Source organism: Nocardioides sp. NPDC023903 (assembly GCF_040639295.1).
GTDB lineage: Bacteria > Actinomycetota > Actinomycetes > Propionibacteriales > Nocardioidaceae > Nocardioides.
The window spans coordinates 1-112,906 of the sequence record NZ_JBEZZS010000016.1 but is presented as its reverse complement, the minus strand read 5'-3'; the positions used below and the strand labels follow the sequence as shown (position 1 = coordinate 112,906).

The window sequence follows — 112,906 nt, the reverse complement described above, 5'->3', positions numbered from 1 at the left end:
GTCGTCCGGAGCGATCTCCGCAGACGCCGCGATCGGCACCGTGTAGGTCGCCCCGAAGTCGCCGGTCACCGTCGTCGTACCCGACCCGATCGGGGTCAGGTTGGCGAAGGTGAACGCCGCCCCCTCGGGCAACGTGTAGAGCGTCGCCGTCACCGGCGTGCTCCCGTTGGCCGACTCCTGGACCGCGAAGCTCACGCTGGTGGGCGTGAAGCTCCCCGAGACCCCGAAGTCACCCGGCGAGTAGGTGCGCAGAATCGTCGTGGTCCCCGAGGGGCACGCGACCGAGCCAGCCTGTACGACCTCGTGCGAGCTCGAGTGGGACAGGGTCGTCTCACCCACGGGGGTCGGCGCGAGCGCCGTCACCGACGGCTCCCCCGCAGAGCCGAGCTTGCTGCCCGACTTCGACGAGTTCAGACCGGTCGACTTCGACCCGGCGCCCGGCTTTGTCTCGACCGTCGTCGCCTTCTTGGTGACGCTCTTGGTGACACCGGCCGAGGCGGTCTTGTCGCCCTGGATGACGACCTCCTCGCCCGCGGCACCCAGATCGACCTCGGCGGGCGCGGACCCGGTGTTGGTGATCTTCAAGTTGCGGGAGACAGATCCACCCATGGCGAGGCTGGCGTTCAGCGCCGTCTGGGTGACTGCGAGCCGGCCGGCCTTGAGCTGGGCGTTGGAGGTGAGCGTGGTGTCCTCGGCGACGGTGAGGTTGCGGCTGATCGATGTGTAGTCCGGCGCGGTGAAGCTGATGCCGTACGCGCCGGTCACCATGTCGACGCTGTAGGAGCCGTCGGCACCGGTCTCGACCGTCTTGACGGACCCGCCGGCGGTCGGGGTCAGGGTGACCTCGGCGCCGTCGATGCCTGCCTTGGTGTTGTAGTCCTTGACCACACCGCTGACCGTGCCCATCGGGGCCAGGTCGAAGGTGATCGACTTGTTGTCGCTCAGCGAGGCGGTGTTGAGCGAGAACTGGGTGCCGATCGTGCCGGTGGCGTTCTCGATCCCGATCGTGGCCGAGCCGCCCAGGGCCCGGTCCCCGGTGGGCAGGTCTCCGTAGCCCAGCTCGACCCGGCCGTCCTCGAAGAGGGTGACCGAGAAGTCGAGCAGGTCCGAGCTGCTCAGCGGGTAGACGTCACGCCACTCGATGACGAACGCGTCCACACCGTCGACCGTCGTCGCGCCGGTGAACACATCGGCCTCACCTCGGGCGTCGAGGTCGTCCCAGAACGGGTAGATCGCCGCGTTCGGCACGGCCGTGGACGGGATCGCCCCGTTGCCGTAGGCCGTGCTGGAGGCGAGGAAGTTCACGTGACCGTTGGAGGCGACGTACGCCTTGGCATAGCTGCTTCCGTAGAGCGGGAAGCTGAACGGAAGGTCGACCGAGGCAGCGGCGTCGTCACCCTCGAGCCCGAGCGCGGTGGCGCCGGAGCGTACGCCGCTCGAGCCCTCCGAGCAGAAGTAGCCGTAGCCGTCGTAGGAGAAGACCACCTTGACGCTGTGGGTCTTGGCGCCCGTGACCTCGATCTCGGAGCTCGTGGCCTCGGCACAGCCGGACCCCTCCGTGAAGATCGTGTACGTCCCCTCCGGGACCCCCGCGATCGAGTACGTCCCGTCGGCGCCCGAGGTCGCGGACAGGTTGCCCGGTGACAGCAGGACCTCGGCCCCCGCGATCGGAGCGTCGGTGCTGGCGTTGGTGACCGCGCCGCTGACCGTGTGCTTCGTGGCCTCGGCGAGGTCGAAGTCGACGGTCGTGGTGGCGTCCTGGGTGACCGTCGCGGAACCCGTCTCGGTGACGAAGCCAAAGGCGGAGGTGGTCAGGGCGTAGTCACCGACGAAGACGCCGGCCGAGAAATGGCCCTCGGCGTCGGTGGTGAGGGTGCGGTCGAGAGCCTCGCCGTCGAGCTCGACGGTCGCACCCGCGATCGGCTCGCCGCCGCTGGTGACGGTGCCGGCGACCGTGCCACCCTCGGCCGGAGCCAGGGCGATCAGGCGCGCCAGGTCGAGGTAGCCCTCGCCGTACACGTTGTTGTTCTCGGCGGTGCCACCGCAGGTGGTGTCGTCGACGTTCGTCGCCGCCTCGTTGAGCAGGCGGCGGGTCTCCTCGACGTTGCCGATCAGGGTCGGGTTGTAGCTCCACAGCGCCGCGACGGCACCCGCGAGGTGAGGGGCCGCCATCGAGGTGCCGTTGTAGCTGCCGTACGAACCACCCGGGAGGGAGGAGCGTACGTTCACACCCGGTGCCGCGATGTTGGGCTTGACCAGGCCGTTCTGGCCCGAACCACGGCCCGAGAAGGAGGCGACGGCGCCGGAGGAGTCGACCGCGCCCACCGAGTAGGTCAGCACGTTCGCGCCCGGGGAGGAGGTTCCCTGGCACATCGAGCCCGGGTTGCCGGAGGCCCACGAGGAGAACTGGCCGGCTGCGTTCCAGGCGGCGTTCACGTCGTCGAAGAAGGAGTCGATGTAGCCGACGCCGTTCCAGCCCCACGAGTTGTTGATGACGTGCGGGCGCTTGGCGACGTCCGGGTTCTCGCCGGCGGCGTCGGTCGGCTCCAGCAGCCACCAGCCCGACTCGAGGAGCCCGGCGTCGGTGCCGCAGCAGCCGTTGGTCTCGATCCACTCGGCGTCGGGTGCGACACCGATCTGGTTGCCGGCGCCGTCGTCGCCGACCATGGTGCCCATGGTGTGGGTGCCGTGGCCGTCGAGGTCGCAGGGACCGCTGGAGCAGTCGCCGTAGGCGTCGTACCAGTTGTAGTCGTGGGTGAAGCTGCCGTCACCGTTGTTGCCGCGGTACTGGTTCACCAGGGCCGGGTGGGTGTAGTCGGTACCGGAGTCGACGCTGGAGACCACGATGCCGGCGCCGGTCGCGCCCTGCTCCCACGCCTCGGGCGCGTTGATGAAGTCGATGCCCCACTCGATGCCCTGCGGCGCCTTGGTGGCCGTCTCCTCCTTGACCGGCTCCACGAGCGAGAGCTTGGCCCGCTCGTGGACGGTCTTGATCTCCGGGTCGGCGGCGAGCTTCAGCGCCAGGTCCTCGGAGCCGTCCTTCACCAGGATCGCGTTCGAGATCGCGTACGTCTTGTAGCTGACCTTGGCGGCATCGAGCTCGGCGACGGTGCCGGCCTGAGATGCCTTCGCCGTCTTCTCGAGCGCGTCGACGACGTACTGGCCACGCTCGGTCCAGTCGCCGATGGAGGAGGCGGGGCCGAGGTTGGCCTTGTCGGAGAACCGGAGCCAGAAGTCGGTCGAGTCCGACTTCTCGAACTTCGACTCGAGGGCGGAGGTGAGCTTGGCCGCAGGGGCCTTGTCGTCGGCTGTAGGGGTGCCGGCGAATGCGGGGGTGGCAAGCATCGCAGCCGTTGCGGCGAGTATGCCTGTGGCTGCTACGGCCGATCGGCCGAGGCGTGAATATCTCAAGGTGGGTCTCCTTGCGGAAACCGTCGGCAAAACCCGCGAGCAGAGATCGTGCACATTCCCGGGTAATGCGGACGGATCGATTATTGCCACGGGAAACCGTTCTCCAGATTTGTTACAGCCAGAGACATGCCAAGCGCTGGAGCGCGGCAGATACCTGCCAATGTCGTAAAAGCGTCACGGCTCTAGACAAGTTGGCGAGGCAAATATGACACGGCTGCGTCATTGACACCCGCCCCCGGTATCGGCGTCGCCGAATGCTCCGTCAAAGGCCGGGTCGTTGACCCAGGTCCGCTTTCCGTTCGCTGTACGTTTTTGTAAAAGGAGGGGCATGTCTGCGATCAAACGCGTGACGAACACGTCGGAGGCCGAGGCGCTGGCGGCGTTGCTCAACGGCGACTCCCGCATGAAGCCGACCGTGGTGGTGACGGTCGCGTCAGGACACACCGAGCCTTACGCCGACGTGGAGCGGATCGCGGCCGAGATCGGCGACCTCGCCGACCTCTACCTGGTCACCACCGGCGGACACACCTGGGCCTTCTCCAACAAGATGACGCCGGGCACGCAGGTCTACGGCGGCGCCGGGCGGGTCTACCCGGTCGGCTTGGCGTGGAACATCGATCTGCTGCAGGCCCCGCTGCGGTTCGCGTGGAGCAAGTCCGAGGGCCGCAAGCTCACCGGGCAGCTCATCGACGACGCCCTCGACATGGCCGCGGCGGCCGGCCTCTTCGACAGCGCCCGCACCGCCTCCACCCGCGAGCGCCGCGCCGGCACGGTGCGCTCGATCATGAGCGAGCGCGCGCTGGTCGACCTCGTTGGGGGCGACATGGCCTCGATCCCGCCCCAGCTCGCCCAGGCCGGCGTGCCGATCGAGCGCGTCCTCGCGCCCGGCATGCACGTCGAAGGCGTACTGGAGAAGAAGTCGCGCTGGCTCGACATCCGGGAAAGCCGCCCCACCGCCGAAGAGGCATTGAAGACGTACGCCGCCGGGGACGTCGTCCCCGCCGAGGTTCGCTCCGTGCTGGCCGGCTCGGCAGACCTGCGCCTGCATCCCGACGTCACCGTCGAGCTCTTCCGCTCGGATGTGACCGGCGACCCCGACGACGACCTCTCGGCGCTCCTCACCCCCGGTGAGGTCGTACTCGCGCGGGTCGTCGCCACCGGGCCCAAGTGGCGGCTCTCGCTGCGCGAGGTCCGCGAGCACGACACGGCTCGCGAGGCTCTCGCTCTGTACGCCGGTGGCCCGCCCTGGCTCGACCCGGATGCTCCGCCGCCTGCGGTCGTCGAGCATGTCGATCCCGAGCCCGCACCTGCTGAGGTCGCTCCGGTGGCCGAGCCGGTTGAGCCGGTTGAGATGGCTGTCGAGCCCGCAGCCGAGGCTCCACCCAAGCCGGCGATCCCGAGTCCCGCGATGATGCCGCGGCGTAAGGGCGAGCCGGTCCGCGCTGTCCGACCGGTGCCTGCGTCCGAGCCTGCGGCGGTGCCGGAGACAAACCACGCGCCGGCGAAGAAGGCCGCGGTGCAGTCGATGTCGCTGCAGGTCACCGCGATCAAGGCCGAGAAGGCCCATCTCGAGGCCGAGCTGACCGAGCTCCGCGACCAGGTCTCGGGGCTGCGCAACGAGCGCGTCCAGTTCGCCAAGGACCTCGCCCGCGCAGCCCGTCAGGTCGAGACCCGCGACGCCGAGCTGGCCCGGATGCGCTCCCAGCTGCGCCGTGCCAAGCAGCGCACGGCGCCGCCCGACGTCGCCCTGCCCGTCTTCGCCGACCGTGAGCGCGGCTTCCGTCACCTGGTCGAGGCCGCCTGGGCCCGCCGGATCCCAGTCGGCGAGCAACCGACCCGGCCGCTGCCGGACTACGCGATCGGCGAGCGGTTCCTCGACAGCGTCGACGCGCTCGAGGGCATCGCCGTCGACAAGATCGCCGACGTGGTCATGGAAGTGCTCACCGGCCTCGCGGAGCAGTCGACCGGCCGCGAGCTGCACCAGCTGCGTACCTCTGCCGGGGGCAACGCCGCGCCACAGTCCCGCACCGACGGCGCCGTCTGCTACCGCGTCTCGATGCAGATCCACACGCCCAGCGCCCGCCGGCTGCACTTCTGGAAGTGCCCCGACGGCACCATCGAGCTCTCTCGCGTCGTCGTCCACGACGACATGGAGCCCTAGCTCAGCCCCAGCACCAGGTCAGCAGCCCGATGAGCGGATCCGGGATCGACTCGAGCTCGACGGCCTCGCCAAGGATGGCGCCGTAGCGGATCTTGCGTCCCGACGCTGTGCCGAAGAAGCGGTGCAGCTGGTCGGCGACCTCCTCGCCGCGGTGCTCGGGCTGGTTCTGCAGCGTACGGAATTTTCCGCCCTCGCCGTTGGCCTCGAGGATCTCGACGATCCGCGCCGCTCCGATCGCCCGGATCATCTCGTCCTCGAGGTCACGCCGGCACGCGAAGAACCCCTGCCCGGAGAGGTCCTCCCCGACCTGCCGGCCGAGCGCGTTGGTGACGAAGTGCTCCTCGGCCTCGTCGTAGAGCCCGCCGACCCGATGCCCCGCCGCCGTGGTCTCCCGGATGAACCGCCCCGCGTTGCCGGCGCCGTTCATGGAGACGACCTCGATCCCGAGCTCGACGAACTCCACCCCGTAGCGCGGAGCCAGCGCCTCCACCAGAGCCTTGTCCGACTCCCCCTCGACAAGCAGCGTGATCGGTCGCGTCATGGCGCACACGATAGAAGAACGTACGCCGTCGCGCCTGTTCCATATATGCAACAAGTCGCCCTAGGGTTGCATATATGGAACAGGACGTCGGCCGCCTCGTCGCCGAGTGCATCGAGCGCTCGGGGCTCAACGCGCGCCAGGTGGCTGCGCGCGCAGGCGTCGCCGCGTCGACGGTCCACCGGATCCTCAACGACCAGGTCAGTCCGTCGGTCGCGACGCTCCACAACATCACCGCCGCCTGCGGTCTCGACCTCACGTTGAGCACCTCGACGCTGGCCTCCCCGGCAGCCGCCGCGGCCGCGCGAGCCATCCTCGACGAGGACTACCCAGCCGACGTGGCCCCCGAGATCGACCAGTGGGCCGCCCGACTCGACGCCTGGACCGACGGCGACCCGGTCCAGATCATCGAGGAGGCGGGGCGCGCCTCCGGCGTACTCCACCGCCCCGACGCGATCCGGCTCAGCGGTGAGGCCACCATCGGCCGGCTCGCCTCCGCCGGCGACGCCTCGGGCCAGCGTTGGGCGGTCTCCGGCGCGGCCGGCCTCGACCTGCCCGCATTCGACGAGGCCGTCCCCCGGATCTCGGTCCTGTGGTGCGAAGATCCGAGTGCGATCCGACCCCTGCTCACCGGCGGAACCCTCCGTCCGGCGTCCGCCCCGCACCGGTCCACCGTGGTCATCGCCGCCGCCGAACCCGACCTGTTCCTCGGTACGTTCGAGCGCGATCGGGTCGTCTACGCGGCACCGATCCAGATCGCGATCGACGCCATCTCGGTCGGCGGTGACGCCGCGGCCCGCGCCCGCGAGGAGATCCGGACATGGTGACGAAACAGCCCCGCTGGGCACCCGACCCCGAGACGTACGCCGCCCGCAAGCCGACCACGAACGACACCTACCGGGAGGTCGCGGACCGCGACGCCCAGCTGCGCGACACGGGCATCTGGTGGACCGAGGTCGACACAGCCCGCATCCTCCCGAGCGACCCCGACCGCGCCTGGCGCCGGTTCCGCGCGCGGCTGCCCGAGCTGATCTGGAACGCCGCGAACCTCGAGGGCAACAGCTTCACCCTTCCCGAGGTTCGCTCCCTCCTCGACGGCGTCACCGTCGGTGGCCACCGGGCTGCGGAGGAGCTGCAGGTGCTGGCCCTGAACGAGGCGTACGTCGCGCTCCGCGACCTGGTCGGCTACGGCAGGTTCCATATCGACAAATCGACGTCCGACCGTCTCAACCGGATCGTCGCCCGCCGCGAGACGCTCGACGCCGGAAGGTTCCGCGGCGAAGGCACGCTGCGCCGCAATGGCAGCGAGCTGCTCCGAGCCCGCTTCGCCACGCTGCAGGAGCGCGTTTCCGAGACCGGCGACGCACGGCTTCAGGCGCTGATCTACTTCTCCTCCGCCGTCCGGACCCGGTTCTACACCGGCGGCAACAAGCGCACCGCCCTGCTGATGATGACCGGCATCCTGATCTCGAACGGCTTCGACGCCATCACCGTCCCCGGCGCCCGGCGTCTTGAGCTCGACCACGCCCTCGACACCCTCGTCACCACCGACGACGCCACCGAGCTGATGGCCTTCCTCGTCGACTGCGCCGCCTCCGAGGGCTGACGGCTACAGCACCAGATCCGCCCGATCCCGCGTCGCCCGCACCAGCGCGGCGTTGCGCAGATCGCTGTCGGCGATCTTCGCCTCCGCCTCCTCCCGCGACCTCCCGCCGGCGAGGAACCGCTCGAGCAACCTGGGCACGAGGACGGCGTCCGGAACATCGACGAACCACACCTCATCCAGCAGGCCGCGTACGTCCTGCCACGGCCCCTCATCCAGCAGCAGGTAGTTGCCCTCGGTGATCACGATCGGCTCGTTCTCGATCACGACCCCTCCGGGCACCGGCTCGTCGATGACCCGGCTGAACGTCGGCCACTCGACTCGTCCCTGCCGCTCCCGCACCCGTCGCAACACCTCCACATACCCCTCGGCGTCGAAGGTGTCCGGCTCTCCCTTCCGCCCCCGAGCCCCCATCGCGTCCAGCTCCGCGTTGCTCCGGTGGAACCCGTCCATCGGCGCCACCACCGCGACGCTTCCGGACTCGTTGAGTATGTCCCGCAGCCGCTCCGCCAACGTCGACTTCCCCGCCCCCGGAGGCCCGACGATCCCCAAGACATGCCGGCCCGAACCCGCACGCTCCCGCACCCGTTCAGCCAGATCAACGAACTGCATTGTTGTCACGCCCTGAACGCGCGAAACCATGTGCTGATCGTGTCGCCGACCTCGTCAGGAGGCACGAACACTGCCAGATCCGCGGTTGCGAGGGTCCGGATGTGGCCGTCCCCGACGATCGTCTCCAGATAGCGCAGACCGCGATGGACTGCCTCACCGCACCGCTCGTCATCGCGGTGCTCGTCGAACTTCGCGCGCACAGCCGCACCATCGCTCACCGCCAGCAGTCGCCAGACGTCAACCGCATCCTTCGGACGTACGCGATTCCGACCGTTCCCATCACGCTCGCGGATCCGCTCACCGAGCTTGTAGGCCTTCGCGCAGAGCAGTCCGGCGTAGCCTGCCACCCAGGCGTCCCGGATCGAGCCGTCGACGAAGTTCTCGATCTTCATCAACGATCGATCCAGGACAACGAGCTCCAGCCCCGGCGTGTGGCGCGTGGCCTGTTTGCCGTGGCTCTTGAGCGCGTGGGCCGACCGACGCCCGCCGCCCGCGATCGAGGTCGGCACCAGGAGATCGACCTCACCGATCGGCTCGCCCGAGCTCGCCATCCCGGTTGCCCACAGACCGGGCTGTGCCTCGTACCGGCGGCGCAGTCCAGGATCGTGCTGACGCGCCTCGCCCTCGAGCTCCGCGAGTGTCCGAAATCCTGCCCCGCGCATCGCTGCCTCCAGACGAGGCTCCTCCGCCACCAACGCGGGCGTCAGCGCTAGGTCTCCGTCCTTTGTCGCATCTGCGGCGATATCCAGATCGCGGGTGCGCTCGAAGACCGCATGGGCACCTGCGACGGTGACGGCATCGCGATGCGGGGCGATGGCATCCAGCGCAGCACACAACGCAGCACGGCTCGGAGCCATCGCCGCATTGACGCCCCCGTACGCCCCCGATGGGGCTGGCATTCGCAGCCTCGCCGCGTCCCCCACTGCCGGGTTGATGGAGCGTCGGGATGCATCAGGCACTTTGCACACCTTCGCCTTCGGGTCCGGGTGTCAACAGGGCCTCGAGAATGCTGTCGGCCTGCTCCGGCACCCGATCGTTTCCGCCATAGCAGTCGAGGACGATCTGCCAGGGTGCTGCGTACCAGCGGCCGTCGTCGTCCTGCCAGCGACCCATCTCGCAGAAACCGTCGAACGGGAGCAAGGTGATCGGTTTGCCCCATTCCCGCGGTCCTTTGAAGACCAAACCGAGTGCGCCGATCGAAGCGTCGATGTCTTCCACGTAGAACGTCGGCTGACTCTCGCTCGCCGAATAGACCAGCCGATTGGCCGCCCGATCCCCCGTTCCGGCCCACGCGAGGTCAGCCCGGGTCAGCCCGTCGGCGACGTCGTCCCAACTGCGATCCTGGCGAACTCTGACCACCTTGGGCCGATACGCAAGGACCGCGGCGCGCCCGGCCCGGAAGGCGAAGGTCTGCAGGTCAGGGACGGTGACGTCCCCCACCGCGTCGAGCTTCAACGTCCCGGTCATGATCCACCGATTGATCCAATAGTCGACCTCGGGCGGTTCCTTCCCTACGCCGAGGATCCAGCGCGCCGTGGCCACCGCGAGAGGGTCGGATACCGGGTCGAACCGCTCGTCGAGCCCGACCGCGTCGAGCAACTTGAGAACCACGTCGTACGTCGGGTTCATCTTCCCGGACTCGACCCGGGTCACCGTCGACGGGGACACGCCGGCCAGTGCCGCGACCTGGCGCGCGGAAAGAGCGTTCATCATCCGCGCGCCGCGGAGACGCTGTGCGAGAGTCCCTTCCATACACACAACGTATGTCGGGTGTTGCGGATCTGCAACACCCGACGCAAATGAGGTCAGGACGTCGCAACCTCGAACTCGATGACTGCCCAGGACAGTGGCGGCAGGGTCATCCGCACCGAGCCGTCCTCGACACCGACACCGCCAAGCGGGGTGAGTCCTACCGCGTCAGGGGCCGACTCGACGTTGGACGTGTGCCGGTCGCCGCCCTCGGGGATGGTGAGCACCTCGGCGCTCCGCACAGCTGTCACCCCGAGCCCGCGTAGGTCGACCGCAACCTCCGATGGCTCCGAGAGGCCGCGGTTGGCGACGAAGAGCGCGACCCGACCGTCCGCCTCGGACCATGTCGCGGCGGCGTCGATGACGTCGACGTCGCCGAACTTCTCGGTCGGGATCTGGTCGGCGGAGACGGCGAGCCGCATGATCTGCCCGCGAGCCAGGGAAGCCATCCGGGCGAACGGCCAGAAGATCGTCTGCCGCCAGGCCGGGCCACCCTCCTCCGAGCGGATGGGGGCGATCACATTCACCAGCTGGGCCTGGTTGGCGATGCGTACGCGGTCGCCGTGGCGCAGCAGGCTGTTGAGCAGGGTGCCGACGACCACGGCGTCGGTGACCGAGTACTCGTCCTCGATCAGCCGCGGGTGCTCGCGCCACTCCTTCTTCACCTGATCCGGCTGGTCCTCGGAGTCGAGGCCCTCGGCGTACCAGACGTTCCACTCGTCGAAGGAGATGTCGACCTGCTTGGTGTGCTTGCCGGCCGCCTTGACGGCGTCGATCGTGGCGACGACGCCGTCGATGAACGCGTCCATCCCGACGGCCTCGGCGAGGAAGGAGGCGGCGTCCCCGGAGCGCTCCTGGTAGTACTCGTGCATCGAGATGTAGTCGATCTCGTCGTATGCGTGGGTCAGCACAGTGTGCTCCCACGAGCCGAACGTCTCCATGTAGCGGTTCGAGGAGCCGACCGCGACCAGCTCGATCGAGTCGTCGACGAGCTTCATCGCCTTGGCCGTCTCCTGGGCCAGCCGGCCGTACTCGTGTGCCGTCTTGTGGCCGATCTGCCAGGGCCCGTCGAGCTCGTTGCCGAGGCACCACAGCTTGATGTCGAACGGATCCTCGGCCCCGTTCTTCCGCCGCAGATCCGACCAGTACGTCCCTCCGGGGTGGTTCGCGTACTCGACCAGCGCCCGCGCCTCCTCGACCCCACGCGTACCGAGGTTGATCGCCTCCATCACCTCGACATTGGCCTCCCGGGCCCAGCCCATGAACTCGTGCAGCCCGAACTCGTTGGTCTCGATCGTGTGCCAGGCGCCGTCGATGCGGCGGGGCCGGTCCGCCACCGGGCCGATGCCGTCCTCCCAGCGATAGCCGGAGACGAAGTTTCCCCCGGGGTAGCGCACCACCGTCGGACCCAGCTCCCGGACGAGCTCGAGTACGTCCTTCCGGTAGCCGCGGTCGTCGGCGGTCGGGTGGCCGGGTTCGTAGATGCCGGTGTAGACGCACCTCCCCATGTGCTCGACGAACGACCCGAAGAGACGTCGGGGTACGTCGGCGATCGTGAAGTCACGGTCGATGGTGATACGTGCGCGGGTCATGGCACGAAACTATTACATCGTTGTAATGACACAGGCAAGAGTCTCCGCCTCCCCTATTCGGTGGATCCCTTCCGCCCCCGACCGACCACGCCTGGATCACGAGTGCCAATGGGAAGCATGAAGTCCCGAAGGCCACGCTCCCGATGAGTACGACGCTGCTCATCGCCGCAGGTATGGGCTACCTGCTGGGCATCCTCGTCGGCGTCTGGATCGCACACGGCCGCTGGACCGCGCACTAGACCGCCGCGGCCGAGTTACCGCGTCGTGCTCGCACGGACGACCAGCTCGTGCGGGATCGCCACCGCGCGAGGAGGGCTCGTCCGATCCCCGATCCGGGTCAGCAGCAGGTCGACAGCCTCCTCGGCGAGGGCGAGCCGGTCCAGGGCGATGGTGGTCAGCGACGGATTCATGAACCGCGCGTGCTCGACGTCGTCGAACCCGGTCATCAGTACGTCGCCGGGCACCGAGACCCCGTGCTCCTGGAGCACATGCATCGCACCGAGGGCGATCGAGTCGGTGAACGCGACGATCGCGTCGAAGCCGGCGTCGCGGGCCAGCAGCTCGGCGGCCGCCTCGGTGCCACCCGCCATCGACCACTCCGCGACGTACACCTCCAGCCGCGGGTCAGGCTCGATCCCGTGCTCCCGCAGCGCCCGGTGATAGCCCTCCAGCCGCTGGATGCTGGTCGCCGACGCACCGGTCGCGCCCGTCTTCCCGCCCAGGGCCGCCACCCGTCGCGCGCCACGCTCGAGCAGGTGCTTCGTCACCTCATACCCGGCCTGCCGGCTGTCGATCAGCACCCGGTCGACCTTGTGTTGCTCGACCTCACCGATCAACACCACCGGCGGCAGCTGATCGTCGTGGACGACGATGCTGTCCTGGAGCCGGATCGGGTTGAGGATCAGCCCGTCGATCTGGTGCTCGCGGGCCCGCGAGACCAGGTCGTACTCCCGCTTCGGCTCGGCCCCCGTCTCCTCGATCTGGACCGCCATCCCACGCTCGTGCGCCACCTGCACCACCCGGTGCACCAGGTCCGCCGAGAACGCCGTCGCCAGATCCGGAAGCGCGAGCGCGATCACCCCCGTCCGGCCGTTGCGCAGGCTCCGGGCACTCAGGTTCGGTACGAACCGCAGCTCCTCGACCGCCGCCAGCACCTTCTCCTGCGTGTCGGGACGTACGAACACCGTCCCGTTCATCACGTTCGACACCGTCTTCGGCGACACCCCCGCCAGCGCCGCGACATCCTTCACCGTCGCCCGCCGCGGCCCCCTGGTCATGGAGTCAGCGTAAGGGACCCGATGGCTCCCCACTTTCCGCTGGAGTCCCCGACCGCCAGAACCTCTCTGGGGGAACGATCCAGCAGGAAGACTCCCCACAATTGAGGACGAGATTTACGAAGTTCCGACGCTTAAGCGGCACCGTTCGCGAAGCTGGAGGGGTGTCAGACCTCGGATCCCATGACGGCCTCTACGAACTGCTCGTCACGAACGACCTTCAAGACCGCCTCAGACAAGTCACCGATCGGGACGTCGAGACCACACACGTGGACCAGGCCGACCAGCCGCATGTGCTTGCTCGCCACGTCTACCAAGCAGCCGTACGCAGCCTTGAGGCCGTCAAGGATCCCGAGTTGCGCGTCAAGGCTGCCAACGAACTCATCGCCCAGTTGGAGACCGGCGATGCCGACCACATCGTCGCCCCGCCGACCGAGCTTCGCCGCATCAGCAGCCCGCAGGCCCCAGGCACCGTCACTTACCTCAACACTCGCCCGAAGACTCCGCTCACCGAGGCGGCGCTCCTCACGAACTCGAAGGAGGAGCCCAGCCTCGCCGCCGAACTCCGCGCTGAGATCGACACCGCCGACGAGGTGGACCTGCTCTGCGCGTTCGTACGCTGGTATGGGCTCCGCCTCGTCGAGCCCGAGTTGAAGCGCCTCCGCGACCGAGGTGCTCGGCTTCGGGTCATTACGACCACCTACACCGGATCCACTGAGCGTGACGCGCTCGATCGGCTTGTGCGGGACTTCGGCGCGCAGGTGAAGGTCCAGTACGACGCCCAGCGCACCCGCCTCCACGCTAAGGCTTGGATGTTCCGCCGCAATACTGAGTTCGACACCGCTTACGTTGGCTCTTCGAACCTCACCAGGACGGCAATGGTCGAGGGCGTGGAGTGGAACGTGCGCCTGTCGCGCAAGGGCACGCCTGCTCTGTTCGACAAGTTCACCGCGACCTTCGACACCTACTGGAACCACGGCGACTTCGAGTTGTACGACCCCGACCGGGATCGGGACCGGCTGGACGATGCGTTGGCCGAGGCATCGGGTCGGAGCCGAGGGGACAGGGTCACGATCTCGCTCTCTGGCCTCGAGGTGAGGCCGTACCCCTACCAGCAGAAGATGCTCGACGACCTCGACGCGGAACGTACGCTGCACGACCGGCATCGCAACCTCGTCGTCGCTGCGACCGGCACCGGAAAGACGGTTGTCGCCGCTCTTGACTACCGGCGACTCGCTGAGGCCAACTCGGATGGGAAGCGTCCGAAGCTCCTGTTCGTGGCCCATCGCAAGGAGATCTTGCAGCAGTCGTTGCGGACCTACCGCGAGGTCCTTTCCGACGCGACCTTCGGAGAGTTGTACGTCGATGGCACCCGGCCGGAGCGTTGGGAGCACGTCTTCGCGAGTGTGCAGTCGCTGAAGTCGTACGGCGTCACTCAGATCCCACCGGACACCTACGACATCATCGTCATCGACGAGTTTCATCACGCCGAGGCGAAGTCCTACCGCGAGCTCATCGACCATCTGGAGCCCACGGAACTGGTCGGTCTGACGGCGACTCCAGAGCGCGCAGACGGAGTCAATGTCGCCTCGTTCTTCGACAATCGCATCGCTACTCAGCTTCGCCTTTGGGATGCCCTCGGCGCGGACCTTCTCTGCCCATTCCACTACTTCGCCGTGTCTGACAACACCGATCTCCGAACGGTGAAGTGGGCGCGTGGGAAGTACGACGACACCGCGCTCTCATCGGTGTACACCGGCAACGACGCCCGCGCTCGGATCATCCTCAAGGAGCTCCGCGACAAGATGCCCGACGTGTCGGCCATGCGCGCTCTCGGCTTTTGTGTCGACGTAGCCCACGCCAGTTACATGGCGGACGTCTTCAACAAGGCCGGAATCCCTGCCGGGGTCGTCACTGGCAACACGGCGGCTGCCGAACGCCGCAACTCCATCGCCGCCCTGCGCGAGCGACGGCTCAACGTGCTGTTCTCGGTCGACGTCTTCAATGAGGGTCTCGACATTCCTGATGTCGACACGGTCCTCTTCCTTCGGCCTACCGACTCGGCCACGGTCTTTCTACAGCAGCTTGGTCGCGGGCTGCGGCGAACCCGCGACAAGGCCGTGCTCACGGTTCTGGACTTCGTCGGCCATCAGAACAAGCAGTTCTCTTGGGACCGGAAGCTTCGAGCAATGACGGGACTGACCCGAGCTGCGCTCCGTCGCGAGGTCGAACGCGGCTTCCCGTTCCTCCCCGCGGGTTGCCAGATCGTCATGGACCGCGAAGCACAGACACTGATTGTCGACAACCTCAAGTCGCAGATCTCGAACCGTTGGCCCTCGATGGTTCAGGAACTGCGCTCGTACGGCGACCTGTCGCTTCCCGAGTACCTCGACGAGTCGGGCATGGAACTGCCCGACATTCTGCGAAAGGGCCAGCGGTCCTGGACAGAACTACGCCGCACGGCTGGCCTCCCCGTACCGAATGGCACCGAGGCTGAGCAGAGGCTGCTGCGTCGCGTGCGAGCGTTTGCCCACGTCGATGACCCGATTCGTGCAGTTGCCTTCTCTCGGCTGCTCGCGGACGACGCTCCCTCGTACGCATCACTCTCACCGGGCGAACAGCGGCTCGCAAGAATGCTCTTCTTTTCGCTCTGGCCCGACGGCGGCGGCTTCGAGTCGATTGATGCTGGCTTCGCCGTTCTTCAAGCGGAGCATGCGACCCGGTCCGAGATCCGGGCCGTCATCGATCTCGCCTTCGACGCCGCACGCCATAGTCTTGCCGAGCTTTCCGGCGCACTCACTGAGGTGCCGCTCATGGTCCATGCCCGCTATCAACGCGAAGAGATCCTGGCAGCCCTTGGATACGCAAGCCTCGATCGGAAGCCGAACTCCATGCGGGAAGGCGTCAAGCACATCCCAGAACTCAACGTGGACGCCTTCTTCATCAACCTCAAGAAGTCCGAAGCCGACTTCTCCCCCACGACGATGTACCGCGACTATCCGATCAGTCCGACGCTGTTCCACTGGGAGACGCAGTCCACGACCTCGGTGGCGAGCAAGACTGGCCAGCGCTATCTGAACGGCGAGAGCACGGTGCTCCTCTTTGCCCGTGAAGAAGCTGACGGGGTCTTCGGCACCTCTCCCTACCTCTTCCTCGGCCCAGCGACGTACGTCTCCCACACCGGCGATCGCCCTATCGCGATCACCTGGCGACTGGATCACGCCATGCCCACCGACTTCTTTAGTGCGGCCTCTGTCGCTGCTGGCTAACCGACGTCTCGACGCCAGCGGTCGGGGGTGGTGCCGTAGCGGGACTTGAAGCGGCGTACTAGGTAACCGGGGTCGGTGAGGCCGGTGCGGGTGGAGATGACCGAGAGCGGGAGGTCGGTTTCGCGGAGGAGGCGGCGGGCTTCGGTGAGGCGGCGCTCGGTGAGCCAGTCGAGGAGGGTGCGGCCGGTGCGTTGGCGGATGACGGTGGTGAGGTGGCCGGGGGTGTAGCCCAAGGTGCGGGCCAGGTCGCCGGCGGAGACCTTGGTGGCGTACGTCCTCTCGATCTCGTCGAAGACCCGGCTGACCAGCGGGTCCGGGGCGATCGGGGCACTTGGAGCCAGGCGCGCGGACGCGACGAGGAGCTGGGTGAGGATCGCGGTGACGGTGTCGTGGGAGCCGAGGCGTTCGGGGTGGCGGAGCTCGTCGTCGAGCTCGGTGAGCCAGGCCCGCCAGCGGGGGCGCTCGGCCTCGGGGACCATGCCGCGGCGGCCGTCTGCGGCGAAGAGGGCGAGCAGCGGGTGGTGGGCCCAGGTGAGCGGGGAGATGGAGGCGAGGGAGGGGATGGCGTCGGGGGTGAACGCCACCGACCAGGCTCGCGCGTGGGTGAGCTCGGCGAGCGACTCGGCGGCCACGACCTCGCCGGGAGCCACCGCGTGGACCTCGCCGTCACGCAGCGCCACCTGCTTGCCGTCGAGACCGACGGCGCCTCCGCCGCGCTCGACATAGGCCAGCACCCAGAAGTCGTGGGCGTGCCGGTTGTCGGGAGGCAGGTGCTCGGTGTCGCAGTCAGGATCGAGGGGTACGACCCTGACGGCTGGTCTGCCCGGGCGCTGGTCCCAGGCGTAGACCGGGGTGCCGTCGGCGCGCACAGTACGCACGCCTCGGGCGAGCACCGAGGTCGAATCTGAAGAACGTCCCATGCTGACCGACTTCCCTCCCACCGTTGATCCGCAAGATGTCCCATCGTGGATGTATGACCACCATACAGATCATCGACGGCCGCGCCGAGGGCGAACGGGACCGCCCGTTCCTCCCTGGCATGGGCCGCACCTGGCTCCTTCCCCTCTACGACCTCTTCACCCGGCTCGCCCGCGTGCGCGCGCTCCACGAAAGGACGGTCGAGCTCGCCGGCATCTCGCCCGGGCAGACGGTGCTCGACGTCGGCTGCGGCACCGGCAACCTCTCCTTCTCGGTCCTTCGCGCCGTCCCGGGCGCCGTCGTCACCGGGCACGACCCCGACGACGCCGCGCTGCGGATCGCCGCTCGGAAGGCGGGCCGGCGGGGCGTACGTCTCTCGCTGGTGCAGGGGTACGCCGACCGGTTGCTGCCCGAGGACGGCACCGTCGACCACGTCGTCTCCTCGCTCGCGCTGCACCACGTCGACGACGCCGGGCGCGAGGGGTTCGGACGCGAGGCCCACCGGATCCTCAGGCCCGGCGGGCGGGTGACCATCGTCGACTTCGGCGCTCCCGACCACGGGCCGGGCCACAACCACGACCACGACCACGGGAGCCACCGGCACCGCGGGATGAACGCCTATACCGAGCGCAACCTTGACAACGCGCTCGTCAGTCTCCTGACCGACGCCGGGTTCACCGACGCCCGCGAGGTCGACCACATCGACCACCGGTTCGGTCCGATCACGATCGTTCAGGCGACTCGCTGACGGCCCGGGGGTTAGACCCGCGCCTCTTGGGCGGGCAGTCTGGCCCCATGTACTTCCTCGGAGTCGACCTCGCCTGGGGCGTGCGCAGGCCCACCGGCCTGGCCGTCCTGGACGAGGAAGGCCGCCTCGTGCACGTCTCTGCCGTCAAGACCGACGACGAGATCGTCGCCGCCCTGGAGCCCTACGTCGACGACTGTCTCGTCGCGATCGATGCTCCCCTGATCGTCACCAACCCCACCGGGAACCGTCCGGCCGAGGCCGCGCTCAACAAGGACTTCGCTCGCTTCGACGCCGGCGCGCACCCCTCCAACACCAGCAAGCCGGAGTTCAGCGAGCAGCCCCGAGGAGCCCGGATCGCGGCTCGGCTCGGGCTCGACATGAACCCCCGGTCCGGCCGGCGGCGCCGGGCGATCGAGGTCTACCCGCACCCCGCGACGGTGGCCCTCTTCCGCCTGGGCCGCACGCTGAAGTACAAGCACAAGTCAGGGCGTGACATCGACCAGCTCCGCGCCGAGCTGATCATGCTGCTCGGCCTGCTCGAGGGTCTCGAGAGCGCCGACCCGCCGCTGCTGCTCGACGACCCGTCCTGGCACGCCCTTCGAACGGCCGCCGAGAATGCCGTACGCAAGAGCGAGCTGCGCACGGTCGAGGACCAGGTCGACGCGGTGCTGAGCGCCTACATCGGTCTCTTCGCGACCCGCGCACCGGACCGCACCACCACGTACGGAGACTTCGCCACCGGCTACATCGTCACTCCGACGCTGCCCGACGACCTCCGCCCGACACCCCGCGGACGAGCCGGGGCGAGGATCCACGACACCGCGACCGCGGTCCGTGAGTACGCCGCGCTGCAGCCGACGCTGCAAGAAGCAGCTGACCAGTACGTACAGCTGGTGACCTCGATCCTCGACGACGCCGGCATCAACTACCTCACCGTGACCTCGCGCGCGAAGTCGGTCGCGTCGTTCGCGGCCAAGGCGGCTCGTACCGTCGACGGACGGCAGGTCTTCACCGACCCGCTCCGCCAGATCACCGACCAGATCGGACTGCGGGTGATCACCTACGTCCACAGTGACGTGCAGGCCGTCGCAGACCTCCTCGACGACCAGGTGGTGGTCCACGACGACCGTGACATGGGCGAGGAGACCGCGAGCGAGGGCCGGTTCGGGTACGCCAGCCGCCACCTCCTGGTCAGTCTCGACCCCGCACGCGAGGGCCAGGAAGCGTACGAGCTGTTGCGCGGCCGCCAGGCGCAGATCCAGATCCGCACCGTGCTGCAGCACGCCTGGGCCGAGTTCGAGCACGACATCCGCTACAAGGGCACCATCCCCAGCGAGCACGTACCCGACTTCGACCGACGGTTCACGCTCGCCGCCGGCCTGCTCGAGCTCGCCGACCGCGAGTTCTCCACGATCAGGGATCGACTCCGAAAGGGCGGGACCGCAGCCAGCACGGAGGCTCTCGACGACGACCCGCGCATCAGCCCCCGCGAGCTGGCGGCGTTCCTGGCCGGGCAGTACGCCGAGGCCGGCTGGTCGCGGACCGACCACTACGGGTGGATCTCCGGCATCATCCTCGAGCTCGGCATCACCTCGCTGACCGAGCTCGGCGACGCGTTGCGCTCGGTCGACGAGGAGACACTCATGGCGCGGATGGACTACCGCTATCCGCCGGGCGCGGTGCGGCGGCTCGACGACGCACTGCTGTGGGTCTACGGCGATGACTACGTCAGGCTGCGGGCCAATGCGCACCGGGAGCCCGGCCTGCGGGCCAGGCTCGCCAAGATGCGCGACTCGGACTGAATCGATCGTTCAGCCCACCGGCTGAAATCCGATCCGGGCGCGGGCACGAATCCCCGCCATGAGACACCTGGATCGTCATTCCCTCGCCCATGCCGCCGCCGGTGTGCTCGCCGGAGCGGTCGGGATGTCCGTCGCGCACCTCACCGCTGCGCTGCTCACACCGGCCTCCTCCCCCGCACTCGCGGTCAGCACCGCGGTCATCGACGCGACGCCCACCCCCGTCAAGGAGTGGGCGGTACGCGAGCTCGGCAGCGCGGACAAGCCGATCCTGATCGGCAGCGTGCTGCTGGTCACGATCGCGTTCGCCGCGGTGATCGGGGTGGTCGCCCGAAGACGTCTCTGGCTCGGCGTCGGGCTCATGGCGGGCCTGGTCCTGCTCGCCGGCGCCGCCGTGGTCCGCCAGCCGCTCTTCGAGGTCTCGAACCTCGTGCCCACGGTGGTGGCGCTCGTCCTCGGACCGGGCGTGCTGGTGCTGCTGACCCGCGCCCTGACCGCCGAGCGCACCCCGGCTCACCGGCAGGACGCCCCGGCCGAAAGCGTGGCCACCCGCCGCAGCGTCCTGATCGGGTTCGGGGCCCTCGCCCTGCTCTCCGCCGCGGCCGCGACCGGCGGGCAGATGATCGTGCGCGGCCGTACGGCGCTCGCCGACATCATGCTGCCGCGCGTCCGCAAGCCGTTGCCGGCGCTCCCGGCAGGGCTGGAGGAGACGCACAAGGGGATCTCCCGGTTCATCACCCGCAACCGCGACTTCTACCGGGTCGACACCAAGCTGGCCGTCCCGATCGTCGACCAGAACAGCTGGTCGCTGACCATCGACGGTGACATCGACCGCGAGCTCACCTTCAGCTACGACGACCTGCGCGCGCGGGAGAACGTCGAGTACGACATCACTCTGACCTGCGTCTCCAACGAGGTCGGCGGCAAGCTCGTCGGCGCGGCGCGCTGGACCGGCGTACCTCTCAAGGAGCTGCTCGAGGAGGCGGGTGTCGGCAGCCGTGCCGACCAGATCCTCTCGACCGACGTCGAGGGCTTCACGATCAGCACCCCGCTCGAGGCCGTGATGGACGGCCGCAACGCGATGGTCGCCCTCGGCATGAACGGCGAGGTCCTCCCCCGTACCCACGGCTTCCCGGCCAGGCTGGTGGTGCCCGGCCTCTACGGGTACGTCGGTGCCACCAAGTGGGTCACCAAGCTCACCCTGACCCGCTACGACGACGCGACGGCCTACTGGACCGACCGCGACTGGGCCATCGACGCCCCGATCAAGCTCTCCAGCCGGATCGACACGCCCCGGCCGCTGAGCAACATCGAAGGTGGCCGCACCGTGATCGGTGGCGTCGCCTGGGCCCAGCACTCCGGCGTCGCCAAGGTCGACGTACGCATCGACGGCGGCCGTTGGCAGCCGGCCGAGCTCGGTCCGGACGCCGGGATCGACTACTGGCGCCAGTGGTTCATGCCCTGGGACGCCGAGCCCGGGAGCCACCAGCTCGCCGTCCGAGTCACCGACCGCGACGGCAACGTGCAGAGCGACGAGCGGGCCACCCCGTTCCCCGACGGGTCCAGCGGCATCCAGCAAATCGTCGTCACCGTCACCTGATCCAAACCTGATCACAAATTGGCGAAATCCGATTCGGCCACCGTGCCGAAGCCCTCATGACAGCAAGAGACCAACCCTCGAAAGGCTCTCTCATGAAGCTCAACACCATCACCCGCACCGGCAGCGTCGCCGCCTCCATGGCTCTCCTGCTGGGTCTGGGTCTCTCGGCATGTGGCTCCGAGGACACCGCGTCCGGAAGCGAAGGCGGCTCCAAGACCTCCGAGACCACCGAGGCCGCACCCGAGACCGAGGAAGCAGCTTCGCAGACCTTCGGCGAAGGCTGCAAGCTGATCCCCGCCGACGGTGCCGGCTCGTTCAACGGCATGTCGACCGCACCGGTCGCGTCCGCTGCGAGCGCCAACCCGCTGCTCAAGACGCTCGTGACTGCCGTAGGCGAGGCCGAGCTCGTCGACACCCTCAACAGCGCCGACGCGCTGACCGTCTTCGCCCCGACCGACGACGCCTTCAAGAAGATCCCGAAGGCCGACCTGGACGCCGTACTGGCCGACAAGGCCACGCTGACCAAGGTCCTCACCCACCACGTGGTGGCCGGCCAGCTCAGCCCCGACGAGGTCGCTGGTGAGCACGAGACCCTCGCCGGCGACATGATCACCGTCGAGGGCGAGGGCGAGGAGTTCACCGTCGGCAAGGAGAACGCCAAGGTGCTGTGCGGCAACATCCCGACCGCCAACGCCACGGTGTACGTCGTCGACACCGTCCTGATGCCCTGATCGGGACATCGGACCGGACATCCGCGAGGATCGACACATGAGACCGCTCAGCTCAGTCCCCTCCGGCGACTCGTCGCCGGAGGGGACCGGGTCCCCGGGGCTCGCCGGGCTCCTCCGTCGCGTCGCCCGAGGCGACGAGGCAGCCTTCGCCGCCCTCTACGACGCGACCTCCGCCCGCGTGCACGGACTGGTGCTGCGGGTGATCCGAGACCCGGCTCAGGCGGAGGAGGTCACCCAGGAGACGTACCTCCAGGTGTGGCGTACCGCCAGCCGGTACGACGAGAACCTCGGCAGCGCCCATTCGTGGCTGCTGACACTGGCCCATCGTCGTGCCGTCGACCGGGTCCGATCCGCGGAGTCCGCCGGCCGCAACGACACGGCCTACCACGGGACCACCCAGACCCCACCACATGACACGACGGCCGAGGCCGTGGAGACCTCCTTGGAGGCTCGCCGCGTCCACGCCGCCCTAGAAACCCTGACGGCAGTTCAACGGGAGGCGCTACAACTGGCGTACTTCGGCGGTTACACCCACACTGAGGTCGCCGCCATGCTGGACCTGCCGATAGGCACTGCAAAGACCCGTATCCGGGACGGACTGATCCGGTTGCGCGACGCGATGGGAGTGAGCAGATGAACGCGCAAGACATTCACGCCCTCTCCGGCGCATACGCGGTGGACGCCCTCGACGACATCGAGCGCATCCGCTTCGAGGAGCATCTCGCCGCCTGCGCGGACTGCCGCGACGAGGTGGCCAGCCTGCGCGACACCACCTGGATGCTCGGCGGCCTGACCGACACCGCACCTCCGCCGGAGATGCGCGATCGTCTGCTCGCCGGCATCAAGGAGATCCGGCCGCTTCCGCCCGAGACCACGCCGAAGCACAGGGCCGACGACGCTCCTGAGCCCTCGGACGCATCGTCCGACCGTCGCCGGTTCGGGTGGCGTACGTTCGCCGCCGCGGCCGCGGTGCTGGCCATGGTCGGCACCGGGACGGTCGCCGCCGTCGAGCTGATCCGCGAGGACTCCAGCCAGACGATGTCGACCGCGGAGCGGGTTCTGAACGCGAAGGACGCGACGACCGTGGCCGTCGACCTACCCGGCGCTGCCCGTGCCCGGGTGGTCCGCTCGGTCTCGGAGAACAGGGCGGTGCTGGTCACGTCCGGCATGCCGGCCGCGCCGGACGGCAAGGTCTACGAGCTCTGGCTCCAGCACGACGATGTGATGGTCCCCGCCGGGCTGATGCCCGACGACAGCGACCAGACCTTCGTCCTCAAGGGCGACGCCGCAGACGCGAGCGCGGCCGGGATCACCGTCGAGCCCGAGGGAGGCTCCGACGAACCGACCTCGGCCCCGATCGCCCTGTTCGACTTCTCGCAGGCCACCTGACCTGCGAGAAGGGGAGGCCGGCCCGCTCAGGCGTAGGGGTCGAGGGAGACCCCGGCCGGCTTCCCACCCGCCAGTGCGTTGCCGAAACGCGCATCGGTGAGCTTGAAGGTCGCGGCGCCGAAGTCGGCCGCGACGAGGCGGTCTCGGATGCCGGCCGGGTAGTTGTCCCAGCCGACCAGGCCCTTGACCTGCCAGACGCCCTCGTGGTTCTCGGGCGGCTCGTCTCCGCCGCCGGTCTTGGGGAAGCGGAAGCAGTGGGTGCTGCCGCCGTCCTTGTGATAGACGGCCTTGGGGTGCGTACCTCCCTCGAACTGCAGCTCCGACTCGGGCTTGATCTGGTAGCCGGAGTGCTGGGAGACGGACATGAACCTCGCGTGGCCGTCCTGCACCCACACGATGATGTGCTCCCAGTCGTGCCGGTGGCCGGCCGAGCCGGGGCCCCACGAGACCTGGTCCTTCTCGAAGTAGTAGCCGTAGAGGTACGCACACCAGCCGTTGTTGCACTTCGAGCGCGAGTAGACGTTGGTGTTCTGCAGGTCCGAGAGGTCGCGGCACTGGCCGTTGACCGTGCCGCCCATCGCCAGACCGCCGTTGAGCGTGCCGTCCGGGCCGATCGCCGGAGTGCTGTAACAGCCGTCGGTGTCGAAGTCGAGGGCCGGCTGCCACGTGCGGTCGCCCTCCGGTGCCGAGGCCGGCAGCGCGGGCGGCGGGGCGGCCCAGGCGGCTGTCGGGATGACGGAGAGGAGTGCGGCGAGCGGAAGCGCGAGGGCGAGCTTGCGCGTGAGTCGTTTCCCGAGAGTCATGTGGGGGTCCCTTGATCGTGGGGGGAAGGGGGTGCACAGATGCAACCAGTGCCGCGATCGCGTGACAACCCCTTGCGTGTGAACGCCCCGGTAACGCTGACTTCGGGCCCTGGTTGGATGGACCGGTGAACGCAACGCAATGGCAAGACCGGATCACCTCCGAGCTCGCCGGTCTCGGGCAGCAGGAGTTCGTGATCATCGCTGAGCCCTCGCCGCCGGTGCCGGAACCTTCAGGCCTCCGAGCGCGGCTCAGGTCGAAGGCGTCGCGGTCCGCCGCACCGTCTCGCTGGGGGCAGGTGCTCTGCGTGGACTCGGTCCTCTACGCGGAGTTCGTGGGTACGCAGCACATCGGCGGCACCTGGGAGGCTTCCGCCGAGCAGCACGAGGCGCTTCGCGCGGCCGGCTGGTTGACGCCGGACGAGACCGACCCGATCGCCCCGGCGCCGGGGGTGCCGCATTACTGGCGCACCGTCCCGCAGGCCGAGGCATCGCTCGTCGCCGGCCTCCTTGTCGACGCCTTCCGCATCCTCGGGGCGGACTTCGCGACGCTCACTCTCCGCAGGGATCAGTAGGCGCCGAGCTGCTGGCAGAGCATGCGGTAGAAGGCGGTGTTGGTCATCGGGGTGAGCCTGTCCTCCAGCGCGAGATGGAGGCCGTCGGGGCCGTTGATGCCGGCGAGCTGCCACGCGCCGACGGCGATCGACCAGGCGGTGCGGGCGCCGAGCTCCTTCAGGACCACGTCGCGAGCCTCCTGGTCCTCGCCCAACAGCTCGGCCATCCGGGCAGTCGGGAACGGGCGCACCGACCCGGCCGCGCCCTTGACCGGGCGGATCTTCAGAGTACGGACCAGGCTCGGGACCAGGTGACCTCGCGGGAGGTCGAGGGGCTGCGTACGGGTGCCGTCGACGCCGAGTTCGAGGTGGATGCCCGCGGGGCCTACCTCGGCGCGGTGCTCGAGGCGTCCGCCCGGGCCGGCGAGGACCCAGACGACCTCCGTCGCCGCGGCGCTCATGCCGGGCTCCAGGTCTCGGCAGCGGCGTCGATCTGGGCGGCCCAGGTCGCATAGTCGCTCGTCAGCACGGTCGCGGTGAGGGTGTGGCCGACGCCGTCGATCGCCACGAACCACTGCTCCATGGTCAGCGCGGAGCCGCCGGGGCCGTCGTACATCGCCAGCCGCCGCCCCGCCTCCTGCCCGGCGATCGTGAGGCGCTCGAGGTCGATCGGCGTGTAGCCCGGCATCATCTCCGTGAACGCCATCTCGGAGCCGACCTGCCAGTCGCGGAACCCCAGGTCACCGTTGGTCTGGGCGGTCACCGTGAGGTTGGAGCGGAAGGTGCCGCTCGCCGGCGCGAGCGCCAGGAAACGTACGCCCTCGGGTGGCTCGACGCTCTCCCAGCCTTCCGGGACCGTCATCGTTGTCTGATCAGACATGGTCACTTCTTTCCTGCGGTGCGCTTCTTCTTCGGGCGCGACTCGCGATACCACTTCGGCTTGATGAACGACGGGGTGGGCACGATGACCAGCAGCGGATAGACGATGCAGGTGAGCAGGAAGAGCCCACCGATGATCGTCCATGCCGCGGTCTGCTCCGGCACCAGCCCGAACGCCGTCGAGCCGGTGATGGCCAGCGCGGAGATGCAGGGCAGATGGATGAGTACGACGTCCTCGCCCACACCGCCCCGGTTCCACGCAGTCGCCCAGGAACGGGCACGAGCGGAGAGCCCGAGATGTTGCCAGATGCTGACCCCGGCGCCGATGACGCCGGCGGCGAGGATGAGTGCGGCCCAGATCATTGCGGTCCTAGTCCCAGAAGGTGATGGCGTCGCCGACATCGGAGGCTACCTCGCCGGCGCCCTCCGCGAAGTCGCTGACCCCGTCGACCACGGCCTCACCGAGCTCACCAGCCTCGTCGACCACGAAGTCGGCCGCCTTGCCGGCCAGCCCGGAGCCAATCGCACCACCGATCACGCCACCGACGACGCCGCCGATGACCGTGCCCGGACCGGGGAAGATGCTGCCGATGGCGGCACCGGCCTGGGCCCCGGCCCAGGCTCCGCCCGCGGCGCCCGCGGTCGTGATCGCGGAGGTGCTCACCGTGCGGCTCACCCGTTCCGTCGTCGAGAGCGACGGGTCGTCGGCGTCCTTCTGCCACTGCTCCCACGCCGAGGTACCTGCGGTGACCACCCAGCCGGCCCGGGTCGCCCACTTGCCCGCGGTCAGCCACTTGCCGCGTACGGCTGCCTTGTTGGCCTTCGCGTGCCAGTTCTTGTCGTTGAGCACCTTGGCTGCTCGCTCGAGCTTGGTCAGGCTCGCAGGGCTGGCGAACCGGCCGTTCACGCGCGGCTGGAACGTGCCGTAACGGCTCTTCACCATCCAGTCGACGCCGGCGCCGGCTCCCAGGCCGGCCAGCCCGAGGGCGTACGCACCGATCTGCATACCGTCGGAGAAGTCCTTCGGCAGCAGGCCGAGGTCCTCGAGGCGGTCCTCGATCCAGCCGTCGCCGGTCGACTTCGAGATCGCCTTGCCGAGGTCCTCGTGCGCGTTGTCCTCGTCCTTGCGAGCCGTCTCGACCCGGCTGACCAGGTCGTTCCACTTCTCGACCTTGGTGTTGTGGGCGTTGACGTCGCCCTCGGAGGCGTCCTCGCCCGGGTCGGTCGGCGGCGAGATCATGGTGCCGCTGACCGTGAGCCCCGCACCGCTGGCCTCGGTGCGGATCGTCGACATCTTGGTCTCGACCGCCTTGAGGTCGCCCGAGAAGGTCGAGAGGCCCTTGCCCATGGCCTCGATCCGCGACTCGAGCTGACGCAGGTCGCTCTTGCGCTTCTCCGCCTTCGACTCGAAGGCGGCGCCCGCCTGGCCCTTCCAGGAACCGGCGGTCTTGATCGCCTTGCCGAGGTCGTCGAGCGCGTCGCCGACCGCGTCCTTGGCGGTTGTACATGCGTCCGCGGCGGTCTGCGCCTCGGCGGCGTCGCCGTAGACCTTCGTGTCCATCGCCTCTGGCATCAGTTGCCCCTCACCCTCTGCTCCTGGCGCCGGCCCGCGTCGCCGGCCCCGTGATCGGCTGTGGTCGCGTGGTCGAGAGCGTTCTGTACGCCGTCGCTGAGTGACCCGAGGCCTTCCGCCATCCCGCCGACGGCCGCCGCCAGCGACGCCAGCGCGGTCGCGACCTCGGAGGACGACTCGCCCACGTCAGGTGTCTTCTGCAGCGGCTTGGCCTGCTTGAAGAGGTCTCCACCGGCGGTGTCGAGCGTGCTCTTGATGGACCTGAGATCGTCGGGATTGACGTGCATGTCGTCGTCACTCATGCCTTCGTCCTACCCGCTTTCGCCGATTTCAAACACCGTCGAAAGTAAAAAGCCCTATAAGGCCGACTCGGCCGGGCTCCGCACGTCCTGCTCACCCTCCACGAACCTGCGGGAGAGCACGGCGAGCGCCTCATCGAGCTTGGAGTCGTCAGCACCCCAGTCGGAGAGCTCGGTGACCAGCCACTCCTTGAACGCCGCGACCAGCTTGTCGAGCTCCTCCCTGCCCGCCTCCGTCAGGGCGTACGCCCGCTCGTCGCCGTAGAGGTAGCCCTCCGCCGCGGCGGTGGCGAATGCCGGCGCCAGCACCGCGCCCGGCATCCCGAGGCGGTGACCGATCGCGACCAGCGAGGTCTCGCCGCCGACCCACTCGCGGATCCCGATCTGGCGTACGCACCACGCCGTCGCGGCATCGAGATCCACCGCCGACTCCCGGAGCATGGTGAAGGTCTCCGGTGGCTGGCGGCGGACCAGCTGGGCGGCGGCGACGTCGAGGCGCATGGCGCTGTCGGAGGAGTTGGGCATCGCGAACCCGTCGCCCGGGTCGGTCGCGGCCGCCCTCGAGGTGCCACGCAGGGGCACTTCCTTGAGGAAGAGCGCGACCAGGAACGCGAGCCCGGCGACGGGGACCGCGGCGAGGAAGACGATCTGCAGCGTCTCCGCGTAAGCACCGATGATCGGCGCGCTCTGGGCGTCGGGCAGCGAGTGCAGAAGGGCTGGTGTCGCGACCTCGTCCGGGGAGACTCCTGCCGAGGAGACGGCGGCGGGCAGCCGGTCGGCGAGCTGGTTGGCGTAGACGGTGCCCATGATCGAGGCGCCGAACGAGCAGCCCATCGTCCGGAAGAAGGTCACGCCCGAGGTCGCGACACCGAGGTCCTCGTACGCCGCTGTGTTCTGCACGATGATCGTCAGGATCTGCATACTCAGGCCGACGCCCATGCCCATGATCAGCAGGAACAGCGACATCATCAGGGTGCTGGTGTCGGCGTCCATCGTCGAGAGCAGATACAGCCCCAGCGCCATGATCAGCGCACCGGCGACCGGGAAGATCTTGTAGCGCCCCGTCCGGCCCACGATCGAGCCCGCCAGCGTCGATGTCACCAGCAGACCGATGACCATCGGCAGGGTGCGGATCCCGGACGACGTCGCGGAGACGCCGTGGACGTACTGCATGTAGGTCGGCAGATAGGTCATCGCGCCGAGCATCGCGAACCCGACGATGAACGAGAGCACGACGCTGACCGTGAACACCCGGTCCTGGAACAGCCGCAACGGCAGGATCGGAGAGACCGCCCGCGACTCGGCCCAGACGAAGATCGCGAAGGCGACCGCCGAGCCGATGAACAGGCCGATGATGGTCGCCGAACCCCAGGCGTACTCCGTCCCGCCCCAGCTGACGGCCAGCGTCAGCATCGAGGCACCGAGGCCGACGAAGAGGATGCCGAGGTAGTCGATCGAGGGTCGTTTGCCGCGAGCGATCTGCGGCAACGTCAGGCTGGCGATCGCGATCACGGCGATGCCGAGCGGCAGGTTGATGTAGAACGCCCAGCGCCAGGAGAGGTGGTCGGTGAAGACGCCGCCGAGGAGTGGTCCGAGCACGGTGGTGGCACCGAAGACCGCCCCGAGTGCGCCCTGGTACTTCCCTCGCTCCCGCAACGGGATGATGTCGCCGATCAGCGCCGTCGCGGTCACCATCAGGCCACCTGCACCGATGCCCTGCACAGCTCGGGCGCCGATCAGCCAGGCCATGTCGGTCGCGAACCCGCATGCGGCCGAGGCGAGGATGAAGAGTCCGGCGGAGACCTGCAGCATCAGCTTGCGGCCGAAGAGGTCACCGAACTTGCCGGCGAGCACGGTCGCCACGGTCTCGGCCAGGAGGTAGGACGACACCACCCACGACAGGTGTCCGGCACCTCCGACGTCAGCGACGATCGTCGGCAGCGCGGTCGACACGATCGTCTGGTCGAGCGCCGCGAGCAGCATGCCGAGGAGCACTGTGCCGAAGATGAGATTGATCCTGCGCCGGCTCAGCTGAGGCTCGGCGTCCGATGTCGCCTGCGATGCTGCCATTGCGACCCCCACGGTCTCGACTGGAATCAAACTAAGCCAAACTCCCGGTCGGGCGAGGGACCTCGCGGAGTGTCAGGCAGCCTCCTCCTGGTGGTCGGCCAGGTCGCGAATCAGACTCGCGGCCGGCTCGTGGACGAACTCGACGAACCCGCCGAGCGCGGCAAGCCCCTCCAGCGGAACGCCCGAACTGAGCGCCGTGATCGTCTCCGGTCGCACCAGCCAGGCGGCCAGGCACGCGGGGTAGTCGGCCGGATGGTTGAACAGCTCGTCGAGCTGATCCAGCTCATCGTCATCGGGATTCCTGAACGCATGCAGACCCGCGTCCATGGCGAGATTGACCAGCCCGTACGGAATGTCGGTGAGCAAGCCGTAGTCACGCAGCCCGCGGTGTGTCCAGATCTCACCCGGCTCGCGACCCGGCCGTCGGCTCGTGTCGCGCAGCGCGTCGATCCACCGCTCCGGCTCATCCGCAACGGCGTACGCCACCTCCTCAGGCACCCGCAGCGGCCCCGTCTCGAACATCAGGCCGTCCTCGATCGGCACGATCCGGCCGATGACGCACTCCCCGTCGTCGACCAGCAGCCCGGCGCCGATGTTGATCGTGGTCAGCTGCTCTCCGGTCCTCGGATCCTCCCAAAGCAGGTGTCGCGGCTCGCGCCCCAGCAGCCGTACGCCACGCATCGGCGCCCGCACCCACTCCCAGATCCGGTCGGCACCTGCGATCAGGTCGCCGGAGGCGTTGTGGCGCAGGAACGCCTCGAGCCCACCGAGTTCGTAGAGGAAGGTCTGGCGGTAGACCCAGTCGCGATCCAAGATCTGGATCCGGTCGTCCTCCCGGTCGCGTCCGGGGTCAGGGCCACCACGGACGTCCAGCGCGACACGGATCGCCTTCGACATCCGCCACTGGTTGCGCGCATGGGTCCCCTGCATCGCCTGCGCGACGATCCATCGCGAATGCGCCCACCTCGGCATGAGCGCCTCGAGCAACCGCAGCTGTTCGAGCCGCTCGAGGCGCGACGGATGCCAGAACTGCTCCTTGTCGAGCTGGTCGCTGGTCGTATGGATGATCTCCAGGGCCGACCTCACGTCGCCGCGGGCCTCGGCATCGTTCACCGCGAACATCGCCGGCCAATAGGGACTGTCGACGACCTTCTCGGCGAACGACCGTCGCCGCGGATCGCCTGGCCTCTTGGGCAGGACGGGCCTCTTCTGGTGCTTCTTGCGTTTGGGCATGGCACCAGAAGACCGCGGATCCGTACGTCTCGCCAGCGCCTATCAGCGGCCTGTGGATAACCCTGTCCCGGAGCTCGCCTGTGGACAGTGATCGGCCCGCCGATCAGGCAAGAGCAAGGAAGAGCTTCTCCATCTTCTTGGTGTCGACACTGTCGCGACCGCCCTCGGCGAGGCACTTCTCCAGCCCGGTGGCGACCAGCGCATAGCCGCCTCGGCTGACCGCTTTGTTGACCGCCGCGAGCTGGGTGAGCGCGTCTTCGCACTCCGAGCCCTCCTCGAGCATCCGGATCACCGAGGCGAGGTGTCCGTTGGCCCGCTTGAGTCGCGTGATGACGGCCTTGATCTCGTCAGGCTCGAGCTGCATCGGCGTCCTTCTCTTTCCAGTGAGTGTCTCCAGCCTGCCGGGAAAGCGCTGGCGTCCTGGGGATTCTATAACCCCCCAGGGGGTTATGCTACCGTCGCCGACGTAACCCCCGGGGGGGTTACGGAAAGGAGTCACCATGACCACCACGACTGACCACACCTCACCCCACGGCAAGAGCGTCCTGCGAGACCTGGGGCCGCTCCACCAGGAGCTACGCCGCGCCATCCCCGACGTCTACAAAGGCTGGGGCGGACTCTCCAAGGCGGCCTTCGCCGACGGCGCGCTCGACCGCAAGACCAAAGAACTGATCGCCTTCGCGATCGGCGTCGTCGAGGGCTGCGACGGCTGCATCGCCTCCCACGGCCAAGCCGCCGCACGCGCCGGCGCGAGCCCCCAGGAAGCAGCCGAGGCCATCGGCGTCACCTTCCTCATGCACGGCGGTCCCGCCACCATCCACGGCGCACGAGCCTTCGACGCATTCTGCGAGTTCGTCGACGCCCTCGACGCCGGCGAACCTCCCGCCTGACCCCGACCAGATCCACAGAGGCAGGAACCGAACCATGTGTCGCCCCGTCCGCTGCAAGAAGTGCAAGAAGACCACCTGGACCGGCTGCGGCCGCCACGTCTCCGACATCAAGGCCTCCGTACCCACCGGCCAGTGGTGCCCCGGCCACTCCGCCGACCCAAAGGACCCCAACGGCACCTTGCTGAGCCGCATCCTCGGCCGCTGACCACTCGGCATCGTCAGAGCACACGAAACTGTCGGAGGCGGCACCTATCGTTCCGAGCAACGCTCATCGCGGCCAGGAAAGGTGCAGACGTGACGGCTCTTGCAGATCTCGAACTCTCTGCCCGCGATCTGGCGGCGCGGCGAGCCTGGGCCGAGCGTGAGCTGGGGCTACAGCCGGCGTGGCCAGCCGGGCCCAGCTCACCTTCGGCGGATACACGCCGAACGACATCCGCCGCGCGATCAGACGCCGCGAGATGCAGTTGGTCCATCGCGGCGTCTACGTCACTCACACCGGCCCGCTCACCTGGCGTCAGCGCGCTTGGGCGGCGGTGCTCTACGCCGAGCCCGCCGCCCTGTGCGGTCCGACCGTCCTCGAACCGCTCCTCACGGGCGACGCCGACGGCCCCATCCACGTCGCCATCGACCACAGCCGCCGTCTCGACCCACCCTCGGGCGTTATCGTCCACCGCGTGGTCGGAATGGCCCGCCAGATGTTCGCCGGCCAGCGCCCGCCCCGCCTCAAGCTGGAGGACAACGCCCTCCTCCAAGCCCGCGAGGCGACCTCTGAGATCGAGGTCATCGGCCTGCTCACCGACATCATCGGCCGCCGTGGAGTGACGACCGAGGCTGTACGCACAGCCCTGAAGCGCCACCCGCGACTTCCCCGTCGCGGCTTCATCACTGGCCTGCTCGCCGACGTGGAGGCGGGCACCTGCTCGGTTCTCGAACACGGCTACCTCGCCCACGTCGAACGCGCCCACGGGCTCCCGACAGGCACTCGCCAGAGCGAAAGATCGACGCCGAAGGGCAAGGAGTTCCGCGACGTCGAATACGAGGCGTACGGCCTCGTCGTCGAGCTCGATGGCCGGCTCAACCCCGAGTCCTGGAGAGCTCAGGGCCGCGACGCCGACCGCGACCTCGACGATCTCGCCCTCGGCGGCAGGCTCACCGCCCGCGTCCGCTGGCCCCAGGTGTTCGAGACCCAATGCCGCACCGCCGCCAGAGTCACACAACTGCTGCACCAGCAAGGCTGGACGGAAGTCCCGAACAGGTGCGGAGACGAGTGCACCTTGGAGATCTGGATGTGACGTGGGAGTCCCGATGTCACTGAGTGACACCGGGACTCCCACGTCACCAGGTCAGCCTCGGCGCCCGCCGCTGTGGACGTGCACGTGCAGGTGCTTGGAGTCTTGGTACGCACCTAGATTCGTGAGCACCGCCGCGGCGCCGTGCTCGAGCTCCACGTCTCTGGCCACTGCTTGGACGACACCGAGCAGCTCACGTACATCGGTCTCATCCTCGTCGCTCACGGTCGTGAGCGACGCGATATGTCGTTTGGGCACCACCACGATGTGAACCGCCCAGAACGGCCGCGTGTGGTGGAACGCCAGCACCCTGGCGCTGTCGTGCACAACGTCGAGACGGTCGGGATGGGGAATGGCGACTTCACAGTAGAAGTCGTCTCCGTCGTACGAGACACCGCTTGTCATCCAGAGACCATAGGCTGGCAAGCGTGTTCGGCGACATGGCGCGTGCGGTCGTGCTCGTCGTCCATGCCCATCCTGACGACGAGGTCTTCGCGACGGGCGCCGCGACCATCGCTGCTCACGACGCCGGCGCGACCGTCCACCTGCGACTCTTCACAGGCGGCGAAGGACGCGCCAGCGGGCTCACCGAGGCAGAACTGGCTGCGTCACGACAGCGCAAGGAGATGCAGCTCAGCAAGTCGATCCATCAGTTGGGCATCGACGACTGGGCTTATCTGAGCGAAGCGGGACGCTGGACGGACACTCCCCACGCGCTCGACCAGACGATCGCTCAAGCACCGGTCGACGCACTGGGCGCGAGCGTAGCCAAGGGATCGCGACATTGCGCCCGGACGTACTCCTCACCGTGGGATCCGACGGTCTGACCGGCCACCCGGATCACGTCGCCTGCCATCGCGCCGTTCAGCACGCTCTCGACATCTCCGGACACGTCCCGCGTGTCGCCCTCGGCGCCGTCCTCGATCGACACGCGGTCCGGGAGGCCCACGAGCGGGCAACCTCCGTACTTCGACACGAGGTCGGTTCTGGTCGCGTGACCGGCGTCGATCTCGGCCCGAAAGTCGTCACCGTCACTGGGCCGCCTGGCGCTGAGGAGCGCCGCCGTCGAGCGCTGGATGCGTACGTTCCTGGCCTCGGCACCGCGGAGCCGGAGACTCTCTCCCGCCATCGGGTGGGCGCTGGTGACTCCGTGCTGCTCAGATTCGTACTCGACTCCTCGGGATGGAACCGCGACCAGTTCGTCGAGCTGCGCTCCCACGCTCCATGAACGAGTCCGGTCCCGCACCCTTCCTCGGGTGCGGGACCGGACTCATTCAGCCTTCAGGCTCAGCTGCAACCAGAGGTCGAGCCGCAGCCCTCGCAGACGTAGCAGGAGCCGGCGGGGCGCATCTTGGTGCCGCAGGTGAAGCAGAGCGGGCTGTCGATGGCCATGCCGCTGATCGACTCGAGCAGCTCGGCGGTGGTGTGGGCGGTGGCCTTGGGCGCCTCCTCGACGACCTCGGCCTCCTCCTCGACCTCGGCCTCGACCGGCTCGGCGACAGGAGCAGCCTTGCGCTCCGGAGCCGGCTTCTGGACGAGCTCGGCGGCGGTGGTGCCGTTGCCGAGCTGCTCGTAGGAGCCGGTCTCGAGGTAGCGCTGGCGCTCGTCGGCGGAGTAGATGCCGAGAGCAGAGCGGTCCTCGAAGGACATGTAGTCCAGCGCCAGGCGGCGGAAGACGTAGTCCATGAGCGACTGCGCCATGCGTACGTCCGGGTCGTCGGTCAGACCGGCGGGCTCGAACTTCAGGTTGGTGAACTTGGAGACGTAGGTCTCCAGGGGCACGCCGTACTGAAGGCCGACGGAGACCGCGATGGAGAAGGCGTCCATGACACCGGCCAGGGTCGAGCCCTGCTTGCCGAGCTTGAGGAAGACCTCACCGAGCTCGCCGTCGGCGTGGGCACCGGAGGTCATGTAGCCCTCGGCGCCACCGACGGTGAAGGAGGTGGTGCGCGAGACGCGGGACTTCGGCAGGCGCTTGCGGGTCGGCGCGTAGACGATCTTCTCGATGATCTTCTCGACGATCTCCGGCTCGACCTCAGCCTCGGCGGCGACAGCAGCCGTGGCCATGCCCTGGTCCTTCTTGGCGCCCTCCGACTTTCCGTCGGCCAGCGGCTGGCCGACCTTGCAGTTGTCGCGGTAGATCGCGGTGGCCTTCAGGCCGAGCTTCCAGGACTCCATGTAGACCTGCTCGATCTCCTCGACCGTCGCGGTCTCGGGCAGGTTGACGGTCTTGGAGATCGCACCGGAGAGGAACGGCTGGGTCGCCGCCATCATGCGTACGTGGCCCATCGGCTGCAGCGCACGCTTGCCCATCGCGGTGTCGAAGACCTCGTAGTGCTCCTGGCGCAGGCCGGGGGCGTCGATGACGTGGCCGTGCTCGGCGATGAAGGCGACGATCGCCTCGATCTGCTCGGGCTGGTAGCCCATCTTCTTCAGCGCCCGCGGGATCACCTGGTTGACGATCTGCATCGAGCCGCCACCGACGAGCTTCTTGAACTTGACCAGCGAGAAGTCGGGCTCGATGCCGGTGGTGTCGCAGTCCATCATGAAGCCGATGGTGCCGGTCGGCGCGAGCAGCGAGGCCTGGGCGTTGCGGAAGCCGTTGACCTTGCCGATCTCGACGACGTCGTTCCACACGCGGGTCGCCGCGTCGATGATGTTGCGGTCGACCGGGTTGATCGAGCGGACCGCGTCGTTGGCGGCCTGGTGCTTGCGCATGACCCGCTGGTGGGCCTCGGCGTTGCGGGCGTAACCGGCGTACGGACCGACGACACCGGCCAGCTCGGCCGAGCGCTTGTAGCCGGCACCGGTCATCAGCGAGGTGATGGCGGCGGCCATCGTGCGGCCACCCTCGCTGTCGTAGCCCAGACCCATCGCCATCAGCAGCGCGCCGAGGTTGGCGTACCCGATGCCGAGCTGGCGGTAGTCACGGGTGGTCTCGCCGATCGCCTCGGTCGGGAAGTCGGCGAAGCAGATGGAGATGTCCATCGCGGTGAAGACGACCTCGCAGGCCTGCTGGAAGCGCACGGCGTCGAAGGTGTCGTCGTCCTTGAGGAACTTCAGCAGGTTCAGCGACGCCAGGTTGCAGGAGGAGTTGTCCAGCGACATGTACTCCGAGCACGGGTTGGAACCGGTGATCCGGCCCGTCTCCGGGTTGGTGTGCCAGTCGTTGATCGTGTCGTCGTACTGCAGACCCGGGTCGGCACACTCCCACGCGGCGATCGAGATCTTCCGGAACAGCTCGCGGGCGTCGATCTCCTCGATGACCTCACCGGTCGTACGCGCCCGGAGGCCGAACTTCTTGCCCTCCTCGACAGCACGCATGAACTCGTCGGAGACGCGCACGGAGTTGTTGGCGTTCTGGTACTGCACGGACGAGATGTCCTTGCCGCCCAGGTCCATGTCGAAGCCGGCGTCGCGCAGCGCGCGGATCTTGTCCTCCTCGCGCGCCTTGGTCTCGACGAACTCCTCGATGTCGGGGTGGTCGACGTCGAGCACGACCATCTTCGCCGCGCGGCGGGTGGCGCCACCGGACTTGATGGTGCCCGCGGACGCGTCGGCGCCGCGCATGAAGGAGACCGGGCCGGAGGCGGTGCCGCCGGAGGACTTCAGCAGCTCCTTGGAGGAGCGGATGCGGGAGAGGTTGAGACCGGCACCGGAGCCGCCCTTGAAGATCAGGCCCTCCTCCTTGTACCAGTTCAGGATCGAGTCCATGGAGTCGTCGACCGAGAGGATGAAACAGGCCGAGACCTGCTGGGGGGACTCGGTGCCGACGTTGAACCAGACCGGCGAGTTGAACGCGAAGTGCTGGTTGACCAGCAGCCAGGTGAGCTCGCGACCGAAGAGGTCGGCGTCAGCGTCGGTGGCGAAGTAGTCGTTCTCCTTGCCGGAGGCGACGTAGGTGTTCACGACCCGGTCGATCAGCTGCTTCAGGCTCTGCTCGCGCTTCTCGGTGCCGATGGCGCCGCGGAAGTACTTGGTCGTCACGATCGTCGAGGCGTTGATCGACCAGAAGTCGGGGAACTCGACTCCGGTCTGCTCGAAGACGGTCTCGCCGGTCTTCCAGTTCTTCTGGACGACGTCGCGCCGCTCCCAGGTGATCTCGTCGTAAGGGTGGACGCCCTCGGTGCTGAAGATCCGCTCGATCTTCAGCCCGGCGCCCGTCTTCGACGATGCCTGTGCCTCTGCTGCCGTGTCTGTCATTTCGTTCCCCCTGTTGTCATCGATCGCTGTGCCGTACTGCTGGTCGGTGCTGATGGTGGAGTCCTTGCTCTGTTCTAACTGGTTTCGCTGGCTGTGCCGTTGATTGGCCCGGACAGGTCGCTTCCCCACGGCCTGCCCGGGCCGGTCTATGTGTCCCGTGGGACCTAGTCGGAGCCCACTGGGGCCTCGACCGGATGTTCTGCCTCGAAGTCCTGGACTTCCCGTTCCGTACGCAGCATCTGGATCTCACGCTCGAAGTCCTCCACCGACCCGAAGGCCCGGTAGACGCTCGCGAAGCGCAGGTAGGCCACCTCGTCGAGCTCGCGCAGCGGCGCGAGGATCGCCAGCCCCACCTCGTTGCTGGGAACCTCGGCCAGCCCCTGGCTGCGGAGCGCCTGCTCGACCTCCTGGCCGAGGCAGGCGAGCTGGTCCTCGGTGACCGGCCGGCCCTTGCATGCCTTGCGTACGCCGTGCACCGCCTTGTCGCGGCTGAACGGCTCCGCTGCGCCGGAGCGCTTGGCCACCATCAACTGCATCTGCTCGACGGTCGTGAACCGCTTCCCACATTCCTGGCAGACCCGGCGGCGCCGGATCTGGCCACCGTCCTCGGCCACGCGGGAGTCGAGCACCTTGGTGTCGCTGTGTCGGCAGAACGGACAGTGCACGGTCGAGCCCCTCTCGTGAGACCTGTGGATCCAGGCCGTCTCATTGGCGGCCCGAGCCTGTGGAACCTGTGGATATGAGCGTGAGCCCCTGTGGAACAACACCCTCATCGCTGTGGGCCATCCGCCCGTTCATGTGAACTAGATGTGGATAACTACAGCCGTGTAACTACTAGATGTAGTGGTAACCGTACGCCCGCCCCCACGACGATGCAAGCGAGGGTCGGGTTTACCCGCGTGTCCGGCGTGTCGCCGGTCAAACACCGAAAGATTCCGGTTCGAGGGCGCCGGACTGGCCCTGATGCGTAAGAATGACCCCCGTGACAAACATCTCCGGAGGAAATCGCGTCGGGTCGCGGAGAGGCACGCGCCCCAGAAGCGGTCCCCGGCCACCTTTCATCTTGCCTGCGATCGCGACACTGGCCTTCCTCGTCATCTGGGGAGTGCTCGTGTGGGTCGCCGTCGGTTTCGGGGCCGACGCACGGGGAGGCGATTCCGGCGCCTGGGCGAAGCTCGCCATCGCGGCGGTCGTTGCAGTCGCCTGCCTCTTCCTGACCTTCACCTTCGCCGGAAAGGCCTGGCGGGCCTTCTCCGGCTCCCCCACCCCGCCAACCGACGACTACGCCGGAAGCCACTCCAACGCCTACGTCGAGGAGACGGACTACACAGACCCGGCCTACTCCGACCAGGCCTACCCTGAGCAGGCCTACCCGGAGCAGGACTACTACGGCACCGGCTCCTACGGCTACGACGACACCGGCTACGGCCGGCACAGCTCCGACACCGGAAGCCAGCCGCCCTACGGCGACACCGGGAACCGCTCGGCCTACCCCGACACCGGCTCCCAGTCGCCCTACGGCTACCCCGGCAGCGACCAGAGCTACGGCAACACCGGCAGTCGCGCCGCGTACGGCGCGTCGGCCTACCAGCCGCCGACCAGCCCACCGCCCACTCCGGCGCCCTACTACTCCAGCCCGCCGACACCGACGTCGACGCCGCAGAGCACCCCTGGGTACGGCTCGCAGGGATACAGCACGGACAGCTACCCCACCCAGCAGGCCGGCTCGCCGCAGTATCAGTCCGGTGCCTACCAGGCTCCGACCAGCTACGGCCAGACCGGCTCGCGGGCTCGGCTGACCCAGGATCCCGCCGCGACCCAGGCGATGCCCACCCAGCGCCAGCCCCAGGACCCGCCGGTCCAGCCGGTCCAGCCGGTCCAGCCGGACGACGAGTGGCCGCCGCGGCACAGCACGCGCAACAAGCAGTGGCCGCCGGCCGAGCCGGACAGCCCCTATCGCGGGCGCCACTGACCTGAGACAGCGAGAGTGCTGCAGACGCTTCCCATCGCCTGCAGCACTCTCACTCTTTTCCCCGGTAGCCGGCTGCCAGGGTCGAAGGAGCAGCCGGACATCTGTGCGGCGCCTTACGGCGCGGTCGGAACGATCAGCGTCTGTCCGGACATGAGCATCGAGGACTCGAGACTGTTGAGCTCCTTGATCCTCTGCTCCATCTCCCGAATCGAGGAGTCGGTGCCGGCGACGGCCTTCGAGGAGATGTCCCAGAGCGTGTCGCCATCGCCGACGACCATCGTGTGGGCGGAGGAGGCGGGGCTTTTGTCCGCACCGTTCTCCACCGCGAACGCCACCTTCGCTCCGATCAGCGCGATCCCGAAGAGCACGACGAGCGCGAACGCGAACACGACGACTCGTCCGCGACGGGTGAGCCGCACGGTCGAGCGACGCTCCTCCCGCACCGGACGGGGCGGCTCGGCTACGGGCAGCACATAGACGGTTGCACTCATCTCACGGCCTCCTGGTCACAAGTCTCTCGATCAGGTGTTCGATCGAGCACATGTTCGAAGGTAGATCACGTGTTCGAACAACGCAAGTAGCGACCCCAAGAATTTTCGAACGCCGACACGCACCTCCCAAGAGGTCGAACAAATGTTTGATGTCGTGGTGCTAGAGGGACTAATGTGATGACATGACCACGCAGAAGACAGGCACCGGATCAGGCGGTTCGAAGAAGAGCCGCGTCCGCGAGCTGCCCGACGGGCCGCCGGACGCGACCGGGCTCACGCCGCGTCAGCAGCGCATCCTCGCTCACCTGCGCGACAGCATCGAGCAGCGCGGCTACCCGCCCAGCATGCGCGAGATCGGCGCCGCGGTCGGGCTGACCAGCACCAGCAGCGTCGCGCACCAGCTCCGCGCGCTGGAGCAGCGTGGTCTGATCCGCAAGGACCCGAAGCGACCGCGCGCTCTCGAGGTCTTCCTCCCGGAGGTGATGGCCCACCGCAAGGCCATGTCCGGCGAGGAGCCCGAGTCGACGATCACCGCCGAGGCCGACATCAACCCCAACCCCGCCGCTGCCATGGTCCCCCTGGTCGGGCGGATCGCGGCCGGTGGACCGATCCTGGCCGAGGAGACCTCGAGCCAGCAGAGCATCGAGGACGTCTTCCCGCTGCCCAAGCAGCTGGTCGGCAACGGCGACCTCTTCCTGCTCTCGGTCTCCGGTGACTCGATGGTCGACGTGGCCATCTGCGACGGCGACTTCGTGGTCGTGCGCCAGCAGCCGACCGCTGAGAACGGCGAGATCGTGGCCGCGCTGATCGACGGCGAGGCCACGGTCAAGACGCTCTCCCGCAAGGACGGCAAGGTCTGGCTGCTGCCGCAGAACGCTGCGTACGAGCCGATCGACGGCACCCACGCGTCGATCCTCGGCAAGGTGACGGCGGTCCTGCGCAGCCTCTGAGTCCTGCGCCACACCTCCCGGAACCAGTCCGGGAACACTGCGTGAAATCCAGCCGCCGGCCCATGACAGGGCCGGCGGCTGCGTCGTTCCATACAGCGTGACCCAGACGCAGATCGACCGCCGCACCCTCATCGCCGCCGGGCTGGCGACCGCCGCAGGAGCCGGAGCCATCGTTCTCCCCGAGCCCGCCGAGGCCGCAGGCGGCACGCTCAACCACTTCCAGCACGGCGTCGCCTCCGGTGATCCGCTCCCGGACCGCGTGGTCATCTGGACCCGGGTCACGCCGACCGCGGACGCGACTCCCGGGTCCGGGCAGGGCGAGGAGGTCCTGGTCCGCTGGGAGGTCTCGCCCACCGCGGACTTCAGCCGCGTCACCGCGAAGGGATCCCACCAGACGGGTCCTGACCGCGACCACACCGTGAAGCTCGACGTCACCGGCCTGGCGCCGGAGAGCTGGTACTTCTACCGCTTCACCTACAACGGCCAGACCAGCCGCGTCGGCCGCACCCGGACCGCTCCGGCCGCCGACGCGGCCCCGGAGAACGTACGTTTCGGGGTGGTCTCCTGCTCGAACCTGCAGGCCGGCTGGTTCGCGTCCTACCGCCACCTGGCCGCCCGCGACGACCTGCACGCGATCCTCCACCTGGGCGACTACCTCTACGAGTACGCCCCCGGCGAGTACGGCTACGGCATGGCCAACGAGGACGTCCGGCGGCACGAGCCGGCCCACGAGATGCACACGCTGGCCGACTACCGGATCCGGCACGCGCAGTACAAGCGCGACGTCGACCTCTCCGCCGCCCACGCCCGGCTGCCCTGGATCGTCACCTGGGACGACCACGAGTCGGCCAACGACGCCTGGCTGCTGGGCGCCGAGAACAACGAGCCCGGTGAGTACGACTGGATCGACCGCAAGACCAACGCCAACCAGGCCTACGACGAGTGGATGCCGCTGCGCGTCGACGGCACTGCCACCGTGGAGATCGACGACCACCTCCACGACAGCATCTACCGGCGCCTGCGCTTCGGCAACCTGCTCGAGCTGAGCATGCTCGACCTGCGCTCCTACCGCTCCCAGCAGGTAGCCCGCACCGACCTCGCCGGCGTCGACGACCCCGACCGCACGATCACCGGCGACGAGCAGCTGGCCTGGCTCAAGGACGGTCTGCTCACCGACGCCCAGTGGAAGATCGTCGGCAACCCGGTGATGATCAGCCCGGTCACCTTCGGCGCGCTCCCCAAGAGCCTGATCAGCCCGGTCAACGACGTCACCGGCCTCCTGCCCGACAACGGCATCGCCTACAACGTCGACCAGTGGGACGGCTACACCGCCGACCGCACCGAGCTCTTCGAGCACATCCGCAACAACGCGATCACCGACACCGTCTTCGTCACGGGCGACATCCACTCAGCGTGGGCCTGCGACCTGCCGTACGACTCCGCCGTCTACCCGCTCGGCAAGACCGCCGGGGTCGAGTTCGTGGCCACCTCGGTGACCTCGAACAACCTCAAGGACATCCTCGGCGCGCCACGCCGCACGGTCAGCCTGACGGTCGAGAACATCATCCGGACCGCCAACCGCCACGTCCGCTACCTCAACTTCGACGACCACGGCTACTCCGTCCTCGACGTGACCCGCAACCGCGCCCAGATGGACTGGTACGTCATCGGCGAGCGCAAGGACTCCAACACCACGGCCACCTGGGCCAGGTCGTACGCCACGGCAACCGGAAGCAACAGGCTCCATCACGTCACGCAGCCCGTCTAGACCACGTCCTAGGCCGTGTCCCCCGGACACAGCCGCCCTCTGCGCTTAGACTGCGCAGGTCTGCCTTCCCGAACGTCTGGTATCTCATGCGAAACATTGCCCGCCGGATCACCCGCAAACAACGCTCCCTCGTCTTGATCGCAGGCATGGTCGTCGCGACGTTCGTCGCCACCATGCCCGCAACCGGGTCGACGCCGGCGACCTCGGTGAGGACCGGTGGTGACACCAGCGCCGAGCAGCCGGTGACGGAGGAGGCGGCCCGGGAAGCGCTCGCGGCGGCCAAGAAGGTCAAGCGCAACCAGTCGGTACGCGGTGCCCGCCAGGTCGTGCCCGGGCGGCACGTCGCCGGCCGGCCCGACGCGACCATCGCGCTGACCGACCTGTGGAACGCCAAGGACGCCCTGGACGGCTCCAACAAGGCGGCCGCCCGTGAGCTGCTCGCCCGCCCGCGCACCGCGACCCAGACCTGCAGCGACGTGGTCTGCGTTCACTACACGCCGGGCAAGGGCGGCGACGCCGCCTCGACGACGTACGCGAACCAGGTCCGCGACGTGGTCACGAAGGTCCACAACCTCTACGTGCAGGCGGGCTACCGCAAGCCCGCGGCCGACAAGGCGGTCACCCCGGGCAAGGTCGACATCTACCTGGAGAACCTCTACGACGAGGGCTACTACGGCTACTGCGCGCCCGAGACGAAGGTCTCCAAGACGGCCGCGACGGCCTACTGCGTCATGGACAACGACTACGCCACCAGCGAGTACGGCACGGTCAACACGCCCACCGAGAACCTCCGGGTGACCGCCGCTCACGAATACTTCCACGCGGTCCAGTTCGCCTACGACGCCGGCGAGGACCGCTGGATGATGGAGTCCACCGCGACCTGGGTCGAGGACGAGGTCTACGACAGCATCAACGACAACCGGCAGTACCTCGGCTACGGCCAGCTCGAGGACCAGCGCAAGCCGCTGGACAACTCCAACGCGTCCAACCTCGGCATCTACGGCAACTGGATCTTCTTCCGCTATCTCTCCGAGCGCTTCGCCAAGGAGCGCGGGACGCTGCCGGAGGTCGTCCTCTCGATCTGGAACCGAGCGCCGTCGACCTACTCCACCACCGCCGTCCGGCAGGCGCTCGCCGCCCGCGGCACCACGTTGAAGCTGCAGTACACCCGCTTCGCCGCCGCCAACCTAGCCCCCTCGAAGAGCTACAGCGAGGGCGGCGCCTACTACGCGCCGGTCTACGACGGCCGCACCGCGCTGCCCGCCAAGCACCAGACCGTCGACGGCCAGTTCACCCTCAAGCACCTGACGTACGCCTCCCAGCGCCTTGTCCCGAAGAACGTCGGCAAGGGCTGGAAGCTGCGGGTCAAGGTCGACGTGGCCCGGCCCAACGCCAACGGCGCCGTGGTCAGCGTCTTCCGCACCGACGGCACCCGAGGCGTCTTCTACCTCAAGCCCAACAGCAAGGGCATCGCCACCAAGACCATCGAGGGCTTCTCCTCCAAGCGGATTGGCAAGGTCGAGGTGACCTTCGCCAACGCGAGCAGCAACTTCAACTGCGGCCAGGGCACCGCGTTCTCGTGCCACGGCATCGCGACCCCCGACAAGGCCACCCACCGCTGGTGGGCGAAGACCTACCGCTGACCCAAAACCACGCCGAGTCGGCTCGTTGTAACGAGCCGACTCGGCGTGCATTTCGGTCAGAACGCGCCGACTCGGCTTGGGTCAGGCGGAGGCCATCTCCGAGAGCCGCTTGAGGGCCTTGCGTACGACATCGGGGTCGGTCGTGGCCCACATCGGCGGCAGGCTGGCCTTGAGGAATCCGCCGTAGCGGGCGGTGGCCAGGCGGGCGTCCAGCACGGCCACGACGCCGCGGTCGGTGGTGGTGCGGATCAGTCGACCTGCCCCCTGCGCGAGCAGCAGCGCCGCATGGGTGGCGGCGACCTGCATGAACCCGTTGCCGCCGGCCTTGTCGGCCGCCTGCTGCCGGGCCGACATCAGCGGGTCGTCAGGTCGCGGGAACGGGATCCGGTCGATGATCACGAGCTGGCAGGTGTCGCCGGGGACGTCGAGGCCCTGCCACAGCGACAGCGTGCCGAAGAGCACCGTGTGGGGGTCGGCGACGAACTGCGCGGCGAGCTCGGGCAGCTGCGCGTCGCCCTGGGCCAACGTGGTCAGGTGAGGCAGCTTCTGGCGCACGACCTCGGCGGCGGCTTCGGCGGCACGCCGGGACGAGAAGAGCCCGAGCGTACGTCCGTCGGCGGCGTCGACCAGGTCGACGATCTCGTCGAGGGTCTTGGCGCCCATGCCGTCGCGGCCGGGAGGAGGCAGGTGGCGGGCGACGTAGAGGATTCCCTGCTTGCCGTAGTCGAACGGGCTGCCGACGTCGAGCCCGATCCACGGCAGTACGTCATCGGTACGCTGCGCCCCGACGCCCACCTCGGTGCGCTCCTCCGCCTTGAGCCCGAGGGATCCGGCCACGGGGCCGAAGTCGCCGCCGAGCTTGAGGGTCGCCGAGGCGAAGACGACGGTCTTCTCGGTGAGCAGCTTCTCGCGCATCTGCGCCCAGACCTGCAGCGGCGCGACACAGAGGCGGGGCGGCCTGGCATTATTTCTTTGGGGATCGCCGCCCTCGTTGAGCCAGATCACGTCGTGCTCTGAGGCGGCGGCCATCCGCTCTGCGGTCGTGAAGACCTCCTGCAGACCGCCCTTGGCCTGCTGGAACCCGGGATCGGCGCTCTCGGAGTCCTTCGGCTTCGGCAGCGCGGAGATCGCGGACCGAGCGGCGTCGCGCACCAGCACGAGCGCGTCGGAAATGACCTCGGGGAGGGTCACGAACCGCCCGGGTGAGCTCTCGTTGATCGCCGCCCGCAACGCGTCGGAGGCATCGGCCAGGTCGTCGGCCTCGGAGCCCTCGATGTGCTTCTGGGCCCGCCGGGCGGCCCGCTCCACCTCGGCCGCGGTCAGCTCGTCGGTCGCCGCCTGGGTCACCCGGGCGACGAGCTCGTGGGCCTCGTCGATCACGACGGCGTCGTACTCCGGGATCATCGGCACGCCCTCGATCGCGTCGATCGCGAGCAGGGAGTGGTTGGTGACGATCAGGTGGCTCTTCTGGGCCTTGTCGCGAGCGACCTCGGCGAAGCACTCCTCGCCGAAGGGGCACTTGGCGGCGCCGAGGCAGTCGCGGTGGTTGACGGAGACCTGTCGCCACTCGCGGTCGGTGTGGCGGGGCGCGGAGTCACGCTCGCCGCTGCCACCCTTCTCCGCCTGCTTCTCGGCCCAGCTGCGCAGCTCGAGGACCTTCTCGGCCATCGGGCCCATCGGGACGTCTACCAGGGTGCCCTGGTCGTCGGGAGCGCCCTCGCGCACCCGGTGGAGGCAGGCGTAGTTGGAGCGGCCCTTGAGGACGGCGTAGGACGCGTCGACGCCGGGGCGCGAGCCGATCGCCTTGACCAGGCGCGGCAGGTCGCGCTCGACGAGCTGATGCTGCAGCGCCAGGGTCGCGGTGGCGATCACGACCCGGCTGTCGTGGAGCAGCGACGGGACCAGGTAGGCCAGCGACTTCCCGGTGCCGGTGCCGGCCTCGACCAGCAGGTGCTCCTCGTCGGCCAGGGCCTGCGCGACCGCGTCGGCCATCAGCACCTGACCCTCGCGGGTGGCCCCGCCGAGGGTCGCGACCGCGTCCGCCAGGGCTTCACGTACGGGCGTCTGGGAAGCGGTCTCGGTTACGGTCACCCGGGCAACTTTAGCCGTGGGCGGGGACAGTCTCAGATCGGCTCTCCGCGATCCGCCGGGCGACGATCTCCCCGAACTGCATGTGGCCAGCGACCGTCAGGTGAGTGTTGTCCTCGAGCATGGGCAGCTCGAGGTCGAAGACGTTGATGTACGTCACCCCGTACTCCGCCGAGACCCGCCGCATCATCTTGTTGACGACCCGGATGGCCTTGGCGCGGGAGTTCACCTTGGGGGCGCTGAGCACGATGACCTCGTGGTCCTTCAGCTCGTCCAGGGTGGCCCGGAAGCCCTTCTCGACGTCGTCGAGGTCGCTCTTGGAGTCGTTGATGCCGCCCTCGAGCACGACCAGGTCGGCCCCTTGCGCCACCGCGTCGGGGACCCGCTCGGGGAACGAGATCGGACCGCACCGCTCCATCAGGTCGTGCGAGTAGCCGGTGCCACCGAAGCCGGAGACGCGCACCTCACCGTCGAGGTAGCGCGGCCAGGACATGCCGGGGTCGTCCAGCCCGAAGCCGGAGGCCCAGGAGTCGCCGATGACCACGACCCGCTCGCCGGCCCCAGTCACCACCGAGGCGCGGGTCACCGACTCCGCGGCCAGCCGGGTGCACAGGTCCTGGGTCACGTGGTTCTCGTGGCTCGCATCCTGCCCCGGAAGCGCGCCGTCGTCCTTGCTGGCACAGCCCGCGAGGGTGGCCACCAGGACAGCACCAACCAGCGCGCTCACGATCGTGGCGCGCGCCGCGTGGCGTACCTGTGTCCGCATCCCTGCCCTCCGACGACTGATCGTCCCAAGTGTGAGGGACGATCCTGTCATCGCCAATGTCGCAACGCCGGATCAGCGGGCGAGATCAGCGCCCAAGATCATGCAGAGTACGCAGCCAGCTCGCCGGCCAGGTCCGCATTGGCGCGGCCCTTGACGACGGTGCCTTCGGCGGTGTGCTCGAGGTGGTCGATCTCGCCGTGCTGGTGGATCCGGTTGACCAGGTCACCCCGCTCGTAGGGAACCAGCGCGGAGAACTCCACGCCCGGACGCGGCAGGTCGGTCTCGACGGCCTTGATGGCCGCGTCGATGCCCTCGCCGGTCTTGGCCGAGACCGCGACCGAGTGGGGCTCGGCGCGCAGCAGCCTGGCGATCACCAGCGGGTCGGAGATGTCGGCCTTGTTGATCACGACGAGCTCCGGCACCTCGCTGGCACCGATCTCGGCGAAGACCTCGCGCACCGCCGCCAGCTGACCCTCGGGGTCCGGGTGGGAGCCGTCGACGACGTGCACGACCAGGTCGGCGTCGGCGACCTCCTCCAGCGTCGAGCGGAAGGCCTCGACGAGCTGGTGAGGCAGGTGACGCACGAACCCGACGGTGTCGGACATCGTGTAGACCCGCCCGTCCTCGGTGGTGGTGCGGCGGGTGGTCGGGTCCAGGGTCGCGAAGAGCGCGTCCTCGACGAGCACCCCGGCACCGGTGAGCCGGTTGAGCAGCGACGACTTGCCGGCGTTGGTGTAGCCGGCGATAGCGACCGCCGGGATGTGGTGGCGCTTGCGGTCGGCACGCTTGGTGTCGCGGGTGCCCTTCATCGCCTTCAGCTCGCGGTTGAGCTTGGCGATCTTGGTGTTGATCCGGCGGCGGTCGGTCTCGATCTTGGTCTCACCGGGACCACGGCCACCGATACCGGCACCGCCGGCGACGCGGCCACCGGCCTGGCGGGACAGGTTGCCACCCCAACCACGAAGCCGCTGCTTCATGTAGCTGAGCTGGGCGAGCTCCACCTGCGCCTGGCCCTCGCGGGACTTGGCGTGCTGGGCGAAGATGTCGAGGATCAGCGCGGTCCGGTCGACGACCTTGACCCCGGTGCGGTCCTCGAGGTTCCTGAGCTGGCTCGGCGCCAGCTCGCCGTCGGCGATCACGGTGTCGGCGCCGGTCGCGGCGACGATCTCCTTGAGCGCCTCGACCTTGCCGCGTCCGATGTACGTCGCGGGGTCCGGCGCCTGGCGGCGCTGGTAGATCGCCTCGAGCACCTCCGAACCGGCCGTCTCGGCGAGGAGCGCGAGCTCGGCCAGGGAGTTCTCGGCGTCGGTCTGGGTGCCGCCGGCCCACACGCCCACGAGCACCACTCGCTCCAGGCGAAGCTGGCGGTATTCGACCTCGGTGATGTCCTCGAGCTCGGTGCGCAGGCTCGCGACGCGCTTGAGCGCGTGCCGCTCGGCGAGCTCCATCGCACCGACGGTCGGGTCAGTGTCCTCGGGATCCTCGTCGACGTAGCCACTCTCGAAGCCGTCGTCGAGCGCGTCCCAGTCCTCGGTGGCCTCGAGCTCGTCAGCGAGTGAAAAATCGTGTGCGTTGTTCGTCATATACCAACAAGGGTACGGCGCCGCACCACCCGGGGGACAATGCTTATCTGAAGGCTTATCTGAAGGCTTGCCCAAGAGCGCGCCTCAGCGCTGCTCGAGAGCCTCTCGAAGAACGGTTCCGACGTCCTCCGGCCGCTCGGCGACGTACGCCGCCCCGCCCGTCGCATCGGCGATCGCCTGTAGCGTGCCGAGGTCGGCGTCGGGGGTGATCCCGATCCCCAGGACGCGGACCGGACGCCGTGGGTCGGAGGCAGCCTCGAGCTGGCTTACGAGCTCGGCGACGTCCATCGAGTCGGGATCGTCGTTGGTGCCGTCGGTGAAGAGGAGCACCTCGTTGGAGGCCAGCGGGTCGTAGGAGGCGATCGCGGCCTGGTAGGCCGCCAAGGCGGTGTCGTGCAGGGAGGTGCCGCCACCGGTGCGCTCGGTGAGACCCGCGATCTCCTGGGTCAGCTGAGCGCGCTGGTTCTTCGAGGCCAGCTGACGGGTGGGGACGAGCACCTTGTGATCGGCACCCAGGGTGCCCTCGGACTTCTCGGAGAACGCCCAGAGCCCGAGCGCGGCGCCTCCGGGAAGGAGACCGACGGCCTCCGATGCCGCCTCCTGGGTGAGCTGGAGGCGGGTCGTGGCGCTGTCGGGAGCGGACGGCCAGGCCATCGAGCCGGAGACGTCCATGACGGCGATCGCCCGGGTCGGCCGAAGCCTGGCGTTCCACTCCGAGGCCGTCTTCGTCACCGTGGCCGTGTCGACCCGGGTGTAGGCCCCCACGTTGGGGGACGGCTTGCCGGCGCCGGTGGTGCGGAACCCGGCCTGGGTCAGTGCGGTGTCGGCGGCCCCGCTGTCGAGCACGCGGGCGAGGCTGGTGATCGAGGCGGCGATCGAGTTGAGGCGCGATGAGTCCGCGGTGATCAGGACCGGATAGTCGAGGACCACCGTGCCCTCCTTCGGCGCACTGGCCTTGAGCATCGGCGCGTACGTCGACCACTGCTGCTCACTGGTCGCGGTCACCCCGCTCGCGACGGTCTGCAGCTCGGCCAGACGTCCCGAGTCGGTCGGTCCGACGCCCTCCTCACCGGAGGCGAGCCGCTCTGCGTACGGCTCCAGCTTGGCCTCGTTCTGGGGCTTCCCCTGGCTCGCGACGGCGGTGCCGAGCGCGCTCATCATCCGCTGGGGGTCGCCCATCAGCAGGTCGTCCTCGGCGAAGGCCTCGGCGTAGGAGGTGCGGGTGAGCCCGTCTCCGGAGACGAGCACGACCGGCGAGGAGGCCATCGAGTCCCGCAGCGTCACCGGCTCGACCGCGGGGTTGATCCGGTCGAGCCAGAGCGAGGAGTCAGGGATCCACACGTCGGGGAGGTCGCCGTCGAGCGCCATCGGCTGGAGGACCTGGTCGGTCTTGGTCGCCTCCACCTCGATCTGGCCACAGCCGGCGTCCTCGAGGATGTTGCCCACGACGGTCGCCGCCTCCGGAGCCACCGCGACCGTCATCTGCGGGCCAAGACAGGACCGGTCGTCGGTCGAGTCCGCGTTGCCGTTGGCGACCAACGCAGTCGCGATCAGGCACACGGCCAGTACGCCCGCCGCACCGGCGATGACACCGATCGTCTCGCGCGTGAGGCGCGGCTCACGCGGGGGATCGCCGGCTCCCGCCGGCCCCGTGGGCTCGCCGGGCTCGATGATCGCGAGCGCCTTCGACGTACTGGTGTCCGCCTTATCGGACATGCGAACTCCTTGCTCCGACACCCGCGGAGCGGTCTGAAACGGTCCGCGGCTGGCGCACACATTAGCGGTGCGCCAGCCGTCGGGGTACTTCTTGAGGCTTGTTTACTTCGGTGGCATCCGGATGCCACCGTCGACGCGGATCGTCTCGCCGTTCATGTAGTCGTTGGTCAGACACTCCACGACCATGCTCGCCAGCTCAGCCGGCTCACCGAGCCGGTGCGGGAACAGGACGCTCTCGCCGAGCTTGGCCTTGAACGCCTCCGACTCCGGGCCCTCGCCGTAGATCGGGGTGTCGATCAGCCCCGGCGCGACGGTGTTGACGCGGATGCCGACGGCGGCCAGATCGCGTGCGAGCGGGAGGGTGAGGCCGACGACGCCGCCCTTGGACGAGGAGTAGGAGACCTGTCCGATCTGGCCGTCGAAGGCCGCCACGCTGGCCAGGTTGACGATCGCGCCACGCTGCCCGTTGGCGTCCGGCTCGTTGCGGCTGATGTAGGTCGCGGCCTGGCGGCACATGTCGAAGGTGCCGATCAAGTTGATCGCGATGACCTTCTTGTACGCATCCAGGTCGTGCGCCGAGCCGATCTGGCCGTCGCGGCCGATGGTGCGCTGTGCCCAGCCGATCCCGGCCGAGTTGACCACCGCCTTCAGCGGCGCGATCTCCACGGCCCTCTCCACGGCGTTGGTGATCTGGTCGGTGTCGGTGACATCGACGGGCACGAACAGGCCCTTGATCTCCTCCGCCAGGGCCTCGCCCTTGTCCTTCTGCATGTCCGCGACGATCACCGTCGCACCCTTGGCCGCCAGCGCCCGGGCGGTCGCCGCCCCGATCCCACTGGCCGCACCGGTCACGATCGCTGTGCTATCAGTCAACTCCATGGGCAGCACCATAGACGTGACCACCCTCACGGTGGTGAATACCCGTTAACCGTCTCGCGGTCAGAGAGACGTGGTGCCCTCGGCGATCAGGACGGCCGGCCCGGCGAGCAGGACATGGTCGTCCGTCGTCCAGGTGACGTGGAGCGTGCCGCCAGGAACATCCACCCGGTACGTCACATCGGCATCGCGCGCGATCGCGAGACCGTCGGCCTCGGCGGCCGCGACCATCACCGCACAGGCTCCGGTGCCGCAGGAGCGGGTCTCGCCCGCGCCGCGCTCGAAGACCCGCATCGCGACGTGACGCTCGGCGACGCGCTCGAAGAACTCGACGTTGACGCCGTGCGGGTAGACCGTCTCGTCGAAGATCGGGGAGTCGTAGAGGTCACCGACGGGGCCGTGGGGATCGATCGAGTCGACCTCCGCGGCAGCGTGCGGATTGCCCATGTCGACGTTGCATGCCGACCAGAAGTGGTGGGCGACGGTGACCTGGGTCGACCCGAGCAGCTTCGGCGAGCCCAGGTCGGCGGTCCACACGTCTCCCGACGCCCGCAGGATCTTGTCGCCCGCGCGGGTGGCGAAGGTGACCTCGTCACCGGCGAGCCCGACCGAGCGCAGATACTCCGCGAAGACCCGGGTGCCGTTGCCGCACATCTCGGCCCGGGTGCCGTCGGCGTTGCGGTAGTCCATGAACCACTCGGCGTCGCTGACCGGACGGTCCTCACCGGTGTAGGCGGCGGTCCGGATCACCCGCAGGATCCCGTCGCCGCCGATGCCGGCCCGGCGGTCGCACAGCGCCCGGACCCGATCGGCCATCTCCTCGTCCGAGAGGGCGCCGTGCACCGACCCGTCGACGTCCGGCAGCAGCACGAAGTCGTTCTCCGTGCCGTGCCCCTTCAAGAAAGCGTAGGACATCAGTAGAGGAACTTCGAGTAGGTGTCGGTGCGGTAGTAGTCCTCCATCTCCGCAAGCGTACGCGGGTCGTTCTCGACCTGCTTGGCGATGACCGCACGCTTGGGGAGGTGGTCGGGGTCCCACGTCTCCGGGTCCCACAGGCCCGAGCGCAGGAACGCCTTCGCACAGTGGAAGAAGATGTCGTCGATGTCGACGACCAGGGCGAGGATCGGTCGCTTGCCCTTCACGACCATCTCGTCGAAGAACGACGCGTCCGAGACCAGCCGGGCACGGCCGTTGATCCGCAGCGTGTCGCCGCGGCCCGGGATCAGGAAGTTGAGCCCGACGTGCGGGTTGGCGAGTACGTTGCGGTAGCCGTCGACGCGCTTGTTGCCCGGCCGCTCCGCGATCGCGATCGTCTTGTCGTCGATGACGTGCACCAGCGACCCGGCCGGGTCCCCCTTGGGCGAGGCGTCGCAGTTGCCCTCGGCGTCCGAGGTCGCGAGCACGCAAAACGGCGTCGCGGCGAGCCACTCCCTGTCGATGTCGAGGAGCGCCGGGCGCCCCTTGGTCATCGCCCGCTCCTGCGGCACGCCGACCAGGTCGACGAGCTCCTCGAGCGTGCTGATCTCAGTCCAGGTAGGGGTCACGGCCTCAGGGTACGAGGCGGCCGCGTGGGCGGCCGAATCATTTCGTCCCCAGCTCAGACGGACGGCACCTCGCCGCGGCGGGCCCGCAGCCACTCGATCGGGTCGCCCCGGTCGACCTCGACACCGGCCATCCGGAGCATCATCCGGGCCAGCAGACGCCGATGGGCTGCGTACGTCAGGACGTGGGCGACCACCGACCCGATCTGGAAGCTCTCCGGCGGCTCGCACAGGGCGTCGATGAGCCGGTCCTCCCAGGCCCCGCGGCGCTCGATGTCGCGTACGACCGCCAGCCAACGCGCCGCCACGGCCTCGTGGCGTTCGATCAGCGCGACGACCGAGTCGAAGGGGCGCCGGACCGGCATCGAGAGGCCTTCGATGGAGGCGACCCAGCACTCCTTTGCCCAGACCGTCGCCTCCAGGACCTGCGCCAGCGACTCCTCCGGGCCGTCCCACTCCAGCACCTCGTGGTCGGCGAGCCGCACCTCGGTGAGCACCTCCGCGGACAGACCCTTGGCGAGGTCCAGCAGCGCTCTGGTGTCGTCGAGGTCGTGCATGACGAGCTGCTCGGTCAGCGGAGAGAGCACCCGCTCCTGGGAGTCGACCCACAGCGACTCCGGCGGGTGGAAGTGGATCCCGTTCGGCGCCGGCAGCCAGTGGCTGACCGCGGTGGTGCTCGGCGGGTGCCCGAAGGCCTTTGCATAGGCCCGCGAGAACCCCTCCACGGACTCGTAGCCAGCGGCCCAGGCGGCATCGGTCACCGTGCCACCGTGCTGCAGCTGCCACGCGGCCCTCTCCAGCATCACCCGGCGCCGCATCGCCACCGGCGGCTCGCCCGCGCCTCGGGAGAGCAGCCGGTTGAAGTGGTAGGGCGAGGTGTAGGCGTCGCCGGCCATCTGCGCCAGCGTGCGTGGCTCTCCGGCGTCGGCCCCGTCGAGCACCGCGTCCAGCAGCTCCCGCAGACGGTCCCGCACGTTCATGCCGTCGCCTCCGTTGGACAGAGGCAAGGATACGGACGCGACGGCCTGAAGCCGATTGTCGCTCGCTGACGCTCGCTTATGCTCACAGTCCCAACCTCCGCACCGCCGCAACGGCCTTGTCGAGACGGGCCGGATCATCATATGAGACCCATACGACCCGCGGATCCTTGCGGAACCAGGCGTCCTGGCGCCGGGCGAACTGCCGGGTCTTGATGGCGGTCCGCTCCATCGCCTCCTCCAGCGTCGTCTCGCCCGCGAGGTAGGCGGCGACCTCCTTGTAGCCGATGGCCTTCGACGCGGTCCGCGACCGCCCCAGACCGGCCTCCAGGAGCCGGGCCACCTCGTCGACGAAACCGGACTCGAACATCTCCGAGACCCGCTGCCGGATGCGTACGTCCAGAGCTTCTCGGGAGATGTCGACGCCGATCTGGATGGAGGCCGGGTCGTGGTAGACCTGCTCGGGCAGTCGTGCGCTGAACGGCTCGCCGGTCAGCTCGATGACCTCCAGAGCGCGTACGACGCGACGACCGTTGTCGATCTCGATCCGCTCCGCCGCGACCGGGTCGAGAGCTCGCAGGCGGTCGTGAAGTGCCTTCTCACCTGCGGTTTCGAGCTCCTTCTCCAGACGCTCACGCACCTCGTTCGAGGTGCCGGGGAACTCGAACCGGTCCAGGATCGCGCGCGTGTAGAGGGCGCTGCCGCCGACCAGCACGGGCGTTCTCCCCGCTTTCCGGAGCGTCGCGATCTCCTCGCGCGCCAGCGCCTGGAAGTCGGCGACGGAGGCCGGTTCGGCGATGTCGAGGAGGTCGAGCAGATGGTGTGGGATCCCGCGCCGCTCCTCGACCGGAAGCTTCGCCGTCCCGATGTCCATGCCGCGATAGACCTGCATCGCGTCGGTGTTGATGATCTCGCCACCGAGGGTCTCGGCGAGGTCGAGGGAGAGCGACGTCTTCCCCGCTGCGGTGGCTCCGACGACGGCCACGATCGGGGTGGCGGACAGGGGAAAAGATCCCAAGTCGCGTAGCCCAGATGACCCATCCGGGTCGCGTGTCCCCCTGTTGCTGTCGTACTCCATGCAGTTAGTCTGGCCGCAAGTTGGCTCAAACGGGGAGCCGACCGATCAAGAGGGGGAAGCATGAGCTTCTTGGACAAGGCTAAGGATCTCGCCCAGCAGGGCATCGACAAGATCGGCGCCGACAAGGTCGGCGAGGGCCTGGACAAGGCCGGCGAGATCGCCGACGAGAAGACCGGTGGCAAGTTCAGCGACCAGATCGACCAGGGCGTCGAGACTGCCAAGAACGAAGCAGAGAAGCTGGACGGCGGCAACTGAGCCCTCCACACGCCACGAGGCGGGGAGCGACCCACACCGGGTTGCTCCCCGCCTCGCGTTTATTTCGCGTTACACCCAGCTGACTTTTTACGTATCGACTTTCGAAACACTGTTACGAACCTGTTGCGACTTGTGCCGTCACATGGAACGGTCTAGACCGTCTCATTCTCGTCTCACGAATGGGGCAGCCGGGGGGCGGACGTGCGATGTACGTTCGATTCCGGTCCAATCACAACTACTCGGAAGTGTGGACCAATATGTCTGAGAACTACGGCAACAGCGACGAGCAGCAGAACTACGGCCAGGAGGGCGGCTTCGGCGGCCAGGAGGGTGGCCAGAGCGAGGGCGGCTTCGGCGGCGAGCAGTCCAACGAGGGTGGCTTCGGCGGCGGCCAGGAGCAGTCCGAGGGCTCCTCCTACGGCTCCGACGAGGGCTCGAGCGAGGGCGGCTCCTCCTACGGTGAGCAGTCCAACGAGGGCAGCTCCTACGGTGGCGGCGAGCATTCCGAGGGCAGCTTCGGCGGCCAGGAGTCCAACGAGGGCGGCTCGTCCTACGGCTCCGAGGGTGGCCAGAGCGAGGGTGGCTTCGGCGGCGGCGAGCAGTCCAACGAGGGCGGCTTCGGCGGCGGCCAGGAGCAGTCCGAGGGCTCCTCCTACGGCTCCGACGAGGGCTCGAACGAGGGCGGCTTCGGCGGCGAGCAGAGCCAGTCGCAGTACTGATTCAGCTCTGCTGATCACACGGATCGAGCGCCGGGCCCGCAAGGGACCCGGCGCTCGGCGCATTTCACAGAGATCTCACCAAGAGTCGAGCAGCGATCAGGCGCGGTACGCCACCCACCCGTCGATCATGCGCTGCACCTGACCCGGCGTGAACTCGTCCATGCACGCGTCCTCGGTGTAGTCCATGAAGTTGTGGATCGGGTCGAGGCCCGGCGCCGAGCAGGTGTCGGAGCCCTCCGGGCAGCCGAAGGCCGGCGCGGCCTCGGCCGGGGTGTCGGCGACCTGGTCACCCTTGCCGCGACAGCCACCCTGGAAGGTGTGGTAGAGGTGCAGCCAGTGGCCGACCTCGTGCGTGGCCGTGTCGCCCTCGTCGTACGGCGCCGCCGAGCCGCCCGGCAGCGACTCGCCGAGGATGACCACACCGTCCTGGGACGAGATGTTCTTGGTCGGGAAGGTCGCCCAGCCGAGCAGGCCGTCGTCGATCTCGCCGATGTAGACGTTGAGCGCGTTGTCGCCGCCCTGGCGCAGGGCCGCCTTCATGTCCCGCTCGCCGGCCGAGCCGGAGATGATCGGGTACCAGGCCGGGTTGATCGTGGTCTCTTGGCCGGCGACCTCGAAGGAGAACGGCGTGCCGGCGTACGCCGCGTTGAGCACGTCGATCTGGGCGTCGATGTTCGCCTGCGGAACGACGCCGGTGGTGGCGTTTTCCTGGATGACGTGGATGTAGGTCGGGATGGTCGTCGCGGCGAGGTTGGCGGTGCCGCCCTTCTTCCCCTGCGCGGCCAGCGCGCTGGAGAGCGCCTTCTCCTTGGCCTCGGCCTGCTTCGCGGTCAGATGGTTCGTGTCGCGGACCTGCTTGGCCCCTTCGGCGACGCGGGCGGCGCCGACCTCGTGCGGGTCGAAGCAGGCATCGCCTCCCGCGGACGCCTGCATCGCGCCCGCGGGGGCCGCGGCTGCCAGGCCTGATGCCACGAGAACACCGAGTGCGCCCATCGCCGCTGCTCTGTTGACCAGCTTGGGAATCGACATGGGGGTATCCCTTCCTGAGACAAGTTGCCTCAGGCTAGGGCAGAAATACCCTCGGGGGAACGGAGTTACGGAGAATTTGCTGTCCGAGTAACGTGACGCCGCACGATCAGCCGCAGGCCGGTGCGGCGGGCAGCGGAGCGGGCACCCCGACCGACGGCATGCCCAGCCCGACCGAAGCGGCCTCGGGCTCGGGTCGGCCCTGGCGCGCCTCCCAGGCGTCGCCGGAACGCGTGCGGCGTACCTCGAGCACGGGGTTGTCGGCAACCAGGTGGTGCGGAGCCGCGTAGGTGACCTCGACCTTCACCATGTCGCCAGGACGTACGCCCTCGGCCCCGGCCACGTTGAAGTGGACCAGCCGGTTGTCGGGAGCGCGACCCGAGAGCCGGTGGGTCTCGGAGTCCTTGCGGCCCTCACCCTCGGCGACCATCAGCTCGAGCGTACGTCCGACGTTCTTCTTGTTCTCCTCGTAGGCGATCTCGTTGACGAGGTCGACGAGTCGGCCATAGCGGTCCTTGACGACCGCGGGAGAGATCTGGTCGGGGAGGTCGGCGGCGGGAGTGCCAGGACGCTTCGAGTACTGGAACGTGAAGGCGGAGGCGAAGCGCGACTCGCGGACCACGTCGAGGGTGGCCTGGAAGTCCTCCTCGGTCTCCCCCGGGAAGCCGACGATGATGTCGGTGGTGATCGCCGCATTCGGGATCGCCGCGCGGACGCGCTCGATGATGCCGAGGAACTTGGTCGACCGGTAGGAGCGGCGCATCGCCTTGAGCACGCGGTCGGAGCCGGACTGCAGCGGCATGTGCAGCGACGGCATCACGTTGGGCGTCTCGGCCATCGCCTCGATGACGTCGTCGGTGAACTCGGCCGGGTGCGGGCTGGTGAACCGCACCCGCTCCAGCCCCTCGATCTCGCCACAGGCGCGCAGCAGTTTCGAGAAGGCCTGCCGGTCGCCGAACTCGACGCCGTAGGCATTGACGTTCTGGCCCAGCAGGGTGACCTCGGTGACACCCTCGGCGACGAGCGCCTCGATCTCGGCGAGGATCTCGCCCGGCCGGCGGTCCTTCTCCTTGCCGCGCAGGCTCGGGACGATGCAGAAGGTGCAGGTGTTGTTGCAGCCCACGCTCACCGACACCCAAGCGGCATAGGCCGACTCGCGCTTGGTCGGCAGCGTGGAAGGGAAGACCTCGAGGGACTCCAGGATCTCGACCTGGGCCTCCTCCTGCACCCGAGCCCGCTCGAGCAGCACCGGGAGCGAGCCGATGTTGTGCGTCCCGAACACCACGTCGACGTACGGCGCCTTCTCGGTGATCGTCGCCCGGTCCTTCTGCGCGAGGCAGCCGCCGACGGCGATCTGAAGGTCCGGGTTGGCCTGCTTGATCGGGGCCAGGTGGGAGAGGTTGCCGTAGAGCTTGTTGTCGGCGTTCTCCCGGACGGCGCAGGTGTTGAAGACGACCACGTCCGCCTGGGCGCCCTCGGTCGCCTTGCGATAGCCCGCATCCTCCAGCAGCCCCGAGAGGCGCTCGGAGTCGTGGACGTTCATCTGGCACCCGTAGGTGCGGACTTCGTAGGTGCGCACCGCCGAAGCGGAGCCAGAGGCGATCGACGTAGTCATAGCGCCTTCAAGCGTACGACCGTAGGGGCCACGTCGAGGAATCCAGCGCGGATGACCGGCGCAGCGGGCGTACCGAATCTTGTTGGTTATCTGGTTGTAACCGATACCCGGGGCCAAGTCATAGATGTGCAATGCAGGATGTGGTTAGGTCTGCGGCATGACCGTGCTTGACACCGAACCCGCCAGCGCACCTTCGGGAGACGCTTTGGTGGTTCTTGACCATGTCGACAAGCACTACGGCGATCTGCACGTACTCCAGGACATCAACTTGGAGATCAAGCGTGGCGAGGTCGTCGTGGTGATCGGGCCCTCGGGCTCGGGGAAGTCGACTCTCTGCCGCGCGATCAACCGCCTGGAGACGATCGACTCGGGCACGATCAAGCTCGACGGCAAGGAGCTGCCCGCGGAGGGCAAGGGCCTAGCCAAGCTGCGCGCCGAGGTCGGGATGGTCTTCCAGAGCTTCAACCTCTTCGCCCACAAGACGATCCTTCAGAACGTCACGCTGGGCCCGATGAAGGTGCGCAAGCTCAAGAAGGCCGAGGCCGAGGCCGAGGCCAAGAAGCTGCTCGACCGGGTCGGCGTGGGCGTCCAGGCGAGCAAGTACCCCGCTCAGCTCTCCGGTGGTCAGCAGCAGCGCGTCGCCATCGCCCGGGCGCTGGCGATGAAGCCGCAGGTGATGCTCTTCGACGAGCCCACCTCCGCGCTCGACCCGGAGATGGTCAAGGAGGTGCTCGACGTCATGGTCAGCCTCGCCAAGGAGGGCATGACCATGATCGTGGTCACCCACGAGATGGGCTTCGCCCGTGTCGCCGCCGACCGTGTCGTCTTCATGGCCGACGGCCAGATCGTCGAGTCCAACACCCCGGCCGAGTTCTTCGACAACCCGCAGTCCGAGCGCGCCAAGGACTTCCTCGGCAAGATCCTCAAGCACTGAACGTACGTCTCGGGTGAGCCCTGGGCTCGCGCATCCTGCAAGGCACCAACCCTTAACTCCAGAAGGTGGAAACGATGAAGTTCACGAAGATCGCCGCGACCCTGGGCGCTCTCGCGCTCACGGGCTCGCTCGCTGCCTGTGGTGGCAGCGACGACACCGGCACTGAAGCCGGCGGCGACAAGATCAAGATCGGCATCAAGTTCGACCAGCCGGGCCTGGGCTTCAAGGAGGCCGACGGCGACTACTCGGGCTTCGACGTCGACATGGCGGAGTACATCGCCGAGGGCCTCGGTTACGACGAGGACCAGATCGAATGGGTTGAGGCTGTCTCCGCAAACCGCGAGACCTTCCTCAAGGACGGCTCGGTCGACATGATCCTGGCCACGTACTCGATCACCGACGAGCGCAAGGCCGAGGTCGACTTCGCCGGCCCGTACTACATCGCCGGCCAGGACCTCCTGGTCGCCGCCGACAACACCGACATCACCGGCCCCGACACGCTCGACGGCAAGAAGCTCTGCTCGGTGACCGGCTCGACCTCGGCCCAGAAGGTCAAGGACGAGTACGCCAAGGGCGTCCAGCTGCAGGAGTTCGACACCTACAGCAAGTGCGTCACCGCGATCGAGGGCGGCCAGCTCGACGCGATGACCACCGACGACATCATCCTGGCGGGCTACGCCCAGCAGGACCCGGGCAAGTTCAAGATCGTCGGTGCGCCGTTCTCCGAGGAGAACTACGGCGTGGGTCTGCCCAAGGGCAGCAAGGACCGCGACAAGATCAACGACCTGATCGAGAAGTCCTTCGAGGACGGCGCTTGGGAAGAGGCGTTCAACGACAACCTCGGTGAGTCCGGCTACGAGCTGCCGGAGCCGCCGGCCGTCGACCGCTACTGAGGCATCCGCGGGGCAGGGGAGTCTGCTCCCCTGCCCCGTCGCCGCGTCCAGCGCAAGAAATTTGGAAGGACCAATGGACCTCATCTCCGAGAGCGGGTCAGCCATCCTGACCTCGTTCGGGCTGACCTTGAGACTCGCCTTCTTCAGCGGCATCTTCTCGCTGCTGCTCGGCGTGGTGCTCGCGACGTTCCGGGTTTCACCGGTTCCCGTGCTGCGCTGGATCGGCTCGGCCGTCGTCTACACGTTCCGCAACACTCCACTGACCCTGGTCATGTTCTTCACGCTCTTCGGACTGAGCTATCAACTCGGCCTCAACTTCAACGAGGAGCTGATCTACCGCAACAACTTCTGGCTGGCGGTCCTCGCACTCAGCGTCTACACCTCGACCTTCGTGTGTGAGGTGCTGCGCTCGGGCATCAACACGGTGCCGCTCGGCCAGGCCGAGGCGGCGCGCGCGATCGGGCTGACCTTCACCCAGAACCTTCGCCTGATCGTCCTTCCCCAAGCGTTGAGGTCGGTGATCAACCCGCTCGCCAGCGTACTGATCGCGATGACCAAGAACACGACGGTCGCCGTCACCATCGGTGTCACCACCGCCACCATGGTCAACGAGGCGTCGGGGCAGATGAAGTCGCTGATGGAGCGCAACTCCGACCAGATCCTGCTGATCTTCATCATCTTCGCGGTGGGCTTCATGATCCTGACCCTGCCCATCGGCTTCATCGCCGGCTGGGCCGCCAAGCGATTCGCGGTGATCCGATAATGAGCGCCTCAGTTCTGTACGACGCCCCCGGACCCCGCGGCAAGGCGCTCAACTGGGTCTACTCGGCCATCGCCCTCGTGTTCCTGGCCTGGGCGGCCTGGTTCGTCTACTCCAAGTTCGACGAAACCGGGCAGTGGGACGCCGAGAAGTGGAAGCCATTCCTCGAGGCGCCGGTCTGGGAGAACTTCCTCATCCCTGGTCTCATCGGCACGCTGAGCGCTTTCGCCGTCGGTGCCGTGCTCGCGCTCACGTTCGGGTTCCTCCTCGCAGTCGGCCGCCTCTCGCAGAGCCGGATCATCAGCGTCCCCAGCGGTGTGATCGTGGAGTTCTTCCGTGCGATCCCGATGCTGCTGCTGATGATGTTCATCTACTTCATGCAGCAGCCGCTCGGGCTCGAGACCAGCGTCTTCTGGGCGGTCGTCCTCGGACTCATGCTCTACAACGGCTCCGTGCTGGCCGAGATCATCCGTGCGGGTGTCAACGCTCTGCCGAAGGGACAGTCGGAGGCCGGCGTCGCGATCGGGCTCTCGCCCGGTCAGGTGATGCGTGCGATCCTGCTGCCTCAGGCCGTGCGCTCGATGCTGCCGGCGATCATCGCTCAGCTCGTCGTCCTGCTCAAGGACACCGCCCTCGGCTACATCCTCGCCTACGACGAACTGCTCAACCAGATCAACAAGATCGAGGGCAACTACAACAACCTGATCCCCGCGGCGATCGTCGTGGCGCTGATCTACATCGCAATCAACACGATCCTCGGTTTCGTGGCGAACGTCGTCGAGGCCCGTACGCGGAGGGTCGGTCACACCGCCGGTCCCGTCGGCACCGCGGAGGACCCGGACGTGCAAACGGCGACCGCAGCCGGCATGCCGGGCGGCAACGCCTGACACCATCAGGACGAACCAACGGCCCGCTGCCCTCGGGGCAGCGGGCCGTTGCGTACCTGCTCTTACTTCTTCTTCGGGGTCACCCAGAGGTTGATGGTGCCCTCGATGGCCACGGTGCCGTCTTCACGGATGCCCTTGACGCGTACCGCGAGGTCACCGTCAGCGGTGTCCCACTGCTCCTGGTCGGTCTCCGCGATGCAGGTGATGTCGGTGGAGGCCTTGGCGGTGTAGGAGACGGTCATCCCCTTGGGGATCCAGCGCTTGTCGCGCGGGATGGTGACCTCCGCAAGGGCACCCATGGCCATCTCGAGACCGTTGCACAGCGCGATGGCGTGAACGGTGCCGATGTGGTTGTGGTTGCCCTTGCGGTTGGGCACGATGACCTCGGCGTAGTTGGGCCGCAACTGGTTGACCAGCGGGTGGATGGACCCGAAGTAGGGCGCCTTCTTCGCGAATCCAACCGAGAATGCTCGCTTGCCGACAACCGGGACACGGTTGAAGGACTTCCAGAGGTCGTAGAGCTGGCTCATGGCAGTCAGGTTACCCGAGGGTAACCTCCTCCCCTCTCCTGGCCCGAGATCAGGAGAGGGAGAGGAAGACCTTCTCGAGCTCCTCGATCTGCTCCGGGCGATCTCCGTCGGCGTGCGCGCGGCGCAGCTCGTTGGAGAGCAGCGCGAAAGCGGCCTTGTCGAGGGCCCGAGTCACTGCCTTGAGCTGGCCGACCACATCGGCGAGCTCGCGGCCGTCTTCAATCATGCGGAGCACGCCACCGAGCTGGCCCTGAGCCCGGCGGACTCGATTGACCACGCTCGTCGTCTCCGCGTCCCGAGGTTGGGGGACGGTCACGTCGTCAGTCAAAGTCTTGCCTTCCATCGTTTCTGGCATCATTCCTGGCTCGTTGTTGTATCCCCCGGGGGACAACGGTCCAGACCAGTCGGCGTTACGGTTCTTTTTAGTTGATTCCGGTTTTCGCCTACACGGGACCGAAGTTCGTGCTAGTTGCCCGTTGGCCACACGATCTCGACGCGGTTGCCGAACGGATCGCGGACGTGGAAGCGCTCGAATCCGTCAGCGTTGTGGCGCTGGCTCCAGTCGACGTCGAAGCCAAGCCGCGCCAGCCTCGCGCCGGTGGCCTCCAGGTCTGCCTCGGTCTCGACCGCCAGGGCGGGATGAGCCTTGGCCTGCGGGCGGTGCGGATCCTCGACGCCGAGATGGATCTCCGCGCCGCCTGGCGAGCGGAACCACGCGCCACCGCGCTTGGCCAGCTCGGCCGGCTTCGGCACCTCGGTCAGCCCGAGGCCGTCGGCGTAGAAGGTTCGGGCCTCGTCCTCGTGGCCCGTGGGCATGCCGACCTGCACGTGATGGATCCGCATCATGCCGCCAGTCTGCGGGCGACCACGAAGACGCGGCGGAACGGGAGCAGGACGAAACTGTTTCCTACCGAATCGTTTCGTACGGGATAGGCCTGTGCCAGACGGTTCTTGAGCTCCTCGGCGAACAGCTCGAAGAGACCGGCCTTCTCCAGCGCGGCAGCCGTGGGACGGAGGCTCGTTCCGGCGATCCAGGTGAAGACCGGGTCCTCGCCGGTCAGCACGTGGAGGTACGTCGTCTCCCAGGCATCGACCTCGAAGCCCTCCCCCACCAGCACGTCGTAGTAGTCGGCCGGGTCATGCGACCCGGGCGCCTCGAGGTGGCGGGCGTGCTCGGCGTACGGCTCCTCGGCGGCCAGCTCCTCGCGGAGCCGGTGGCTGGGCTCGTCGAAGTTGCCCGGCACCTGGAAGGCGAACCAGCCGCCCGCCGCGACCGCGCCGGCGAGCGCAGGGAGCAGGTCCAGATGGCCAGGGACCCACTGGAGGGTGGCATTGGAGAGGAGTACGTCGACCGATGCCGGCACAACCGAGTCGGCCCAGTCACGAAGGTCCGCCACCGCGAAGTCGACACCATGGATGGTCGCGCGTGCCTTGTCGATCATCGGCGCGCTGGAGTCGAGACCGACGACCCTGGCCTCCGGCCAGCGGCCGGCCGCGAGGGCGGTCAGGTTTCCGGGGCCACATCCCAGGTCGACCACGGTCTTCGGACGATCCGCGTCGACCCGGCGAAGGAGATCGACGAACGGGCGACCTCGCTCGTCGGAGTAGGTCAGGTAGCGCTCGGGATCCCATGCGGTCATGGCGTACGTCCTCTCGATTTCTCTTGATGTCAAGATATTCCGATCGTCCCCTCGACTTGTCTCGATGTCAAGATTCTCGATGAGGCGAACTTGGGCTACGCTCTCGCCATGCGCGACGAAGTCGACGACCTGAGCGAGGCCTGGGCACACGAGCGGCCCGACCTGGACCTCGGTCCCGTCGAGATCTTCTCGCGTCTCTCCCGCCTCTCGCGTCACCTCGATCTCGCTCGACGCGACGCGTTCTCCGGTTCCGGGATCGAGTCGTGGGAGTTCGACGTACTCGCCGCACTGCGCCGAGCGGGCGACCCCTACGAGCTCTCCCCGGGCCGGCTGCTGCGCGAGACCCTGGTGACCAGCGGGACCATGACCAACCGCGTCGACCGACTCGCCTCCCGAGGACTCGTCGAACGGCTGCCGGATCCGGCGGACCGGCGGGGTGTCCTCGTCCGGCTCACCCCCGACGGCAAGGCGACCGTCGACAGCGCCTTCGAGGCGCTGCTCGCCGCCGAGCGGGAGTTCCTCGACGGCCTCTCGGGCGACCAGCAGAACCAGCTCACCGACCTCCTGCGCCGCCTGCTGGTCCCCTTCTCGTCCTGACCGAGAGTCCCGCCGAGTCGGCTCGTCATAACGCGCCGACTCGACGCGGGATCTCGTCAGTTTGCGCCGACTCGGCGGGCGGGACGCTACTCCAGGACCTCGGCCGCTTCGAGCCACTCCAGCTCGAGATCGTCCTTCTCCGCGGCGAGCTGATTCAGCTGCGCGCTGAGCTCGGCGAGCCGGGTGTAGTCGTTGACCGACTCGGCCATCGCGAGCTCGAGCTTCTGCTGCTGCTCGCCGATCCGCTCGAGCTGCTTGTCGATCCTGGCGATGACCTTCTTCGCCGCTCGCTCGTCGGCGGAGCCGGGCTTGGCCTTCGAGGGACCACCCGCTGCCGTCTCGGCCGACGCACGGGACGCCTCGGCCTGCGGGGCTGACGTCTCGGCGGGGATGGGGAGGCGGCGCTCGAGATACTCGTCGACACCGCGCGGGAGCATGGAGATCTGGCCATCGCCGAGCAGGGCCCAGACGGAGTCGGTGACGCGCTCGAGGAAGTAGCGGTCGTGGGAGACGACGATCAGGGTGCCGGGCCAGGCGTCGAGGAAGTCCTCGAGGACGTTGAGCGTCTCGATGTCGAGGTCGTTGGTCGGCTCGTCGAGCAGCAGGACGTTGGGCTCGGTGAGCAGCAGGCGCAGCAGCTGGAAGCGGCGGCGCTCGCCACCGGAGAGGTCGCCGATGCGGGTGACCAACTTGTCGCCGGTGAAGCCGAAGCGCTCGAGCATCGAGGTCGCCGAGAGCTCCTGGCCGTCGGTCGTCTTGGTGACGCGCTTGATCGACTCGACGGTGGGGAGGACTCGCGCCTCCGGGTCGAGGTCGTCGAGCTGCTGGGTCAGGTGCTGGAGAGCGATGGTGCGGCCGTGGCGTACCTTCCCCACCGCAGGCGGGAGGGAGCCGTCCAGCAGCGACAGCACCGAGGTCTTGCCGGCGCCGTTGACGCCGACGATGCCGATCCGGTCACCCGGACCGATGCGCCAAGTGGCGTGCGACAGCAGCTGCCGCTCGCCGCGGAAGAGGTCGACGTCCTCGACGTCGATGACGTCCTTGCCGAGCCGCTGGGCCGCGAACTTCTGCAGCTCGAAGCGGTCGCGCGGCGGAGGTACGTCCTCGATGAGCTGGTTGGCGGCGTCGATGCGGAACTTCGGCTTGGACGTACGCGCCGGGGCGCCGCGGCGCAGCCAGGCCAGCTCTTTGCGGACCAGGTTCTGGCGACGTACCTCGGTGGCGGCGGCCTGACGGGACCTCTCGGCCTTGGCGAGGACGAAGGCGGCATAGCCGCCCTCGTAGGCGTCGACCTGGCCGTCGTGGACCTCCCAGGTGAACTGGCAGACCTCGTCGAGGAACCAGCGGTCGTGGGTGACCACGACGAGCGCGGACGAGCGCGCGGCGAGGTGTGAGGCCAGCCAGGCCACGGCCTCGACGTCGAGGTGGTTGGTGGGCTCGTCGAGCACGATCAGGTCGTGGTCTCCCAGGAGCAGCTCGGCCAGGGCGCAGCGACGGCGCTCGCCACCGGAGAGACCCATGACGGAACGGTCGAGGTCGATCCCGGCCAGGAGCTGTTCGACGATCTCACGGAGCATGGGGACGCCGGCCCACTCGTGGTCAGACCGCCCGCCGAGCACTGCCTCGCGCACGGTGTGGGAGTCGATGAGCTGGTCGCCCTGGTGCAGGAACCCGACCAGCAGGCCACGCTGGCGCGAGACGCGACCGGAGTCTGGCTCCTCCAGGCCGGTCATCACCTGCAGGAGCGTCGTCTTCCCGTCGCCGTTGCGGCCGACGATGCCGACCCGGTCGCCGGCACTGATGCCGAGGGAGACGTCGTCGAGGAGGGGCCGGATGCCGTACGCCTTGGAGACGTGCTCGAGGTTGAGGAGGTTCGCCATATCGTCTCCCATTGTCCCCGAGGGCGGTGAGGCAGCCAGCATCGCGGCGGCCACCCTGCGGCACACGAGGCGGACGAAGAGCCCCTGACCTGCTTAGACTCAGTGCAATGGCCGAGAAGACGACGCTCCGCGAGCACACGCATGGCTCGCGTCAGATGATCCTCGAAGCAGCGCTCCGGCTGGCCGCCGAGCGCGGCTATGTCGGCACGACGATGGCGCTGGTTCGTCGCGCGACCGGCCTCCCGCCGTCCTCCCTGTACTGGCACTTCTCCAACAAGGACCAGCTGCTCGCCGAGGCGCTCGAGCACGGCTACACCCGCTGGAACGACATCGCCCCGCGGTGGGAGCCGACACCGACCGGCGACGACCTGCGCAAGGGGCTGCTGGCGAACCTGCGGCGTACGACGTCCGACACGCACGGCGCCAGGGCCGACTGGTGGCGGATGGGCCTGATGCTCGCGCTCGAGTCCGGGCCGACGGTCGGCGACGGTCCGCGCGAGCGCTTCCTCCAGATCCGCACCCAGACGCTGGCCGACTTCGAGCGGTGGTGGTCGGAGGCGGTCGACCTTCCGGCCTCGCATATCGAGACCCTCGCGCGGCTGACCCTCGCCGCCCACGATGGCCTCTTCATCCACGCCCAGACCGACGAGTACGCCGAGCTCGACCCGCTCCGGCAACGGCTCGCCGACGGGCTGGCCGAGGTCGCGGACCATCTCCGGAAGCACGACCCGGCGGCCGTCCCCGAGACCGTGGAGCTGCCGCCCGTGACGTACGAGGGCAGGAGCAGCAGCCGCGAGAAGCTCGTCGCGGCGGCGCTGGAGGTCGCCTCGGAGAGCGGCTACGAGGGCGCCTCGATCAGCCGGATCTGCGCCACCGCGGAGCTGCCCGCCTCCTCGGTCTACTGGCACTTCACGAACAAGGACGACCTGTTCTCGGCCGCGGTGGACGACTCCTACCGCGCCTGGAGCAGCACCCAGTCTTCGTGGCAGCCTCCGACCGCGGACTGCGACTGCGCCACGGAGCTCCCACTGATGCTGAGGCCACTGGTGGCCAGCCTGCGCCGACTGCCCCCGTTCCTGCGGATCGGCCTCATGCTGGTGCTCCCGAAGCGGCCCGAGCCGCTGCCGGGCCGCGACCGGTTCCTCGCCGTACGCCGCCAGTCGCGAGACGACTTCGCCGGCTGGTTCCGTGGAGCCCTGCGTGAGGACGGGCCGGCGCACGCCGACGAGATGGCCGCGCTGCTCCTCGTGATCGCAGACGGACTTCTCTTTGCCGAGGCGCTCGACAGCGCCGACATGCCACCGGCCACGACCTCGGACCTGCTGGCGCGACTGGTCACGGCTACGCCGTTTCATACACAGATCAGTCACTGACCTACTACCGTAGGTCCACAGGCGTTCTACGACGCTAACGGGCGGAAACACATCGAACTGTATGTCGTGTCACCTATTTCCGCAGGTCAGGAATGAGATTTATCCAACATTTGCTCCACAACCTCCGGAACGATCGTTACAGTGACTGCTGTCACAGAGAGTTGGAGGCCCCAGATCCCCCCTTCGTGGTGCCTCCGTCTCAATTAAGGAGATCCCCCCATGAGCGTCACTGCTATCCCCACCCTGGCTAGTCAGCACGACCATGAAGGTGCCCCGAGGACGACCTCTTCGGCGACCCCGTCTGCGACGAAGGCCCTCCAGATCCTGGAGGCATTTCTCGGAGCCGGCCCCAAGCTCGGTGTCAGCGAGATCGCTCGCACCGCGGGGCTTCCCAAGTCGACCGCCTTCCGCCTTCTGCGTCACCTCGAGCAGAGCGGATACGTGGAGCGCACCGGCCGACACTACGTACTCGGCCGCCGCCTCTTCGAGCTCGGCAACGCGGTGCAGATCTGCCGCCCGCAGGGCATCCGGGAGACCGCGATGCCGCACCTCGCCGAGCTCTACGTGGCGACCGGCAAGACCGTCCACCTCGCCATCCTCGAGGGCACCGACATCGTCATCCTGGAGAAGATCACCGGACGCGGTGGCATCCAGCCGGACACGTACGTCGGCGGGCGAGCGCCCGCCGCCTGCTCAGCGCTCGGCAAGGCGATCCTCTCGTTCAGCGACCGCAACCACATCGCGGCCGTGCTCGAGTCCGGCCTGGTGAGGCGCACCCGCCACTCGCACGGCGACCCGGCGAAGTTCCTCGCCGAGCTCCGCCGCGCCAACAGCGAGCGCATCGCCTTCGACCGCGAGGAGGCCCAGCTCGGCATCGTCTGCGCCGCGGTCCCGATCATGATCGAGGGCCGCGCGATCGCCGCCGTCTCCGTCTCCGGCAGCGCCGCCGGGTTCAACGCCGCCAGCATCACCCGTCATCTGCGCCGCGCCGCCGCGGCGATCTCCGACGAGGTCGTCTCCAGCGCCGCCTGACCCCGGCCGAGGCGTCACGTACGTCGGTCGAAGCGTCACGTACGTCGGCCGAGATGGCTCAGCGCTGCCATCTCGGCCGACGCAACTGACGGCTCGGCCGACGTAACGGACGGCTCGACGGGTTGGGGTCAGTAGGTGACGACGTGGGCACCGGCGACCGGGCCCGGGGCGGTCCAGACGCGGTCGTACGCCTTGGCCTGCATCGCTCCGGCGACCTCGCGGGCATGGGCGGCGTCGAGGCAGAGCATCAGGACGGTCGGGCCCGAGCCGGAGAGCTGTACGGCCAGGGCACCTGCCTCGGCGCCGTCGGCGAAGGTCTGGGCGAGGTCGGGGCGTAGCGCCAGCGCCGGGGCCTGGAGGTCGTTGGTGAGCGCCTCGGCGAGGAGTTCCGCGTCGCCCTTCTCCAGCGCCATGAGCAGGCTCTCGGGCACCTGCGGGTCGCCGACCGCGGTCCCGGCGTGCTCGTCGAAGGCGCGGTAGACCGCCGGCGTCGAGAGTCCCTGCTCGTTGCCGACCGCGACCCACCACCAGGCACCGTTGTCGGTGACCGGCTCGACGATCTCGCCGCGGCCGCCGCCGACCGCGGTGGCACCGATGAGCGCGAACGGTACGTCGGAGCCCAGCTGCCCCGCCAGGCTCAGCAGGTCCTCGTCGGGCGTCTCCAGCGACCACAGGCGGTCGAGGGCGACCAGCGTCGCGGCGGCGTCGGCCGAGCCACCGGCGAGGCCGCCGGCGACCGGGATGCCCTTGTGGATCGCGACCTTCGCGGCCCTGTCGATGCCGTGGTGGGCGGCGAGAGCCTTGCCGGCCCGTACGACGATGTTGTCGTCGCCGGTCGGGATCTCGCCGAGCGCGATGTGGTCCTCCGCGGTGAGCGTGACCTGCCACTCTGCGGCCTCGCTCACGGTGACGTCGTCGTAGAGCCCGATCGCCTGGTAGACGGTCGCCAACGGATGGAACCCGTCCTCACGGACCGGCCCGACGCCGAGGTGGAGGTTGAACTTCGCGGCGGCGCGGACGGTGATCGTCATGAGGGAACCTTTTGAAGCGATTCGGTGATGCGTACGAAGTCGGCGATGGTCAGCGCCTCGCCTCGCGCCAGCGGGTCGATCCCGGCCGCAACCAACGCCTTCTCGGCCGCCTCGGCAGAGCCGGCCAGAGGCTTGAGTACGCCGCGCAGCGCCTTGCGACGGTGCGCGAAGGCGGCGTCGACGACCGCGAAGACCTCTTCGCGCGAGACCGTCGTCGACGGCGGCTCGCGGTGACGCCAGTAGACGAGCCCGGAGTCGACGTTGGGCGCCGGCCAGAAGACGTTGCGGCCGATCACGCCAGCGCGGCGTACCTCGGCGTACCAGGCGGCCTTGACCGAGGGGACGCCGTAGACCTTGGAGCCGGGCTTGGCCGCCAGTCGGTCGGCGACCTCGGCCTGCACCATCACCAGGCCGTGGCGCAGCGAGGGCAGCAGCGACATCAGGTGCAGCAGGACCGGGACCGAGACGTTGTAGGGCAGGTTGGCGACCAGGGCCGTGGGCGGCGGTCCGGGGACCGAGTCGACCCGGAGCGCGTCCGCGCGGAGCAGGCTGAACGCGTCGGCCTGGTCGGGGGCGTACTCCTGGATGGTTCTCGGCAGCCGCTGCGCCAGGGTCTCGTCGATCTCGATCGCGGTCACTCTTGCGCCGGTCTCGAGGATGGCGAGGGTGAGCGACCCGAGGCCGGGCCCGACCTCGACGACGACGTCATCGGCGCCGACGCCGGACTCGCGCACGATCCGGCGCACGGTGTTGGCATCGATGACGAAGTTCTGCCCGCGCTGCTTGGTGGGGCGGAGATCGAGCTCGGATGCGAGCGACCGCACCTCCGCCGGGCCCAACAGGCGCGGCGGGGTGCGGTCGGTCATGGGTACAGACTATGGCCCGAGGGCCGAAACAGCCTTACTGCGGCAGACCGAGCTGCTGCGAGCAGTGCGGCCAGGAGCCGTAGCCACCGTTGGCGTCACGGACCTTGGTCGCGATCGCGATCTGGGTCTCGCGGCTGTTCTCGCTGGGGAGACCGGAGCCGCCGTACGCCTCCCAGGTCTGCAGGTTGAACTGCAGCCCGCCGTAGTAGCCGTTGCCGGTGTTGATCGCCCAGTTGCCACCGGACTCGCACTGCGCGAGCTGGTCCCAGACGGTGCTGCCACCGGCGAAGTTGGCCGCGGGGGCTTCCTTCTCCTTGGTGCCGACCTTGACGATGCGCGGCTCGGCCTTCTCGAGGACGTTCTGCTCGAGGACCTTCCTGGAGACGGTCTCGCCGTTCTTGAGGAAGATGCGGTACGTCACCGAACGGACCCCATCCGAGCCCTCGTCGACGACCTCGGTCTCACCCTCGTACATCGAGGAGTCCTCGCGCTCCTCGACCGGCGCCTCGACCTTCTCGCGGGCGACCTTCTGGGTCTTGGCGGAGAAGTCGGTGAAGACGATCTTCTGACCGGTCTTCAGGGCCTTGTCGGAGGCCGGAGAGACCTTGTCCCGGCGCTCGAGCTCGACACCGAGGTCCTTCAGGGCATCGGCGACGGTCAGCGCGGTCACGCTGACCTTCTTGGCCTTCTTCCCCGCCAGTGCGACCTTGACGGTCTTCGGGGTCACGACGTCGAGCGACATCCCGTCGCGGCCGATGTAGGCACCGCGGCTGGTGGAGAGCTCTGCCCGGTCGTAGTCACGGCCGAGCTCGGCGAGGGCGCCGCCGACGGTGGTCGCGGTGACCCAGTGGTCCTGGGCCTTGCCGTCGACCTCGAGGCTCAGCTGACGGGCGTAACGGACGCTGATCGCGCTGCCGTCCTCGACCTCGGTGTCGACCGATGGAGCAACCGCGTCACGGTCGCCGATCTCGATGCCCTCGGCCTCGAGGACCTCACCGACGGTGTCGGCGTGGACGCTGACGTCCTTGGCCTTGCCGTCGACCGAGACGATGACATCGGTCTGGGAGGTCTTGACGCCGTACGCGGTGCCGCCTGTGGCGACCACTGCGGCGGCGAGTCCGCCGACCAGGATGGCCTTACGGCGACGAGTAGATGCGATGTTGCGAACCCATGAGGTGGTGCTGCTGACGGGCACAATGCTCCGATGTTCGTGCTCTCCGGGCACGGGCGAACGGTGTTGCGAGATCTGGTGATCTACGCGCTGAGGCCCACCCCCAACACCGTCCGTATCTGTCCCGATCCCGGCTATCTCGCCGGACAGCGGAACAAATACCGTCGGTTAAATGCAAGTCTCCTGCCCGATCCGCAGGCAATTACAAGCATGCAATCTCGGCATCAAATGAGGGCCACAGAGCGCTGTCAATACCTGTCGCAGCGAATGACAGGTGTGCGATTCACCACGCCGAAATCGCTGGTCAAGCGGGTTGATCAGAGCACATGTCGTAATCCCGCCACGAATTATCGCGCCCGCTGGCCAATAGGCGACAAATCCTTTACAGGTAACTCCGTTGCTTGGTGTTGTACTCCGAAGCCATCTCTGTCGTGATGGCCCGTCGCGCCGGTCAGTTCTCGGGTAAGGCAGATGTGCGCGATGTCACCAGACTCCGGAGGAACGATGAACAGACGCCTTACCAGCGTTCTCGCCGCGGTTGCGGTCGCAGGCGTGACGCCGGTGGCCCTGACCCACTCGTCGGCTAGCGCCGTCGAGGACTCGGGGACCCCCGCCGCCGCTGCTGTGAAGCAGAAGATCGATGACAAGCCCGACGCGCTCAACACCAAGCGCCGCGAGCTCAAGACCAACGCCGCCACCGCCGTCGCCACCGGCGAGAAGCAGACGGTCACGAAGAACGGCAGCGAGGTCGTCAAGATGGGCTCGGGCAGCGACGCCCGCTGGGTGGAGCACGAGCCCACCGAGAAGTCCCAGCTGCTGAGCTTCCTGGTCGAGTTCGGCGAAGGCGGCAACCCGGCCTTCCCCGACAACACCTCGGGCCCGCTCCACAACGAGATCGCGCCGCCCGCTGAGAACGACAACTCCACCTACTGGGAGGAGGACTTCTCGCGCGAGCACTTCATGGACATGTTCTTCAACCAGGAGAACGGCGCTGAGTCCTTCCACAACGTCTACAAGGAGATGTCGAGCGGCCGCTTCGACCTCCAGGGCGACGTGAGCGACTGGGTGACGCTTCCGCACGCGGAGTCCTACTACCAGAACGAAAAGGGCGACGAGACCGCCGCCGCGATGAAGAACTACGTCCAGGACAGCGCCAACGCCTGGTACGAGGCACAGAAGGCGGCCGGCAAGACCGACGCCGAGATCACGGCGTACCTCCAGGACTACGACATCTGGGACCGCTACGACCTCGATGGCGACGGCAACTTCAACGAGGCCGACGGCTACATCGACCACTTCCAGGCGATCCACTCCGGTGTCGGCGAGGAGGCCGGCGGCGCCCCGTGGAGCATCTGGTCGCACCGCTGGGCCGCGAACGCGTCCGGCTCCGACGGCCCCGCCAACTTCCCGAAGGCCGGCGGCGTCAAGATCGGTAACACCGACATCTGGATCCGCGACTACACCACCGAGCCCGAGAACGGCGGCCTGGGCGTCTTCGCGCACGAGTTCGGCCACGACCTCGGTCTGCCGGACTTCTACGACACCGCGGGCGGCGAGAACGGCACCGGCTTCTGGACCCTGATGAGCTCGGGTTCGTGGCTCGGTCACGGTGACGGCACCATCGGCACCACCCCCAACCACATGGGCGCCCCGGAGAAGCTCTTCCTCGGCTGGCTCAACTACGACACGGTCGAAGCCGGTACGTCCAAGAAGCTGACGCTGGGGCCGAGCTTCCACGACACCGGGTCGAAGACCCCGCAGGCACTCGTGGTCAACCTGCCCGACGGACAGACGACCCACGACGTCGGCTCCGGCACCTCCGGCAAGACGTTCCTCTACTCCGGCAAGGGCGACGACCGCACCGCCACCGCAGTGAGCCCAGAGATCGCGGTCCCCTCGGGCGGCACGCTCTCGGCCAAGGTGAAGTACGACCTCGAGGCGGAGTACGACTTCACCTTCCTGGAGGCCTCCACGGACGGTGGCACCACCTGGTCGAACCCGCTGGTGACGAACCTGTCCTCGGCCGAGTACAACAACGGCATCCACGGCACCTCGGACAGCACCTGCACCGGCAACTGCGCCGACCACGACCCGCAGGAGTACGTCGACCTGACTGCTGACCTGGCGGCGTACGCGGGTCAGAACGTGAAGCTCCGCTTCCGCACCGCGAACGACGGCGGCGTCGCCTACTACGGCTTCGCCATCGACGACCTCTCGGTCGGCTCGGCCTACACGACGGACTTCTCGTCCTTCGATGGCTGGACCAACAAGGAGTACATGGGCATCACCGACGGCACCTACACCTCGACGTACCCGCGCTTCTACATCGCCGAGAACCGGCAGTACAAGGGCTACGACAAGACGCTGGCCGAGGGTCCGTACAACTTCGGCTACGGGGTCACCGCGCCTGACAAGGTCGACCACTACGCCTACCAGGACGGCCTGCTGATCTGGTACAAGAACGGCGCCTACGGCGACAACAACACCTCCGAGCACCCCGGTGGCGGCCAGGCGCTGATCGTCGACGCCTCCGTGGGCGTCCAGAAGTGGTCGGACGGCACCCTGTCGCGCAACCGGATGCAGGGCTACGACTCCACCTTCGACGTGGACCGCACCGATGCGCTCCACCTCGAGAACGAGGTCGCCGGTGCTCCGAACAAGGTCCTTGACGTGCCGGCTCGCAAGGGTGTCCCGATGTTCTACGACAGCTCGGAGACGGCCTACTACGACGCGTCCAACCCGGCGCACTCCACCAAGACCGCCGGCAGCGGCGTCAAGATCAAGGTGCTCTACTCGGACGAGCGCAGGGGCACGATGACGCTCAGCGTCTCCTGACCTGATCACATCAACGAGAAGGGCCCGAGGCGATCGCCTCGGGCCCTTCTCCTTGTCAGTCCTGGTGGTCAGTGCCGGTGGGTCACCAGGTGCCACCGAACGCCGTCTCGGTGTTGGTGTTGACGGCGTTGCAGAGCGCCTCGAGGTCCTCGCCGCGTACCTCGGCCATCACCCGCATCGTGGCCGGGATCATGTAGCTGGAGTTGATCGCACCGCGATGCGGGTGAGGCGTCAGGAAGGGTGCGTCGGTCTCGACCAGGATGCGGTCCTGAGGAGTGATCGCGAGGGCGTCGCGAAGGTACTGCGCGTTCTTGAACGTCACCGTGCCGGCGAAGGAGAGGTACGCGCCCCGGTCGAGGCACTGACGGGCGAACTCGGCGTCGCCGGAGAAGCAGTGCATCACCCACCGCTCGGGCGGCCCGACGCTGTCGATCACCTCGAGCACCGCCTCGTGGGCGTCGCGGTCGTGGATCATCAGGGTCTTGTCGAGGCGCTTGGCGATGTCGATGTGGCGCCGGAACGAGTATGCCTGGGTCTCGCGACCCTCCTCGTCGGTGCGGAAGAAGTCCATCCCGGTCTCCCCCACCACGCGCACCTTGTCGTGCGCCCCGGCGAGCTTCTCGATCTCCTCCAGCGCGGCCTCGAGGTCGGGCTGACGAGGCGCGTCGTTGGGGTGCAGAGCGACCCCGGCGACCATGTTGTCGTACGTCTCGGCCGCCTCCACCGCCCAGCGTGCACCCGGCAGGTCGCAGCCGATCTGCACCACCCGGGTCACGCCCACCGCCGCCGCCTGCGCGAGCGCCTCCTCGACCGAGAGACTCTCGTCGCCTCGGACGATGTCCAGATGGGTGTGGTTGTCGACGACCGGGGCGGGCAGTGGCTCGGGTGCCGGGGCGAAACTCATGCTCACCAGTCTTCTACACGCTCTTGTGCACGAGGTCGTAGACCTCGCGCTTCGGGACGCCGGCTCGTTTTGCTGCTTCGGCGATGGCTTCCTTTTTCGTCAGGCCATCCGCCTGGAGGTCGGCGACGGCGGCGCGGAGGCTGTCGGGGTCGTTGCCGATCTCGGCGGACGGGTCGGCGCCGGTGACGACGATGGTGACCTCGCCGCGTACTCCCTCGGCGGCCCAGTCGACGAGCTCGGCCAGTCCCCCGCGGCGTACTTCTTCGTGGGTCTTGGTCAGCTCTCGGCAGACGGCGGCGGCGCGGCCGTCGCCGAAGGCGTCGCGCATCGCCGCCAGGGCGGCCTCGGTGCGGTGGGGAGCTTCGAAGAAGACCATGGTGCGCTCCTCCTTGGCCAGCGAGGCGAGGCGGCGCGAGCGCTCGCCGGCCTTGCGGGGCAGGAAGCCCTCGAAGGAGAACCGGTCGACGGGGAGGCCGCTGACGGCCAGGGCGGTCAGGACGGCCGAGGGGCCGGGCACCGCGGTGACGCGTACGTCCTTCTCGACCGCGGCGGCGACCAGGCGGTAGCCCGGGTCGGAGACCGAGGGCATCCCGGCGTCGGTCACCAGCAGAACCCGATTGCCGTCGAGGAGGTCGCCGAGCAGCGTCGGCGTACGCGCAGCCTCGTTTCCCTCGAAGTAGGAGACGATGCGGCCCTTGATCTCGACGCCGAGATCCGTCGTCAGCCGACGCAGGCGACGGGTGTCCTCGGCGGCGATGACATCGGCGGTGGCGAGCTCGGAGGCCAACCGGGGTGGGGCATCCTCGATGCGCCCGATCGGGGTTGCTGCGAGTACGAGCACGCCATCGTTTGGATCTACCACACCGATATTGTCGCAGGCTTATAAGGTTCCCTCGTGACGACGACGGTGACCGAGGAGCCGGAGCCCATGGAGGGCCTGGCCAGCACCCCCTCCGGTCACTTCCTGCCGACCGCCTGGGAACGCGCCCGGCGCCGCATCAGCGGCTCGCCGCGGGCCGGTTGGGCGGCGACGATCGGGATCACCGCGCTCGCGTTCCTGCTGAGGCTGTGGCACCTGGGCACCCCGAAGGTCTTCGCCTTCGACGAGACCTACTACGCCAAGGACGCCTGGGCGCTGCTCGAGTACGGCTACGCGCGCAACTTCATCGAGGGCGCCGACGAGAACATCCTGGCCGGACAGCTCGACGGGCAGTTCGCCGACGGGCCGTCGATGATCGTCCATCCCGACGTGGGCAAGTGGCTCATCGCGATCGGCATCAAGCTCTTCGGGATGGACCCGTTCGGCTGGCGGATCGCCTCGGTCGTGATCGGGTCGCTGCTGGTCCTGCTGACGATCCGATTCGTACGCCGCGTCTCCGGGTCCATGCTGCTCGGTCTCGTCGGCGGCATCCTGATCACCTTCGACGGGCTCGCGTTCGTGCTCTCGCGCCTGGCCCTGCTCGATCTCTTCGTCGCCTTCTTCCTGCTGCTCGCGGTGCACCTGATGGTGATGGACCGGGACTGGTGCCGGCGGCGGTTCTCTGCGCTCGCGCCCACCCAGCTCGCCGCGCCCGGCGCCTGGGGGCCCGTCCGCAAGATGCTGTTCCGCCCGTGGCTGCTCTGCTCGGGCGTCGCGTGGGGTCTGGCGATCGGTTGTAAGTGGGAGGCGCTCTACCCGCTGGCCGCTTTCGGTCTCCTCTATGTGGCCTGGTCCGCGGGGATGCGGCGCTCCTTCGGCGTACGGCTGTCCTGGCTTCGTGCCTGTGTGGCCGACGGGCCGACGGCGTTCGTGCACCTGGTCGGCGTCGCGCTCGCGGTCTACGTGATGACGTGGATCCCGTGGATGACCCACGCGGACGTCTACGAGGAGTCGCTCTCGGCGACGCAGTACACGCGCTACAGCGGCGAGGGGCACTGCGAGAACAAGTCGTACGTCCCCGAGAACCTCAACGACAAGCGCTGGCCGACCGCCAAGGAGCCGGACGCTTCCGGCGTCGGCGAGGTCAGCCAGTCGCTGCGGTCGCTGTGGTACTACCACCGCGACGTCTTCACCTTCCACACCCACTTCCTGGACTGCGCCGAGCACACCTACGGGTCCCATCCGATCGGCTGGCTCGTCCTGAACCGCCCGGTCGGGGTCGCGGCCGACACCGGGATCCTGTCCGGCGCGAAGTCGCGCGGCGAGATGTGCGACGCCTCCCCCTCGACCGATCCCGACGGCGACGGTCCCGCGGAGGCGGGGACGTGCCTGCGGCAGGTGCTGCTCCTGGGCACCCCGGTGCTGTGGTGGGGAGCGTTCGTCGCGCTGATCGTCTCCGCGTTCATGTGGGTCGCCGCGCGGGACTGGAGGTTCGGGGTCGCCGTCGTCGGGGTGCTGTCGACGTGGCTGCCGTGGCTGCAGTACGCGGGGCGGCCGATCTTCTCCTTCTACATGATCATCGCGCTGCCGTTCCTGGTGCTCGGGCTGTGCCTGTGTCTGGGCAAGCTGCTCGACCGGCCACCGCCGCTCGCCGGCGGAAACCCTGCCACCCGGCGTCGCGTCGGGGGTGCCGTCGCCGGTGGCATCTTCGTCGTCCTGGTGATCTGCAACTTCGCCTGGTTCTGGCCGATCTACACCGATGAGCTGCTCACCCGGCAGGAATGGCTGACGAGGATCTGGTTCAAGCGATGGATCTAGACCATGTGGTGCGCGGCCGGGTGCCGCGGCCGGGCGGCTTCGACGACGTCGTCGTGACGGTGTCCTCGGGGCTCGTCTCCGACGTGCGGGCGGCCGCCGCCGGCGACCCCTCGTCTTCGGGGATCCTGCTCCCGGGGCTGGTGGACATCCACAACCACGGCGGTGGTGGTGCCTCGTTCCACTCCACGTCGGCGGACGAGATCGCGCTTGCGGCTGGCGTTCATCATGCTGCCGGCACGACCACGCTGCTGGCCTCGACCGTGACCGACGCGCCTTCCCGGTTGCTGTCGGTCGTCGCGGCGCTGGCCACGGCTGCCGAGGCCGGACTGATCGCCGGCATCCACATGGAGGGGCCGTTCCTGGAGCACTCCTGCCGCGGGGCGCACGATCCGGCGCTGCTGCTCGCGCCGGACGCCGGACTCGCCCGTGAGCTCGTCGCCGCCGCCCGCGGGCACCTGCGGGTGATGACGCTGGCCGCGGAGCTTCCTGGGGCCGACGAGGTCGCCTCGGTGCTCACCGAGGCCGGGGCCGTGGTCGCGCTGGGGCACACCGCGGCGTCGGCGGAGCGGGCTCGCTCGTTCCTGTCCGGGCCAGGGAGCCTGGTCACCCACCTGTTCAACGGGATGCCGCCGGCCCACCATCGTGACCCCGGCCCGGTGCTCGGCTCCCTGGGCGCCGCCGGTGTCGGCGATGCCTGTGTGGAACTGATCGCGGACGGCGTACACCTCGATGACGAGACGGTCCGGGCCGTGATGTCGATGGTCCCCGGCTCGGTCGTGCTCGTCACCGACGCGATGGCCGCGGCCGGGATGCCCGACGGCGACTACCAGCTCGGACCACTGTCCGTGGAGGTACGCTCCGGGGTCGCCCGAGTGGCCGACGGGACCGGCAACGGGTCGATCGCCGGAGGCACCTCACGTCTTCTGGACCAGGTACGCCGCCATGCGGCCGCCGGGATCGACCTGGCCATGCTGATGAAGGCCGCGAGCAGGCGGCCGGCATCGGTGGTCGGTCTGGACGCGGGCCGCATCGAGCCCGGTGCCCGCGCCGACCTCGTACTCACCGACGAGTCGCTGCAGCCGACCCGAGTGATGCGCGGCGGGGCCTGGCTGACCTCGTAGATCGGCCTCGTATTCTGGGCACCATGTCCTCCACGAAGCCCGACGACTCCTCCCCACTCATCGCCGGGCTCGTGCCCAAGTGGGCGGTCGCGGCCTTCGCCGTCGACGTCTTCTTCGTGCTCCTCTTCGCCTTCGCCGGACGCCAGTCCCACGACTCCGGTCCGGCGCTCGTCGTGCTCCGCATCGCCTGGCCCTTCCTGATCGGGCTCGCCGTGGCCTGGGCCGTCCTGGCCTGGCGCCGCTGGCCCGCCGCTCGCACCTGGCCCGCGGGCGTGATCGTCTGGCTCGGGACGTACGTCATCGGGATGGTGCTGCGCGGCCTCTCCGGCGAGGGCCTCGCGCCGGCCTTCCTGGTCGTCTCGCTCCTCTTCCTCGGCCTCACCCTGGTCGGCTGGCGCGGCTATGTCAGCGCCAAGCTCCACTACCGCTCCCGGCGCCTGGCCGAATAGCCGGCTAGAGGGTGGCGGCTGCGGCGACCGGGTCGAAGCCGAAGGGGAGCTCTAGGCGGTGGGCGCGCATGAGGTCGGCGTTGGAGAGTACGTCGACGGTGCGGCCCTCGGCGGCCACGATGCCGCCGTCGAGGATGACCGAGCGGTCGCAGAGCTCGAGGGCGTACGGCAGGTCGTGGGTGACCATCAGGACGGTGACGTCGAGGTCGCGGAGGATGTCGGCTAGTTCGCGGCGGGAGGCGGGATCGAGGTTGGAGGACGGCTCGTCCAGGACCAGGATCTCGGGGTCCATCGCCAGCACGGTGGCCACCGCGACCCGGCGGCGTTGACCGAAGGAGAGGTGGTGCGGGGGCCGGTCGACGTACTCCTCCATGCCGACCTTCGCGAGCGCCTCGGTCACCTTCGCGTCCAGGGCCTCGCCGCGCAGGCCGAGGTTGGCAGGGCCGAAGGCGACGTCCTCGCGGACGGTGCCCATGAAGAGCTGGTCGTCGGGGTCCTGGAAGACGATGCCGACCCGGCGGCGGATCTCCTTGATGTTGGCCTTGGTCACGGGAAGCCCGCTCACCGCGACGGATCCGGCGCCGGCGAGGTGGATGCCGTTGAGGTGCAGTACCAGCGTCGTCTTGCCGGCACCGTTGGGACCCAGCAGCGCGACCCGCTCACCACGGTGGACGTGCAGGTCGACGCCGAAGAGCGCCTGATGGCCGTCGGGGTAGGCGAAGGCGAGGCCGTGCACATCAAGAACCGGCGTACTCATCGTCGCCCCACCCTGTCCATAGTCGGCATTCTCCCTGTGTAGCCGCGCGAGACCATAGCCAGGTGCACCCGCTCGCCGCGCTCGAAGGAACGGATGAAGAGCGCGCCGACCGAGCGGGCGAGCACCGGCCAGTGGAGCGGGTTGCGGGCCTCGAAGCCGCGGGATGCACGCGCGACCGCCATCCGGCGCATCTCGTCGGTCACCACCTCCAGGTAGCGCACCATGAACGCCATGATCTGCACCAGCTGCTGAGGCAGCCGCAGCCGCTCCAGGCCGTGGACCAGCTCCTGGGGCGTCGTCGTCGCGGCCAGCATCAGCCCGGCGATCACGCCGAGCGTGCCCTTGGCCAGCAGCCCCCACGCCGAGAGCAGACCCGACTCGCTGAGGCTGAGTCCGAGCACCTCGACCCGCGGCCCGTGCGCGATGAACGGCATCAGCACCGCGAAGACCACGAACGGCGTCTCGACGACCATCCGCTTCAGCACCCAGCCCGGGCGCACCCGCGCCACCGCGCCGACCGTCACCAGGACGGCGAGGAAGAAGGCGTACGCAGCGAACCACTCCCGCGGCGTCGCCACGACCACGAGCATGAAGCTGATGAGGGCGAGCACCTTCAGATGTGCGGGCACCGGTTCAGGCCTTGTCGGAGGACTCGGTGGAACGGCGGCGTACGACCAGGGCGAGGCCGCCGGCGAGGACGAGCACCACGACGGTGCCGATCACGCCCGCGAGGCCGCCGGAGAGCCGGGCGTTGTCGACGCCCTTGGTGCCGTAGTCGGCCAGCGGGCCGTCGGCAGCGCCGTGCTCCGAGGCGCTGTCGAGGAAGCCGGTCTTGCCTGCGACGTACTCGAGGCCGTCGGGGTTGGCGGAGGCGTAGTAGGAGACCACTCCGGCCAGGAGCAGGGCGACGACGGCGATGCCGACGGCGACCCACTTGAACGGCACGCGCTTCTTCTCTGCGGCGCTCATGCCACCGACTCCTTCGGCTTGATCACCAGGTCGCGCTCAGAGATCACGCCTCGCGCGGCGTAGACGAGGTCGGGGCGTACGGACAGGATCGCGCCGACCGCGAGGAACGTGATCGCGCCCTCGCCCAGGCCGATCACCGTGTGCCAGCCGAGCATCGCGGTGGCCAGCGTGGTCAGCGAGATGTCGGCGGTGCCACCGACGGCGTAGAGCGCGGTGAAGACGGCCGCCGCAGCGGGGACGGAGAGGAAGGCGCCGATCGCCGCCGCCGGAGCGACCAGCCCGACCCGCTTCGGCAGGACCTTGATCAGCACCCGGCTCACGAACCAGCCGACGAGCACAGTGGTGACGGCCATGAGCAGGATGTTGGTGCCGAGCGCGGTGATGCCGCCGTCGGCGAAGAGCAGGGACTGCACGATCAGCACGACCGAGACGCACAGCACCCCGGTCCACGGCCCCACCAGCACCGCCGCCAGCGCGCCGCCCATCAGGTGACCGCTCGTGCCCGCTCCCACCGGGAAGTTGAGCATCTGGGTCGCGAAGACGAACGCGGCGACGAGGCCGGCCAGCGGGGCGGTCTTGTCGTCGAGCTCGCGGCGCGCGCCGCGCAGCGCGACGCCTACCGCGACGACAGCGACTGCACCGGTGGCGATCGACGTCGGAGCGTCGAGGAAGCCGTCGGGGACGTGCATGGTCACCTCATTGATCTGCGTGGGGGTCGGTCGACGTGGAACCCGAGGGGAAACTGCTAACGCGAACTTATCGCAATAGCCTCACCCGCGCACTGTCCGGTCGGACAGTTGATCAAGACCTCGCATGTGTCAATCGGCGCCAAATGGATACTTCTCAAGTCATGACTGCGCGCGTACCGTCGAGGACATGAGCAGCGCCGCCAACGACATCGTCATCTGCGAGCCCCTCCGCACCCCGGTCGGCCGGTTCCTCGGCGCCCTGGCGCCGCTGACCGCGACCGACCTCGCCACGACCGTCCTGCGCGAGCTCGTCGAGCGCACCGGCCTCCAGGAGGGCGACGTCGACGACGTCATCCTCGGCAACGGCTACGCGAGCGGCGAGAACCCCGCGATCGGCCGCATCGCAGCCCTCGACGCCGGTCTCGGCACCGGCGTCCCCGGCCTCCAGATCGACCGTCGCTGCGGTTCGGGACTTCAGGCGATCCTGTACGCCGCGGGCTCGGTCGCCACCGGCGCCGCGAACCTCGTCGTGGCCGGCGGTGCGGAGTCGATGTCCAACGTCGAGCACTACGCGCTCGGGCTACGCGGCGGGATCAAGCAGGGCGGCATCGAGCTGCTCGACCGCCTCGACCGGGCTCGCGAGACCGCCGGCGGCAAGGACCACCCGCTCCCGGGCGGCATGATCGAGACCGCCGAGAACCTGCGACGGGAGTACGGCATCGGGCGCGAGGAGCAGGACGAGTTCGCACTGCGCTCCAACCAGCGGGCCGTGGCCGCACACGAGGCCGGCAAGTTCGCCGACGAACTGGTCCCGGTGACCGTCCCGGGCGGCCGCCGCAAGCCCGATGTCGTCGTCGACCGCGACGAGCACCCGCGTGCCGACATCTCCCTGGAGAAGCTCGCCTCGCTGCGCCCGATCCGGCTGAAGGTCGACGAGGAGTCGACGGTCACCGCGGGCAACGCGTCCGGCCAGAACGACGGCGCCGCCATGTGCGTCGTGACCACGCGCGCCGAGGCCGAGAAGCGCGGCCTGACGCCGCTGCTGGCGCTCAAGTCGTGGGCCGTCACCGGCTGCGAGCCCGAGCGGATGGGCATCGGCCCCGTCCTCTCCAGCAAGGCGGCGCTGTCCCGAGCCGGGCTCACCCTCGACGAGATCGACCTGATCGAGCTCAACGAAGCCTTCGCCGCCCAGGTCCTCGCCGTTCTGCGCGTGTGGAAGATCGACGCCACCGACGAGCGGCTCAACCCCAACGGCTCCGGCATCTCGCTCGGTCACCCGATCGGTGCCACCGGCGCCCGCATCCTCGCCACCGCCGCCCGGGAGGCGCAGCGGCGCGAGGCCCGGTACGTCCTGGAGACGATGTGCATCGGTGGCGGGCAGGGGCTCGCCGCGGTGTTCGAGTCGGTCCGCTGAAGCAGTCAGCAAAGCGACGTACGCCATCTCCATTAGAAGAGCTTTCGAGAGAGCAGAGAAGACATGGGTCTGGACAAGGTGGTCGGGTCGGCCGCGGAGGCGGTCGCCGACATTCACAGCGGGGCCAGCCTGGCCGTGGGAGGCTTCGGGCTGGTGGGAATCCCGTGGTTCCTGATCGAGGCGCTGCGCGAGCAGGGCGCCGATGACCTGATGGTCGTCTCCAACAACTGTGGCGTCGACGGCGCCGGGCTCGGGCTGCTGCTCGACGACCACCGCATCTCGCGGGTGATCGCGAGCTACATCGGCGAGAACAAGGAGTTCGGCCGTCAGTACCTGGCCGGCGAGATCACGCTCGAGCTCACCCCGCAGGGCACCCTCGCGGAGCGGATGCGCGCGGGCGGCAGCGGGATCGGCGCCTTCTACACCCCGACCGGGGTCGGCACGATGGTGTCCGACGGCGGTCTGCCCTACCGCTACAACCCCGACGGGACGATCGCCGAGGCCTCCGAGCCGAAGGAGGTCCGCGAGTTCCACGGCAAGCAGATGGTGCTCGAGGAGGGCATCATCACCGACTTCGCGCTGGTCCGCGCGACCCGCGTCGACCGGGCCGGCAACGCCCAGTTCAACGCCTCCACGCGCAACTTCAACGTGCCGGCCGCGATGGCCGGGCGGGTGACCGTCGTCGAGGCCGAGGAGGTCGTCGAGGTCGGAGAGATCGCCCCGGCCGACGTCCACCTTCCGGGGATCTTCGTGAAGCGGATCGTCGCGCTGACGCCCGAGCAGGCAGCGCGCAAGGACATCGAGAAGCGTACGACGCGCGGCGAGCGCCCGACCACGACGAACAAGGAGGCCTGAGTCATGGCTTGGGGCCGCAACCAGATGGCCGCGCGCGCCGCGCAGGAGCTCGAGGACGGCGACTACGTCAACCTCGGGATCGGCCTGCCGACGCTCATCCCCGACTACATCCCGGAGACGTCGACGGTCGTGCTGCACGCCGAGAACGGCATCCTCGGCGTCGGCCCGTTCCCCTACGAGGACGAGGTCGACCCCGACCTGATCAACGCCGGCAAGCAGACCGTGACGGTGCTCGCGGGGTCCTCCTACTTCGACTCGGCGACCTCGTTCGCGATGATCCGCGGCGGCCACATCGACGTCGCCGTCCTGGGCGCGATGCAGGTCTCGACCAACGGCGACATCGCCAACTGGATGGTCCCCGGCCAGATGGTCAAGGGCATGGGCGGCGCGATGGACCTCGTCTCAGGCGCCGGGCGGGTGATCGTACTGATGGAGCATGTCACCAAGAAGGGTGCCCCCAAGCTGCTCTCGGCCTGCGACCTGCCGCTGACGGGTCGCGGGATCGTGAAGCGGGTCATCACCGACCTCGGTGTTCTCGACGTGGCTGGCTCCTCGTTCGAGCTCGTCGAGCTCGCTCCCGGGGTGACGTACGACGAGGTCGTGGCGGCCACGGGCGCGCCGGTCGTCGACAAGACCGTCGCCGTGACTGCTTAGTCTCACTATTCAAAACCCGGAACCCTGCTACGTAACTCGCGTTTGCACTCCGTCGTTCGAGGTGTGATATCCAACACACCCCTGGAGTGAGTCGTGAAACTCGGCAGACTGGCATTCCTCGTATCGTTCCTGGCTCTCGTCGCGACCTTCCTGCCACCGGCGCACTCCGCGAGCGCCGCCCCTGTGGCCTCGGTCGCAACCGCGGTCGCTCAGGCTCCCCAGGCGCGAGCCAGGGCGTGGAAGCCTCGCCCGGCGACGTACGGCGTGGTTGTCGAGAAGGACATCCAGCTCACCATGTCCGACGGGGTGGTGCTCCGCGCCGACGTCCACCGTCCGGCGAAGGCGGACGGAACGCCGGCGGCCGGCCGGTTCCCGGTGATCCTGACCCAGAACCCCTACAACAAGAACGTGTCCGGGGGCAGCGGCGGCGACTACTTCGTGCAGCGGGGCTACGTCTTCGTCCAGACCGACGTACGCGGCACCGGCTCCTCCGCAGGCCAGTGGGACGCGTTCGGGGACCGCGAGCAGAAGGACGGTCTGGAGGTCGCCAACTGGGCGACCTCGAAGAAGCGCCCGTGGAGCAACGGCGAGCTCGGCCTATGGGGCCCGTCCTACATGGCGATCAACCAGTTCTTCACCGCTGCTCAGCACCCACGTGGCTTAAAGGCGATGTTCCCGATCGTGCCCGCAGGGGACGTCTACCGCGACGTCGTCGCCTCCGGCGGGCAGATCGACGCCGGGTTCATCCCGCTGTGGTTCGGGCTGGTCACGGGCGCCGGGCTGGTGCCGCCGGCCGTCAACCAGACACGTCCCGACGCCACCCTGACCACGCTGCTGCAGCACGTCGGCGGTGCGCTCGGGTTCCAGGTGCCGATGCTCGTCAGCGCGGCTCTTGGCAGCGACGCCGGCTACGACGGGCCCTTCTACCGGAAGCGGTCGCCGCTGAGCGTGGTCGACGAGATCGACGTACCGACGTTCGTGACGGCCGGGCAGTACGACATCTTCCAGCGCGGTACGCCGATGCTCTTCGACCGGATGCAGAAGAACGGCGTGGACACCAAGCTGCTCATCGGTCCGTGGACGCACGCCGAGGCGGCGACGGGCGCCGGCCTGGAGGGCAGCGGGATCAACAGCATGGGCGAGATGGCCCTGCGGTGGTTCGACACGCACCTCAAGGGTCTGCCCGACACCACCCTCGACCGCGACGTCGCGCCGGTGACCTACCACGAGATCGGCTCCGGGAAGTGGCGCACGATGCAGTCGTGGCTCGGGAGCGAGGTCCGTGCGAAGTCGTACGCCCTCGGGTCGGCTCTGAAGCCCGTCGGCGGTGACACCATCGTGCCGCTGCCGGTGCAGGGGCTGTGCTCGCGCAGCACCGCGCAGTGGACCGCCGGCGCCCTCGCGATCCCCGGCTGCGAGACCGACAACCGGATCAACGACGCGCTCGGGGTCTCCTACGAGACGGAGCCGGCAACGTCGAACCTGGCCTTCTCCGGCCCGCTCAACGCCGACCTGTCCGTCTCCACGACCGGCACCGACGGCCTGATCTCGGTCTCGGTCGAGGACGTCGCGCCCGACGGGTCCGTCGACCGCATCACCGGCGGCTGGCAGACCATGCGCCACCGTGCCGTCACCGCGTCGAAGTCGCGCACCCTGAACGGCCAAGTCGTCCAGCCCTGGCACCCCTTCACCCGCGAGGCCGAACAGCCCGTCAAGCCGGGTCAGATCTACCGCGTGCCGGTGGAGGTCTTCCCGACCGGCGCGGTGATCGAGAAGGGGCACCGCCTCCGGGTCACCGTCCACTCCTACGACGTCCCCCACCTGCTGCCCAACGTGAAGCAGCTGGTCCGCGGCGTTGCCGGCGTGGTGACCGTCCACCACACGACGACGAACCCCTCGACGCTGATCCTCCCGGTCCGGAGGTAGCGCCGAGGGGCCAGTCCCTGACGTCGAGACGTCAGAGGCTGGCGGCTTCGTCCGGCACGCGCTCGGAGACCTTCGGGTCCCGGGCGCGTGCCGCGTCCACGAGCAGGTACGCCGCGACCGCGGCTCCCACGGCCAACGCGATGGCGGCGGAGGCGTAGGCGGCGCCGTAGCCCACGGTGGTGACCAGGCCGGCGGCGATCAGGGTGCCGAGGAACCCGCCGAGCTGCTGGGTGGTCGTGGTCAGGCCGGAGCCGATCCCGGCGTGCTCCGGCGCCAGCGCGCCCATCGCCAGCGCCGTCACCTGCGGCATCGCGAGCCCGAAGCCGAGGCCCATCACGACCGAGCCGGGGAGAACGTCGAGGGGGAAGCTGCCGGCTTCGGGGAGGCGGACGAGGTAGACCATGCCGGCGACGAAGGCGAGCACACCGACGAGCAGGACGCGCTCAGACCCGAACCGTTCGGCCAGTGTGGCGCTGAAGCCGAGGCTGGCGATGGCGATCACCACGCTGACCGGAAGGAACGCCAGACCGGTCGAGAGTGCCCCGAAGCCGAGGACGTCCTGCAGGTAGAGCGTCGTGACGAACTGGAAGGTGAACCCGCCGAAGGTCAGGGTCAGCAGGATCAGGTTCCCGAGCACGAACCTGTGCTGGGCGAACAGGCCCCGCGGGAGCAGGCCGCCATTGGTGCCGGTCGGCGGCGTACCCTCCACGGCGCGGAGCGCGACGATCAGGGCGATGATCCCGAACGGCACGTTGATCAGGAAGGCCCAGCGCCAGGAGGCGACGTCGGTGAGTACGCCACCCAGGACCGTCCCCACCGACGCGCCGATCGAGCCGACGAAGGCGAGCACCGCGAAGGCGCGGAGGCGCTCGCGGGGCTCGGCGTAGAGACCGGCGATCATGCCGAGCACCACGGCCGAGGCGACGCCGCCGCCGACGCCTTGGACGAATCGCGCGACGACCAGGGAGATCGGGTCCCAGGCGAGACCGCACCAGGCCGACGCGAGCGTGAAGATGCTCAGCCCTGCGAGGAAGACGGGGCGGGTGCCGAAGGCGTCACCGGCCCTGCCTGCCGGGAGCAGGACGAGCGCGAAGGCGAGCAGGAAGCCGTTGACGACCCAGGCCAGCGAGGTGTCGCCGAAGCCCAGGTCATCGCGGATTGCGGGAAGGGCGACGGTCACAACCGTGCCGTCGAGGATCACCATCAGCTGAGTGGCTGCGAGGGTCGCGAGCGCGACTGTCTTGGTCGTCATAGATACGACCATAGAAGATTGTTTGTTATGAAACAATCTATTTCGGGATATTCGGTTGTGAACCTATCTCTCAGCGAGCCGAAGCAGGCGCGCGACGCCGCAGCGTCATCGTGTGCGACGGCGTCGCCCACGGGCCCTCGACGAGGTGCTGCAGCGCCTCGATGAACGCCTCACCCTCGCTCGGCGCCAGACCCTCGAGTGCCTTGGCGACGGTCGCGTTGTAGGCCTTCGAGGCCTCCTTGAGCGCCTTCACGCCGGCCGGCGTGAGCGCGACGATGCGGGCACGGCGGTCGGTGCTCGAGACACGGCGCTCGGCGAGGCCGCGGCGCTCGAGGTTGTCGAGGGTGGTGACCATCGTGGTCTTGTCGAGCATCGCCATCTCGGCCACGGCGTTCTGGGTGTACTCCCCCTCGGCGGCCTTCATCAGCACGCAGTACTCCCGCACCGAGAGCTCCAGGTCGGCCAGCGCCTCGCCGACCTGGGCCGCGAAGGCGTGCGCGGACTGGTTGAGCAGGAACAGCAGGTCGATACGCGGTCCGGTCATGAACTAGATCTTAACGAACCATCCGATACCGAACTATCTTCTGACCAACTATCCAACACAAACGGCGCCCGATCCCGCAGCGGGATCGAGCGCCGGCCGGCGTCGCCTCAGAGATACTGGGCGAGGTCCGCCTGGATCTCTTCGGGCGTCACCTGCGGCTCGTAGCGCTTGACGACCTCGCCCTCGCGACCGATGAGGAACTTGGTGAAGTTCCACTGGATGTCGCCCGGCGCCTCGGCACGCAGGAACTCGTAGAGCGGAGCGGAGTTCTCTCCGTTGACATCGACCTTGGAGAGGACCGGGAACGTCACGTCGTAGGTCGTCTTGCAGAACTCCTGGATCTCGTCGTCGGTGCCGGGCTCCTGACCCATGAACTGGTTGCACGGGAACCCGATGACCTCGACGCCGGAGTCGCTGGTGGCGCGATAGAGCGCCTCGAGGCCCTCGTACTGCGGCGTCAGACCGCACTTGCTGGCTACGTTGACGATCAGCAGCAGCTTGCCCTTGTAGTCGCTGAGCGAGACGGTGCTGCCATCAGCGGCGGTCACTTCGAAGTCGTACGTGGTGGTCACAGGTCTCTCCTCGATCGGGTTGCGGTGCAGGGGGACAACCTTGGTCGGCCCGAGGTTATGCCCCGCGCTGGTGCGGAACCGACGACGCCTCCTCGGCCAGGCGCCGGTCGCGCGCGACCGTCATGATCGCGGCCGACATCCATTCCAGCGCCTCGGGCATCTCGAACGCGATCTCCTCGAGCAGCGTCGGCATGTCGTGGCGACCCACCGAGAGCAGCATCTCGCTGAGCGAGCCGTCGGGCGCGGTGACCATGAACCGGAACTCGATCGCCTCGGGCGTCACCGTCGCGGCGCACCGGCTGGTCTCGAACGTCCACGGCGCACGGCGGGCACTGCCGTGGGTGCCGGGAGTCGTCATGACCGCGCATCCTATTCAGGTTGCCGCCGCGACCGCATCCCTTTCACGCCTCGGATCATCTCTCGAACAGTGATTCGAATCTCGTCGCCAGACACACCACCCCGGCGCGCGCGAAGCGGCCTGAGGACCGGTACGTTCGTCCGCGGTCATTCAGCGGGGGAACACTGGAGAGGGACACAACTTCACATGATGGGCGGGCATCACGCGGCCTCTGGGGCTGCCGCGTGGATCGCAGTGACATCGTCGGCACCGATCGCGTTCGGGTGGTATCCGGGCGTCTCGGACATAGGCGTGATGACCGGCACTCTGGTGTGCGCCGGCGCCGCGCTGCTTCCGGACGCGGACCACCACAACGGCACGATCGCCCACTCGCTGCCACCGGTCTCCGAAGGCTTGACCAAGATCGTCGGACAGGTCGCCGGCGGCCACCGCAACGGCACCCATTCGATCCTCGGCGTACTCGCCTTCACCGGACTCGCCTGGGGCGCGGGCAAGCTCTCGCTCGAGACCGAGCGTTTCGGCAGCGTCCTGATCGGCCCGGGCATCATGTGCGTCCTGCTGGTCGCCTTCGCCATGGACGCGCTGAAGCTCACCCGCAAGGGCGTCCACTGGCCATGGATCCCGGCGGTGGCTCTGGCGGCGGTGATCGCCATCTTCGCGCCCGAGGAGTGGTGGTGGATGCCGTTCTCCGTTGCCCTCGGCTGTGTCGTGCACCTGATCGGCGACTTCGTGACCACGATGGGGATCCCGCTGTTCTGGCCGATCGCGCCGAAACCGCCGAGGTGGGTCCGGCGCAACAAGTGGCTGCCGTTCGACAACATGTGGACCCGTGGCGGCCACTTCGCCCTCCCGATCCTTGGCGATGCCGGCTCCATCCGGGAGTGGGTCGTGATGACCCCGATCAGCTTGTACGCGATCGTCGGCTTCGGCTGGGCGCTGCTGAGCCAGATGGGCTTCGACGTCGACAGCCGCTGGGAAGTCCTGGTCTCGAACCTCAGCACCCTCGTCTGACCGACGGCTCGCCGCTCAGCTCTCGACCGACCGACGGCGCCCGCGGAGCGGGCGCACGAGGAAGATCCCGGCCAGCAGCGCGAGTGCGGCGAGGAAGGCGGCGACGGCGAGCACCCCGCTCAGGACGACCTTCGTCTGGATGCCGCGGTGCTCCTCGCTGACATCGTCGGAGACGATCAGCGTCATCGCGACGATGGTGTCCTTGAGGAGCTGGATGAAGCGGGTCATGTCCTCGGCCCAGACCTGTGCGGCCGGCCGCCCCGGGGCCTGGGACTCCAGGTTCCGGACCGCGCTCGTGAGGGAGCCGTCGTTGATGACCTGGACGACGGCGTTCTGCGACACCAGGCCACGAGACCCGTCGGCGAAGGTGCCGTCCGAGATCTTGTCCAGCGCCTTCTGGGTGGCCTTCGGGGCGTCGCCGTAGAAGGAGCGCGAGGTGAGCTGCCAGGACGTACGCGCCTCGCTCATCGCCTCCATCGACTCCTCGTCGATCTTCCCGGTCATGAGCGCGGGCACCATCACCGTGCGCTCGATCCCCAGCGACTCGGACGCCGACCTGACGTACTTGAGGTTGGTGACCTGCTTGTAGATCTTCTCGTTGGGGATGTTGGGCATCTCGGTCGCGAAGTCGAGCAGCTCGTAGGCGGTGTCGGTGTAGGCGGCGACCGCTGCCTCCGTGCTGGCCTTGTCGCCGTCCTCGAGGTCCTTGCGATAGGCGTCGATGCTCTTGAGGACCGTGTAGGTGCGCTCGACCCGTTCCCGCAGGCTCGGGTTGTCGGCGAGGTCGACCTTGGTGATGTCGTCGTGCCACGCGTCGATCGAGTCGTCGGTCACCTGGCGATAGGCCTGCCGAACCGCGTCCGGGACCTGGTCGGAGCCCAGCGCGTCACGCTCGAAGATGAGGTCCATCCCGAGCTCGTAGCTCTCCGGGAGCGCTCCGGCGATCATCATCGCGCGACTGGAGACGGCGCGCTCATCGAGCGCGTCGGCGAAGGTCAGCGCGCCCAGGACCAGGGCGATCACCACCGGAACCAGCAGCACGCCCAGCACCCGGCTGCGAAGGAACCGAGGCTTCTGGGCCGCGTGGGACCGAGGCGTACGCTGCGCCGACTCGACCACGCCGGCGACCGCAGTCACCGATGAGACCGAGGCTGCCGACGGGGACGAGGGGGACGAGGAGGACGAGAGCGCCAGCGGCTTGGGCCCGATGGACAGCTCGCGGCTGCCGGCCGGGATCGGGGGCACGACCTCGGGCCGGCGCGCGAAGGCGACGACCTCGCCCGCGGTGGGCCGCCGGGAGGGGTCCTTGTCCATCATCGACGCCACGAACTCGTCGACATGGGACGGCACGGTGACCACGTCGTTGACGTGCGGGACCGGCGCGGTCACGTGCTGGTAGATCATCGAGACCGGCTCGGAGCCGGCGTACGGGGCGCGTCCGGTGAGCAGCTCGAAGTACACGCAGCCGAGCGCATAGATGTCACTGGGCGGCCCAACGACGTTGTCGGCGGCCTGCTCGGGCGAGATGTACGGCAGGCTCCCCATCACGTGGCGGGTCGACGTGAGCCGCTCGGCCTGATGATTCGCCAGTTGGGCGATGCCGAAGTCGAGCACCCGGATCCGGCCGTCGCCGTCGTAGACGAGGTTGGACGGCTTGATGTCGCGGTGGATGATCCCGGAGGAGTGGACCGCGGTGAGCGTACGCGCGACCTGGACCATCGCCTCGCTCGCCTCCTCGACGGTGAACCGCCCCTGCTTCTCGAGCCGGTCGGCCAGCGTCGGGCCGGGAAGCAGCTCCATGACGAGGTAGACGATGCTGCCGTACTCGGTCGTCTGCTCGACGCCGACGTCGTGCACCTGCACGGTGCCAGGGTGGCTGGCCGCCGTTGTCGAGAGCGCCTCACGCCGGAAGCGCTCGGTGACCTTGGGGTCGGCAGAGGTCTCCACGACCTTCACGGCGACCCAGCGTTCGAGCCTGATGTCGGCCGCCTGCCAGACCTCGCCCATCCCGCCGCGGCCAAGCAGTCGGTGCAGGCGGTATCGGCCTGCGATCGGGGGGCGCGTTCGCATGCGCATATGTTGTCGGACTCACACCCCGTGCGTCTCGTGTACGCACCGATGAAGTCCGCCGATCTTTGCTATTGTCGCCGGTTTACGCATCAACTGAGCGCCCTCGCGCTCGGAGCAGCGCGACCCCGAGACCGGCCAGCACCACCAGCGCGATGCCGGAGAAGACGCCCCAGGCGATCGTCTGGTTCTGGGCGTCCGTGTGCTCGCGCTGGATGTCGTCGGCGAGCCGGCTCGCGGCATCGACGACCACCTCCTTGAGGTCCTGGACGTAGCTGGCCGCATCAGCCAGCCAGAGCTGGTCCACGGACCTGCCGTCGGCGCTGTCCTCCAGCTGCCTGACGACGTCCTCGACGTCACGGGCGTTGAGCACCCGGATGACGGCACGCTGGGAGGTGACCGCGTAGGACCCGAACTCGAACGACCGGCCCGAGATCCTGTCGAGCCGCTGCCGCGTCGCCGGATCGGCGCGCACATAGATCGTCTCCGAGTGGGTCTCCCAGGAGTCCTGGGCCGCGCTGAGATCGGCGATGCCCTGGGCGCTGATCCGCTCGTTCCGCAAGGCGTTCGCCATGATCCGCCGCTCGAAACCGAGCACCTCCGAGACGGATCCGATCAGCTCCAGGTTCCGGGCCTGCTTCGCCAGCTCGTCATTGCGGAACGAGGGCAGCTCGGCGGCGAGGTCGAAGAGCCCGTTGACCGCGTTGGTGTACAGCTCGACGGCCACCAGCTTGCCGGCCCTGTTCCCGGCCCGGGCGGCCGCGCGGATGTCCGAGAGCCGCTCGAGAGCGGCCGCCGACCTCTCCGTACGCCGCCGCAGACCCGGATCGCCGGCGGTGTCCAGCTTCTCGACCTCGGCGGTCCAGGCGTCGATGGACCGGTCGGTGATCTGGAGGAAGTCCTCGGTCAGTGCCGCGTCGGTCCGCAGCGCGTCGCGCTCGATCGAGAGGTCGAAGGCGAGCTGGAAGCTGGTCGGCAGGATGTCGGCCAGCGGCTGGGCGCTGCCGACGTTCGACATCGTGTCGCCGGCCCGGAGCGTGCCCCAGCCACCGAAGACCAGGCCCGGCAGGACCAGGACCATCAGGACACCCAGCAGCGTGGGCGAGAGTCGCGGGCCCCTGATGCTGGGCGGACGTACGATCCGCTTCGGCGGCGCGGCGACGCCGCTCTCGAGCACCGTCGCCACCTCCTCGGCCAGGGGACGCTGGGCCGGGTCCTGGCTGAGCATGGCGGTCGTGATGCCATCGAGATGGCCGGGCACGGTGACCAGTGTGCCGACCCGTTCGGGCTCCAGCCCGGCGTACGGCGGACGGCCGGCGAGCAGCTCGAAGAAGACAGCGCCGAGCGAGTAGATGTCGCTGGCCGGTCCGATCCGCCGGCGGTCGATCTGCTCGGGGGACATGTACGGCAGGCCCTCCCCACCGCGAGGCGCGGGCGCACCGACTAGAGCGATCCGGCCGTCTGGGGCGTACCCGATGGTGGCCGGTCTGATGTCTCCGTGCACCTGCCCGACGGCATGGCCAGAGGCGAGGATGCGTGCGACCTGCGCGACGATGCTCGAGGCCTCTTCAGGGGAGAACGGGTTCTGCTGGACAAGCCGGTCGGCAAGATTCTGACCGCTCAGAGCGGGGCCGCCCTGTCCGGTCAGATGATTCAAATGCTGGCGACCGGCGCGTGGGGGACGGATACGCATGGGTCCATAGTCCCTGGTGAGCACCCGTGACGCCCCGGCCTCAGCCGAGAGTTTTCCTGGACTTGGCCAAGAGTTCGACTCCCCCGCGGGCTAGCCCGGCCGGAGCCGGATCCCGTACTGCTGCACTTTTCGGTAGACCGTGGCGCGCGACATCCCGAGCTCCGCGGCCGCCTCCTGCATGGTGATCCCCGGACGGGTCAGGACCCGGACGATCTCACCACGTTCGAAGGCGTCGATGCGGGACAACGGCCGCCTGGTGTCGGAGAGTACGTCGGCAGGAAGGTGACGCAGGTCGATCAGGTCACCGGCGCTCACGGCCCGCTGGACGACATGGACCAACTCGGCGACATTGCCCGGCCAGCCGTGGTCGTGCAGCGCCCGCTCCGCGGCCGCGGTCAGCGCGATCTCCCGGCCCCGCACCCGCAGCCCCACCTGATGCGCCAGCGGAAGTACGTCCTCGGGCCGCTCCCGCAGCGGCGGCACCTCGACCACCGTGTCGACGAGGTCGGCCAGCGCCGCCGGGATGCCGTCGAAGGTCTCGGCAGTCATCGCGAACGGCACGCCCGCGACCGCCCCGGGTGCCGCCTCGACGAGGAGGGCGTGTAGCCGCTCGGCCACCCAGGCGGGAAGCATGTTCACGTCGCGTACGACCACCGCGGTGTCCTGCTTGGCGAGCTCCGGCGTCCACAGCGACAGCCAGGCCTCGGCATCGGCCGGCTCCGGGGCGGAGGCCGCCAGGATCCGGTCGCGGGGCCGCAGGTCGCGGAACGCCTGGGCGACCAGAGTCGTACGCCCCACCCCCGGCTCCCCGACCACGGCGACCCGCCGGCCGACCCGGAGCGCGTCGCGGACGCTGCCCAGCGCCTCGCACCAGGCGGAGGAGAGATCGCGGAGACTGCCGGCGCCCGGTTCCAGCCGGGGCGCCTCGACCCGGAACACTTCGCCGCGCGGAGCCGGTCGTGGAGAGCGGCCGTGGGCGCGCGCGAGCATGAGCGACGCGGTGTTGCTGGCCGCCGACTGCGCCAGGGCGAGCAGCAGGACGTGGGACGACTCCGACCAGGTGGTCAGGTTGACGCTGCCCTCCAGGCGTCCGCTGATCGGGTCGATCACCGGCGCGGCGGCGCAGGTGTAGCTGCACAGCGAGAGCGAGTAGTGCTCCTCGGCCCGGACCACCGTCGGCGTCCGATCGGCCAGCGCGAGGCCGAGCCCGTTGGTGCCCGCCGCGCGCTCGGCGTAGCTGAACCCGGGCGCCAGGTGGACGGCGTCGAGGTCCCGGAGCAGCTGCTGGTCGCCGCTGAGCCGGTTGAGCACCAGTCCGACGGGATCGGTGAGCATCAGGCTGACCGGCTCGCCGACGAGCGTCCGATGGAGGTCGTCGAGGACCTCCTGACCGCACTGGAAGAAGAGCGACTCCTGGTCGTAGGCGCCGGAGAAGACCGGGGCGACCTCCTCGACGGAGACGCCGTACTCCTGGCTGCGCTGCCAGGACGCGCGTACGCGGGGCGCCAGCGCCGAGGCGTCGACGGCCGTGGTGCGCTGCGCGATCGGATGGCGCCCTGTCATGTGATCGACGTTACATCCGCGAGCCGATGGGGGCAGCCGGACAGCGTCTCAGATTGAGACGGTCGAGGTCTCACATTGAGACGCCGCACCCCTGATCTGCGGGTCGCAGCCGCCCTAGCGTCCTGTGACGAAAGCCACAGACCGGAGGAACCGATGTACACCAAGAACAACGAGTCCTACTTCATCGTCGACGCCCACGTCGCGCTCTGGGACGCCCGCCCGGAGAACCAGCGCAACATCCACGGCAAGCAGTTCATCGACTGCTTCTACGACTACCACCGCAACCTCTCCCCCGAGTCGGAGCACTGGTCCTACGAGGACTACCTCTACCAGGGCGGCGAGCGGCTGATGCACGACCTCTTCGAGGTCGGCTACGTCGACCACGCGATCTTCCAGCCGGCCCACCTGGGCGAGTTCTACACGAACGGGTTCGGGCAGACCGAGGAAGCCTCACAGCTGGCGGCGAAGCACCCCGACAAGCTGACGTACAACCACCACTTCGACCCCCGCAACGGCGAGGCCGGACTCGAACAGCTCCACGCCGACGCCGAGCGGCTCGGGCTCAAGGGCGTCAAGCTCTACACCGCCGAGTGGCACGGGGAGTCGCGCGGCTGGAAGCTGACCGACCCGTGGGCGTACCGCTACTTCGAGGCCTGCCGCGAGCTCGGGATCACCAACATCCACATCCACAAGGGCCCGACGATCCGGCCGTTGGACCGCGACGCGTTCGACGTCGCCGACATCGACCATGTCGCCAGCGACTTCACCGATCTCAACTTCATCGTCGAGCACGTCGGCCTGCCGCGGCTCGAGGACTTCTGCTGGATCGCCACCCAGGAGCCCAACGTGCACGGCGGGCTGGCGGTGGCGATGCCGTTCATCCACACCCGGCCGCGCTACTTCGCGCAGATCCTCGGCGAGCTCGTCTACTGGATCGGCGAGGACCGGATCCAGTTCTCCTCCGATTATGCGATCTGGACGCCGAAGTGGCTGATCGAGCGGTTCGTCGACTTCCAGATCCCGGAGGACATGACCGAGTACGCCGCGCTCACCGTCGCGCAGAAGAAGAAGATCCTGGGCCTCAACGCCGCGAAGATGTACGACATCGAGGTGCCCGCCGAGCTGCGGCTGCCCGAGGCGGACGAGACAGCGACGGGTCCCCGTGAGCCCGAGCGGGCCGACCTCGCGGCGGTGTGACATGTCGCTGCTGACCCAGGAGAGCACCCGCGCCGCGGAGGCGTACGCCGCGCTCCACGCCGTCGTCGACCCCGAGCTCGACGAGCCCATCACCGACCTCGGCTTCGTCCGGTCGCTGACTGTCTCCCCTACCGGCTCCCCATCCGAGCCGGTCAGGGTCGAGGTCCACCTGCGGCTGCCGACGTCGTTCTGCTCGCCCAACTTCGCCTACCTGATGGCGAGCGACGCCAAGGACGCGCTGACCGCGCTGCCGTGGACCGACCTCGTGGTCGTCGAGCTCGACGACCACCACGACTCCGACCTGATCAACGCCGGGCTGGCGGCCGATGCCGGCTATCTCGGCACGTTCCGCCGCGAGGCCGAGTCGTCCCTGGACGAGCTGCGGACCACGTTCCACCGCAAGGCTCACACGGCGGCGCTCGAGCGTTGCCTGACCCGGCTGTTGAGGGGGCAGCCGGAGCTGGCCGAGGACGCCGTGGGCGAGGTCCGTCTCGGGGACCTGCCCGACGACGACTTCACCGCCTCGCTCCGGCGTCGCCGGGCGGTCCTCGGGCTGCCCGACCTGCCGGAGGCGTACGTCCTGGTCGACCACGACAACGAGCGGCCCGGCGACATCCCGCTGGCCCTGCGGAGGGCGCGTTCGACCCGGATCTCGATCGACGGCAACGCGCACTTCTGCCGCGGCCTGCTGGCGACGCGCTACGGCGACGAGGTCACCTCGCCCGCCTTCGTACCTCTGACCGACCTGCACCGAGAAGGAGCAACATCATGAGCACCATGCGAGCCGTCCAGGTGGTCGGCTACCACCAGCCGCTGGCGATGGCCGAGGTCCCGGCCCCCGAGCCGACCGGCCCGTTCGACGTCGTCGTGAAGATCGGCGGCGCCGGGGTGTGCCGCACCGATCTGCACATCCTGGAGGGGCAGTGGGAGGAGAAGTCCGGCGTCACGCTGCCCTACACGATCGGCCACGAGAACGCCGGGTGGGTGCACGCGGTCGGTGACGCGGTCACCAACGTCGCCGAGGGCGACAAGGTGATCCTGCACCCGCTGATCACCTGCGGGCTCTGCCGCGCCTGCCGCTCGGGCGACGACGTGCACTGCGAGCTCAACCAGTTCCCCGGCATCGACACCAACGGCGGCTACGCGGAGTACCTGAAGACCTCCGCGCGCTCGGTGGTGAAGATCGACGACTCCCTGGAGCCGGCCGACGTGGCCGCCCTGGCCGACGCCGGCCTGACCGCCTACCACGCAGCCGCGAAGGCCGCCCGGCGGCTGACCCCGCGCGACAAGTGCGTGGTCATCGGCGCCGGCGGGCTCGGGCACATCGGCATCCAGGTCCTCAAGGCCCTCAGCCCGGCCGAGCTGATCGTCGTCGACCGCAACCCGGACGCCGTGAAGCTCGCCCTCGACATCGGTGCCGACCACGGCGTCGTCGCCGAGGGCACGCAGGTCGATCAGGTGCTCGAGCTCACCGGCGGCCACGGCGCCGAGGTCCTGGTCGACTTCGTCGGCGAGGGCGGTGCGACAGCCGAAGGAGTCCGGATGCTCCGCCAGGCTGGCGACTACCACGTCGTCGGCTACGGCGAGAACATCGATGTGCCGACCATCGACATCATCTCGGCCGAGATCAACTTCATCGGCAACCTGGTCGGGTCCTACAACGACCTGTGCGACCTGATGGCGCTCGCCGCCCGCGGGGCCGTCACCCTGCACACCCAGAAGTACGCCCTCGATGACTTCCAGACCGCCATCTCCGATCTCGACGCCGGCCGGGTCCGCGGCCGCGCGATCCTGGTTCCCTGAGGAGGTGACGACATGAAGAAGCTCCTCGGAATCGGCATCTCGGTCGGCCTGCTCGCGGGCATCTGGACCCAGGTGAGCATCGAGCTCACGCTCATCACCTGGGTCGGGTTCATCGCCTGGGCCTGCTACTTCGCCGCAGGAGGTGGACGTGAAGGCTTCCAGAAAGGTCTCGCGGCGAACCTGGCCGGCGCGCTGTGGGGATACGGCGCGAGCCTGGTCCTGACGTACGCCACCTTCACGGGCGCGGTGGCCCTGGTGGTCACGGTCGTCGCGTTCATCCTGTGCGTGCAGGCGGCCGTGGATCTGCTGTCCTTCATTCCCGGCGCCTTTGCGGGGACCGCGGTCATCTTCGGCACCTCGTTCGACCTCGGCGGCACGCTCATCGCGCTGGTGGTCGGGGCCGGGCTCGGCTGGGTCTCGGACATCGCCGGGCGCCGGATCCAGGCCGCGGTCGAACGACCCGCGCAACCGGTCCGCGCACCCCAGCCCTGACCGACCGAACGCGCCGATCCCGCTTGACCTGGTTTCCAGGTCAAGCGGGATCCGTACGTCATCCGCGCGCCGCGGTGCGCCGCCCCAGGTAGGCGAGGCACGCGACGGCGAGCGCGACGCCCCAGATCGGCCAGAGCATCTCCGGCGCCCATGCGCCCCAGTCCGAAGTGGCTCCGGGGACAGTCCAGAGGTCGTCCGCGATCGCCATCCGCCAGAAGGAGATCCCGGCGGACATCACCGTGCCGGCGACCAGGATCCCCGGCACGAGGGCCATCGCGACCGGTACCGGACGCCCGCCGATGCGGGGCACCCAGCGCCAGAACACCTCGCCCCAGCGCGCCACCAACCCCCAGGTCAGGACCGCCCCGACAACGGCGAAGGCCGCGAGCCCGAAGCCGGCCCACTTCCCCGCACCGAGGTCGTCCAGCATCTCGCGGCTGATCCCGAGCGGGATGTTCAGCGCCCAGGCGATCCGGGTGACGGCGTAGAGAAGAGGTACGACGACAGCGACCGCCACCGCAGGACGCCCCCAGCGTGCCCAGCGGCCCCAGTCCAGGCGCCTGCCAGGCTCGGCCTTTCCGAGCAGGGTGACACCGGCGACGACCATGGCCAGCCCGCCGGCAGCATGCGCCAGGGCGACACCCGAGTCGACGAAAAGACGCCATTCGAGCTGTCCGGCGCCCGGTCCGAGCCCGGCCATCGCAAGCAGGACCTGAGGCAGATAGCCGAGGAACATCAGCGCGCGGACGTCGGAGACGACCACGGCGACGACGAGCCCGAGAACGATCAGGAGCCACCCTGTCGCTCTCGTCGTACGCGGCGTCCGCACGTTCGCGACCGCGCCCCCGGCAATCAGGGCGAGGAGCGCAAGCACCGCGATCACCCCGGACATCTGGGTGCCACTCAGAGCGCCGAGCGGCGAAGCCGCATCGGGGACCCACGGGTCCGGTGCCCTGCCCAGCAGGGCGAGCCCGGCCAGGGCGCCGAAGACGAGGGTCCAGGCGCCGGCCACCCAGGGCGCCGCGCGCAGCACGACGGAGCGGTGCTGCGTACGTTCCATCGTGATCGTCATCGGGCCACCCCCTGAGCGGTCTCCCAGCGCTGTCCGACCGTACGCAGCAGGGCCGGATAGACGATGGCGTAGCGGAACGGCTTGATGAGAGCCATGTAGGCCTCTCCGAACCGCCCGTTGGGCCGCACCAGCACGCTCAGCTGCGCGCTGTAGCCGTCCGGCGCGCTCTCGTCCTCGACCCAGCCGAGGTGCAGGACACCGTGCATCGTGCGGTTGGCGATCTCGGCGGCGTACTCCCGATCCGTCAGATAGAGCGGCTGGAACGGGCTGTCGTCGCGCTCGGGCGCCGGGTGGTCCCGGAGGTCATCCGGCAGCCGGTCGCGCAGCGAGGCGACCCGCCGGCCGAGGCCGTGCTCGTCCTCGTCGGCGCCGAGCATCCTGCCGAGCGCCCAGCGGACAGCGAAGAGGACGCGGTACGCCGCCGGGAAGTCGCGATCGTCACTGCTCATCATGGCCTCGACGAAGGCGCGGAAGTCGTAAGGACCGCCCTGGACCGGGAGGGCCCAGACGTCCTCGAGCTCGAAGTCGTGGGTGATCTCGTGGATGCGCCAGGACTGGCAGGAGTAGGCGCCCGACGGTATCGGGCTCGTCTTGATGGGTGCGTGTGTGGTCATGTCTCCACACTGGTCCGCGCGCGGCGGCCGTTCGTCGCCCTCAGGTCGCGGGCCTCTCATCCCCCAGGATGAGACTCAGCTCCGGGGACCGACCAGCCCCGTCTCGTACGCCAGCACGACCGCCTGCACGCGGTCGCGCAGGCCGAGCTTGGCGAGCACATGGCCGACGTGCGTCTTCACGGTCGCCTCGGAGAGGTGGACGCGGCGGGCGATCTCGGCGTTGCTGTCGCCGGTGGCGAGCTCGAGGAGCATGTCGAGCTCGCGGGGCGTCAGGGTTGCCCGGATGTCGGCGACCCGGCTGCTGTCGGGGGCCGGCGCGGTCGCCACGTGCTCCAGCAGACGTCGCGTCGTCGACGGCGCAACCACCGCGTGACCTGCGTGGACGGTGCGGATCGCGGCCACGATCTCCTCAGCCCGGGCGTCCTTGAGGAGGAAGCCGCTGGCGCCGGCCCGGATCGCCGGGAACGCGTAGTCGTCGAGGTCGAACGTCGTCAGCGCGACCACCCGCGTGGCCGGCTGCTCTTTGGTGATCGCGGCCGTCGCCTGGATCCCGTCGAGGCGGGGCATCCGCAGGTCCATCAAGATGACGTCGACCCTCTTCGTACGCACGAGGGCGAGCGCCTCGTGACCGTCGGCCGCCTCCCCGGCGAGCTCGAGGTCGGGCTGGCTCTCCACCATCATCCGGAGCGCCGAGCGCATCAGCTCCTGGTCGTCGACGATCGCGACACGGATCGGGGTCTCTGGGATCTCGGGCTCGCTCACAGCGGCATCATGGCGCGCACGCGCCAGCCCTGTCCGCTCGGCCCGGCCTCGAGGGTCCCGCCCACCGCCGCCACCCGTTCGCGCATCCCGCGCAAGCCGCGGCCGGGCGGCCGCTGGATCCCCACGCCGTCGTCGCTGACCTCGATCGTGAGCTGGCGTGCGGTACGCGTCACCGACACCGTCGCGACGGCTCCTGGACCTGCGTGCCGGGTGACGTTGGTGAGCGCCTCCTGCACGACGCGGTAGGCGGTCAGCCCCACGGCAGGCGCGACCTGACCGGGCTCGTCCGCCTCGAGCCGGACCGTCAGCCCGGCCGCACGCATCCGCTCGACGAGGTCGTCGATGTCGGCCAGCCCCGGTTGCGGCTCGGTCGAGGACTCGCCACCGAGTACGCCGAGCAGCCCGCGCATCTCCATGAGGGCCTCCCGGCCCGTGGTCGCGATGGTGTCGAGGATCCCCGAGGCCCGCTCCGGCTGCTGCCCGACGACCATCCGGCCGGCCTCGGCATGGCTGACCACGACCGCCAGCGAGTGCGCCACGACGTCGTGCATCTCGCGCGCGATGCGCTGGCGCTCCTCGGCGGCGGCGCGGTCGGCGAGCTGGTCGATCCAGGCGGCCCGGGTCGCCCGGAACCGGCCGAGCGCCCACGCCGCCACCGTCGCCGCCACCGTCGCAGTGGCCACCATCAGCCACCACGTCCACCCCGACAGGCCGGTGCCGTCGAACCCCGAGAGACGTACGACGGTCAGCAGGCATCCCACCAGCCCGATGCCGAGCACGATCCCCGGCCACGGTCGCCGGTCCCGCGCACTCACCGCGTAGAGCAGCACGAAGAAGCACAGGCTGCTCGGCAGCAGCACCGGCCCATAGGCGCTCCCCGCTGCCTCGGCCGTCGGCCCGTCCAGATCCGGAGCGGCGACCAGCACCAGCTCGGCCAGCGCCCCGACGGCGTACGACGGCAGCGGCCAGCGCCGGGCGGTGGCCACCGCGGCGTGAAGTGACACCAGCGCGACCAGGAGCGCGATCTCCCACGCCGTACTGACCTCGCCGTCGACCACCGAGGTCCACCCGACCGGCAGCAGCACCAGCGCGAGCGCCCCGGCCAACGCGACCTGGCCGGCATCCCCGAGCCAGCGAGGTCCGGGAGCAGCTGCCACGGTCATGCGCTCACCCTAGGGCCGACGGCGTCGTGCCAGCCACGAATATCCTCCAGCGCCGAGGAGACCGGAGGTCACGTCCTCGTTCCGGCGGCGAACCGCACCCGGTTTCGTTGCCGCCCCAGATCCACCCTGCCATCCTCCGTGGACACCGCCGCCTCGACGAGATCGCCATCTCGAAGATAGCGAGGATTGCCCGCCTGTCTGCGGAAGAACAGGCGCCATTTGGTGGCGGGCGGAAGCAGCGACCCGAGGATCTCGATCACCTTCGGCGGTGCGGAGAGGGCAGTCCCGACGGGTGTGCCGGTGAGGATGAGGTCGCCGGGGGCGAGATCTTGGAAGCGAGCCAGCGACTGCAGCGCCTCGAGCGGCTTGTAGATCATGTCGTCGCCGACGCATCTGTCCTGGCGTAGCTCCCCGTTGACCCAGAGGCGAAGCCGGAGGTCGTCGAAGCAATCGACCTCGTCTGGGTCCAGCAGCACCAGCGCGGGACCGACCGGGGTGAAGGTCGGGTAGGACTTCGCCTCATAGAACTGGGTCTGCGGAAGCTGGATGTCCCGGGCGGAGATGTCGTTGGTGACAACGAGACCGGCGATGTACGAACGGTAGTTCTCCGGCGCGATCTCGGTGCCGGCGCTGATCGGGCGTCCGATGACGAGCCCGACCTCCACCTCGTAGTCGAGCAGGGCGACATGGGCGGGACGGACGATGTCCGCGACGGGACCGCTGACCGAGGCCGAGGACTTTCGGAAGAACGTCAATGGGACGGTGGCCGGGTTCATGCCCGAGTCCTTCACGTGCGACCGGAAGTTGGTCATCTGAGCGACGACCCTGCAGGGCGCGGTGACCGGAGAGAGTAGGTCGAGGGATTCGACCGGGACGGTGTCGGTGGCCGAGGCAGCGGCGGTGATCGCGCTCCGGGACGACAACAGCTCACCCGTTGTCGCTGCATCGGTGTCGATCCGGGCGGCTCCTCGTGGGGTGCTCACCCACCAGGCGTCGGCGGTGCGGAGGACTGACAGAGGCATGTGCAGGTTCCTTGTCGGCAGAGAGCGTGTCGGAAGAGATCAGGTGCGAGCGACGGCAAGAAGGCCGCGAAGCCGGTGCAGGTCGAACTCGTTGCGGCTGCCCAGGGCGATCCCGATGGAGGTCAGCTCACGAAAGGAGTCCAGGCGTCGAGGCGAGACACCCATGAAGTCGAGCGAGGCGGGCGGCCCCCACTGGGCGAGCCCGGACGCGGTCATCTCCGACCAGCCTGTCTCCAGTGTGTCGTCGAACAGGTCGCCGTCGGTGAAGTGCTCGACGAGGAAGCCGTCGGGATCACGCCAGTAGTCGAAGATCTGGCTGCCCTCGACGTGTCGTCCGATGCCCCACGAGCGGTCGTACCCCCTGTCCAGGAGGTACTCCCCGCCGGCAGCGAGCGCGTCGAGATCGCTGACCTGGTACGCCGAGTGCACGTAGCGGTTCCGGGGACCGAGGGTCATCGCGAGCGTGTGATGGTCCGCCGGAACAGCGCCGCGGTCGCAGCGGATGAAGCTCATCACAGGGCCGCGCGCTCGCTGGCCGGCGTAGAACTTGAAGTCGCTGACGATCATGCCAAGATGCTGGAGGTACCAGTCGAGGGTCTCGAGATACCTCGTCGTCTGCAGGACGACGTGTCCGAGTCGCTGCACCCGTGCCGGCTCCCGAGGCGGGCGCTGAGCAGAGTTCGTACGCGGCGTCGCCACTCCGGCGTTCATCGCCAGCGGGGTCTGCGGTGCCAACGCCGGGAGCTCGTGCGTCCCGGAGACCACCCTGACCTGCGCCCCGCTCGGGTCGACCAGGTCGGTCGTCATTCCGCCGAGGTGCGCGGGCAGCGGGCGTACGACTGCACCCGTGGCATCGGCAAGGCGAATGAGGTCCGCGGCATCCGCGGCCTTGAATGCCGCACCGAGGTACTTCGAACGCGGTCCCTTCCTCACGATCACGGCCGGCGTGCCAGGGTCGGCGCCGCGCAGCACCAGTTCCGCGTCCGTCCTGCCCACAGTGCTGAACCCGAAGGCATGGGCGAAGATCTGGGCGCGCTGGAGGTCCGGCTTGGTGAACTCGAGCCAGGCGAGGTCCGTGACCTTGATGACGGGATTCCGTGCCCGTCCAGGGTGCTCACCGACGAGTCGGCCGGACTCGGCGTGCAGGTCGCTGTGGGTGGTCATCGCGGCTCCTCTCCCAGCCGGGCGAACAGGGTCTGGGCGTTTCGTCGGTCGATGGCGGCTCTGAGGTCGGCGTCGAGGGCAGTGTCCTCGTACTCCTGGCGCATGAAGCGCACCGCGGGCGATGGGGCGAACGGGAAGTCGCTGCCGTAGAGCAGCCGGGTCGGGTCGGCGAACGCCGTCAGGCTCGCCAGGGCCGTTGGGGTCGAGGAGAGCGCGACGTCGAAGTAGAACCGCCGCAGTAGGTCGAGGCGACGCTTCGTCTCGCGCTTGCGGTCGACCATGGCCTTCGCCTGGGACAGCCTGTGCTCGCCGCGAATCATCGTCAGCAGGATCCGATGGCTGACATACGGCAGGAAGCCGCCCGCGTGGGCCAGGATCCATCTGATGCCGTCGTACTTCTCCATGGCGCCGCTGAGGGCCAGCCCGGTCGCTGCCCGCACCGTCTCGAGCAGGAAGTCGGCGGTGAACGATGGAATGCCCGGCGCCGGCTCCGCCGGGAGCTCGCCGGGATGCAGGAAGACCACGGCCTGCCGATCGTGCAGATATGCGAGCAGCGGCTCGAAGGCGGGGTCGTAGACGTAGCGGCCCGCAGCGCTGCTGAGCAGCACGATGCCATCGGCACCGAGGGCGTCGAGGGAGTGCTCGGCCTCCGCGATCGCTCCCTCGACGTCAGGCAGGGTGAGGGTGGCGAAGAAGCCGAAACGCGACTGGTTGTCATCGATGACGGCAGCGCAGAACTCGTTGAGCCGGCGAGCCAGATGACGGGCCTGTCGTTCGTCTCCGAGCCAGGCGCCGGGCGTGGAGACGGACAGGATGCTCGTCGCGATGTCGTTGCGGTCCATGACCCGCAGTGACTTCTCCGGTGTCCAATCCGGTACGGCCACTCCGCCGGGCCGTAGCCCACGCTCCTCCAGAAGACGGCGGTAGAACGCGGGGACCGCGTGGTGGTGCACGTCGATTCGACCAGGCTGCCGGCGCATCAGATCGCCTCGGCAGGTTGGGCGACGAAACCCGGATCGGACAGCCCGAGACACTGCCGCAAGCCCGCGGTCAGGACGGATGAGTCGCTGCCCGCGCCGAACACGACCTTGTCCGGGCGCAGGACCAACACGTCACCGGATCGGATCCGATGGCGACCGAGCCAGCGTCCCAGCTCCCCAGTGGTGTCCTCGAGGTCGACCAGTCCGACCCGGCGTCGGCCGTCGCCCACCGATCCCTGCGGACGTGCGCCCGGGGCGAACACTGTCGTGAAAGACGCTCCCACCTGCTCCCACGTAGCCATGTCGTCGCCGAGCGTCTCGCGTGGATCGACCCCGATGCCGATGACGGCCCAGTCGATCCCCACCGCATCGTCGAAGCGGATCGGACGGCCGTCATAGCGGCGTACGACTGGTTGCGGCGCGAGCGTTCCCTCGGCACCCAGGACACCCCGAGGCATCCCGAGGTAGCCACCTCGAGCGAAACGGGGTCTCGGCTTCATGCCGGCCCGCTCGATCCAGCCGCCGAGCCCAGGGATCCGCAGCGCCGTCCACATCGCGGCGTCGCGGGCCTTCGCCCCGACCGGGTGCTTGATCGAGACCAGCGACTTGTTGAAGACCGAGAGCGCGATCATCGCCATGGCGTGCGGCTTTCGCTCCGTCTCGTACGTGTCGAGGATCGCCGGGTCCGCGCCGTGCCGCACGACCGCCTCGAGCTTCCAGGAGAGGTTGTCGGCGTCTCGTACGCCGGCGTTCATCCCCTGACCGATGAACTGAGGGGTCATGTGCGCGGCGTCGCCCGCGAGGAGCACCCTGCCCTCACGCCAGCGGTCGGCGGTGACGGCGTTGAACGTGTAGACGAGCTGGCGTTTCACCTCGACCCGGTCCAGCTCGACGTACTTGCTGATGAGCCTGCGAACCGTCTCGTCGGACTCGAAGTACGCCTTGTCGTCGGCATCATCGAGCGCGAACTCGAACCTGTGGTGACCACCCGGCTGCGGACAGCTGACCGTCGGCATGTCTGGACTGCAGACGAAGTCGAAGTAGGGCAGGTGACGGAAGGCGTCGCTGTTCGCGCCCCCGGCTGCGTCCTTGGCCTCGAGATCGACGACGAGCCAGCGTTCGGGAAAGCTCTTGCCGGACATCTCGATGCCGAGCTGGGTCCGCACCACACTGCGTCCACCATCAGCGGCGATCAGGTACGCCACCCGCGCTGTCTCAGCAGTGGTTTCGTCGACGACGTTCTCACGCTTGCCGTACTGACTCCCCGTGGCAGTGGCATGCCGGACGGTGACACCGGCGTCGTCCTGAGTGAAGCCGAGAACCTCGCGCCCACGGCGTACCTCTACGTGGGGGTAGCGGTCCAGCAGCGCCTCGAGCTTGGTCTCCAGATAGGGCTGGTAGAGGAAGTTGACGACCGGCCACCACAGGGGTCGCTGTGTCTCGCGGAACTGGACCAGGGTCGTGCCGTCGGACTTCACCCACTGCACGGCAGAGTCGACGTTCATGTCCTTATGGATCTCGTCAGCCACCCCCGCGGTCTGGAAGACACGCAGCGCCTCGTCGTCGGTGTAGACGGCCCGGGCGTTGCCGTAGAACTCCGGTTCGCGCTCCAGAACCAGCACGGACAGGCCGCGCCGGCCGAGCAGATGGGCGAGCGTCAGGCCGGTCGGGCCAAGGCCGACGACGGCGATGTCGTAGGTGTTCATGCATGTACTCCGCTCAGGGGAGGGACGGTGATCTCGGGACGAAGCAGATGGCTCGCTGCCTGGCGGAGCTGGCCGAGCTTGTCGACGATGCCGGGGTCGACCGTCTGGTGGCCCCAGATGCTGATGCCCTGATGAGTGGCGACCTGCCAAGCCGCCTCGAGCTCAGGCGTGATGACGATCGGGTTCCAACCGACCTCCACCTCGAAGCCCGACGGGCTCACGCAGTAGAAGGACAGCTCCTTGTCGTTGGTGTGCTGTCCGATGGACCAGGCCATCTTGAAGCCGAGGTCGAGGACGCGGCGGTACGCGCCCACCATGTCGTCGAGCGTCGCGGCCTGGATGTTGACGTGCTGGCAACGCGTACGAACCGGCTCGATCTTCAGGCCCTGGACGTTGGCGACCGCGATCGAGTGGTGACGCTCGTTGACCCGAAGGAACCGGATCCTGAGCGTCAACCCACCGATGTTCTCGTCGATGTAGTCGGTCAGCCGCGAGTCGAAGACCGTCTCGTAGTAGCGGTGGATCCCGAGCGGCTCGCGGGAGGTGATCGCGACATGACCCATGCCGCTGTCGCCGGTGACGAATGCCGAGGTCGTCATGCTCAGCGGATCCGGAGAGTCGTGGGCGACGGTGAAGATCTCCTGGACGATCCCCTTGGGCCCCGGGAAGCGCCACAGTCGCTCGACGCCTCGCAGCGCGGCTTCCTCCGGGGCGCCCTCAGTGACCGGCACACCCCGGTCCGTCACACGGCCGACGATGCTGTCGAACGTCTCGTGGTCGGTGATGTGCCAGCCGACGGCCATGAGGTCCTCGGCGGGACCACGCTGAATCAGGAAGCGGCACTCGCGCTCGTCGAGACGGAATCTCATCGTGTCGGCGCTGAGCTCGTCGACGTGCAGTCCGATCGCATCGGACCCGAAGCTCCGCCACTCTCGGAAGCGCTGCGACTCGACCACCAGGTAGCCGAGCTGCACCTTGCCGAAGACACTCACGACAGGAACGCCCTCGCCAGCTCGTTGAACAGCTCGGCCTGCTCCCACTGGACCCAGTGGCCGGTGTTGGCGGCCAGGTAGACGTCGCAGCTCGGCAGGGCCCCGGCGAGGAGCCGCGCACCAGATGGACGGTTGACCTTGTCATCGCGCCCCCAGATCACGAGCGTCTTCGCCTGCACCTGGGCCAGGCGACGGTCACGGGTCAGGTCCATGCGCCACAGCGTCCGCAGCGCGGACGGGCCGGACGGTCGGCGCAGCGGCGGGTTGGCGACCACTTCCGGCTGGATGCTGGCCTGGTAGCGCAACTCGATCAGCTCGTCGGGTACGGCAGCGCCGTCGAACACAAGGTAGTCACGGATGAACGTCGAGAGCTTCTCTCGAGTCGGTCCCTCGCCTCCGTAATAGTCGAGCAACGCGTTGAGGCCTCTGGTCGGAAGGCCTCGCGTGGTGCCGATGCCGCCGGGGCCCATCAGGATCAGCCGACCGACCTTGTCGGGACGATCCAACGCCAAGCGGAGAGCCGCCGCGCCACCGTAGGAGTTCCCGATCAGATGGGCTCTGTCGACGTCGATCTCGTCGAGAAGACCCCGGACTGCTGCGGCGAGGTCACCGAAGGGGTCCTCGTGATCGATGTCCTTCGTCGAGCGTCCGTAGCCGGGCATGTCCGGAACGATCACGCGGAAGTGCCGCGCCAAGGCGTCGATGTTCCGCGCGAAGTTCGATGCGCCCGTCGCACCGGCGCCGCCACCGTGGAGGAGCACCACGGGGTGGCCCGATCCAGCCTCGGTCAGGAAGACGTCGCGGCGTCCGACACGGACGGTGCGCTCGGTGCGCGTGAGGTCGTTCAGGGTGGTCATCAGTGCCCCTTCGGCAGTCAACTGATGAAATCATCACTAGCGATGGTTCCATCTGTCAAGAGTTTCTGATGACATCATCAGATATGCTCCGGCCATGACCTCGGAACCGACGTCGCCACCGTCGCGGATCGATCGGCGCAAGGAACGCACGCGAAACGCGCTGCTCCAGGCCGCGACGACCTTCCTCGCCAATGGCCAGCCGAATGTGAGCATCCAGCAGATCACCGACGCAGCCGACGTCGGCTTCGGCAGCTTCTACAACCATTTCGACAGCAAGGAAGCACTCTTCGAAGCCACCGTCGCTCGAGTCCTCGAGACGTACGGCACCGTGCTCGACGGTCTCGTCGCGGCGTACGACGACCCCGCCGAGGTCTTCGCGGTCAGCTTCCGCATGACCGGCCGCCTCCAACGCCAGATACCCGAGTTCGTGCGCGTGATCCTCAACGAGGGGATGCGCGTGCTCATCCACGACCGCGGACTCGCCCCCCGAGCCCTGAGGGACATCGAGTCAGGCGTTGCCGCGGGCAGGTTCGACATCGAGAACCTGCAGCTTGCCCTCATGACCGCCGGCGGCGCACTGCTCGGCTTGCTTCAACTGCTCGAGACCGAGCCGGATGCCGACGCCGGGGCGCTGTCCGACCAGATGACCGTACGCATCCTGCGAGCCTTCGGGATGAGCAAGCAGGATGCGGCAGAAGTGTGCTCGCGGCCGCTGCCCCCGCAGCCCGACCTCTGAGAAAACGGCCGCAGGCCCGCTCCGATCGGAGCGGGCCTGCGGGCCGTCCCGGCTCAGCGGGACTGTCGACGAAGCGTCACATGCTGCGCGGACCGGTGGCGTCGTCGCGCTCCTTCTCGGTCATGCTGCGCGACTTCAGGAGGCTCAGGATGGTGGTGATGGCCAGGATGCCGACGATCACGCTGAGGGAGACCTCGATGGAGACCTCCGGGGCCCACTCGACGTGGTGGCCACCGTTGATGAAAGGCAGCTCGTTCTCATGGAGCGCGTGGAAGACGAGCTTGAGACCGATGAACCCGAGCAGGATCGCCAGACCGTAGGAGAGGTAGACCAGCCGCTCCAGCAGACCACCGATGAGGAAGTAGAGCTGGCGCAGACCCATCAGCGCGAAGATGTTGGCGGTCAGGACCAGGTAGGCCTCGTTGGTCAGACCGTAGATCGCCGGGATCGAGTCGAGCGCGAACAGCAGGTCGGTGGTGCCGAGGGCACAGATCACCACGAACATCGGGGTCGCGATCCGCTTGCCGTTCTCACGAATGAACATCTTGGCGCTGTCCCAGCTCGAGGTGAGCGGGATGTGGCGCTCGAGGAACTTCACCACGGCGGGCTCCTCGTACTCGTCCTCGTCCTCGCCGCCCTCCATGGCCAGCTTGACCGCGGTGTAGATCAGGAACGCGCCGAACAGGTAGAAGACCCAGCTGAAGTTCTCGATCGCGGCCGCACCCACGGCGATGAAGATGCCGCGGAAGACCAGCGCCAAGATGATGCCGATCAGCAGCGCCTTCTGCTGGAACTGCCTCGGCACCGCGAACTTCGACATGATGATGATGAAGATGAACAGGTTGTCGACCGACAGCGAGTATTCCGTCAGCCAGCCCGCGAAGAACTCCGTGCCGTACTTCGGGCCGGAGAACACGAAGACACCGATGCCGAACAGGATCGCCAGGCCGATGTAGACGCTCAGCGCGACGATCAGCTCCCGACGCGAGGGCTCGTGCGGGCGTCGGCCGATGACGAGCACATCGAAGAGCAGCACGGCACTGGCGATGCCGATGGTCAACCACCAGATGAGAGGGGAGACGTCCACGAAGGGACTCCTTAGATCGTGAGGCAGAGCGGTTCTCTTGGGAAGGTTAGGCGACCGAGGTCAAAGCTTCGAAGTCGAAGCGGGCCACGGGTTCCGTCGACGGCATCGGCGACAGAGCCGGAATCGGCGTACGGCGACACACCAACCCGAGTTGTATAACAAGTGCTTAACTAGTCTAACAAGCAAGCACTCCCGCCACTCCACATGATCCCAGTTGCGGACAAGCAGGTGAGTCGGCGATCACAGCGTGGATGACTGGACCTCAACTGGACTTGATGTTTTAGCGTCACTGCCAACAGAGAGAGGAGGGGGTGTGAGCGACACACTCACCGACCAGTTCAAGGCCGGCTTCCGTCGATATCCCACCGGCGTGGCCATCGTCGCCGCTTCGACCGAGACGGGTCCCGTCGGGGCGACGGTGTCGAGCGTGGCCTCGGTCAGCGCGAACCCGCCGATGCTGTCGTTCTCGGTCTCCCGGTCCGGCCGGTCCGGGCCGGCGCTCACCGGGAGCGACCGGCTCGCGGTGCACGTCCTGACCGAGTCCCAGGCCCACGTGGCTGCGGCCTTCGCCGACCGGACCGCGCCACGATTCACGGTCGCACAGGACTGGGCGCTCCCGCACGGGGAGCCGCCGGTCCTGGACGACGCCGCGGCGAGCTTCTACGGACGCGTGGCCCGCGTCATCCCCGCCGGCGAAGCGTGGCTGGTGCTGCTCGAGGTCGACGCGGTCGGCCTCGGCGAATCCGGCGAGTCCGGCGAGTCCGGCGACCCGCTCCTGCACCACGACCGGAACTACTGGTCGCTCGGCCCGTCCGTCAGCACCCTCGATCGCATCCTGCCCGAGAAGGCTTCCTGACCGTCGACCTCGACGGTCTCTCCACCACACCACCGAAGGAAACCAAACATGCGTCTGTTCGCTCCCACCATCGAGGTCTCGGCCCACTGCGACCTGCCCTGCGGCGTCTACGACCCCGCCCAGGCCCGCATCGAGGCCGAGTCCGTCAAGGCCGTCATCGCCAAAGCCCTGGACAGCGACGACCCCGACTTCCGCACCCGCGCGGTGCTCATCAAGGAGCAGCGCTCCGAACTAGTCAAGCACCACCTCTG

Annotated in this window: 109 protein-coding genes (1 of these 109 cut by a window edge); 45 read left to right on the top strand and 64 right to left on the bottom strand. The window is 68.6% G+C overall.

Features of this window, described 5'->3' with window-relative positions:
• Positions 1–3,411, bottom strand: partial view of a carboxypeptidase regulatory-like domain-containing protein gene (locus tag AB0F44_RS17790; protein ID WP_357357596.1) — the 5' portion only. It extends 627 nt beyond the left edge of the window; 3,411 of the gene's 4,038 nt are visible here — the first part of the coding sequence; its start codon is at positions 3,409–3,411; its stop codon lies beyond the left edge, outside the window.
• Between the two features lie 328 nt (positions 3,412–3,739).
• Here AB0F44_RS17790 and AB0F44_RS17785 point away from each other — a divergent pair, with 328 nt between their 5' ends.
• A complete protein-coding gene (locus AB0F44_RS17785; protein ID WP_357357594.1) occupies positions 3,740–5,572 on the top strand; it encodes a hypothetical protein in 1,833 nt (610 codons plus the stop codon).
• A 1-nt stretch (position 5,573) separates the two neighbouring features.
• Here AB0F44_RS17785 and AB0F44_RS17780 read toward each other — a convergent pair whose 3' ends face one another.
• On the bottom strand, positions 5,574–6,113 hold the full coding sequence (locus AB0F44_RS17780; protein ID WP_357357592.1) for a TOPRIM nucleotidyl transferase/hydrolase domain-containing protein: 540 nt from the start codon (positions 6,111–6,113) through the stop codon (positions 5,574–5,576).
• Positions 6,114–6,187: 74 nt separating this feature from the next.
• Between AB0F44_RS17780 and AB0F44_RS17775 the strand changes: the two genes are divergently transcribed.
• Positions 6,188–6,937 carry a helix-turn-helix transcriptional regulator gene (locus tag AB0F44_RS17775; RefSeq protein ID WP_357357590.1) on the top strand — a complete coding sequence of 250 codons (750 nt, stop codon included), beginning with the start codon at positions 6,188–6,190 and terminating at the stop codon, positions 6,935–6,937.
• Positions 6,931–7,716, top strand: coding sequence for a hypothetical protein (locus tag AB0F44_RS17770; RefSeq protein ID WP_357357588.1), 786 nt, complete (start codon positions 6,931–6,933; stop codon positions 7,714–7,716). The genes AB0F44_RS17775 and AB0F44_RS17770 overlap by 7 nt, the downstream gene beginning before the upstream one ends.
• Positions 7,717–7,719: 3 nt before the next feature.
• Here the strand turns inward: AB0F44_RS17770 and AB0F44_RS17765 are convergent, their stop codons facing one another.
• From AB0F44_RS17765 to AB0F44_RS17745, 5 genes are all read right to left on the bottom strand, one after another.
• Positions 7,720–8,325: a nucleoside/nucleotide kinase family protein gene (locus AB0F44_RS17765; protein ID WP_357357587.1), complete on the bottom strand. Its 606-nt coding sequence runs from the start codon at positions 8,323–8,325 to the stop codon at positions 7,720–7,722.
• Positions 8,326–8,330: 5 nt separating this feature from the next.
• A complete protein-coding gene (locus AB0F44_RS17760) occupies positions 8,331–9,224 on the bottom strand; it encodes a hypothetical protein (protein ID WP_357357585.1) in 894 nt (297 codons plus the stop codon).
• A gap of 52 nt (positions 9,225–9,276) precedes the next feature.
• Entirely contained in the window at positions 9,277–10,077 is an 801-nt protein-coding gene (locus tag AB0F44_RS17755; RefSeq protein ID WP_357357584.1) for a helix-turn-helix transcriptional regulator, read from the bottom strand.
• A gap of 53 nt (positions 10,078–10,130) precedes the next feature.
• A complete protein-coding gene (locus tag AB0F44_RS17750; protein ID WP_357357582.1) occupies positions 10,131–11,666 on the bottom strand; it encodes an alpha-N-arabinofuranosidase in 1,536 nt (511 codons plus the stop codon).
• Between the two features lie 254 nt (positions 11,667–11,920).
• Positions 11,921–12,943, bottom strand: a complete 1,023-nt coding sequence (locus AB0F44_RS17745) for a LacI family DNA-binding transcriptional regulator (protein ID WP_357357580.1) — start codon at positions 12,941–12,943, stop codon at positions 11,921–11,923.
• Positions 12,944–13,104: 161 nt separating this feature from the next.
• Between AB0F44_RS17745 and AB0F44_RS17740 the strand changes: the two genes are divergently transcribed.
• The gene (locus AB0F44_RS17740) at positions 13,105–16,209 is read left to right on the top strand and encodes a DUF3427 domain-containing protein (protein ID WP_357357578.1); all 3,105 of its coding nucleotides are present in this window, start codon (positions 13,105–13,107) and stop codon (positions 16,207–16,209) included.
• Here AB0F44_RS17740 and AB0F44_RS17735 read toward each other — a convergent pair.
• Positions 16,206–17,129: an AraC family transcriptional regulator gene (locus AB0F44_RS17735; RefSeq protein ID WP_357357577.1), complete on the bottom strand. Its 924-nt coding sequence runs from the start codon at positions 17,127–17,129 to the stop codon at positions 16,206–16,208. The two genes, AB0F44_RS17740 and AB0F44_RS17735, sit on opposite strands and share 4 nt — an antisense overlap.
• A 53-nt stretch (positions 17,130–17,182) precedes the next feature.
• Between AB0F44_RS17735 and AB0F44_RS17730 the strand changes: the two genes are divergently transcribed.
• The 6 genes from AB0F44_RS17730 to AB0F44_RS17705 all read left to right on the top strand — a co-directional run bounded on the left by AB0F44_RS17730 (position 17,183) and on the right by AB0F44_RS17705 (position 23,394).
• The gene (locus AB0F44_RS17730; protein ID WP_357357575.1) at positions 17,183–17,875 is read left to right on the top strand and encodes a methyltransferase domain-containing protein; all 693 of its coding nucleotides are present in this window, start codon (positions 17,183–17,185) and stop codon (positions 17,873–17,875) included.
• A gap of 47 nt (positions 17,876–17,922) precedes the next feature.
• Entirely contained in the window at positions 17,923–19,677 is a 1,755-nt protein-coding gene (locus AB0F44_RS17725) for a DUF429 domain-containing protein (RefSeq protein ID WP_357357573.1), read from the top strand.
• A gap of 58 nt (positions 19,678–19,735) precedes the next feature.
• Complete coding sequence (locus AB0F44_RS17720) at positions 19,736–21,274, top strand: molybdopterin-dependent oxidoreductase (protein WP_357357571.1); 1,539 nt, start codon at positions 19,736–19,738, stop codon at positions 21,272–21,274.
• Between the two features lie 92 nt (positions 21,275–21,366).
• A complete protein-coding gene (locus AB0F44_RS17715) occupies positions 21,367–22,005 on the top strand; it encodes a fasciclin domain-containing protein (protein WP_357357569.1) in 639 nt (212 codons plus the stop codon).
• A gap of 37 nt (positions 22,006–22,042) precedes the next feature.
• On the top strand, positions 22,043–22,642 hold the full coding sequence (gene sigK / locus AB0F44_RS17710; protein ID WP_357357567.1) for an ECF RNA polymerase sigma factor SigK: 600 nt from the start codon (positions 22,043–22,045) through the stop codon (positions 22,640–22,642).
• Positions 22,639–23,394: an anti-sigma factor gene (locus tag AB0F44_RS17705; RefSeq protein WP_357357566.1), complete on the top strand. Its 756-nt coding sequence runs from the start codon at positions 22,639–22,641 to the stop codon at positions 23,392–23,394. The genes sigK and AB0F44_RS17705 overlap by 4 nt, the downstream gene beginning before the upstream one ends.
• Positions 23,395–23,420: 26 nt before the next feature.
• Here the strand turns inward: AB0F44_RS17705 and AB0F44_RS17700 are convergent, their stop codons facing one another.
• On the bottom strand, positions 23,421–24,197 hold the full coding sequence (locus AB0F44_RS17700) for an NPP1 family protein (protein ID WP_357357564.1): 777 nt from the start codon (positions 24,195–24,197) through the stop codon (positions 23,421–23,423).
• A gap of 125 nt (positions 24,198–24,322) precedes the next feature.
• Here AB0F44_RS17700 and AB0F44_RS17695 point away from each other — a divergent pair, with 125 nt between their 5' ends.
• A complete protein-coding gene (locus tag AB0F44_RS17695) occupies positions 24,323–24,769 on the top strand; it encodes a hypothetical protein (protein WP_357357562.1) in 447 nt (148 codons plus the stop codon).
• On the opposite strand, the gene AB0F44_RS17690 is transcribed toward AB0F44_RS17695, so the two are convergent.
• The 8 genes from AB0F44_RS17690 to AB0F44_RS17655 form a co-directional block, all read right to left on the bottom strand.
• Positions 24,763–25,209, bottom strand: a complete 447-nt coding sequence (locus AB0F44_RS17690; RefSeq protein WP_357357560.1) for a hypothetical protein — start codon at positions 25,207–25,209, stop codon at positions 24,763–24,765. The two genes, AB0F44_RS17695 and AB0F44_RS17690, sit on opposite strands and share 7 nt — an antisense overlap.
• Positions 25,206–25,628 (bottom strand): hypothetical protein, encoded by a 423-nt coding sequence (locus AB0F44_RS17685; protein ID WP_357357558.1) that lies wholly within the window; start codon positions 25,626–25,628, stop codon positions 25,206–25,208. The genes AB0F44_RS17690 and AB0F44_RS17685 overlap by 4 nt, the downstream gene beginning before the upstream one ends.
• 2 nt (positions 25,629–25,630) lie before the next feature.
• Positions 25,631–25,990 carry a hypothetical protein gene (locus tag AB0F44_RS17680; protein ID WP_357357556.1) on the bottom strand — a complete coding sequence of 120 codons (360 nt, stop codon included), beginning with the start codon at positions 25,988–25,990 and terminating at the stop codon, positions 25,631–25,633.
• Positions 25,991–25,997: 7 nt separating this feature from the next.
• Positions 25,998–27,200, bottom strand: coding sequence for a hypothetical protein (locus AB0F44_RS17675; RefSeq protein WP_357357555.1), 1,203 nt, complete (start codon positions 27,198–27,200; stop codon positions 25,998–26,000).
• Positions 27,200–27,502, bottom strand: a complete 303-nt coding sequence (locus AB0F44_RS17670; protein ID WP_355226921.1) for a hypothetical protein — start codon at positions 27,500–27,502, stop codon at positions 27,200–27,202. The genes AB0F44_RS17675 and AB0F44_RS17670 overlap by 1 nt, the downstream gene beginning before the upstream one ends.
• 54 nt (positions 27,503–27,556) lie before the next feature.
• A complete protein-coding gene (locus tag AB0F44_RS17665; protein WP_357357552.1) occupies positions 27,557–29,569 on the bottom strand; it encodes an MDR family MFS transporter in 2,013 nt (670 codons plus the stop codon).
• 72 nt (positions 29,570–29,641) lie between these two features.
• Positions 29,642–30,802 (bottom strand): hypothetical protein, encoded by a 1,161-nt coding sequence (locus tag AB0F44_RS17660; protein ID WP_357357551.1) that lies wholly within the window; start codon positions 30,800–30,802, stop codon positions 29,642–29,644.
• Between the two features lie 103 nt (positions 30,803–30,905).
• On the bottom strand, positions 30,906–31,166 hold the full coding sequence (locus tag AB0F44_RS17655) for a metal-sensitive transcriptional regulator (RefSeq protein ID WP_141802705.1): 261 nt from the start codon (positions 31,164–31,166) through the stop codon (positions 30,906–30,908).
• A 136-nt stretch (positions 31,167–31,302) separates the two neighbouring features.
• On the opposite strand from AB0F44_RS17655, the gene AB0F44_RS17650 reads away from it, so the two are divergent.
• The 3 genes from AB0F44_RS17650 to AB0F44_RS17640 all read left to right on the top strand — a co-directional run bounded on the left by AB0F44_RS17650 (position 31,303) and on the right by AB0F44_RS17640 (position 32,984).
• Complete coding sequence (locus AB0F44_RS17650) at positions 31,303–31,692, top strand: carboxymuconolactone decarboxylase family protein (protein WP_357357549.1); 390 nt, start codon at positions 31,303–31,305, stop codon at positions 31,690–31,692.
• A 34-nt stretch (positions 31,693–31,726) separates the two neighbouring features.
• The gene (locus AB0F44_RS17645) at positions 31,727–31,897 is read left to right on the top strand and encodes a hypothetical protein (protein ID WP_357357547.1); all 171 of its coding nucleotides are present in this window, start codon (positions 31,727–31,729) and stop codon (positions 31,895–31,897) included.
• A gap of 178 nt (positions 31,898–32,075) precedes the next feature.
• Positions 32,076–32,984 (top strand): hypothetical protein, encoded by a 909-nt coding sequence (locus tag AB0F44_RS17640; RefSeq protein ID WP_357357545.1) that lies wholly within the window; start codon positions 32,076–32,078, stop codon positions 32,982–32,984.
• A 51-nt stretch (positions 32,985–33,035) separates the two neighbouring features.
• Here the strand turns inward: AB0F44_RS17640 and AB0F44_RS17635 are convergent, their stop codons facing one another.
• A complete protein-coding gene (locus AB0F44_RS17635; RefSeq protein ID WP_357357543.1) occupies positions 33,036–33,386 on the bottom strand; it encodes an HIT domain-containing protein in 351 nt (116 codons plus the stop codon).
• A gap of 23 nt (positions 33,387–33,409) precedes the next feature.
• Here AB0F44_RS17635 and AB0F44_RS17630 point away from each other — a divergent pair, with 23 nt between their 5' ends.
• Positions 33,410–33,808: a PIG-L family deacetylase gene (locus AB0F44_RS17630; RefSeq protein ID WP_357357541.1), complete on the top strand. Its 399-nt coding sequence runs from the start codon at positions 33,410–33,412 to the stop codon at positions 33,806–33,808.
• Positions 33,790–34,209 carry a hypothetical protein gene (locus AB0F44_RS17625; RefSeq protein ID WP_357357539.1) on the top strand — a complete coding sequence of 140 codons (420 nt, stop codon included), beginning with the start codon at positions 33,790–33,792 and terminating at the stop codon, positions 34,207–34,209. Before AB0F44_RS17630 ends, AB0F44_RS17625 begins: the two co-directional genes overlap by 19 nt.
• Positions 34,210–34,268: 59 nt before the next feature.
• Here the strand turns inward: AB0F44_RS17625 and AB0F44_RS17620 are convergent, their stop codons facing one another.
• Together AB0F44_RS17620 and nrdR are read right to left on the bottom strand one after the other, a co-directional pair.
• Entirely contained in the window at positions 34,269–37,184 is a 2,916-nt protein-coding gene (locus AB0F44_RS17620; RefSeq protein WP_357357538.1) for a vitamin B12-dependent ribonucleotide reductase, read from the bottom strand.
• A 164-nt stretch (positions 37,185–37,348) separates the two neighbouring features.
• Positions 37,349–37,849, bottom strand: a complete 501-nt coding sequence (gene nrdR, locus AB0F44_RS17615; protein WP_160025421.1) for a transcriptional regulator NrdR — start codon at positions 37,847–37,849, stop codon at positions 37,349–37,351.
• Between the two features lie 398 nt (positions 37,850–38,247).
• On the opposite strand from nrdR, the gene AB0F44_RS17610 reads away from it, so the two are divergent.
• The gene (locus AB0F44_RS17610; RefSeq protein ID WP_357357536.1) at positions 38,248–39,156 is read left to right on the top strand and encodes a hypothetical protein; all 909 of its coding nucleotides are present in this window, start codon (positions 38,248–38,250) and stop codon (positions 39,154–39,156) included.
• 113 nt (positions 39,157–39,269) lie between these two features.
• Here AB0F44_RS17610 and AB0F44_RS17605 read toward each other — a convergent pair whose 3' ends face one another.
• Complete coding sequence (locus AB0F44_RS17605) at positions 39,270–39,647, bottom strand: LysM peptidoglycan-binding domain-containing protein (RefSeq protein WP_357357534.1); 378 nt, start codon at positions 39,645–39,647, stop codon at positions 39,270–39,272.
• Positions 39,648–39,829: 182 nt separating this feature from the next.
• Between AB0F44_RS17605 and lexA the strand changes: the two genes are divergently transcribed.
• The 3 genes from lexA to AB0F44_RS17590 all read left to right on the top strand — a co-directional run bounded on the left by lexA (position 39,830) and on the right by AB0F44_RS17590 (position 44,008).
• Positions 39,830–40,597 (top strand): transcriptional repressor LexA, encoded by a 768-nt coding sequence (gene lexA, locus AB0F44_RS17600; protein WP_357357532.1) that lies wholly within the window; start codon positions 39,830–39,832, stop codon positions 40,595–40,597.
• Positions 40,598–40,694: 97 nt separating this feature from the next.
• A complete protein-coding gene (locus AB0F44_RS17595) occupies positions 40,695–42,365 on the top strand; it encodes an alkaline phosphatase D family protein (RefSeq protein ID WP_357357531.1) in 1,671 nt (556 codons plus the stop codon).
• Between the two features lie 86 nt (positions 42,366–42,451).
• Complete coding sequence (locus AB0F44_RS17590) at positions 42,452–44,008, top strand: MXAN_6640 family putative metalloprotease (protein WP_357357529.1); 1,557 nt, start codon at positions 42,452–42,454, stop codon at positions 44,006–44,008.
• A gap of 81 nt (positions 44,009–44,089) precedes the next feature.
• On the opposite strand, the gene AB0F44_RS17585 is transcribed toward AB0F44_RS17590, so the two are convergent.
• From AB0F44_RS17585 to miaA, 9 genes are all read right to left on the bottom strand, one after another.
• Complete coding sequence (locus AB0F44_RS17585) at positions 44,090–46,099, bottom strand: ATP-dependent DNA helicase (RefSeq protein WP_357357527.1); 2,010 nt, start codon at positions 46,097–46,099, stop codon at positions 44,090–44,092.
• Between the two features lie 10 nt (positions 46,100–46,109).
• The gene (locus AB0F44_RS17580) at positions 46,110–46,862 is read right to left on the bottom strand and encodes an SGNH/GDSL hydrolase family protein (RefSeq protein WP_357357525.1); all 753 of its coding nucleotides are present in this window, start codon (positions 46,860–46,862) and stop codon (positions 46,110–46,112) included.
• A gap of 98 nt (positions 46,863–46,960) precedes the next feature.
• Positions 46,961–48,445, bottom strand: coding sequence for a GTPase HflX (gene hflX / locus AB0F44_RS17575; RefSeq protein WP_357357523.1), 1,485 nt, complete (start codon positions 48,443–48,445; stop codon positions 46,961–46,963).
• 84 nt (positions 48,446–48,529) lie between these two features.
• Positions 48,530–50,161: a VWA domain-containing protein gene (locus AB0F44_RS17570; RefSeq protein WP_357357521.1), complete on the bottom strand. Its 1,632-nt coding sequence runs from the start codon at positions 50,159–50,161 to the stop codon at positions 48,530–48,532.
• 102 nt (positions 50,162–50,263) lie between these two features.
• Positions 50,264–51,040 carry an SDR family NAD(P)-dependent oxidoreductase gene (locus AB0F44_RS17565; RefSeq protein ID WP_091051594.1) on the bottom strand — a complete coding sequence of 259 codons (777 nt, stop codon included), beginning with the start codon at positions 51,038–51,040 and terminating at the stop codon, positions 50,264–50,266.
• A gap of 60 nt (positions 51,041–51,100) precedes the next feature.
• The gene (gene dapF / locus AB0F44_RS17560) at positions 51,101–51,952 is read right to left on the bottom strand and encodes a diaminopimelate epimerase (protein WP_357357519.1); all 852 of its coding nucleotides are present in this window, start codon (positions 51,950–51,952) and stop codon (positions 51,101–51,103) included.
• A complete protein-coding gene (locus tag AB0F44_RS17555; RefSeq protein ID WP_357357518.1) occupies positions 51,952–52,581 on the bottom strand; it encodes a pyridoxamine 5'-phosphate oxidase family protein in 630 nt (209 codons plus the stop codon). The genes dapF and AB0F44_RS17555 overlap by 1 nt, the downstream gene beginning before the upstream one ends.
• 53 nt (positions 52,582–52,634) lie before the next feature.
• Positions 52,635–53,558, bottom strand: a complete 924-nt coding sequence (locus AB0F44_RS17550) for a helix-turn-helix transcriptional regulator (RefSeq protein WP_357357516.1) — start codon at positions 53,556–53,558, stop codon at positions 52,635–52,637.
• Positions 53,559–53,640: 82 nt separating this feature from the next.
• Positions 53,641–54,573, bottom strand: a complete 933-nt coding sequence (gene miaA / locus AB0F44_RS17545) for a tRNA (adenosine(37)-N6)-dimethylallyltransferase MiaA (RefSeq protein ID WP_357357514.1) — start codon at positions 54,571–54,573, stop codon at positions 53,641–53,643.
• A 120-nt stretch (positions 54,574–54,693) separates the two neighbouring features.
• Here miaA and AB0F44_RS17540 point away from each other — a divergent pair, with 120 nt between their 5' ends.
• Both AB0F44_RS17540 and AB0F44_RS17535 read left to right on the top strand, forming a co-directional pair.
• Positions 54,694–54,888 carry an antitoxin gene (locus AB0F44_RS17540; protein WP_357357512.1) on the top strand — a complete coding sequence of 65 codons (195 nt, stop codon included), beginning with the start codon at positions 54,694–54,696 and terminating at the stop codon, positions 54,886–54,888.
• 257 nt (positions 54,889–55,145) lie between these two features.
• On the top strand, positions 55,146–55,607 hold the full coding sequence (locus AB0F44_RS17535) for a hypothetical protein (protein WP_357357510.1): 462 nt from the start codon (positions 55,146–55,148) through the stop codon (positions 55,605–55,607).
• Between the two features lie 96 nt (positions 55,608–55,703).
• On the opposite strand, the gene AB0F44_RS17530 is transcribed toward AB0F44_RS17535, so the two are convergent.
• Both AB0F44_RS17530 and miaB read right to left on the bottom strand, forming a co-directional pair.
• Positions 55,704–56,636: a zinc metalloprotease gene (locus tag AB0F44_RS17530; protein WP_357357508.1), complete on the bottom strand. Its 933-nt coding sequence runs from the start codon at positions 56,634–56,636 to the stop codon at positions 55,704–55,706.
• 106 nt (positions 56,637–56,742) lie between these two features.
• Entirely contained in the window at positions 56,743–58,248 is a 1,506-nt protein-coding gene (miaB, locus tag AB0F44_RS17525) for a tRNA (N6-isopentenyl adenosine(37)-C2)-methylthiotransferase MiaB (protein ID WP_357357506.1), read from the bottom strand.
• Positions 58,249–58,453: 205 nt separating this feature from the next.
• On the opposite strand from miaB, the gene AB0F44_RS17520 reads away from it, so the two are divergent.
• The 4 genes from AB0F44_RS17520 (at position 58,454) to AB0F44_RS17505 (ending at position 61,722) form a co-directional block, all read left to right on the top strand.
• The gene (locus AB0F44_RS17520; RefSeq protein ID WP_201451367.1) at positions 58,454–59,182 is read left to right on the top strand and encodes an amino acid ABC transporter ATP-binding protein; all 729 of its coding nucleotides are present in this window, start codon (positions 58,454–58,456) and stop codon (positions 59,180–59,182) included.
• A 74-nt stretch (positions 59,183–59,256) separates the two neighbouring features.
• Entirely contained in the window at positions 59,257–60,075 is an 819-nt protein-coding gene (locus tag AB0F44_RS17515) for a glutamate ABC transporter substrate-binding protein (RefSeq protein WP_357357504.1), read from the top strand.
• Between the two features lie 73 nt (positions 60,076–60,148).
• Positions 60,149–60,838 (top strand): amino acid ABC transporter permease, encoded by a 690-nt coding sequence (locus AB0F44_RS17510; protein ID WP_160025440.1) that lies wholly within the window; start codon positions 60,149–60,151, stop codon positions 60,836–60,838.
• Positions 60,838–61,722, top strand: coding sequence for an amino acid ABC transporter permease (locus tag AB0F44_RS17505; RefSeq protein ID WP_350838568.1), 885 nt, complete (start codon positions 60,838–60,840; stop codon positions 61,720–61,722). Before AB0F44_RS17510 ends, AB0F44_RS17505 begins: the two co-directional genes overlap by 1 nt.
• Before the next feature lie 62 nt (positions 61,723–61,784).
• On the opposite strand, the gene AB0F44_RS17500 is transcribed toward AB0F44_RS17505, so the two are convergent.
• The 4 genes from AB0F44_RS17500 to AB0F44_RS17485 all read right to left on the bottom strand — a co-directional run bounded on the left by AB0F44_RS17500 (position 61,785) and on the right by AB0F44_RS17485 (position 63,892).
• Positions 61,785–62,252, bottom strand: a complete 468-nt coding sequence (locus AB0F44_RS17500; RefSeq protein ID WP_357357502.1) for a hotdog fold domain-containing protein — start codon at positions 62,250–62,252, stop codon at positions 61,785–61,787.
• Positions 62,253–62,301: 49 nt separating this feature from the next.
• Positions 62,302–62,568 (bottom strand): metal-sensitive transcriptional regulator, encoded by a 267-nt coding sequence (locus AB0F44_RS17495; RefSeq protein ID WP_008362591.1) that lies wholly within the window; start codon positions 62,566–62,568, stop codon positions 62,302–62,304.
• 149 nt (positions 62,569–62,717) lie between these two features.
• The gene (locus tag AB0F44_RS17490) at positions 62,718–63,098 is read right to left on the bottom strand and encodes a VOC family protein (RefSeq protein ID WP_357357500.1); all 381 of its coding nucleotides are present in this window, start codon (positions 63,096–63,098) and stop codon (positions 62,718–62,720) included.
• The gene (locus AB0F44_RS17485) at positions 63,095–63,892 is read right to left on the bottom strand and encodes a methyltransferase domain-containing protein (protein WP_357357498.1); all 798 of its coding nucleotides are present in this window, start codon (positions 63,890–63,892) and stop codon (positions 63,095–63,097) included. Before AB0F44_RS17485 ends, AB0F44_RS17490 begins: the two co-directional genes overlap by 4 nt.
• Before the next feature lie 108 nt (positions 63,893–64,000).
• On the opposite strand from AB0F44_RS17485, the gene AB0F44_RS17480 reads away from it, so the two are divergent.
• The gene (locus tag AB0F44_RS17480; protein WP_357357497.1) at positions 64,001–64,489 is read left to right on the top strand and encodes a MarR family transcriptional regulator; all 489 of its coding nucleotides are present in this window, start codon (positions 64,001–64,003) and stop codon (positions 64,487–64,489) included.
• 86 nt (positions 64,490–64,575) lie between these two features.
• Here the strand turns inward: AB0F44_RS17480 and AB0F44_RS17475 are convergent, their stop codons facing one another.
• Positions 64,576–66,369 carry an ATP-binding cassette domain-containing protein gene (locus AB0F44_RS17475; RefSeq protein WP_357357495.1) on the bottom strand — a complete coding sequence of 598 codons (1,794 nt, stop codon included), beginning with the start codon at positions 66,367–66,369 and terminating at the stop codon, positions 64,576–64,578.
• A 107-nt stretch (positions 66,370–66,476) separates the two neighbouring features.
• On the opposite strand from AB0F44_RS17475, the gene AB0F44_RS17470 reads away from it, so the two are divergent.
• Positions 66,477–67,742: a TetR/AcrR family transcriptional regulator gene (locus AB0F44_RS17470; protein ID WP_357357493.1), complete on the top strand. Its 1,266-nt coding sequence runs from the start codon at positions 66,477–66,479 to the stop codon at positions 67,740–67,742.
• A gap of 219 nt (positions 67,743–67,961) precedes the next feature.
• Positions 67,962–68,774 carry an IclR family transcriptional regulator gene (locus tag AB0F44_RS17465; protein ID WP_160158759.1) on the top strand — a complete coding sequence of 271 codons (813 nt, stop codon included), beginning with the start codon at positions 67,962–67,964 and terminating at the stop codon, positions 68,772–68,774.
• A gap of 128 nt (positions 68,775–68,902) precedes the next feature.
• On the opposite strand, the gene AB0F44_RS17460 is transcribed toward AB0F44_RS17465, so the two are convergent.
• From AB0F44_RS17460 to AB0F44_RS17450, 3 genes are read right to left on the bottom strand one after another with little or no spacing between them, the layout of a single operon-like run.
• Positions 68,903–69,805 (bottom strand): 4-(cytidine 5'-diphospho)-2-C-methyl-D-erythritol kinase, encoded by a 903-nt coding sequence (locus tag AB0F44_RS17460; protein WP_357357490.1) that lies wholly within the window; start codon positions 69,803–69,805, stop codon positions 68,903–68,905.
• Positions 69,802–70,671: a 16S rRNA (adenine(1518)-N(6)/adenine(1519)-N(6))-dimethyltransferase RsmA gene (rsmA, locus tag AB0F44_RS17455; RefSeq protein ID WP_357357488.1), complete on the bottom strand. Its 870-nt coding sequence runs from the start codon at positions 70,669–70,671 to the stop codon at positions 69,802–69,804. Before rsmA ends, AB0F44_RS17460 begins: the two co-directional genes overlap by 4 nt.
• A 34-nt stretch (positions 70,672–70,705) precedes the next feature.
• On the bottom strand, positions 70,706–71,866 hold the full coding sequence (locus AB0F44_RS17450; RefSeq protein ID WP_357357486.1) for a ubiquitin-like domain-containing protein: 1,161 nt from the start codon (positions 71,864–71,866) through the stop codon (positions 70,706–70,708).
• A 480-nt stretch (positions 71,867–72,346) separates the two neighbouring features.
• On the opposite strand from AB0F44_RS17450, the gene AB0F44_RS17445 reads away from it, so the two are divergent.
• The gene (locus AB0F44_RS17445) at positions 72,347–74,677 is read left to right on the top strand and encodes an immune inhibitor A domain-containing protein (RefSeq protein ID WP_357357484.1); all 2,331 of its coding nucleotides are present in this window, start codon (positions 72,347–72,349) and stop codon (positions 74,675–74,677) included.
• 82 nt (positions 74,678–74,759) lie between these two features.
• On the opposite strand, the gene AB0F44_RS17440 is transcribed toward AB0F44_RS17445, so the two are convergent.
• Both AB0F44_RS17440 and rsmI read right to left on the bottom strand, forming a co-directional pair.
• Complete coding sequence (locus AB0F44_RS17440; RefSeq protein ID WP_357357482.1) at positions 74,760–75,581, bottom strand: TatD family hydrolase; 822 nt, start codon at positions 75,579–75,581, stop codon at positions 74,760–74,762.
• Between the two features lie 13 nt (positions 75,582–75,594).
• Complete coding sequence (gene rsmI, locus AB0F44_RS17435; RefSeq protein WP_357357480.1) at positions 75,595–76,443, bottom strand: 16S rRNA (cytidine(1402)-2'-O)-methyltransferase; 849 nt, start codon at positions 76,441–76,443, stop codon at positions 75,595–75,597.
• A gap of 33 nt (positions 76,444–76,476) precedes the next feature.
• Here rsmI and AB0F44_RS17430 point away from each other — a divergent pair, with 33 nt between their 5' ends.
• Genes AB0F44_RS17430 through AB0F44_RS17420 form a run of 3 tightly spaced genes read left to right on the top strand, consistent with a single transcriptional unit; the run spans position 76,477 to position 79,828 of the window.
• Entirely contained in the window at positions 76,477–78,258 is a 1,782-nt protein-coding gene (locus tag AB0F44_RS17430) for a phospholipid carrier-dependent glycosyltransferase (protein WP_357357478.1), read from the top strand.
• Positions 78,249–79,379 carry an amidohydrolase family protein gene (locus AB0F44_RS17425; protein WP_357357476.1) on the top strand — a complete coding sequence of 377 codons (1,131 nt, stop codon included), beginning with the start codon at positions 78,249–78,251 and terminating at the stop codon, positions 79,377–79,379. Before AB0F44_RS17430 ends, AB0F44_RS17425 begins: the two co-directional genes overlap by 10 nt.
• A gap of 23 nt (positions 79,380–79,402) precedes the next feature.
• Positions 79,403–79,828, top strand: coding sequence for a DUF3054 domain-containing protein (locus tag AB0F44_RS17420; RefSeq protein ID WP_350663575.1), 426 nt, complete (start codon positions 79,403–79,405; stop codon positions 79,826–79,828).
• Positions 79,829–79,832: 4 nt separating this feature from the next.
• On the opposite strand, the gene AB0F44_RS17415 is transcribed toward AB0F44_RS17420, so the two are convergent.
• Genes AB0F44_RS17415 through AB0F44_RS17400 form a run of 4 tightly spaced genes read right to left on the bottom strand, consistent with a single transcriptional unit; the run spans position 79,833 to position 82,243 of the window.
• On the bottom strand, positions 79,833–80,585 hold the full coding sequence (locus tag AB0F44_RS17415; protein ID WP_357357474.1) for an ABC transporter ATP-binding protein: 753 nt from the start codon (positions 80,583–80,585) through the stop codon (positions 79,833–79,835).
• A complete protein-coding gene (gene cbiQ / locus AB0F44_RS17410; protein ID WP_357357472.1) occupies positions 80,582–81,214 on the bottom strand; it encodes a cobalt ECF transporter T component CbiQ in 633 nt (210 codons plus the stop codon). The genes AB0F44_RS17415 and cbiQ overlap by 4 nt, the downstream gene beginning before the upstream one ends.
• Before the next feature lie 4 nt (positions 81,215–81,218).
• On the bottom strand, positions 81,219–81,554 hold the full coding sequence (locus AB0F44_RS17405; protein WP_357357470.1) for a PDGLE domain-containing protein: 336 nt from the start codon (positions 81,552–81,554) through the stop codon (positions 81,219–81,221).
• Positions 81,551–82,243, bottom strand: a complete 693-nt coding sequence (locus AB0F44_RS17400) for an energy-coupling factor ABC transporter permease (RefSeq protein WP_355021760.1) — start codon at positions 82,241–82,243, stop codon at positions 81,551–81,553. Before AB0F44_RS17400 ends, AB0F44_RS17405 begins: the two co-directional genes overlap by 4 nt.
• Before the next feature lie 187 nt (positions 82,244–82,430).
• Between AB0F44_RS17400 and AB0F44_RS17395 the strand changes: the two genes are divergently transcribed.
• The 4 genes from AB0F44_RS17395 (at position 82,431) to AB0F44_RS17380 (ending at position 87,092) form a co-directional block, all read left to right on the top strand.
• Positions 82,431–83,657, top strand: a complete 1,227-nt coding sequence (locus AB0F44_RS17395; protein WP_357357468.1) for an acetyl-CoA C-acetyltransferase — start codon at positions 82,431–82,433, stop codon at positions 83,655–83,657.
• A gap of 63 nt (positions 83,658–83,720) precedes the next feature.
• Positions 83,721–84,512, top strand: coding sequence for a CoA transferase subunit A (locus AB0F44_RS17390; RefSeq protein ID WP_357357466.1), 792 nt, complete (start codon positions 83,721–83,723; stop codon positions 84,510–84,512).
• 3 nt (positions 84,513–84,515) lie between these two features.
• Positions 84,516–85,166 carry a CoA transferase subunit B gene (locus tag AB0F44_RS17385; protein ID WP_357357464.1) on the top strand — a complete coding sequence of 217 codons (651 nt, stop codon included), beginning with the start codon at positions 84,516–84,518 and terminating at the stop codon, positions 85,164–85,166.
• Positions 85,167–85,259: 93 nt separating this feature from the next.
• The gene (locus AB0F44_RS17380) at positions 85,260–87,092 is read left to right on the top strand and encodes a CocE/NonD family hydrolase (RefSeq protein ID WP_357357462.1); all 1,833 of its coding nucleotides are present in this window, start codon (positions 85,260–85,262) and stop codon (positions 87,090–87,092) included.
• 31 nt (positions 87,093–87,123) lie between these two features.
• Here AB0F44_RS17380 and AB0F44_RS17375 read toward each other — a convergent pair whose 3' ends face one another.
• The 4 genes from AB0F44_RS17375 to AB0F44_RS17360 form a co-directional block, all read right to left on the bottom strand.
• A complete protein-coding gene (locus tag AB0F44_RS17375; protein ID WP_357357460.1) occupies positions 87,124–88,344 on the bottom strand; it encodes an MFS transporter in 1,221 nt (406 codons plus the stop codon).
• 70 nt (positions 88,345–88,414) lie between these two features.
• Complete coding sequence (locus tag AB0F44_RS17370; RefSeq protein WP_357357458.1) at positions 88,415–88,888, bottom strand: MarR family transcriptional regulator; 474 nt, start codon at positions 88,886–88,888, stop codon at positions 88,415–88,417.
• A gap of 107 nt (positions 88,889–88,995) precedes the next feature.
• Complete coding sequence (locus tag AB0F44_RS17365; RefSeq protein ID WP_357357456.1) at positions 88,996–89,460, bottom strand: glutathione peroxidase; 465 nt, start codon at positions 89,458–89,460, stop codon at positions 88,996–88,998.
• Positions 89,461–89,515: 55 nt separating this feature from the next.
• Positions 89,516–89,818 (bottom strand): hypothetical protein, encoded by a 303-nt coding sequence (locus tag AB0F44_RS17360; RefSeq protein WP_355021735.1) that lies wholly within the window; start codon positions 89,816–89,818, stop codon positions 89,516–89,518.
• A 186-nt stretch (positions 89,819–90,004) separates the two neighbouring features.
• Between AB0F44_RS17360 and AB0F44_RS17355 the strand changes: the two genes are divergently transcribed.
• Positions 90,005–90,829, top strand: a complete 825-nt coding sequence (locus AB0F44_RS17355) for a metal-dependent hydrolase (RefSeq protein WP_357357454.1) — start codon at positions 90,005–90,007, stop codon at positions 90,827–90,829.
• Between the two features lie 15 nt (positions 90,830–90,844).
• On the opposite strand, the gene AB0F44_RS17350 is transcribed toward AB0F44_RS17355, so the two are convergent.
• From AB0F44_RS17350 to AB0F44_RS17340, 3 genes are all read right to left on the bottom strand, one after another.
• Positions 90,845–92,899 (bottom strand): protein kinase, encoded by a 2,055-nt coding sequence (locus tag AB0F44_RS17350; RefSeq protein ID WP_357357452.1) that lies wholly within the window; start codon positions 92,897–92,899, stop codon positions 90,845–90,847.
• A gap of 82 nt (positions 92,900–92,981) precedes the next feature.
• Entirely contained in the window at positions 92,982–94,589 is a 1,608-nt protein-coding gene (locus AB0F44_RS17345; protein ID WP_357357450.1) for a nitrate- and nitrite sensing domain-containing protein, read from the bottom strand.
• A gap of 90 nt (positions 94,590–94,679) precedes the next feature.
• Complete coding sequence (locus tag AB0F44_RS17340) at positions 94,680–96,152, bottom strand: helix-turn-helix domain-containing protein (RefSeq protein WP_357357448.1); 1,473 nt, start codon at positions 96,150–96,152, stop codon at positions 94,680–94,682.
• A gap of 153 nt (positions 96,153–96,305) precedes the next feature.
• Here AB0F44_RS17340 and AB0F44_RS17335 point away from each other — a divergent pair, with 153 nt between their 5' ends.
• The 4 genes from AB0F44_RS17335 to AB0F44_RS17320 are packed head-to-tail and all read left to right on the top strand — an operon-like array spanning position 96,306 to position 99,644.
• Positions 96,306–97,349 carry an amidohydrolase family protein gene (locus tag AB0F44_RS17335; RefSeq protein WP_357357446.1) on the top strand — a complete coding sequence of 348 codons (1,044 nt, stop codon included), beginning with the start codon at positions 96,306–96,308 and terminating at the stop codon, positions 97,347–97,349.
• Between the two features lies 1 nt (position 97,350).
• Positions 97,351–98,121: an iron-sulfur cluster assembly protein gene (locus AB0F44_RS17330; RefSeq protein ID WP_357357444.1), complete on the top strand. Its 771-nt coding sequence runs from the start codon at positions 97,351–97,353 to the stop codon at positions 98,119–98,121.
• Positions 98,118–99,152, top strand: a complete 1,035-nt coding sequence (locus AB0F44_RS17325; protein ID WP_357357442.1) for an NAD(P)-dependent alcohol dehydrogenase — start codon at positions 98,118–98,120, stop codon at positions 99,150–99,152. Before AB0F44_RS17330 ends, AB0F44_RS17325 begins: the two co-directional genes overlap by 4 nt.
• Before the next feature lie 12 nt (positions 99,153–99,164).
• A complete protein-coding gene (locus AB0F44_RS17320; protein ID WP_357357441.1) occupies positions 99,165–99,644 on the top strand; it encodes a DUF1097 domain-containing protein in 480 nt (159 codons plus the stop codon).
• A gap of 58 nt (positions 99,645–99,702) precedes the next feature.
• Here AB0F44_RS17320 and AB0F44_RS17315 read toward each other — a convergent pair whose 3' ends face one another.
• From AB0F44_RS17315 to AB0F44_RS17270, 10 genes are all read right to left on the bottom strand, one after another.
• On the bottom strand, positions 99,703–100,716 hold the full coding sequence (locus AB0F44_RS17315; RefSeq protein WP_357357439.1) for a hypothetical protein: 1,014 nt from the start codon (positions 100,714–100,716) through the stop codon (positions 99,703–99,705).
• Positions 100,713–101,330 (bottom strand): DUF2867 domain-containing protein, encoded by a 618-nt coding sequence (locus tag AB0F44_RS17310; RefSeq protein WP_357357437.1) that lies wholly within the window; start codon positions 101,328–101,330, stop codon positions 100,713–100,715. The genes AB0F44_RS17315 and AB0F44_RS17310 overlap by 4 nt, the downstream gene beginning before the upstream one ends.
• Positions 101,331–101,405: 75 nt before the next feature.
• The gene (locus AB0F44_RS17305) at positions 101,406–102,077 is read right to left on the bottom strand and encodes a response regulator transcription factor (protein ID WP_357357626.1); all 672 of its coding nucleotides are present in this window, start codon (positions 102,075–102,077) and stop codon (positions 101,406–101,408) included.
• 11 nt (positions 102,078–102,088) lie between these two features.
• On the bottom strand, positions 102,089–103,255 hold the full coding sequence (locus AB0F44_RS17300; protein WP_357357435.1) for a histidine kinase: 1,167 nt from the start codon (positions 103,253–103,255) through the stop codon (positions 102,089–102,091).
• A gap of 68 nt (positions 103,256–103,323) precedes the next feature.
• Positions 103,324–104,277 (bottom strand): fumarylacetoacetate hydrolase family protein, encoded by a 954-nt coding sequence (locus AB0F44_RS17295; protein WP_357357433.1) that lies wholly within the window; start codon positions 104,275–104,277, stop codon positions 103,324–103,326.
• A 39-nt stretch (positions 104,278–104,316) separates the two neighbouring features.
• Positions 104,317–105,441, bottom strand: coding sequence for a VOC family protein (locus AB0F44_RS17290; protein ID WP_357357432.1), 1,125 nt, complete (start codon positions 105,439–105,441; stop codon positions 104,317–104,319).
• Positions 105,438–106,421: an amidohydrolase family protein gene (locus AB0F44_RS17285; protein WP_357357430.1), complete on the bottom strand. Its 984-nt coding sequence runs from the start codon at positions 106,419–106,421 to the stop codon at positions 105,438–105,440. Before AB0F44_RS17285 ends, AB0F44_RS17290 begins: the two co-directional genes overlap by 4 nt.
• On the bottom strand, positions 106,421–108,127 hold the full coding sequence (locus AB0F44_RS17280; protein ID WP_357357428.1) for a bifunctional 3-(3-hydroxy-phenyl)propionate/3-hydroxycinnamic acid hydroxylase: 1,707 nt from the start codon (positions 108,125–108,127) through the stop codon (positions 106,421–106,423). The genes AB0F44_RS17285 and AB0F44_RS17280 overlap by 1 nt, the downstream gene beginning before the upstream one ends.
• On the bottom strand, positions 108,124–109,119 hold the full coding sequence (locus tag AB0F44_RS17275; RefSeq protein WP_357357426.1) for a VOC family protein: 996 nt from the start codon (positions 109,117–109,119) through the stop codon (positions 108,124–108,126). Before AB0F44_RS17275 ends, AB0F44_RS17280 begins: the two co-directional genes overlap by 4 nt.
• Positions 109,116–109,976, bottom strand: a complete 861-nt coding sequence (locus tag AB0F44_RS17270; RefSeq protein WP_357357424.1) for an alpha/beta fold hydrolase — start codon at positions 109,974–109,976, stop codon at positions 109,116–109,118. The genes AB0F44_RS17275 and AB0F44_RS17270 overlap by 4 nt, the downstream gene beginning before the upstream one ends.
• Positions 109,977–110,070: 94 nt before the next feature.
• On the opposite strand from AB0F44_RS17270, the gene AB0F44_RS17265 reads away from it, so the two are divergent.
• A complete protein-coding gene (locus tag AB0F44_RS17265) occupies positions 110,071–110,712 on the top strand; it encodes a TetR/AcrR family transcriptional regulator (RefSeq protein WP_357357422.1) in 642 nt (213 codons plus the stop codon).
• 76 nt (positions 110,713–110,788) lie between these two features.
• On the opposite strand, the gene AB0F44_RS17260 is transcribed toward AB0F44_RS17265, so the two are convergent.
• Entirely contained in the window at positions 110,789–111,799 is a 1,011-nt protein-coding gene (locus AB0F44_RS17260) for a TerC family protein (RefSeq protein ID WP_350663525.1), read from the bottom strand.
• 313 nt (positions 111,800–112,112) lie between these two features.
• Between AB0F44_RS17260 and AB0F44_RS17255 the strand changes: the two genes are divergently transcribed.
• Positions 112,113–112,655: a flavin reductase family protein gene (locus AB0F44_RS17255; RefSeq protein WP_357357420.1), complete on the top strand. Its 543-nt coding sequence runs from the start codon at positions 112,113–112,115 to the stop codon at positions 112,653–112,655.
• A gap of 48 nt (positions 112,656–112,703) precedes the next feature.
• On the top strand, positions 112,704–112,906 hold a 203-nt coding region (locus AB0F44_RS17250), incomplete at its 3' end, for a superoxide dismutase [Ni] (protein ID WP_357357419.1).

Coding starts and splice junctions, on each gene's coding strand:
- AB0F44_RS17785 (WP_357357594.1), top strand. CDS start 3,740: ATGTCTGCGATCAAACGCGTGACGAACACGTCGGAGGCCGAGGCGCTG.
- AB0F44_RS17780 (WP_357357592.1), bottom strand. CDS start 6,113: ATGACGCGACCGATCACGCTGCTTGTCGAGGGGGAGTCGGACAAGGCT.
- AB0F44_RS17775 (WP_357357590.1), top strand. CDS start 6,188: ATGGAACAGGACGTCGGCCGCCTCGTCGCCGAGTGCATCGAGCGCTCG.
- AB0F44_RS17770 (WP_357357588.1), top strand. CDS start 6,931: ATGGTGACGAAACAGCCCCGCTGGGCACCCGACCCCGAGACGTACGCC.
- AB0F44_RS17765 (WP_357357587.1), bottom strand. CDS start 8,325: ATGCAGTTCGTTGATCTGGCTGAACGGGTGCGGGAGCGTGCGGGTTCG.
- AB0F44_RS17760 (WP_357357585.1), bottom strand. CDS start 9,224: ATGCCAGCCCCATCGGGGGCGTACGGGGGCGTCAATGCGGCGATGGCT.
- AB0F44_RS17755 (WP_357357584.1), bottom strand. CDS start 10,077: ATGGAAGGGACTCTCGCACAGCGTCTCCGCGGCGCGCGGATGATGAAC.
- AB0F44_RS17750 (WP_357357582.1), bottom strand. CDS start 11,666: ATGACCCGCGCACGTATCACCATCGACCGTGACTTCACGATCGCCGAC.
- AB0F44_RS17745 (WP_357357580.1), bottom strand. CDS start 12,943: ATGACCAGGGGGCCGCGGCGGGCGACGGTGAAGGATGTCGCGGCGCTG.
- AB0F44_RS17735 (WP_357357577.1), bottom strand. CDS start 17,129: ATGGGACGTTCTTCAGATTCGACCTCGGTGCTCGCCCGAGGCGTGCGT.
- AB0F44_RS17730 (WP_357357575.1), top strand. CDS start 17,183: ATGACCACCATACAGATCATCGACGGCCGCGCCGAGGGCGAACGGGAC.
- AB0F44_RS17725 (WP_357357573.1), top strand. CDS start 17,923: ATGTACTTCCTCGGAGTCGACCTCGCCTGGGGCGTGCGCAGGCCCACC.
- AB0F44_RS17720 (WP_357357571.1), top strand. CDS start 19,736: ATGAGACACCTGGATCGTCATTCCCTCGCCCATGCCGCCGCCGGTGTG.
- AB0F44_RS17715 (WP_357357569.1), top strand. CDS start 21,367: ATGAAGCTCAACACCATCACCCGCACCGGCAGCGTCGCCGCCTCCATG.
- sigK (WP_357357567.1), top strand. CDS start 22,043: ATGAGACCGCTCAGCTCAGTCCCCTCCGGCGACTCGTCGCCGGAGGGG.
- AB0F44_RS17705 (WP_357357566.1), top strand. CDS start 22,639: ATGAACGCGCAAGACATTCACGCCCTCTCCGGCGCATACGCGGTGGAC.
- AB0F44_RS17700 (WP_357357564.1), bottom strand. CDS start 24,197: ATGACTCTCGGGAAACGACTCACGCGCAAGCTCGCCCTCGCGCTTCCG.
- AB0F44_RS17690 (WP_357357560.1), bottom strand. CDS start 25,209: ATGAGCGCCGCGGCGACGGAGGTCGTCTGGGTCCTCGCCGGCCCGGGC.
- AB0F44_RS17685 (WP_357357558.1), bottom strand. CDS start 25,628: ATGTCTGATCAGACAACGATGACGGTCCCGGAAGGCTGGGAGAGCGTC.
- AB0F44_RS17680 (WP_357357556.1), bottom strand. CDS start 25,990: ATGATCTGGGCCGCACTCATCCTCGCCGCCGGCGTCATCGGCGCCGGG.
- AB0F44_RS17675 (WP_357357555.1), bottom strand. CDS start 27,200: ATGCCAGAGGCGATGGACACGAAGGTCTACGGCGACGCCGCCGAGGCG.
- AB0F44_RS17670 (WP_355226921.1), bottom strand. CDS start 27,502: ATGAGTGACGACGACATGCACGTCAATCCCGACGATCTCAGGTCCATC.
- AB0F44_RS17665 (WP_357357552.1), bottom strand. CDS start 29,569: ATGGCAGCATCGCAGGCGACATCGGACGCCGAGCCTCAGCTGAGCCGG.
- AB0F44_RS17660 (WP_357357551.1), bottom strand. CDS start 30,802: ATGCCCAAACGCAAGAAGCACCAGAAGAGGCCCGTCCTGCCCAAGAGG.
- AB0F44_RS17655 (WP_141802705.1), bottom strand. CDS start 31,166: ATGCAGCTCGAGCCTGACGAGATCAAGGCCGTCATCACGCGACTCAAG.
- AB0F44_RS17650 (WP_357357549.1), top strand. CDS start 31,303: ATGACCACCACGACTGACCACACCTCACCCCACGGCAAGAGCGTCCTG.
- AB0F44_RS17645 (WP_357357547.1), top strand. CDS start 31,727: ATGTGTCGCCCCGTCCGCTGCAAGAAGTGCAAGAAGACCACCTGGACC.
- AB0F44_RS17635 (WP_357357543.1), bottom strand. CDS start 33,386: ATGACAAGCGGTGTCTCGTACGACGGAGACGACTTCTACTGTGAAGTC.
- AB0F44_RS17620 (WP_357357538.1), bottom strand. CDS start 37,184: ATGACAGACACGGCAGCAGAGGCACAGGCATCGTCGAAGACGGGCGCC.
- AB0F44_RS17605 (WP_357357534.1), bottom strand. CDS start 39,647: ATGAGTGCAACCGTCTATGTGCTGCCCGTAGCCGAGCCGCCCCGTCCG.
- lexA (WP_357357532.1), top strand. CDS start 39,830: ATGACCACGCAGAAGACAGGCACCGGATCAGGCGGTTCGAAGAAGAGC.
- AB0F44_RS17590 (WP_357357529.1), top strand. CDS start 42,452: ATGCGAAACATTGCCCGCCGGATCACCCGCAAACAACGCTCCCTCGTC.
- AB0F44_RS17580 (WP_357357525.1), bottom strand. CDS start 46,862: ATGCGGACACAGGTACGCCACGCGGCGCGCGCCACGATCGTGAGCGCG.
- hflX (WP_357357523.1), bottom strand. CDS start 48,445: ATGACGAACAACGCACACGATTTTTCACTCGCTGACGAGCTCGAGGCC.
- AB0F44_RS17570 (WP_357357521.1), bottom strand. CDS start 50,161: ATGTCCGATAAGGCGGACACCAGTACGTCGAAGGCGCTCGCGATCATC.
- AB0F44_RS17565 (WP_091051594.1), bottom strand. CDS start 51,040: ATGGAGTTGACTGATAGCACAGCGATCGTGACCGGTGCGGCCAGTGGG.
- dapF (WP_357357519.1), bottom strand. CDS start 51,952: ATGTCCTACGCTTTCTTGAAGGGGCACGGCACGGAGAACGACTTCGTG.
- AB0F44_RS17550 (WP_357357516.1), bottom strand. CDS start 53,558: ATGAACGTGCGGGACCGTCTGCGGGAGCTGCTGGACGCGGTGCTCGAC.
- AB0F44_RS17540 (WP_357357512.1), top strand. CDS start 54,694: ATGAGCTTCTTGGACAAGGCTAAGGATCTCGCCCAGCAGGGCATCGAC.
- AB0F44_RS17535 (WP_357357510.1), top strand. CDS start 55,146: ATGTCTGAGAACTACGGCAACAGCGACGAGCAGCAGAACTACGGCCAG.
- AB0F44_RS17530 (WP_357357508.1), bottom strand. CDS start 56,636: ATGTCGATTCCCAAGCTGGTCAACAGAGCAGCGGCGATGGGCGCACTC.
- miaB (WP_357357506.1), bottom strand. CDS start 58,248: ATGACTACGTCGATCGCCTCTGGCTCCGCTTCGGCGGTGCGCACCTAC.
- AB0F44_RS17515 (WP_357357504.1), top strand. CDS start 59,257: ATGAAGTTCACGAAGATCGCCGCGACCCTGGGCGCTCTCGCGCTCACG.
- AB0F44_RS17510 (WP_160025440.1), top strand. CDS start 60,149: ATGGACCTCATCTCCGAGAGCGGGTCAGCCATCCTGACCTCGTTCGGG.
- AB0F44_RS17505 (WP_350838568.1), top strand. CDS start 60,838: ATGAGCGCCTCAGTTCTGTACGACGCCCCCGGACCCCGCGGCAAGGCG.
- AB0F44_RS17500 (WP_357357502.1), bottom strand. CDS start 62,252: ATGAGCCAGCTCTACGACCTCTGGAAGTCCTTCAACCGTGTCCCGGTT.
- AB0F44_RS17490 (WP_357357500.1), bottom strand. CDS start 63,098: ATGATGCGGATCCATCACGTGCAGGTCGGCATGCCCACGGGCCACGAG.
- AB0F44_RS17485 (WP_357357498.1), bottom strand. CDS start 63,892: ATGACCGCATGGGATCCCGAGCGCTACCTGACCTACTCCGACGAGCGA.
- AB0F44_RS17480 (WP_357357497.1), top strand. CDS start 64,001: ATGCGCGACGAAGTCGACGACCTGAGCGAGGCCTGGGCACACGAGCGG.
- AB0F44_RS17475 (WP_357357495.1), bottom strand. CDS start 66,369: ATGGCGAACCTCCTCAACCTCGAGCACGTCTCCAAGGCGTACGGCATC.
- AB0F44_RS17470 (WP_357357493.1), top strand. CDS start 66,477: ATGGCCGAGAAGACGACGCTCCGCGAGCACACGCATGGCTCGCGTCAG.
- AB0F44_RS17465 (WP_160158759.1), top strand. CDS start 67,962: ATGAGCGTCACTGCTATCCCCACCCTGGCTAGTCAGCACGACCATGAA.
- AB0F44_RS17460 (WP_357357490.1), bottom strand. CDS start 69,805: ATGACGATCACCGTCCGCGCCGCCGCGAAGTTCAACCTCCACCTCGGC.
- rsmA (WP_357357488.1), bottom strand. CDS start 70,671: ATGACCGACCGCACCCCGCCGCGCCTGTTGGGCCCGGCGGAGGTGCGG.
- AB0F44_RS17445 (WP_357357484.1), top strand. CDS start 72,347: ATGAACAGACGCCTTACCAGCGTTCTCGCCGCGGTTGCGGTCGCAGGC.
- AB0F44_RS17440 (WP_357357482.1), bottom strand. CDS start 75,581: ATGAGTTTCGCCCCGGCACCCGAGCCACTGCCCGCCCCGGTCGTCGAC.
- AB0F44_RS17425 (WP_357357476.1), top strand. CDS start 78,249: ATGGATCTAGACCATGTGGTGCGCGGCCGGGTGCCGCGGCCGGGCGGC.
- AB0F44_RS17420 (WP_350663575.1), top strand. CDS start 79,403: ATGTCCTCCACGAAGCCCGACGACTCCTCCCCACTCATCGCCGGGCTC.
- AB0F44_RS17415 (WP_357357474.1), bottom strand. CDS start 80,585: ATGAGTACGCCGGTTCTTGATGTGCACGGCCTCGCCTTCGCCTACCCC.
- AB0F44_RS17405 (WP_357357470.1), bottom strand. CDS start 81,554: ATGAGCGCCGCAGAGAAGAAGCGCGTGCCGTTCAAGTGGGTCGCCGTC.
- AB0F44_RS17400 (WP_355021760.1), bottom strand. CDS start 82,243: ATGCACGTCCCCGACGGCTTCCTCGACGCTCCGACGTCGATCGCCACC.
- AB0F44_RS17395 (WP_357357468.1), top strand. CDS start 82,431: ATGAGCAGCGCCGCCAACGACATCGTCATCTGCGAGCCCCTCCGCACC.
- AB0F44_RS17390 (WP_357357466.1), top strand. CDS start 83,721: ATGGGTCTGGACAAGGTGGTCGGGTCGGCCGCGGAGGCGGTCGCCGAC.
- AB0F44_RS17385 (WP_357357464.1), top strand. CDS start 84,516: ATGGCTTGGGGCCGCAACCAGATGGCCGCGCGCGCCGCGCAGGAGCTC.
- AB0F44_RS17375 (WP_357357460.1), bottom strand. CDS start 88,344: ATGACGACCAAGACAGTCGCGCTCGCGACCCTCGCAGCCACTCAGCTG.
- AB0F44_RS17370 (WP_357357458.1), bottom strand. CDS start 88,888: ATGACCGGACCGCGTATCGACCTGCTGTTCCTGCTCAACCAGTCCGCG.
- AB0F44_RS17360 (WP_355021735.1), bottom strand. CDS start 89,818: ATGACGACTCCCGGCACCCACGGCAGTGCCCGCCGTGCGCCGTGGACG.
- AB0F44_RS17355 (WP_357357454.1), top strand. CDS start 90,005: ATGATGGGCGGGCATCACGCGGCCTCTGGGGCTGCCGCGTGGATCGCA.
- AB0F44_RS17350 (WP_357357452.1), bottom strand. CDS start 92,899: ATGCGAACGCGCCCCCCGATCGCAGGCCGATACCGCCTGCACCGACTG.
- AB0F44_RS17345 (WP_357357450.1), bottom strand. CDS start 94,589: ATGCGTATCCGTCCCCCACGCGCCGGTCGCCAGCATTTGAATCATCTG.
- AB0F44_RS17340 (WP_357357448.1), bottom strand. CDS start 96,152: ATGACAGGGCGCCATCCGATCGCGCAGCGCACCACGGCCGTCGACGCC.
- AB0F44_RS17335 (WP_357357446.1), top strand. CDS start 96,306: ATGTACACCAAGAACAACGAGTCCTACTTCATCGTCGACGCCCACGTC.
- AB0F44_RS17330 (WP_357357444.1), top strand. CDS start 97,351: ATGTCGCTGCTGACCCAGGAGAGCACCCGCGCCGCGGAGGCGTACGCC.
- AB0F44_RS17325 (WP_357357442.1), top strand. CDS start 98,118: ATGAGCACCATGCGAGCCGTCCAGGTGGTCGGCTACCACCAGCCGCTG.
- AB0F44_RS17320 (WP_357357441.1), top strand. CDS start 99,165: ATGAAGAAGCTCCTCGGAATCGGCATCTCGGTCGGCCTGCTCGCGGGC.
- AB0F44_RS17315 (WP_357357439.1), bottom strand. CDS start 100,716: ATGACGATCACGATGGAACGTACGCAGCACCGCTCCGTCGTGCTGCGC.
- AB0F44_RS17310 (WP_357357437.1), bottom strand. CDS start 101,330: ATGACCACACACGCACCCATCAAGACGAGCCCGATACCGTCGGGCGCC.
- AB0F44_RS17300 (WP_357357435.1), bottom strand. CDS start 103,255: ATGACCGTGGCAGCTGCTCCCGGACCTCGCTGGCTCGGGGATGCCGGC.
- AB0F44_RS17295 (WP_357357433.1), bottom strand. CDS start 104,277: ATGCCTCTGTCAGTCCTCCGCACCGCCGACGCCTGGTGGGTGAGCACC.
- AB0F44_RS17290 (WP_357357432.1), bottom strand. CDS start 105,441: ATGACCACCCACAGCGACCTGCACGCCGAGTCCGGCCGACTCGTCGGT.
- AB0F44_RS17285 (WP_357357430.1), bottom strand. CDS start 106,421: ATGCGCCGGCAGCCTGGTCGAATCGACGTGCACCACCACGCGGTCCCC.
- AB0F44_RS17280 (WP_357357428.1), bottom strand. CDS start 108,127: ATGAACACCTACGACATCGCCGTCGTCGGCCTTGGCCCGACCGGCCTG.
- AB0F44_RS17270 (WP_357357424.1), bottom strand. CDS start 109,976: ATGACCACCCTGAACGACCTCACGCGCACCGAGCGCACCGTCCGTGTC.
- AB0F44_RS17265 (WP_357357422.1), top strand. CDS start 110,071: ATGACCTCGGAACCGACGTCGCCACCGTCGCGGATCGATCGGCGCAAG.